The sequence below is a fragment of the Polaribacter gochangensis genome, from assembly GCF_046224025.1.
Classification (GTDB): Bacteria; Bacteroidota; Bacteroidia; order Flavobacteriales; family Flavobacteriaceae; genus Polaribacter; species Polaribacter gochangensis.
This window is the reverse complement of record NZ_JBJXRF010000001.1, coordinates 749,728-865,070: the sequence shown is the minus strand read 5'-3', so window position 1 is coordinate 865,070 and position 115,343 is coordinate 749,728. Positions and strand designations below refer to the sequence as shown.

General features: G+C 31.7%; 108 protein-coding genes (1 of these 108 running past the window's edge). 62 read left to right on the top strand and 46 right to left on the bottom strand.

From position 1 onward, the window contains the following. Nucleotides 1-30: 30 nt before the first annotated feature. Nucleotides 31-597 carry a PepSY domain-containing protein gene (locus tag ACEWL1_RS04005; RefSeq protein ID WP_409231991.1) on the bottom strand — a complete coding sequence of 189 codons (567 nt, stop codon included), beginning with the start codon at nt 595-597 and terminating at the stop codon, nt 31-33. Nucleotides 598-705: 108 nt separating this feature from the next. Next, nucleotides 706-1,998, bottom strand: a complete 1,293-nt coding sequence (locus ACEWL1_RS04000; protein ID WP_409231990.1) for an aminopeptidase P family protein — start codon at nt 1,996-1,998, stop codon at nt 706-708. Nucleotides 1,999-2,239: 241 nt separating this feature from the next. Between ACEWL1_RS04000 and ACEWL1_RS03995 the strand changes: the two genes are divergently transcribed. Next, complete coding sequence (locus tag ACEWL1_RS03995) at nt 2,240-2,431, top strand: cold-shock protein (protein ID WP_188597820.1); 192 nt, start codon at nt 2,240-2,242, stop codon at nt 2,429-2,431. 78 nt (nt 2,432-2,509) lie between these two features. On the opposite strand, the gene ACEWL1_RS03990 is transcribed toward ACEWL1_RS03995, so the two are convergent. Then, the gene (locus tag ACEWL1_RS03990) at nt 2,510-3,787 is read right to left on the bottom strand and encodes a DEAD/DEAH box helicase (RefSeq protein WP_409231989.1); all 1,278 of its coding nucleotides are present in this window, start codon (nt 3,785-3,787) and stop codon (nt 2,510-2,512) included. A gap of 171 nt (nt 3,788-3,958) precedes the next feature. Between ACEWL1_RS03990 and ACEWL1_RS03985 the strand changes: the two genes are divergently transcribed. From ACEWL1_RS03985 to ACEWL1_RS03965, 5 genes are all read left to right on the top strand, one after another. Continuing rightward, nucleotides 3,959-6,778 carry a VPS10 domain-containing protein gene (locus ACEWL1_RS03985; protein ID WP_409231988.1) on the top strand — a complete coding sequence of 940 codons (2,820 nt, stop codon included), beginning with the start codon at nt 3,959-3,961 and terminating at the stop codon, nt 6,776-6,778. A gap of 49 nt (nt 6,779-6,827) precedes the next feature. Continuing rightward, nucleotides 6,828-7,442, top strand: a complete 615-nt coding sequence (locus ACEWL1_RS03980) for a DUF6973 domain-containing protein (RefSeq protein ID WP_409231987.1) — start codon at nt 6,828-6,830, stop codon at nt 7,440-7,442. A gap of 98 nt (nt 7,443-7,540) precedes the next feature. After that, entirely contained in the window at nt 7,541-8,218 is a 678-nt protein-coding gene (locus tag ACEWL1_RS03975) for a succinate dehydrogenase cytochrome b subunit (protein ID WP_409231986.1), read from the top strand. A 12-nt stretch (nt 8,219-8,230) separates the two neighbouring features. Beyond that, nucleotides 8,231-10,246 carry a fumarate reductase/succinate dehydrogenase flavoprotein subunit gene (locus ACEWL1_RS03970; RefSeq protein ID WP_409231985.1) on the top strand — a complete coding sequence of 672 codons (2,016 nt, stop codon included), beginning with the start codon at nt 8,231-8,233 and terminating at the stop codon, nt 10,244-10,246. A gap of 10 nt (nt 10,247-10,256) precedes the next feature. Further along, a complete protein-coding gene (locus ACEWL1_RS03965) occupies nt 10,257-11,003 on the top strand; it encodes a succinate dehydrogenase/fumarate reductase iron-sulfur subunit (RefSeq protein ID WP_409232261.1) in 747 nt (248 codons plus the stop codon). A gap of 130 nt (nt 11,004-11,133) precedes the next feature. Here the strand turns inward: ACEWL1_RS03965 and ACEWL1_RS03960 are convergent, their stop codons facing one another. Further along, nucleotides 11,134-13,983, bottom strand: a complete 2,850-nt coding sequence (locus tag ACEWL1_RS03960) for a TonB-dependent receptor domain-containing protein (protein WP_409231984.1) — start codon at nt 13,981-13,983, stop codon at nt 11,134-11,136. 186 nt (nt 13,984-14,169) lie between these two features. Here ACEWL1_RS03960 and ACEWL1_RS03955 point away from each other — a divergent pair, with 186 nt between their 5' ends. Further along, nucleotides 14,170-15,102: a bifunctional riboflavin kinase/FAD synthetase gene (locus tag ACEWL1_RS03955; protein ID WP_409231983.1), complete on the top strand. Its 933-nt coding sequence runs from the start codon at nt 14,170-14,172 to the stop codon at nt 15,100-15,102. 58 nt (nt 15,103-15,160) lie between these two features. After that, entirely contained in the window at nt 15,161-16,435 is a 1,275-nt protein-coding gene (gene serS / locus ACEWL1_RS03950) for a serine--tRNA ligase (protein ID WP_409231982.1), read from the top strand. A gap of 62 nt (nt 16,436-16,497) precedes the next feature. On the opposite strand, the gene ACEWL1_RS03945 is transcribed toward serS, so the two are convergent. Continuing rightward, the gene (locus ACEWL1_RS03945; protein ID WP_409231981.1) at nt 16,498-16,641 is read right to left on the bottom strand and encodes a hypothetical protein; all 144 of its coding nucleotides are present in this window, start codon (nt 16,639-16,641) and stop codon (nt 16,498-16,500) included. A gap of 125 nt (nt 16,642-16,766) precedes the next feature. Here ACEWL1_RS03945 and ACEWL1_RS03940 point away from each other — a divergent pair, with 125 nt between their 5' ends. The 4 genes from ACEWL1_RS03940 (at nt 16,767) to mgtE (ending at nt 21,085) form a co-directional block, all read left to right on the top strand. After that, on the top strand, nt 16,767-18,539 hold the full coding sequence (locus ACEWL1_RS03940) for a tetratricopeptide repeat protein (protein ID WP_409231980.1): 1,773 nt from the start codon (nt 16,767-16,769) through the stop codon (nt 18,537-18,539). 72 nt (nt 18,540-18,611) lie between these two features. Further along, nucleotides 18,612-18,941, top strand: coding sequence for a DUF4286 family protein (locus ACEWL1_RS03935; protein WP_409231979.1), 330 nt, complete (start codon nt 18,612-18,614; stop codon nt 18,939-18,941). Nucleotide 18,942: 1 nt separating this feature from the next. Next, nucleotides 18,943-19,746, top strand: coding sequence for a 16S rRNA (adenine(1518)-N(6)/adenine(1519)-N(6))-dimethyltransferase RsmA (rsmA, locus tag ACEWL1_RS03930; protein ID WP_409231978.1), 804 nt, complete (start codon nt 18,943-18,945; stop codon nt 19,744-19,746). After that, a complete protein-coding gene (gene mgtE, locus ACEWL1_RS03925; RefSeq protein ID WP_409231977.1) occupies nt 19,736-21,085 on the top strand; it encodes a magnesium transporter in 1,350 nt (449 codons plus the stop codon). The genes rsmA and mgtE overlap by 11 nt, the downstream gene beginning before the upstream one ends. A 195-nt stretch (nt 21,086-21,280) precedes the next feature. Here mgtE and ACEWL1_RS03920 read toward each other — a convergent pair whose 3' ends face one another. From ACEWL1_RS03920 to ACEWL1_RS03910, 3 genes are all read right to left on the bottom strand, one after another. Continuing rightward, a complete protein-coding gene (locus ACEWL1_RS03920; protein WP_409231976.1) occupies nt 21,281-21,919 on the bottom strand; it encodes a response regulator in 639 nt (212 codons plus the stop codon). Nucleotides 21,920-21,935: 16 nt separating this feature from the next. Beyond that, nucleotides 21,936-23,834, bottom strand: a complete 1,899-nt coding sequence (locus ACEWL1_RS03915; protein ID WP_409231975.1) for a tetratricopeptide repeat-containing sensor histidine kinase — start codon at nt 23,832-23,834, stop codon at nt 21,936-21,938. Between the two features lie 314 nt (nt 23,835-24,148). Further along, nucleotides 24,149-24,676: an RNA methyltransferase gene (locus ACEWL1_RS03910; RefSeq protein WP_409231974.1), complete on the bottom strand. Its 528-nt coding sequence runs from the start codon at nt 24,674-24,676 to the stop codon at nt 24,149-24,151. A gap of 111 nt (nt 24,677-24,787) precedes the next feature. Between ACEWL1_RS03910 and mutS the strand changes: the two genes are divergently transcribed. Then, nucleotides 24,788-27,418 (top strand): DNA mismatch repair protein MutS, encoded by a 2,631-nt coding sequence (mutS, locus tag ACEWL1_RS03905; RefSeq protein ID WP_409231973.1) that lies wholly within the window; start codon nt 24,788-24,790, stop codon nt 27,416-27,418. A gap of 149 nt (nt 27,419-27,567) precedes the next feature. After that, nucleotides 27,568-28,029 carry an RNA methyltransferase gene (locus tag ACEWL1_RS03900; RefSeq protein WP_409231972.1) on the top strand — a complete coding sequence of 154 codons (462 nt, stop codon included), beginning with the start codon at nt 27,568-27,570 and terminating at the stop codon, nt 28,027-28,029. On the opposite strand, the gene ACEWL1_RS03895 is transcribed toward ACEWL1_RS03900, so the two are convergent. The 4 genes from ACEWL1_RS03895 to ACEWL1_RS03880 form a co-directional block, all read right to left on the bottom strand. Then, on the bottom strand, nt 28,019-28,858 hold the full coding sequence (locus ACEWL1_RS03895) for a hypothetical protein (protein ID WP_409231971.1): 840 nt from the start codon (nt 28,856-28,858) through the stop codon (nt 28,019-28,021). The genes ACEWL1_RS03900 and ACEWL1_RS03895 overlap by 11 nt on opposite strands. A gap of 78 nt (nt 28,859-28,936) precedes the next feature. Beyond that, entirely contained in the window at nt 28,937-29,524 is a 588-nt protein-coding gene (locus tag ACEWL1_RS03890; protein ID WP_409231970.1) for a hypothetical protein, read from the bottom strand. Between the two features lie 20 nt (nt 29,525-29,544). After that, entirely contained in the window at nt 29,545-29,844 is a 300-nt protein-coding gene (locus ACEWL1_RS03885) for a hypothetical protein (RefSeq protein ID WP_409231969.1), read from the bottom strand. Nucleotides 29,845-29,855: 11 nt separating this feature from the next. Continuing rightward, a complete protein-coding gene (locus ACEWL1_RS03880) occupies nt 29,856-31,124 on the bottom strand; it encodes a D-alanyl-D-alanine carboxypeptidase/D-alanyl-D-alanine-endopeptidase (RefSeq protein ID WP_409231968.1) in 1,269 nt (422 codons plus the stop codon). 80 nt (nt 31,125-31,204) lie between these two features. Between ACEWL1_RS03880 and ACEWL1_RS03875 the strand changes: the two genes are divergently transcribed. Next, a complete protein-coding gene (locus ACEWL1_RS03875) occupies nt 31,205-31,477 on the top strand; it encodes a Sec-independent protein translocase subunit TatA/TatB (RefSeq protein WP_409231967.1) in 273 nt (90 codons plus the stop codon). A 91-nt stretch (nt 31,478-31,568) separates the two neighbouring features. On the opposite strand, the gene ACEWL1_RS03870 is transcribed toward ACEWL1_RS03875, so the two are convergent. From ACEWL1_RS03870 to ACEWL1_RS03850, 5 genes are read right to left on the bottom strand one after another with little or no spacing between them, the layout of a single operon-like run. Then, nucleotides 31,569-32,210, bottom strand: coding sequence for an O-methyltransferase (locus ACEWL1_RS03870; protein WP_409231966.1), 642 nt, complete (start codon nt 32,208-32,210; stop codon nt 31,569-31,571). Nucleotides 32,211-32,214: 4 nt separating this feature from the next. Beyond that, on the bottom strand, nt 32,215-32,475 hold the full coding sequence (locus ACEWL1_RS03865; protein ID WP_409231965.1) for a hypothetical protein: 261 nt from the start codon (nt 32,473-32,475) through the stop codon (nt 32,215-32,217). A 7-nt stretch (nt 32,476-32,482) separates the two neighbouring features. Further along, nucleotides 32,483-33,055 carry a sigma-70 family RNA polymerase sigma factor gene (locus ACEWL1_RS03860; RefSeq protein WP_409231964.1) on the bottom strand — a complete coding sequence of 191 codons (573 nt, stop codon included), beginning with the start codon at nt 33,053-33,055 and terminating at the stop codon, nt 32,483-32,485. A gap of 48 nt (nt 33,056-33,103) precedes the next feature. Then, nucleotides 33,104-34,045, bottom strand: coding sequence for a TolB family protein (locus ACEWL1_RS03855; protein ID WP_409231963.1), 942 nt, complete (start codon nt 34,043-34,045; stop codon nt 33,104-33,106). A 5-nt stretch (nt 34,046-34,050) separates the two neighbouring features. Then, on the bottom strand, nt 34,051-34,530 hold the full coding sequence (locus tag ACEWL1_RS03850) for a nuclear transport factor 2 family protein (RefSeq protein WP_409231962.1): 480 nt from the start codon (nt 34,528-34,530) through the stop codon (nt 34,051-34,053). A 147-nt stretch (nt 34,531-34,677) separates the two neighbouring features. On the opposite strand from ACEWL1_RS03850, the gene panB reads away from it, so the two are divergent. From panB to ACEWL1_RS03830, 4 genes are all read left to right on the top strand, one after another. After that, a complete protein-coding gene (panB, locus tag ACEWL1_RS03845) occupies nt 34,678-35,496 on the top strand; it encodes a 3-methyl-2-oxobutanoate hydroxymethyltransferase (protein ID WP_409231961.1) in 819 nt (272 codons plus the stop codon). 106 nt (nt 35,497-35,602) lie between these two features. Continuing rightward, nucleotides 35,603-36,538: a 2-hydroxyacid dehydrogenase gene (locus tag ACEWL1_RS03840; protein ID WP_409231960.1), complete on the top strand. Its 936-nt coding sequence runs from the start codon at nt 35,603-35,605 to the stop codon at nt 36,536-36,538. An 11-nt stretch (nt 36,539-36,549) separates the two neighbouring features. Continuing rightward, nucleotides 36,550-36,936, top strand: a complete 387-nt coding sequence (locus ACEWL1_RS03835; protein WP_409231959.1) for a VOC family protein — start codon at nt 36,550-36,552, stop codon at nt 36,934-36,936. Between the two features lie 32 nt (nt 36,937-36,968). Continuing rightward, nucleotides 36,969-37,250: a TM2 domain-containing protein gene (locus ACEWL1_RS03830; RefSeq protein WP_409231958.1), complete on the top strand. Its 282-nt coding sequence runs from the start codon at nt 36,969-36,971 to the stop codon at nt 37,248-37,250. 66 nt (nt 37,251-37,316) lie between these two features. Here the strand turns inward: ACEWL1_RS03830 and ACEWL1_RS03825 are convergent, their stop codons facing one another. From ACEWL1_RS03825 to ACEWL1_RS03805, 5 genes are all read right to left on the bottom strand, one after another. Next, a complete protein-coding gene (locus ACEWL1_RS03825; RefSeq protein WP_409231957.1) occupies nt 37,317-37,733 on the bottom strand; it encodes a hypothetical protein in 417 nt (138 codons plus the stop codon). A gap of 2 nt (nt 37,734-37,735) precedes the next feature. After that, entirely contained in the window at nt 37,736-40,333 is a 2,598-nt protein-coding gene (locus ACEWL1_RS03820) for a T9SS type A sorting domain-containing protein (RefSeq protein ID WP_409231956.1), read from the bottom strand. 111 nt (nt 40,334-40,444) lie between these two features. Further along, on the bottom strand, nt 40,445-42,274 hold the full coding sequence (locus tag ACEWL1_RS03815; protein WP_409231955.1) for a GNAT family N-acyltransferase: 1,830 nt from the start codon (nt 42,272-42,274) through the stop codon (nt 40,445-40,447). Nucleotides 42,275-42,315: 41 nt separating this feature from the next. Further along, complete coding sequence (locus ACEWL1_RS03810; protein WP_409231954.1) at nt 42,316-43,581, bottom strand: aspartate kinase; 1,266 nt, start codon at nt 43,579-43,581, stop codon at nt 42,316-42,318. Continuing rightward, complete coding sequence (locus tag ACEWL1_RS03805) at nt 43,581-44,060, bottom strand: GNAT family N-acetyltransferase (protein ID WP_409231953.1); 480 nt, start codon at nt 44,058-44,060, stop codon at nt 43,581-43,583. The genes ACEWL1_RS03810 and ACEWL1_RS03805 overlap by 1 nt, the downstream gene beginning before the upstream one ends. Nucleotides 44,061-44,121: 61 nt before the next feature. Between ACEWL1_RS03805 and fbp the strand changes: the two genes are divergently transcribed. Then, complete coding sequence (gene fbp, locus ACEWL1_RS03800; protein WP_409231952.1) at nt 44,122-45,144, top strand: class 1 fructose-bisphosphatase; 1,023 nt, start codon at nt 44,122-44,124, stop codon at nt 45,142-45,144. A 143-nt stretch (nt 45,145-45,287) separates the two neighbouring features. Beyond that, nucleotides 45,288-45,896 (top strand): superoxide dismutase, encoded by a 609-nt coding sequence (locus ACEWL1_RS03795; RefSeq protein WP_409231951.1) that lies wholly within the window; start codon nt 45,288-45,290, stop codon nt 45,894-45,896. 70 nt (nt 45,897-45,966) lie between these two features. Here ACEWL1_RS03795 and ACEWL1_RS03790 read toward each other — a convergent pair whose 3' ends face one another. Both ACEWL1_RS03790 and ACEWL1_RS03785 read right to left on the bottom strand, forming a co-directional pair. Beyond that, nucleotides 45,967-47,865: an amidophosphoribosyltransferase gene (locus ACEWL1_RS03790; RefSeq protein WP_409231950.1), complete on the bottom strand. Its 1,899-nt coding sequence runs from the start codon at nt 47,863-47,865 to the stop codon at nt 45,967-45,969. Between the two features lie 70 nt (nt 47,866-47,935). Beyond that, on the bottom strand, nt 47,936-48,862 hold the full coding sequence (locus ACEWL1_RS03785; RefSeq protein WP_409231949.1) for a PfkB family carbohydrate kinase: 927 nt from the start codon (nt 48,860-48,862) through the stop codon (nt 47,936-47,938). A 168-nt stretch (nt 48,863-49,030) separates the two neighbouring features. On the opposite strand from ACEWL1_RS03785, the gene ACEWL1_RS03780 reads away from it, so the two are divergent. The 6 genes from ACEWL1_RS03780 to ACEWL1_RS03755 all read left to right on the top strand — a co-directional run bounded on the left by ACEWL1_RS03780 (nt 49,031) and on the right by ACEWL1_RS03755 (nt 53,439). Continuing rightward, entirely contained in the window at nt 49,031-49,447 is a 417-nt protein-coding gene (locus tag ACEWL1_RS03780; RefSeq protein ID WP_409231948.1) for a SufE family protein, read from the top strand. Between the two features lie 32 nt (nt 49,448-49,479). After that, entirely contained in the window at nt 49,480-49,800 is a 321-nt protein-coding gene (locus ACEWL1_RS03775; protein WP_409231947.1) for a DUF59 domain-containing protein, read from the top strand. A 112-nt stretch (nt 49,801-49,912) separates the two neighbouring features. Continuing rightward, nucleotides 49,913-50,422, top strand: a complete 510-nt coding sequence (locus tag ACEWL1_RS03770) for a DUF2480 family protein (protein ID WP_409231946.1) — start codon at nt 49,913-49,915, stop codon at nt 50,420-50,422. A gap of 57 nt (nt 50,423-50,479) precedes the next feature. Next, nucleotides 50,480-51,337 carry a DUF3078 domain-containing protein gene (locus tag ACEWL1_RS03765; RefSeq protein ID WP_409231945.1) on the top strand — a complete coding sequence of 286 codons (858 nt, stop codon included), beginning with the start codon at nt 50,480-50,482 and terminating at the stop codon, nt 51,335-51,337. A 54-nt stretch (nt 51,338-51,391) separates the two neighbouring features. Then, entirely contained in the window at nt 51,392-52,231 is an 840-nt protein-coding gene (locus tag ACEWL1_RS03760) for a DUF3078 domain-containing protein (RefSeq protein ID WP_409232260.1), read from the top strand. A 110-nt stretch (nt 52,232-52,341) separates the two neighbouring features. Beyond that, nucleotides 52,342-53,439, top strand: a complete 1,098-nt coding sequence (locus ACEWL1_RS03755; RefSeq protein ID WP_409231944.1) for a CNNM domain-containing protein — start codon at nt 52,342-52,344, stop codon at nt 53,437-53,439. Here the strand turns inward: ACEWL1_RS03755 and hflX are convergent, their stop codons facing one another. The 6 genes from hflX to aspS all read right to left on the bottom strand — a co-directional run bounded on the left by hflX (nt 53,440) and on the right by aspS (nt 60,000). Next, on the bottom strand, nt 53,440-54,648 hold the full coding sequence (gene hflX, locus ACEWL1_RS03750) for a GTPase HflX (protein WP_409231943.1): 1,209 nt from the start codon (nt 54,646-54,648) through the stop codon (nt 53,440-53,442). A gap of 112 nt (nt 54,649-54,760) precedes the next feature. Next, entirely contained in the window at nt 54,761-55,099 is a 339-nt protein-coding gene (locus ACEWL1_RS03745) for a hypothetical protein (RefSeq protein WP_409231942.1), read from the bottom strand. 320 nt (nt 55,100-55,419) lie between these two features. Beyond that, nucleotides 55,420-55,656, bottom strand: coding sequence for a hypothetical protein (locus ACEWL1_RS03740; protein ID WP_409231941.1), 237 nt, complete (start codon nt 55,654-55,656; stop codon nt 55,420-55,422). A gap of 42 nt (nt 55,657-55,698) precedes the next feature. Then, the gene (locus tag ACEWL1_RS03735) at nt 55,699-57,489 is read right to left on the bottom strand and encodes a chloride channel protein (protein WP_409231940.1); all 1,791 of its coding nucleotides are present in this window, start codon (nt 57,487-57,489) and stop codon (nt 55,699-55,701) included. Then, nucleotides 57,489-58,199, bottom strand: a complete 711-nt coding sequence (locus tag ACEWL1_RS03730; RefSeq protein WP_409231939.1) for a DUF6503 family protein — start codon at nt 58,197-58,199, stop codon at nt 57,489-57,491. Before ACEWL1_RS03730 ends, ACEWL1_RS03735 begins: the two co-directional genes overlap by 1 nt. A gap of 46 nt (nt 58,200-58,245) precedes the next feature. After that, the gene (gene aspS, locus ACEWL1_RS03725; RefSeq protein ID WP_409231938.1) at nt 58,246-60,000 is read right to left on the bottom strand and encodes an aspartate--tRNA ligase; all 1,755 of its coding nucleotides are present in this window, start codon (nt 59,998-60,000) and stop codon (nt 58,246-58,248) included. A gap of 160 nt (nt 60,001-60,160) precedes the next feature. On the opposite strand from aspS, the gene ACEWL1_RS03720 reads away from it, so the two are divergent. From ACEWL1_RS03720 to ACEWL1_RS03685, 8 genes are all read left to right on the top strand, one after another. Continuing rightward, entirely contained in the window at nt 60,161-60,394 is a 234-nt protein-coding gene (locus ACEWL1_RS03720; protein WP_409231937.1) for a thioredoxin family protein, read from the top strand. 15 nt (nt 60,395-60,409) lie between these two features. Then, nucleotides 60,410-60,673, top strand: a complete 264-nt coding sequence (locus tag ACEWL1_RS03715) for a DUF2024 family protein (protein WP_409231936.1) — start codon at nt 60,410-60,412, stop codon at nt 60,671-60,673. A 56-nt stretch (nt 60,674-60,729) separates the two neighbouring features. Continuing rightward, nucleotides 60,730-61,338, top strand: a complete 609-nt coding sequence (locus ACEWL1_RS03710) for a MarR family winged helix-turn-helix transcriptional regulator (RefSeq protein ID WP_409231935.1) — start codon at nt 60,730-60,732, stop codon at nt 61,336-61,338. 24 nt (nt 61,339-61,362) lie between these two features. After that, a complete protein-coding gene (locus ACEWL1_RS03705) occupies nt 61,363-61,722 on the top strand; it encodes a cupin domain-containing protein (protein ID WP_409231934.1) in 360 nt (119 codons plus the stop codon). Nucleotides 61,723-61,841: 119 nt separating this feature from the next. Next, nucleotides 61,842-62,513 carry a 16S rRNA (cytidine(1402)-2'-O)-methyltransferase gene (gene rsmI, locus ACEWL1_RS03700; RefSeq protein ID WP_409231933.1) on the top strand — a complete coding sequence of 224 codons (672 nt, stop codon included), beginning with the start codon at nt 61,842-61,844 and terminating at the stop codon, nt 62,511-62,513. Between the two features lie 312 nt (nt 62,514-62,825). Beyond that, nucleotides 62,826-63,398 (top strand): uracil-DNA glycosylase family protein, encoded by a 573-nt coding sequence (locus tag ACEWL1_RS03695; RefSeq protein WP_409231932.1) that lies wholly within the window; start codon nt 62,826-62,828, stop codon nt 63,396-63,398. Between the two features lie 36 nt (nt 63,399-63,434). Next, nucleotides 63,435-65,147 carry a M28 family peptidase gene (locus ACEWL1_RS03690; protein WP_409231931.1) on the top strand — a complete coding sequence of 571 codons (1,713 nt, stop codon included), beginning with the start codon at nt 63,435-63,437 and terminating at the stop codon, nt 65,145-65,147. An 11-nt stretch (nt 65,148-65,158) separates the two neighbouring features. Beyond that, nucleotides 65,159-65,524, top strand: coding sequence for a DUF2200 domain-containing protein (locus tag ACEWL1_RS03685; protein ID WP_409231930.1), 366 nt, complete (start codon nt 65,159-65,161; stop codon nt 65,522-65,524). An 81-nt stretch (nt 65,525-65,605) separates the two neighbouring features. Here ACEWL1_RS03685 and ACEWL1_RS03680 read toward each other — a convergent pair whose 3' ends face one another. Continuing rightward, a complete protein-coding gene (locus ACEWL1_RS03680; protein WP_409231929.1) occupies nt 65,606-67,156 on the bottom strand; it encodes a M20/M25/M40 family metallo-hydrolase in 1,551 nt (516 codons plus the stop codon). Between the two features lie 195 nt (nt 67,157-67,351). Further along, nucleotides 67,352-67,942, bottom strand: coding sequence for a carboxymuconolactone decarboxylase family protein (locus ACEWL1_RS03675; RefSeq protein WP_409231928.1), 591 nt, complete (start codon nt 67,940-67,942; stop codon nt 67,352-67,354). 73 nt (nt 67,943-68,015) lie between these two features. On the opposite strand from ACEWL1_RS03675, the gene ACEWL1_RS03670 reads away from it, so the two are divergent. From ACEWL1_RS03670 to ACEWL1_RS03570, 21 genes are all read left to right on the top strand, one after another. Then, nucleotides 68,016-69,026: a dipeptide epimerase gene (locus ACEWL1_RS03670; RefSeq protein WP_409231927.1), complete on the top strand. Its 1,011-nt coding sequence runs from the start codon at nt 68,016-68,018 to the stop codon at nt 69,024-69,026. Nucleotides 69,027-69,028: 2 nt separating this feature from the next. After that, nucleotides 69,029-70,054, top strand: a complete 1,026-nt coding sequence (locus tag ACEWL1_RS03665) for an aminotransferase class I/II-fold pyridoxal phosphate-dependent enzyme (RefSeq protein WP_409231926.1) — start codon at nt 69,029-69,031, stop codon at nt 70,052-70,054. A 31-nt stretch (nt 70,055-70,085) separates the two neighbouring features. Next, nucleotides 70,086-70,511, top strand: coding sequence for an OsmC family protein (locus ACEWL1_RS03660; protein ID WP_409231925.1), 426 nt, complete (start codon nt 70,086-70,088; stop codon nt 70,509-70,511). A 29-nt stretch (nt 70,512-70,540) separates the two neighbouring features. Beyond that, the gene (gene recJ / locus ACEWL1_RS03655; protein ID WP_409231924.1) at nt 70,541-72,226 is read left to right on the top strand and encodes a single-stranded-DNA-specific exonuclease RecJ; all 1,686 of its coding nucleotides are present in this window, start codon (nt 70,541-70,543) and stop codon (nt 72,224-72,226) included. A gap of 33 nt (nt 72,227-72,259) precedes the next feature. Continuing rightward, complete coding sequence (locus tag ACEWL1_RS03650) at nt 72,260-73,396, top strand: tyrosine-type recombinase/integrase (RefSeq protein WP_409231923.1); 1,137 nt, start codon at nt 72,260-72,262, stop codon at nt 73,394-73,396. Nucleotides 73,397-73,557: 161 nt separating this feature from the next. After that, nucleotides 73,558-74,439, top strand: a complete 882-nt coding sequence (locus ACEWL1_RS03645; protein WP_409231922.1) for a hypothetical protein — start codon at nt 73,558-73,560, stop codon at nt 74,437-74,439. A gap of 178 nt (nt 74,440-74,617) precedes the next feature. Then, nucleotides 74,618-74,890: a hypothetical protein gene (locus ACEWL1_RS03640; protein WP_409231921.1), complete on the top strand. Its 273-nt coding sequence runs from the start codon at nt 74,618-74,620 to the stop codon at nt 74,888-74,890. Nucleotides 74,891-75,262: 372 nt separating this feature from the next. Beyond that, nucleotides 75,263-75,673 (top strand): carboxypeptidase-like regulatory domain-containing protein, encoded by a 411-nt coding sequence (locus ACEWL1_RS03635; RefSeq protein ID WP_409231920.1) that lies wholly within the window; start codon nt 75,263-75,265, stop codon nt 75,671-75,673. Nucleotides 75,674-75,832: 159 nt separating this feature from the next. Next, nucleotides 75,833-77,191: a serine hydrolase domain-containing protein gene (locus tag ACEWL1_RS03630; protein ID WP_409231919.1), complete on the top strand. Its 1,359-nt coding sequence runs from the start codon at nt 75,833-75,835 to the stop codon at nt 77,189-77,191. 219 nt (nt 77,192-77,410) lie between these two features. Further along, nucleotides 77,411-78,487 carry a hypothetical protein gene (locus ACEWL1_RS03625; RefSeq protein ID WP_409231918.1) on the top strand — a complete coding sequence of 359 codons (1,077 nt, stop codon included), beginning with the start codon at nt 77,411-77,413 and terminating at the stop codon, nt 78,485-78,487. A gap of 166 nt (nt 78,488-78,653) precedes the next feature. Then, a complete protein-coding gene (locus ACEWL1_RS03620; RefSeq protein ID WP_409231917.1) occupies nt 78,654-79,754 on the top strand; it encodes a Fic family protein in 1,101 nt (366 codons plus the stop codon). Nucleotides 79,755-80,005: 251 nt separating this feature from the next. Next, nucleotides 80,006-80,608: a DUF4870 domain-containing protein gene (locus ACEWL1_RS03615; protein WP_409231916.1), complete on the top strand. Its 603-nt coding sequence runs from the start codon at nt 80,006-80,008 to the stop codon at nt 80,606-80,608. Between the two features lie 707 nt (nt 80,609-81,315). Beyond that, nucleotides 81,316-81,939: a tetratricopeptide repeat protein gene (locus ACEWL1_RS03610; RefSeq protein WP_409231915.1), complete on the top strand. Its 624-nt coding sequence runs from the start codon at nt 81,316-81,318 to the stop codon at nt 81,937-81,939. 120 nt (nt 81,940-82,059) lie between these two features. Continuing rightward, nucleotides 82,060-83,076, top strand: a complete 1,017-nt coding sequence (locus ACEWL1_RS03605) for a hypothetical protein (protein WP_409231914.1) — start codon at nt 82,060-82,062, stop codon at nt 83,074-83,076. A gap of 168 nt (nt 83,077-83,244) precedes the next feature. Then, on the top strand, nt 83,245-84,033 hold the full coding sequence (locus ACEWL1_RS03600; protein ID WP_409231913.1) for a hypothetical protein: 789 nt from the start codon (nt 83,245-83,247) through the stop codon (nt 84,031-84,033). Nucleotides 84,034-84,251: 218 nt separating this feature from the next. After that, on the top strand, nt 84,252-84,917 hold the full coding sequence (locus ACEWL1_RS03595; RefSeq protein WP_409231912.1) for a helix-turn-helix domain-containing protein: 666 nt from the start codon (nt 84,252-84,254) through the stop codon (nt 84,915-84,917). A 363-nt stretch (nt 84,918-85,280) separates the two neighbouring features. Continuing rightward, a complete protein-coding gene (locus ACEWL1_RS03590; protein ID WP_409231911.1) occupies nt 85,281-86,891 on the top strand; it encodes an amidohydrolase in 1,611 nt (536 codons plus the stop codon). 113 nt (nt 86,892-87,004) lie between these two features. Beyond that, nucleotides 87,005-87,214 (top strand): hypothetical protein, encoded by a 210-nt coding sequence (locus tag ACEWL1_RS03585; protein WP_409231910.1) that lies wholly within the window; start codon nt 87,005-87,007, stop codon nt 87,212-87,214. A 6-nt stretch (nt 87,215-87,220) separates the two neighbouring features. Continuing rightward, nucleotides 87,221-87,736 carry a DUF2975 domain-containing protein gene (locus ACEWL1_RS03580; RefSeq protein ID WP_409231909.1) on the top strand — a complete coding sequence of 172 codons (516 nt, stop codon included), beginning with the start codon at nt 87,221-87,223 and terminating at the stop codon, nt 87,734-87,736. A 2-nt stretch (nt 87,737-87,738) separates the two neighbouring features. Continuing rightward, on the top strand, nt 87,739-87,945 hold the full coding sequence (locus ACEWL1_RS03575; RefSeq protein WP_409231908.1) for a helix-turn-helix domain-containing protein: 207 nt from the start codon (nt 87,739-87,741) through the stop codon (nt 87,943-87,945). A gap of 43 nt (nt 87,946-87,988) precedes the next feature. Then, a complete protein-coding gene (locus ACEWL1_RS03570; RefSeq protein ID WP_409231907.1) occupies nt 87,989-89,791 on the top strand; it encodes a M61 family metallopeptidase in 1,803 nt (600 codons plus the stop codon). A 67-nt stretch (nt 89,792-89,858) separates the two neighbouring features. Here ACEWL1_RS03570 and ACEWL1_RS03565 read toward each other — a convergent pair whose 3' ends face one another. The 8 genes from ACEWL1_RS03565 to ACEWL1_RS03530 form a co-directional block, all read right to left on the bottom strand. Beyond that, entirely contained in the window at nt 89,859-92,348 is a 2,490-nt protein-coding gene (locus ACEWL1_RS03565) for a S9 family peptidase (RefSeq protein ID WP_409231906.1), read from the bottom strand. A gap of 160 nt (nt 92,349-92,508) precedes the next feature. Further along, nucleotides 92,509-92,802, bottom strand: a complete 294-nt coding sequence (locus ACEWL1_RS03560) for a FoF1 ATP synthase subunit delta/epsilon (protein WP_409231905.1) — start codon at nt 92,800-92,802, stop codon at nt 92,509-92,511. Nucleotides 92,803-92,847: 45 nt separating this feature from the next. Then, nucleotides 92,848-94,359 (bottom strand): F0F1 ATP synthase subunit beta, encoded by a 1,512-nt coding sequence (atpD, locus tag ACEWL1_RS03555; RefSeq protein WP_409231904.1) that lies wholly within the window; start codon nt 94,357-94,359, stop codon nt 92,848-92,850. Between the two features lie 237 nt (nt 94,360-94,596). After that, on the bottom strand, nt 94,597-95,973 hold the full coding sequence (locus ACEWL1_RS03550) for an OmpA family protein (protein ID WP_409231903.1): 1,377 nt from the start codon (nt 95,971-95,973) through the stop codon (nt 94,597-94,599). Nucleotides 95,974-96,089: 116 nt separating this feature from the next. Next, on the bottom strand, nt 96,090-97,283 hold the full coding sequence (kbl, locus tag ACEWL1_RS03545) for a glycine C-acetyltransferase (RefSeq protein ID WP_409231902.1): 1,194 nt from the start codon (nt 97,281-97,283) through the stop codon (nt 96,090-96,092). Nucleotides 97,284-97,314: 31 nt separating this feature from the next. Then, complete coding sequence (locus ACEWL1_RS03540; RefSeq protein WP_409231901.1) at nt 97,315-100,479, bottom strand: UvrD-helicase domain-containing protein; 3,165 nt, start codon at nt 100,477-100,479, stop codon at nt 97,315-97,317. A gap of 99 nt (nt 100,480-100,578) precedes the next feature. Further along, entirely contained in the window at nt 100,579-101,415 is an 837-nt protein-coding gene (locus ACEWL1_RS03535) for a ZIP family metal transporter (protein WP_409231900.1), read from the bottom strand. Next, nucleotides 101,412-102,068, bottom strand: coding sequence for a metal-dependent transcriptional regulator (locus ACEWL1_RS03530; protein ID WP_409231899.1), 657 nt, complete (start codon nt 102,066-102,068; stop codon nt 101,412-101,414). The genes ACEWL1_RS03535 and ACEWL1_RS03530 overlap by 4 nt, the downstream gene beginning before the upstream one ends. A gap of 105 nt (nt 102,069-102,173) precedes the next feature. Between ACEWL1_RS03530 and ACEWL1_RS03525 the strand changes: the two genes are divergently transcribed. Further along, a complete protein-coding gene (locus tag ACEWL1_RS03525; RefSeq protein WP_409231898.1) occupies nt 102,174-102,920 on the top strand; it encodes a transporter in 747 nt (248 codons plus the stop codon). Between the two features lie 4 nt (nt 102,921-102,924). Here the strand turns inward: ACEWL1_RS03525 and ACEWL1_RS03520 are convergent, their stop codons facing one another. Then, a complete protein-coding gene (locus ACEWL1_RS03520) occupies nt 102,925-103,500 on the bottom strand; it encodes a hypothetical protein (RefSeq protein ID WP_409231897.1) in 576 nt (191 codons plus the stop codon). A 175-nt stretch (nt 103,501-103,675) separates the two neighbouring features. On the opposite strand from ACEWL1_RS03520, the gene mfd reads away from it, so the two are divergent. Next, entirely contained in the window at nt 103,676-106,960 is a 3,285-nt protein-coding gene (gene mfd / locus ACEWL1_RS03515) for a transcription-repair coupling factor (RefSeq protein ID WP_409232259.1), read from the top strand. Nucleotides 106,961-106,989: 29 nt separating this feature from the next. Further along, nucleotides 106,990-107,850, top strand: a complete 861-nt coding sequence (locus ACEWL1_RS03510; protein WP_409231896.1) for a DMT family transporter — start codon at nt 106,990-106,992, stop codon at nt 107,848-107,850. A gap of 4 nt (nt 107,851-107,854) precedes the next feature. On the opposite strand, the gene ACEWL1_RS03505 is transcribed toward ACEWL1_RS03510, so the two are convergent. Further along, nucleotides 107,855-108,913 carry a hypothetical protein gene (locus tag ACEWL1_RS03505; protein WP_409231895.1) on the bottom strand — a complete coding sequence of 353 codons (1,059 nt, stop codon included), beginning with the start codon at nt 108,911-108,913 and terminating at the stop codon, nt 107,855-107,857. 34 nt (nt 108,914-108,947) lie between these two features. Beyond that, nucleotides 108,948-110,054 carry a DNA-processing protein DprA gene (gene dprA / locus ACEWL1_RS03500; protein WP_409231894.1) on the bottom strand — a complete coding sequence of 369 codons (1,107 nt, stop codon included), beginning with the start codon at nt 110,052-110,054 and terminating at the stop codon, nt 108,948-108,950. 96 nt (nt 110,055-110,150) lie between these two features. On the opposite strand from dprA, the gene ACEWL1_RS03495 reads away from it, so the two are divergent. Next, nucleotides 110,151-111,059 carry an HU domain-containing protein gene (locus ACEWL1_RS03495; RefSeq protein ID WP_409231893.1) on the top strand — a complete coding sequence of 303 codons (909 nt, stop codon included), beginning with the start codon at nt 110,151-110,153 and terminating at the stop codon, nt 111,057-111,059. Between the two features lie 81 nt (nt 111,060-111,140). After that, nucleotides 111,141-111,650 carry an acyl-CoA thioesterase gene (locus ACEWL1_RS03490; RefSeq protein WP_409231892.1) on the top strand — a complete coding sequence of 170 codons (510 nt, stop codon included), beginning with the start codon at nt 111,141-111,143 and terminating at the stop codon, nt 111,648-111,650. 1 nt (nt 111,651) lies between these two features. Here the strand turns inward: ACEWL1_RS03490 and ACEWL1_RS03485 are convergent, their stop codons facing one another. The 3 genes from ACEWL1_RS03485 to ACEWL1_RS03475 are packed head-to-tail and all read right to left on the bottom strand — an operon-like array spanning nt 111,652 to nt 114,592. Then, a complete protein-coding gene (locus ACEWL1_RS03485) occupies nt 111,652-112,869 on the bottom strand; it encodes a murein hydrolase activator EnvC family protein (protein ID WP_409231891.1) in 1,218 nt (405 codons plus the stop codon). After that, entirely contained in the window at nt 112,869-113,642 is a 774-nt protein-coding gene (locus tag ACEWL1_RS03480; RefSeq protein ID WP_409231890.1) for a DUF4292 domain-containing protein, read from the bottom strand. Before ACEWL1_RS03480 ends, ACEWL1_RS03485 begins: the two co-directional genes overlap by 1 nt. Beyond that, complete coding sequence (locus ACEWL1_RS03475) at nt 113,639-114,592, bottom strand: tetratricopeptide repeat protein (RefSeq protein WP_409231889.1); 954 nt, start codon at nt 114,590-114,592, stop codon at nt 113,639-113,641. Before ACEWL1_RS03475 ends, ACEWL1_RS03480 begins: the two co-directional genes overlap by 4 nt. A 117-nt stretch (nt 114,593-114,709) precedes the next feature. Between ACEWL1_RS03475 and ACEWL1_RS03470 the strand changes: the two genes are divergently transcribed. Continuing rightward, nucleotides 114,710-115,343: the start of an ABC-F family ATP-binding cassette domain-containing protein gene (locus tag ACEWL1_RS03470; RefSeq protein ID WP_409231888.1), read on the top strand. It continues 1,235 nt past the right edge of the window; the window shows 634 of its 1,869 coding nt (coding positions 1-634); it begins with the start codon at nt 114,710-114,712; its stop codon lies beyond the right edge, outside the window.

Here is a 115,343-nt window from a genome sequence, read left to right as displayed (position 1 = left end):
GTTTTTAAAATATTGACTATTAGAGTGTTTTTATCTTCCTTTTCGCATTCTTATTGGACCTAACCATAACCAAAATCCAGTAATGGTAAATAACAACAAAGCCAAACTCATTACTGTTGTATAAATCAATTTTATAGGATCTCCAGAAGTATTAAAATAGATATCTAATGCAGAACCATCGTGTATGCCTTCTATAAAATCAGATCGTCGTCTTTCTACATGCAATAAATCTCCTGTTGCTCCATCTACTTGAATTCCGTAATAGTTTTCAAAAATAAATTTTGCAGTTCCTTTTTCTTTTCTAATATCAATTCTATCAACAACAGGTTCTACTTCTAAAGAAATGTGTTCTTTAAAATAGAAATTCGCTTTGGTGTGTAAACTATCTATTGGCAACCAGTTTTTTAACTCTGTAGAACTGCCTTCGTAGGTTTCTGAAAGTAAATAATCAAAACTGTTTTTTTTCCATCCAAGAAGTAAAGCACTAATAGAAACCACAAAAAAGAAAATAAACAACGTTGCTCCAGTTATTCGATGCACTTTTCTAAAGGTTCGTAAAACTTTGGCTTGTTTTTTCTTATTCTCTTTTTTACTCATGAGGCTTTATCAGAAGTAAGCGAAAATATTGCTTTTAATCGAATTTCAATATTTTTAGACATTAAAAAAGCGAGTTTTCACTCGCTTTTAACATTATTTTATGTTTTGCTATTGATTCATTAAATCTTCAATTTCTTCGGCTAAAATCGGGATATTTTGCATCAAATTAAATGGTTCTCCTTTTTCTTGAATCACAACATCATCTTCTAAACGAATTCCCATATTTTCTTCAGGAATGTAAATTCCAGGTTCAACTGTAAAAACCATGTTAGCTTTCATTGGCTTTTTTAATTCACCATAATCGTGTGTATCCAATCCCATATGATGTGATGTTCCGTGCATAAAATACTTTTTATACGCTGGCCAATTTACATCTTCATTTTGCACATCAGCTTTGTCAATTAATCCTAAACTTAACAATTCTGAAGTCATAATTTTACCAACTTCTTTGTGATATTCTGCCCAAATTGTTCCAGGAACAAGCATTTTTGTTGCCTCTTCTTTTACATGATTAACCGCATTGTAAACAGCTTTTTGTCGGTCTGTAAATCTTCCAGAAACCGGAATTGCCCTAGACATATCAGAAGAATAATTTGCATATTCGGCGCCAACATCCATCAATAGCATATCGCCATCTTTACATTGCTGATTGTTTTCTATATAATGCAATACACAAGCATTGTAACCAGAGCCAATTATGGGTGTATATGCAAATCCTTTAGACCGATTTCTCAAAAATTCATGCATAAATTCCGCTTCAATCTCATACTCCATTACACCTGGTTTTACAAATCCTAAAATTCTTCTAAATCCTTTTTCGGTGATATTACATGCAGTTTGTAACAATTCTAATTCTTGTGGTTCTTTTACACCTCTAATGCTTTGTAAAATTGGAAAACTCTTTGCCCAATTATGCGCCGGAAATTTATCTTTAACGCTTTTTATAAATCGATCTTCTCTACTTTCTAACGCTACTGACTGACGGTAATGTTCGTTTGTATTGAAGTAAATTGTTTCTGCTTCGGTCATTAAATCAAAAAATACTTTATCAAAATCGCTTAACCAATACACCGTTTGTACACCAGAAGTTTCAGTTGCTTGTTCTTTGTTTAATTTTGCTCCTTCCCAAATTGCAATATGATTATTTGTTTCTGTTACAAATAAAACCTCTTTGTGTTTCTTATCTAATGCATCTGGAAATAACAACAATATACTTTCTTCTTGATCTACACCGCTTAAATAAAAAATATCTCTATGCTGATGAAAAGGCAAAGTACTATCTGCCCCTGTTGTAAAGATATCGTTTGAATTGAATACCGCTATCGATTTGGGTTTCATTTGAGCGGTAAATTTTGCTCTATTTTTTATATAAAGTTGATTATCTATTAAATGATATTTCATGTGTGAAAGTGTTTTAGAGAGACAAATGTAGTAATTTATACAAAGAAGATTTCTTTGTATTATTAAAAACTCCAGTACAGTTTTACTATAAAACGAATACTAAATCTTCAAGAAGATTTGATTTTCAACTGGTTATCAAAAATCAAAAAAGTTGCTTTTGAAAAAAATAAAATAAAAAAGAAGCGATATATTATTTATATATAGTATCTTTGCAGCTAATATTATTTTAATTATTATTACAATGAGTAAAGGTACAGTAAAATTTTTCAATGAGTCTAAAGGATTTGGATTCATCACTGAAGAAGACACAAACAAAGAACATTTTGTACACATTTCTGGATTAATCGATGAGATTAGAGAAGGTGATGACGTAGAATTTGACTTACAAGAAGGTAGAAAAGGAATGAACGCAGTTAACGTAAAAGTTATCTAAGATATAAACTTTTTTTTATTATAAAACGCCTATCAATTAATTTGATAGGCGTTTTTGATTGTATAAAGTTGTTTGAAATTATCTTCTTTTACTACTATCTCTTCTTGAAGAACGATTATCATTTCTTTTTCTATTGTTATTTACAGGCTTTTTTGAATTATTTCTTGGAGTGTGATTTTTCTTCTTTGGTTTATTAGAAGTTGGTTTACCAGGTTCTGTAGTATTATTTGGCTCAAAACCCTCAATAACTTCAGATTCTAGTTTTTGTCCTAATAATTTTTCTATTTGCCTTACGTATTCCATTTCTTCAATACACACTAAAGACAACGCTTCTCCTTTGGCTCCAGCTCTTCCTGTTCTTCCAATTCTATGAATATAATCTTCAGGAACATTTGGCAATTCGAAATTAATAACATGTGGCAATAACGGTATGTCTAAACCACGAGCAGCAATATCGGTTGCTACTAAAACTCTTATATCATTTGTTTTAAATTGTGCCAAGGCTTTTGTTCTAGCGCCTTGACTTTTATTTCCGTGAATTGCGGCAGCAGAAATTTTACTTGCAACTAATTTTTTGGTAAGCTTATTTGCTCCATGTTTTGTTCTTGTAAAAACCAGCACTTGTTTCCAATTTCCGTCAGAAATTAACTTTGTAATTAATGCTGTTTTTTGCCCTTTATCTACACGATATATTTTTTGATCTACCTTTTCTGCAGTAGAATTTTGTGGTGTTGCTTCTACCAAAACAGGATTGTGAAGAATTCCAGCTGCTAACGCTTTTATTTCTTTAGAAAATGTTGCAGAAAACAATAAATTTTGACGCTTAGCTGGCATCAAACTCATAATTTTTTTGATATCTCTTAAAAAACCCATGTCTAACATTCGGTCGGCTTCATCCAGCACTAAAATTTCTACTCTTTTTAAAGACAATGCATTCTGGTTTTCTAAATCAAGTAACCTTCCTGGTGTTGCCACCAAAACATCTACTCCTTGTCTAATTGTTGCTATTTGAGCTTTTGCTTTTACACCTCCAAAAACAACAGTAGATTTCATGTTTAAATACGCTCCATAATCTCTAACATTATCATACACCTGAGCAGCCAATTCTCTTGTTGGCGTTAATACTAACGCTCTAATTGGTCTAAATTTATCACTTCTTGTGGCGTCTAAAATTTGCAACATTGGCAAGGTAAATCCCGCTGTTTTTCCTGTTCCTGTTTGTGCAGATGCCAACACATCTTTACCTTCTAAAATTAAAGGAATTGCTTTTTCTTGAATTGGTGATGGAGTTTTATACCCTTGTTTTTCAACAGCTTTTAACAAAGCGTTGTTTAATCCTAATGATTGAAATGACATACATGTGTTTTATAAAATGACGTCTAAGAGAAATTGTCATTTAAGAATTTATGCAAAGATACGTTGATTTCTATTGGATATGATAACATTTTGTTAAAACTAAGAATTGCCTCCTCAGAATTTTTGTAATCTCTTTTACAAATACTAACTTGAGCCACCAAATAACTAATCATGAAAAAAATAACTACTTTTTTTGCAGCTTTGCTTATTGTATCATCAATAAATGCTCAGCAAACAACATCTGCTAATCAGATAGAAAAAGCTTTAAATCAAAAAGACGCTTTAACTAAAAATTCTATTGTAAAAAACATCAAATTTACTAACATTGGCCCTACTGTTATGAGTGGTCGTGTTGCCGATTTAGATGTAAACCCAAACGACCCAACAGAGTTTTATGTTGGATATGCTTCTGGAGGTTTATGGCACACAAAAAATAACGGAATTACGTTTACACCAATAATGGATACTTCTCAAACTCAAAATATTGGAGATATTGCTGTAGATTGGAAAAGTAATACAATCTGGGTTGGAACTGGAGAAAAAAATTCATCAAGATCTTCGTATGCAGGAATTGGAGTTTTAAAGTCTACCGATAACGGAAAAACATGGGAAAATGTTGGACTAACAGATTCGCATCACGTTAGTAGAATTATCATCAATCCAAACAATTCAAACGAAGTTTTAATTGCTGTAATTGGTCATTTATATTCTTCAAATACAGAAAGAGGTATTTTTAAAACAATTGATGGCGGTAAAACGTGGAGTAAAAAATTATACATTGATGAAAATACTGGTTTTATTGATATAGAACCTGCACCAAATAATTTTAATGTTTTATATGCTGCTTCTTGGGAGCGTGATAGAAAAGCTTGGAACTTTGTTGGAAGCGGTTCTAATTCTGCTATTTACAAAAGTGTTGATGGTGGAGAAAACTGGAAAAACATTTCTGGAAATGGTTTCCCAACTGGAAGTGGAGTTGGTAGAATTGGTTTAGCTGTTTATGACGAAAACACCGTGTACGCACTTCACGACAGTCAATTTGAGTTTAAAGAAACGAAAGGGAAAAACAGTCCGACAGCGGTTGCTTTTAACAGTCAAATATTTCAAAACATTACTTCAGAAGAATTTGTAAAACTAGATAATAAAGAAATTGACACCTATTTAAAATCTCTTGGTTTTCATGAAAAATACAGAGCTTTAAACATTAAAAACTTTGTGCAATCTAGTGCTTTATCACCAGGAGAAGTTCCTGCTTTTTTACAAAGTACTCAAGCCGTTACCGCTGCAGCAGTTACTGGTGCAGAAGTTTTTATGACCACAAACGGTGGTAAATCTTGGAAAAAGAAAAATAAAGAAAAATTGAGTTTGTATTCTTCTTACGGATATTATTTCGGAGAAATTAGAGTAGATCCTCAAGATAAAAATGCCATATATATTTTAGGAATTACTTTACACAAATCTAAAGATGCCGGACAAACATTTACATCAATCGGAAAAGAAAATGTACATTCAGATCATCAAGCTTTTTGGATAAACCCTAAACGTTCTGGACATTTAATTAATGGAAATGATGGTGGAGTTAATATGAGTTATGATGATGGAGAAAGTTGGAGCAAATTAAATTATGCACCAGTTGGTCAATATTACTCGATCTTCGTGGATAACGAAAAACCATATAATGTGTATGGCGGACTTCAAGACAATGGTGTTTGGTACGGACCAAATAATGCTAGAATAGACAAAAGATGGGAAGGTTCTGGTCAAAATCCACATAAATCCATTATGGGAGGAGACGGAATGCAAGTTCAGGTTGATAGTAGAGACCACAATATTGTGTATACAGGTTCTCAATTTGGAAGTTATTTCCGTTTAGATCTAGGAAAAGGAACACGTACATACATCACCCCAAAAAGTAAAGTAAAAGGAGAAACTTTCCGTTTTAACTGGCAAACACCAATTTTATTATCGCCGCACAATCAAGATATTGTGTATTTTGGAAGTAATAAATTACATCGTTCTTTAAATCAAGGAAACGATTGGAGTACTATTTCAGATGATTTAACTTCTGGAGAGAAAAAAGGAAATGTAGCGTACGGTACGCTAACAACAATTAGCGAAAGTCCTTTTAAATTTGGTATGATTTACGTGGGTTCTGATGATGGTCATGTAAACCTAACAAAAGATGGTGGAAATTCTTGGCAAAATATTTCAGGTTCATTTCCAAAAAACTTATGGGTTTCTAGAGTGATTGCATCAGCACATAAAAAAGAACGTGTGTATGTTACGTTAAATGGATATCGTTGGGATGATTTTACTTCGTATGTTTACATGTCTGATGATTATGGCGTAACATGGAAAAATATTGGAAATAACATTCCTACTTCTCCGGTAAACGTAATTAAAGAAGATCCAGAAAATGAACATATTTTATACTTAGGAACAGATAACGGATTGTATGTTACTTTTGATAACGGAGGTGCTTGGCATCCATTTAGTAACGGATTTCCAAATGTTGCTGTTCATGATTTAGTAATACAAAAAAGAGATAAAGATTTGGTTGTTGGTACGCACGGAAGAAGTATCTATAGAGCAAACATCTCAAAATTGCAAAGCTTTAACTCTTACAACTCTAAAGCAACTCATTTATTTGAAATAGAAACTATTAGGTCTTCATCTCGTTGGGGAAGTACTAGATGGGGAACACCATTTACTCCAGAAGTAGACATTTCTGTTTTCTCAAATTCAGCTAAGAAAACAAAAGTTTCTGTGTATGCAGGCGATGTGTTGGTAAATTCTTTTTCTCTAAATGTAAATAGAGGTTTTACAACATCTAAATACGATGTTTCTTTTTCTAAAAGTGGAAAAAGAGCTTTTGAAAGAGCAAACAAAAAAATAAAATTAAAAGAAGCGCCAAACGGAGTTTTCTATTTACCTAAAGGAAAATATACCGTAAAAGTTGACAACGAAGAACAAACTTTAGAGGTGAAATAAACACTCTCCTTTTACAGTAACTAAATCTATAAATCAGTACTTTTATCTTATGAAAAAAGTACTGATTTTTTATTGGTTTCTATTAAGTCTTCAAGGTTTTTCTCAATCTAATTGGCAGCAGCTTAAGAAACTATCTTGCGCTGAAAAAACGTGGGTTGTTTTTCATCCTTTTAAAGCTCAAAAAGCATTGAAGGTTTCTGAAGAAACACAAAGAGTTTCAGATTCAATTGCAAAAACACCTTTATTAGATGGCGATAAAAGTGGCGGACAAGTAGATGCTTTTCGTCATGCGTATTGGATGGCGCGTTTGCGCCAAGAAATTGGAAAAAATGCTGCGTTAACACTCGGAAAAGCACATGAAAAAAGCAATTATCAGCAATACAAAAAAAACCAATTAGAAGATGGTGAAACGCCAGATAAGATTTCTTCTGAAATGGATGTATTTAACAATGCTGTTGGAGTTACTTATACCGAAAAAGGAATTCCCTACCCAAAAAATGGATTGATTTATAGAATTGTAAACGGCATTTTAGCTGGCAATTATAAAGTGATTAAAAAAGATCAAAACCAAAATTATTTAACTTGTGGTGATGAAATAATTGCTAAAAAAGCACTAAAAGGAAAATGGAAAAACGATAAATGTTTGACAAATTCTAACTATTAACTATTTAAACAAATTCTAAATACTACAGAAAACAAAAAAGTTGTTTGCTTAAGCTTATCAATAGATGTAAATTTGTACCAATTCTTAACTAACAAAAAATGAGCGGAATCTTAAATTCTTCGATTGCCAGAAAGTTTGCCATGGCGCTTTCGGCTTTCTTTCTTATGTTTTTCTTATTACAACACTTTGTAATAAACGTAACTTCAATATTTCCAGACAACGGAGCAACTTTTAATAAGTTGTCTCACTTTATGGGAACCAACGGTCTTATCCAATATGTAATGCAGCCTGTTTTAATTTTTGGTGTTGTATTTCATTTTGTAATGGGCTTTGTATTGGAAATAAAAAACAACAGCGCCAGGACAATTAAATATGCTAAAAACAACGGAGCAGCAAATTCTACTTGGATGAGTAGAAATATGATTTGGTCTGGTTTGGCAATTTTAGCTTTTATTGTATTGCACTTTATCGATTTTTGGTTTCCAGAAATCAATACCAAATTTATCCAAGGAGATTGGTCTGGACTACACGATGGACAGTTGCGATACTTCCACGAATTACAAGAGAAATTTGTAAATCCGGCACGAGTTGGAGCCTATGTTGTTGCTTTTGTATTCTTAGCATTGCACCTTTTACACGGATTTAACTCAGCTTTCCAATCAGTTGGAGCAAATAATAAATATACTAAAGGATTGAAAACTTTTGGTAAACTATATGCAATCTTAATTCCGTTTGGGTTTATTGTTATTGCATTATTTCATCATTTCAATCACTAATACAAAAACAGTATGGCAACTTTAGATTCAAAAATACCAAAAGGCCCATTAAAAGATAAATGGACCACCTATAAAGACAAAATAAATTTAGTAAACCCTGCCAACAAACGTAATATTGATATTATTGTGGTTGGTACAGGTTTAGCTGGTGGATCTGCTTCTGCAACTTTAGCAGAATTAGGGTACAATGTAAAAGCATTTGCATATCAAGATTCTCCACGAAGAGCGCATTCAATTGCAGCGCAAGGAGGAATTAATGCAGCAAAAAATTACCAAGGTGATGGCGATTCTTTTTACCGCTTATTTTACGATACTGTAAAAGGAGGAGATTACCGTTCAAGAGAAGCAAACGTGTATCGTTTGGCAGAAGTTTCTGCAAACATCATTGATCAATGTGTGGCACAAGGAGTTCCTTTTGCTCGTGATTATGGTGGTTTGTTAGACAACCGTTCTTTTGGTGGAGTTTTAGTTTCTAGAACTTTTTATGCAAAAGGACAAACAGGACAACAATTATTATTAGGAGCTTATTCTGCAATGAACCGTCAAATTGCTCGTGGAAAGATTGAAATGTTCAATCGTCACGAAATGTTAGATGTCGTAAAAATTGATGGAAAAGCACGTGGAATTATTGCTCGTAATTTAATTACCGGAGAAATTGAGCGGCATTCTGCACATGCAGTTGTAATTGCATCTGGTGGATACGGAAATGTCTATTTCTTATCAACCAACGCAATGGGTTCTAATGCAACAGCAGCATGGAAAATTCATAAAAAAGGAGCATTCTTTGCAAACCCTTGTTATACACAAATTCACCCAACATGTATTCCGCGTTCTGGAGATTATCAATCAAAATTAACATTGATGTCAGAATCGCTTAGAAATGATGGCCGTATTTGGGTTCCAAAAAAGATGGAAGATGTGATGGCAATAAGAGAAGGTCGTAAAAAACCAACTGATTTGTCTGAGGAAGAAAGAGATTATTACTTAGAAAGACGCTATCCAGCATTTGGTAATTTAGTACCTCGTGATGTGGCTTCAAGAGCAGCCAAAGAGCGTTGTGATGCTGGTTATGGAGTAAATGCAACTGGTGAAGCTGTGTATTTAGATTTTAAATCGGCAATAGAGCGTTACGGAAGAGAACAAGCTAAATTACATCATATTTCTAACCCTACAGAAAAAGAAGTCTACGATTTAGGAAAAGGAATTGTTGAAGCTAAATATGGAAACTTATTCCAAATGTATGAGAAAATCGTTGATGAAAATCCATACGAAACGCCAATGATGATTTATCCTGCAACACACTACACAATGGGTGGTGTTTGGGTTGATTATAATTTAATGACCACAGTAGATGGATTGTATTGTATAGGAGAAGCAAACTTCTCTGATCACGGAGCAAATAGATTAGGAGCTTCTGCTTTAATGCAAGGTTTAGCTGATGGATACTTTGTATTACCTTATACTATTGGAGATTATTTAGCCAATGACATTAGAACAGGAAAAATACCGACGGACACAAAAGAGTTTGATGAAGTTGAAAAAGAAGTAAAAGATCGTTTAGATTTCTTTATCAACAATAAAGGAGAACATTCTGTAGATTATTACCACAAAAAATTAGGAAAAATTATGTGGGATAAAGTAGGAATGGCTCGTAATGCAAAAGGGTTGACAGAAGCAATGGCAGAAATTAAAGCCTTGCGTGAAGATTTCTGGAAAAACGTAAAGGTAACTGGTGCATTAAACGAAATGAATCCTGAATTAGAAAAAGCAGGTAGAGTTGCAGATTTCTTAGAATTAGGAGAATTGTTTGCTAAAGATGCCTTAATGAGAGAAGAATCTTGTGGAGGTCACTTTAGAGAAGAATCTGTAGAATCTGACGGGTTACAAGAAGGTGAAGCAAAACGTAACGATAAAGACTACGCTTTTGTAGCTGCCTGGGAATACAAAGGAGAACCTGCAGACGCAGTATTGCATAAAGAAGAATTAGAGTTTAACGATATTGAATTAAAACAACGTTCATATAAATAAGAAAGACATGATGAATTTAACATTAAAAATCTGGAGACAGAAAAGCGCCAAAGATAAAGGGCAAATGGTTGAATACAAAGTGACTGAAATTTCAGAACACATGTCATTCTTAGAAATGATGGATGTATTGAACGAACAATTAATAAACACTGGCGAAGAGCCTGTAGCTTTTGATCACGATTGTAGAGAAGGAATCTGTGGAATGTGCTCTATGTATATAAACGGAGAAGCTCATGGTCCAGATCGTGGTGTAACAACCTGTCAACTACATATGCGTATGTTTAAAGATGGCGATACAATTACTATTGAACCATTTAGAGCAAAAGCATTTCCTGTAATAAAAGATTTAGTGGTTGATAGAACTTCTTTTGAACGTATTCAACAAGCTGGAGGATTTATTTCTGTAAACACATCTGGTAACACACAAGATGCAAATGCAATTCCAATTTCTAAACACGATGCTGATGAAGCAATGGATGCTGCTGCCTGTATTGGTTGTGGAGCTTGTGTTGCAACTTGTAAAAACTCTTCTGCAATGTTATTTGTTGGAGCAAAAGTTTCTCAATATGCATTGTTACCACAAGGGCAAGTTGAAGCTACAGATCGTGTTTTAAACATGGTTGCTCAAATGGATGCTGAAGGGTTTGGTAACTGTACAAACACTGGAGCATGTGAAGTTGAATGTCCGAAAGGAATTTCTTTAGAAAACATTGCTCGTATGAACAGAGAATATTTAAGCGCTAGTTTAAAAGGATAACTAAGTATTCTAATTATAAAAAAAACCACTTAGAAATCTAAGTGGTTTTTTTATTGTTGAAAATTTAAATTAAGTACTAAAAAAAGCCTTTTGATTTCTCAAAAGGCTTTTACTATTTTACATTATTTTATTATGGATTGATTGTCCAAGAAACATAGTATTGAGAACCAATTCCACCAACTCCTGGTGCACTAAAGTATTCTTTACCACCTAAATTAGCTCCACCTACTTTTAAAGTAGATTTCCATTTTGGCATTCTATAGTTTACTTGAGCATCAATTACTGATCTAGCATCAATTGTTCCATCATAGAAAGAAGATTGCCATAAGAAAGCATCTTGCCATCTAAAGTTTACATTAAAACCTAAATTTTTAAGTAAGTCAGTTTTCCCAAATTGCATTTTAAATTTGTGCTCTGGTGTATTAAATCCTGCTTCAAAATCTGGGTTGCTTGCACCGCTTTCGTTAAATTTAGCAAATGAATAATTAAAACTTAGATCGAATCCGTTGAAAACTTTAGTTCCAACACTAATTCCTGCTCCTGCAGAAGTAATGTCTGCATCAGAGTTTGTATCAAAAGCCACACCTTTATAATCTCCGTTACCTAAAGCAATTAAAGCAATTGGAGTGATACCCTGTTGACCTCCTGTAGCTGGTCCTAAATCAACAGCGTCTGTTAAACCAACGCTACCATATAATGGAGCAACCACATTTTCACTTGCAATAAAGTCTTTATATTTATTGTAGTAAGCATTTAAATCAATTGTAAATCCTTCTATTATACCTCTATATCCAACTTCAAAAGCTGTTACATGTTCTGGCTTCACAAAATCTACATTAGATTTTTTTAAGTCTGCTGGGTTTTTAGTTTGTGAAAACTTCCCAACAGAACTTGCTGTCCAAGAATTACTATAAGCAGCTCTACCTGTTAATACTTTTGTAGTACCAATTCCGCTTGCTCCACCTGTAACTGCATTAATATATCCTGCTAAAGCTGGGCTAATTCCTAATGCATATGGTGATGATTCATATCTATCGATATTATCTGGTGCAGTACCCACTAAGATTCCTGCTCCGGCATCTAATCCAATATATTGATCTTGAGTAGTCGGGTTTCTAAAACCTGTTTGAACTGAAGCTCTAAAGTTGTGGTTCTTGTCTTCACCAGCAGCATATGCTAAAGATAATCTTGGAGAAACATTTCCTTTAAAGTTTTGTGCTTTGTCATATCTTCCAGAAGCAGTTACTTTTAATCTGTCGTCCATAAATTTATCTTGAATCTGAACATAAGCACCATATTCATTATAGTTGATTGGTCCATCGTAATCTGTAAAAATTGTTCCGTGAGAATTTAAAGAATATTTTCTAAAAGATCCTCCAACTTGTACTTCAGCAAAATCGATATAATCTCTTAAGTTTACGTTTGCGTCTGCATGGTATAACTTTGTATTGTCCTGAAACTTAGAACCTGTTGTTAAATCTGGGTCTGCTGTTACTTTTGCTTTCGCTGCTTCATATCCAGGTGTACCTGGTATCAATCTGTTTCTGTCTGCAAAAGCTCTTGCTGCATCGTGATTCATCCCTGGAACTCCAAGTCCTGCAAAAGCTCCTAAATATGCACCTGCATATTCTTGAAACCATTGTGTATCACCTTTCCATTGTCTATTGATATTAATCGCTGCAAAACGAGTATCATAAGAATCCCCTGCATCTTCTTGAGTAACGTAACCTCTTACAAAAAAGTTTTTCCCTTTTACCTCTAATTTATGTTGAGACATATAGAAGTTTTTGATATTGTATCTGTTTTGACCTTGGTAAATTGTATTTCCTGTTCCGTATTTAGAATTCCAAATTACCTCTACACGGTCGTTTCCTAAAGGTCTATAGTTTAAAGAGATTCCTAACTTTACACTTTTAGCACTATTGTCCATTAAGTCATTATCAGTATATCCTGTTCTTGTTACTCTTGATGAGCCTAAAGTACCTGCAGGAACTGAAGCTAATTCATCCCAATTAAGAGTCGTTCCAACTTCATCACCATAAACGTTTAATCCGTTATAAGCTGGATTACCAGCGTGACTTGTAGATGCTGGGTTTACTTCATCTCTATAATCTGTAGCATACCATTCAGTACCTTTTAAATAAGATAAAGTTGCTTTTGCTGCAAAATAATCAGAAAATGCATACGCCATTCTAATGCTTGTGTCTACATATTCATTTGTTCCGGCAGCATCTTGAGAGGTCATTCCTGATTTTAATACATAACTAATTCCTTGGCTATCGAAAGGTGACTTACTTGTCATAAACATAATACCATTAAATGCATTTGCACCATAAAGTGCAGAAGAAGCACCTGGCAATAACTCAACTGTATTTACGTCTAATTCAGACATTCCTAATAAATTTCCTAAAGCAAAGTTTAATGCTGGAGATGAATTGTCCATTCCGTCTACTAATTGCATAAAACGCTCATTAGAAAACGTTGCAAACCCACGTGTATTAACAGATTTAAATGTTAAACTATTTGAATTTACATCAACGCCTTTTAGATTCTCTAAACCATCATAAAATGTTGGTGAAGAAGTGTTTCTTATTGCTCTAATATCCATTCTTTCAACAGTAACAGGAGATTCCATAATACGTTCTGGAGTACGAGAAGCAGAGATTACAACTTCGTCTAGAGAAGTAGCGTTTTCAATTAAAGAAACTGAAACCACTTGATTGTTCTTTGTAATCGCAACTTTCTGAGCTTTATAACCTAGCATAGAGATTTCTAGATTAAAGGGCGGCAAATCCGTTACAGTGATTGTGAATTTTCCATCAAAATCGGTATTAGTACCAACCGACTTCCTTTCCACTTTAATATTGGCTCCCGGAAGAGGCTCGCCATCAGCGTCTGTAACTGTTCCTGAGACTGTTGTCTGAGCAAACATAATTACGCTGGTAAACATTGCAAACGCAACAAGTAATAGTTTTTTCATAATGTAAAATATTTGTTATCTATTCTGCAAAGTACAAATTTTTTTGAATTAGTTAAAGAAGTAGTCATAAATTTAAATATTTATCTTTTTTTTATTTCAAAATATTAATATTACAGTCTTGTTTTCTTATAAATTTTTCTTTGAAACAAAAAGGCAAGTTGTAACTTTGCACAAATCTTATATCAGTTGGAAATTATCCATTCTCTTTCTAATTATCGTCACACAGAAGGCACAGTTGTAACTATTGGTACTTTTGATGGAGTTCATATAGGGCATCAAAAAATAATAGAGCAAGTTGTAACAACTGCAAAACAGTTAGGTAAAAAAGCTGTTTTATTGACGTTTTTTCCGCATCCTCGTATGGTTTTACAACAAAATGCTTCTATAGAATTGATAAATACCATTGATGAAAGAGCAGAATTATTATCAAAAACTGGATTGGATTATTTAATTATACATCCATTTAGCATGGAGTTTTCGAGATTAACAGCCTTAGATTTTGTGAGAAAAGTACTGGTAAATCAATTGCATACTTCAAAGTTAATTATTGGTTACGATCATCATTTTGGAAAAAATAGAGAAGGTAATTTAGAACAACTTACAGAATACAGCCATTTATACAATTTTGAAGTTGAAGAAATTCCGGCACAAGACATCAATGACGTTGCGGTAAGCTCTACCAAAATTAGAAAAGCATTATCCGAAAAAAACATAAAAACTGCTAACAAATATTTGGGTTACCACTTTATGTTAAACGGAACTGTGGTAAACGGCAAACAATTAGGCGGTAAAATTGGATTTCCAACAGCCAATCTAAGTATCAAAGAAGCTTATAAATTGATTCCTAAAACAGGTGTGTACGTTGTAAAGTCAAAAATTAACAACACAATTGTTTTTGGGATGATGAATATTGGTTTTAGGCCAACCTTAGAAGGAAAACACCAAACCATTGAAATTCATTTTTTTGACTTTAACAACGATCTTTATGGTCAGAACTTAACCATAGAAGTTTTGTATTTTTTAAGAGATGAAGAAAAATTTGATTCTGTAGAAAAACTGATTTCACAGATAAAAAAAGACAGAGAAATAGCATTAAATTACATTGAAAACATTCTTTAAAAGGCATTGGTAGATTGTTGTAGTTGCTTTATCTTTGTGGCTCTTAAAAAAGATAAAAATGTTACAAGTTCAGTTTATTAGAGACCACAAACAAACTGTTTTAGACGGTTTGGCTAAACGTAATTTTGCAGATGCAGAAACAATCATTAATGCTGTTTTATCTACGGATGAAAATCGTAGAAATACACAAACATCATTAGACACTATTTTAGCAGAATCTAATACTATTTCGAAAGAAATCGGAGAGCTTTTTAAATCTGGTCAAGCACAAAAAGCAAATCTTTTAAAAGAAAAAACAACACAACTTAAAGAGCAATCTAAAGCGTTAACAGAACAGTTAAACAGTTTTACAAATGCGTTACAAGAGTTGTTATATCAAATTCCGAATATACCACACGCATCGGTAAAAGCTGGGAAATCTGAAGAAGATAACGAAACTGTTTTTTCTGAAGGCACAATCCCTGATTTAGGAAAAAATGCATTGCCACATTGGGAATTAGCAAAAAAATACGACATCATAGATTTTGAGTTAGGAACCAAAATTACAGGTGCAGGATTTCCTGTTTATAAAGGAAAAGGAGCAAAATTGCAACGTGCTTTAATCAATTATTTTTTAGATAAAAATACAGAAGCGGGTTACACAGAAGTACAAGTTCCGCATTTGGTAAATACAGAGTCTGCAACTGCAACTGGGCAATTGCCAGATAAAGACGGACAAATGTATCATGCTACAGTAGATGATTTATATTTAATTCCGACTGCAGAAGTGCCCATTACAAATATGTTTCGTGGAAATTTAATTTCTGAAAGTGATTTTCCAATAACTTGCACAGGTTATACGCCTTGTTTTCGTCGTGAAGCTGGAAGTTACGGTGCACATGTTAGAGGTTTAAACAGATTGCATCAATTTGACAAAGTAGAAATTGTACGAATAGAACATCCAGATAATTCTTATAATGCGTTAAACGGAATGGTAGAGCACATCAAAGAAATTTTAAGAGAATTAAAATTACCTTACAGAATTTTACGTTTGTGTGGTGGCGATACAGGTTTTACCTCTGCATTAACATTCGATTTTGAAGTGTTTTCTACAGCGCAAGATAGATGGTTAGAAATTAGTTCTGCTTCAAACTTTGAAACATATCAAGCAAATAGGCTAAAGCTTCGTTTTAAAAATAAAGAAGGAAAAAGTCAGCTAGCACATACATTAAACGGAAGTTCTCTTGCGTTGCCAAGGGTTTTAGCAGGAATTTTAGAAAACTACCAAACCGAAAATGGCATTAAAATTCCAGATGCTTTAGTGCCGTATTGTGGTTTTGACGTTATTGAGTAGGTAGTTTTCAGTTACAGTTTTCAGTCAGTAAAAAACTGCTTACTGGTACTGTAAACTGCAATCTAGTTTGCAACAACTGCAACCATTAATCTTTTATATTTATTCATTTCTAATAAAGCATTTAAATAGGCAGCTATTTGTCCGTTTTGCATAAACACTTTAGCGTTGTTTTTTGCTTTTTCGTATTGTTTAGTTAATTCGTTCATAATTTCTAAATTTTGTTAGTTCTTATATCTTATAGACAAGTTTTGTGCCAAAATGTTACATTGTGTTTTTAGAAATCGTCTGATTTAATAAAAATTTAACGTTCTTGTTCTTATCTTTGAATGTCATGAAAAAAACCATCATTCTCTTTTTTATCTTCTTTAGCTCATTATGTTATGGGCAAGAAAACTATCTTTTAGCTGAAAGATATTATAGAGATGGAGCATATGAAAAAGCAACACAATTATTTAAAGTGCTCTCTGATAAAAACCCTTTTAACACAACATATTTAAAAAGATTAATTAGTTCTTATCAAGAAACATCGCAATTTGAAACTGTAGACAAACTCTTAAAAGAACGCTTGATAAAATACCCGACACATTCTTATTTATATGTTGAGTTAGGTTATAATTACGAAAAGCAACAGCAAAAAGAAATAGCTAAAACATATTATGACAAAGCCATAATTTCTATAAAAACAAATACTGGAATGGGCGGTTTTATTGGAAGGTTGTTTAATGATAATGCATTGTTAGAGTATGCAATTTTGGCTTATGAAGAAACAATGCGATATAATGAAAATGCTAATTATGAATTTCAAATTGCTCAGATTTATGGAGAAAAAGGGGATTTTGAAAAAATGTTTACTTCATATATTGATTTGATTGACAAAAACGAGAATTACCTAAATACAGTTCAACAATTTACAAGCAGATATATTACGGATGACCCATTAAACAACAACAATATTTTATTTAAAAAAGCATTGATTAAAAAATCGGTTAGCAATCCAAAAGATGTTTGGAATCGATTATTGAGTTGGCTCTTTATCCAACAAAAAGAATATGAAAAAGCGCTCATTCAAGAAAAAGCATTGTTTAATAGAAATCCAGAATACATTGTAAATATTATCAATTTAGGGTACAATGCTTACAATAACAACGCTTTTGATACTGCAAAAAAATGCTTTGATTTTATCTTGGAGAAAAGTCCGTTTATAGATCAAATTTTAACTGCAAACTTGTATTCGGTTAAAATAGCAATTGCTACCAATCAAGAAAATATCGATTCGCTTTTTGATGCCATTTTTACGCGTTATGGAAAAAAATCTACAACCTTAAAGATTCAATTAGAATATGCAGAATACTTAACTTTTAAGAAAAATGAACCGGAACAAGCAATCGCTATTTTAACAAACGCTATGGAAATTGCTAAATCGAAGTTTCAAAAAGCAGCAATTAAATTAAAACTGGGTGATGTTCATGTGTTTATTGGGAATTATAACCGTGCATTAATTTACTTCTCTCAAGTACAAACAAGTATTAAAAATCATCCGTTAGCGCAAGAAGCACGATTTAAAGTTGCACAAACTTCTTATTTTAAAAACGATTTTAAATGGGCGTTTGCACAACTAAAAGTACTAAAAGCTTCTACCACACAATTAATTGCAAATGATGCGTTGGATTTGTTTTTAATCATTTCAGACAATCAACCAAAAGATTCTTTAGACCTTGGTTTGCAATTGTATGCAAAAGCTGATTTGTTAGCATATCAAAATAAAAATACTCAAGCTATTGACACTTTACAAAAAGTAATAACAGCGTATAAAGGTCAGAAAATAGAAGATGAAGCGCTCTTTAAACAAGCAAGTTTATATACAAAAACCAAGCAGTTTCAAAAAGCTATTGACAGTTATACTTACATAATTGCTTTGGATAAAGAAGGTATTTTTGTAGATGATTCGCTCTATCAAATTGCCGAAATTTATTACAATCAATTAAATAATACAGAAAAGGCTTCTGAGTATTATCAAAAGATTATTTTTGAACATCCTTCGAGTATTTATTTAGTGGATGCTAGAAAAAAATACAGAAAGCTCAGAGGAGATACAATCAATTAAATAAAGTATCAAAAAAAAAGTGTAACAATAATTGTTACATTGATTTATTGTTTCATAATTACATTAAAAAGCATGTACATTTATAACGTAACTTTAAGCATAGATACCAGCATTCATAAAGAATGGTTAGCATGGATTCACAAACACATTCCGGAAGTTTTGGCAACAGGAAAATTTACCTCTGCAAAATTAACGCAGGTTTTAATTGAAGAAGAAATGGGCGGAATTACTTATTCTGTTCAATACACTGCTAAAACCAGAGAAGATTTAGACAAGTATTATAAAGAAGACGCAGAGAGATTGCAAGCAGACGGAATGCAAAAATTTGCAGATAAAGTATTAGCATTTAGAACAGAATTAAAATTAGTAAACGAATTTTTCTCGAACGAAGTAAAAAATTAACATGAGCGTTAAAGCCAAAAAACATTTAGGACAACATTTTTTAACTGACGAAAGTATTGCTAAAAAAATAGCTGATGCACTTACAGAAAAAGGATACAATCATGTATTAGAAATTGGTCCAGGAATGGGCGTTTTAACGAAATATCTTTTAGAGAAAAAACCAAAAATTACCGTAATGGAGCTTGATTATGATTCTGTGGCTTATTTAAAAGAATCATTTCCTGTAGAGCATTTAAAATTAGACACTAGTAAAAAGAAATTCTCCATAATTGAAGGCGATTTTTTAAAACAAGATATTAACAAGATATTTAATAACGAACAATTTGCCATCATAGGTAATTTTCCATATAATATTTCTTCTCAAATACTTTTTAGAGCAATTGAAAACAGAGAGTTTGTACCAGAATTTGCTGGTATGTTTCAAAAAGAAGTAGCGTTGAGAATTGCAGAAAAAGAAGGAAGTAAAGTGTACGGAATTTTATCTGTTTTAACCCAAGCTTTTTTTGATGTAGAGTATTTGTTTACCGTTCCGCCAACTGTTTTTAATCCGCCACCAAAAGTAGATTCTGGCGTAATAAGATTGATCAGAAAAGAAAACTATACACTTCCTGTAGATGAAAAATTATTTTTTAGAGTTGTAAAAATGGCATTTAATCAACGAAGAAAAATGTTGCGAGGAAGTTTAAAATCCTTTAATCTTTCGGATACTCTAAAAGAAGACCCTATATTTGCGAAACGACCTGAGCAATTATCCGTTCAGGAATTCATTAACTTGACTTCAAAAATAGCAGAAAATGGCATTTGAAATTACCGATGAATTTTTAGAAAACCTCTCTGAGCTTATCATTTTAAAAAATGATGAAGCACTAATTGATTTATTTTCTGATGTTCACTTTGCAGATATTGCAGAGGTATTAGACGAGGTAACTTTTGATGAAGCTATTTATATTATCAAACTTTTAGATAGCGAAAAAACATCTGAAATTCTTACAGAGTTAGATGAAGACATTCGTGAAAAAATACTTGAAAATTTTTCTGCCAAAGAAATTGCAGACGAAGTTGGCGAAATGGACTCCGATGATGCTGCAGATATTATAGGAGAACTTTCAGAAGAACGTCAAAGGCGTGTAATTAAAGCGTTAGACGATGACGAATTAGCAGCAGACATTAAAGAATTACTTTCTTACGAAAACAACACTGCGGGTTCGTTAATGGCCAAAGAGCTAGTAAAAGTATATGAAACGTGGACAGTTGCTGGTTGCATGAGAAGAATTAGAGGCCAAGCAAAAGAAGTTACTAGAGTACATTCTATCTATGTTGTAGACAAAGAAGACAAGTTGGTTGGTAGGTTATCTTTAAAAGATTTGATAATAGCAAAATCTGACCAAAAAATTGCTGATATTTCTAAACCTACAGTAGATTCTGTAAACGTAAATGAAGATGATGATGAAGTTGCAAGAATTATGGCTAAATACGATTTAGAAGCAATACCTGTGGTAGATGATAATAATGTTTTGTTAGGTAGAATTACCATTGACGACATTGTTGATGTCTTAAAAGAAGAAGCAGATAAAGATTATCAAATGGCTGCTGGTTTAACTCAAGATGTAGATTCTGATGACAGTATTTTTCAATTAACTAAAGCCCGAATTCCTTGGTTGTTTTTAGGATTAATTGGTGGTGTTGGCGCTTTCTTAATTATGGAAGGTTTTCAAGAATTATTTAGTGAAGACGCAATATTATTCTTTTTCACACCTTTAATTGCAGCAATGGCAGGAAATGTTGGTGTACAATCATCTGCAATTATAGTTCAAGGTTTGGCAAACGATGATGTAAAAGGAAGCGTAAATAAACGATTGATTAAAGAAATGCTACTTGCTGCCTTAAACGGATTGATATTAGCGGTATTTTTATTTTTATTTATTTGGCTTTATAATGGGCAGGCTCAAAAAGCCTTTGCGATTTCAGTATCATTAATAGTTGTTATTATTGTTGCGGGTTTAATAGGTACTTTTATTCCATTATTTTTAAATAAACGCGGAATTGACCCAGCAATTGCAACAGGTCCTTTTATTACAACAAGTAATGATATTTTTGGAATTCTAATTTACTTTTGGATTGCAAAACTAATTATTGGTTTGTAAAAAAAGCTTCTAGTTTTTCAACTAAAAGCTTTTCACCTTCTTTCTCTAGTTTGTTCCCCTAAAAAACAAACCTAAATAACAATTCCCACATCGTTTAGATTTTGGAATCTCTTTTATACACTACCAAAGATATACGCTAATAACCAAGCATAACTGTATAAAGCCGTAAGTGAAAATGTATTTTTCCGCAAAACATTAGTCAATAATTCCTAATTCCTTTGCTTTTAAGATTAAGTCTGTATTGTTTACTGCATTTAAATCTATCCGTAAATTTGCTAATTTACTTTCTATAGATCGTTGTTTTAGTAATGTTCCATCTTCTTTTTTAATGATTCCTTCTAAATTACTAATCTTAGATTGATTAGGTAATTCTTTTAAAATTTGAATGGCAACTTCATCCATTTGAATATTAATACAAGCTCTGCGAATTATCTTTTGATGCACTTCGTGTGTATAATAAAAATCGTCCGACATCATTTTTTGAATAGCAAAGTTTAACTCCGTTGCATTGCATTTTGTTTTTAATAAATAGGCTGAAGGTTTTAAATTCTGAATTACATTATAAATACGATTGGTTTCAGAATGACCAGTAATAACAGCTATTTTTACAGGAATTTCTTCTTTTTGAATTGCTTTAATTAAGCTTTCTCCTCCATTTAATTTTGTTGATCTGATATCATTATCAAAACTTAAATCGGTAAAAAGAATATCAAAAGTTTTTTGCTTTAATTTTGCATAAGCATCATCGCAATTTGTACTAGAAAAAATCTCAAAATCTCCAACTTCATTTAGAGAAGAAATAATTCCGTCAATAATTAATTGGTGATCATCCACTATTAAAATTTTTAACTTATCGGGCATTTATGGGGATTTCAATTTTTATGGTTGTTCCTCTATTTATTTCGCTTTTAATTTCAATATTCCCTTTTAATTCTTCTATTCTTTCTCTTTGATTTTTTAAGCCAATTCCGTTTGCTTTTTCAGAAAGATCAAATCCAACTCCATTATCTTCAACAGTTAAATATACATTATTTTTATCTTTCTTTAAATCAATCTTTAATTGAGTTGCCCCCGCGTGTTTCATAGAGTTCTGTATGCTTTCTCTAGTGCTTAAATACAACGTTCTTTTAATAGGGTTTGCAATCGCTTTCCAATCGTTTTCTTTTAATCCGTTTATCGTTATTTTACATTTTGCAGAAAAATAATCACTAATTAAATTAATCACCTGATCTTTAAAACTAACTTCATTAAAATGTACACTACTTAATTGATGAGATAAATTTCTTACATTATTTTTAACAACGTCTAGTTTTTCTGCTACCTCAATCTGATTCGTTTGTTCCAATTGCTGGTGTAAAACTCTTAAATCTCCAGCTACTTCATCATGTAACGATTTTGCGATTTGCTGGCGCTCGTGTTCTCTAACTTCAGCCTTTTGTAGTTGCGTTTCAAAAGCGAGTTTCTTTCTGCGGTTTTTAAAAACCAAAATACTTATTCCTAAAATAAGTAAACTTGCTGTTGCTAATAAAAAACCAATTAACTTCTGTTGCTTTTCTTGTGCTATTTCTAATTGTTTCTTTTCATTTTCAACCTTTAAAGTAACATTCTCTTTCTCCTTTTTACCAGTTTCATAACGTATTTTAGCAAACTGATTTTTAAGTGTTCGTTCTGCATCTAACAAGCTATCATTAATCTGAATATACCTTAACATGTAAGCATTTACTTCATTCGGCGGAACTAACTTGTATTTTGAAATATTGGATAAAATAGTTGTTTCTCTACTTAAAAATTTTGACTTCCTAGCGTATCTAAGTGCTTCTTTTGCATGAAATACAGATTTTTTAGTATCCTTAGTTTTATAATAATAAATAGATTGTATATTATGGTTAGTGCTCAATTCTTTAATATTATTACTCTTGGCTGAAATCGTATTCGCTTTTCGTAAATTTTTTATTGCTTTATCAAACTCTCCTATTTTTAAATAATTATTTGCAAGATTATTTGTCAACAAAACAAAAGATCTTGGGTACTTCATTTCAATACTATCTAATTGTAGTCCTTGTTTAAAAAAAGAAATTGCTTTTTGGTATTTTCCTTCATCAGTGTAGGTTGTTCCAACATTATTAAAATAATTTAACTGGCCAATTTCTTTTCTTCTTTTACTTGGGTTTTTTTGATGTACTTGTTTTGATTTATTATAATACTTAATCGCTTCGTCATATTTTTTTAACCTCTTAGCAACTATTCCGAGGTTATTATACAAACTGCCTGAATATCGGTAATCATTTATAGGTTCTAAAAAACGCAATCCTTCAATAGATGAAACTTCTGCACCCAAATAATCTTTTCCACCGAGTTGCAAATTTGCCATACTTAACAAACGTCTACCAACCTCTAAAGAATCTTTAAGCAAAAGGGAAATATTTTTTGATTCTTGATAATAATATAAAGAACTATCTTTTTTAAAAATTAATGAAAAAATCAACGCTTTATAATGGTATGATTTGGCTAATGCAAAAGAATCATTAGATTTTAAATATAGACTGTTTAAGTTTTTTTGGGCAATATCTAATCCTTTCGTTTTCTTTTCAAAAAAACTCTGTAAGCCATACTTATTATTAGATGCCATGATTAAAGAATCAATTTGTAATTCTTGAGATAACGCTGTGGCTCTTTTTAAAAATTTTAATTGTTGCTTTCCCTTGGCATTTTTTAAGAGATAAATAATTGAATCTTTTTTTTGTAACACCTCATTAGTTTGTGAAAAAGAAATTTCACAAACAAGAAAAAAAGTTGCAAGAAAAAATAAATTTTTAATATTCATAAATAAAAAATACTTGATAAATCAAGGCATTATAGATGTTTTATCTAACCTCCTTCACCGCCTTGAGTTCCTTCATCACCATCTCCGTTTTCTTCATTTCCTCCTGGTTGGGATTTTAAACTTACATTTTTTAAATACATTTCTTTTTTCATTTTTATGATTCTTTAAGTTAAACAATACCTGTTAGAGGGAATAACAATATGACATAAATGTATTGCATTCTGCCATAAATTCAAAAATTATTTCAGCTTATTAAACAAGTCCCACAAAACTACACCACAACTTACAGAGATATTTAATGAGTGTTTGGTTCCTAATTGCGGAATTTCAATACAAACATCTGAAGCATTTACAACTTCTTGTTGTACGCCTTTTACTTCATTTCCCATGACAACGGCATATTTTTGGTTTTTATCAGGAGTAAATTCGTTCAACATTGTACTGTTTTCAGCTTGTTCAATTGAAAGTACTTTAATTTTAGATTCTTTTAATTTTTGAATAAGTGTCAACGTATCTTTTACATATTCCCATGCAACGGATTCGGTTGCGCCTAATGCAGTTTTATGAATTTCTTTGTTTGGCGGTGTTGCGGTAATTCCGCAGAGATAAATTTTTTCGATTAAAAAAGCATCTGAGGTTCTAAAAACAGCACCCACATTATTTAAACTTCTAATATTATCTAGCACCACAATTAAAGGCGTTTTAACAACATCTTTAAATGCATCCACAGAAATTCTTCCTAACTCGCTATTTTTTAGTTTTCTCATAATTTAGTTTTCAGTTAGCAGTAACAGTTGGCAGTAAAAAACTGTTTACCGAATATTGAATACTGCCTACTTTTTGTAACTTCGCAAAACTAATTTAAAATTCCGAAAGACTTGGCAAAAGCAACCACAAAAAAGGTTACTCCATTAATGAAACAATACAATGCCATCAAGGTAAAATATCCTGATGCAATGTTGTTGTTTAGAGTTGGAGATTTTTACGAAACCTTTGGTGAAGATGCTAAAAAAGCCGCACATGTTTTAGGAATTACCTTAACAAAACGTGGCGCAGGAAGTGATACCGAAACTGCCTTAGCTGGTTTTCCGCATCATTCTATAAATACCTATTTACCAAAATTGGTAAAAGCCGGAATGCGAGTGGCCATTTGTGATCAATTAGAAGATCCAAAAATGACCAAAACCATTGTAAAACGTGGCGTTACAGAATTGGTTACGCCTGGTGTTGCATTAAATGATGAAGTTTTAAATACCAAAACGAATAATTTTTTAGCGGCAGTTCATTTTGATACTTCGACACGCTCAGCAACAAAAAAACAACTCGGAATTTCATTTCTAGATGTTTCTACCGGAGAATATTTAGTTGCACAAGGAAACGAAGAATACATCGATAAATTATTACAAAATTTTAGTCCGAGTGAAGTCTTGGTTGAGAAAAGACACAAACAACAATTTCTAGAACTATTTGAAAATCGTTTTTATACGTTTTACTTAGACGATTGGGTTTTTCAAACAGAATACGCGCAAGAAACGTTGCAAAATCATTTCAAAGTAAAAAGTTTAAAAGGTTTCGGAATTCAAGAATTGTCTAGCGGAATTATAGCTGCCGGAGCAGTATTATTTTATTTATCAGAAACACAACACAAACAAGTATCGCACATTCAAAATATCTCAAGAATTGCAGAAGATAATTATGTTTGGATGGACAGATTTACCGTTAGAAATTTAGAATTATATCATGGAACTTCTAATAATTCTGTGACTCTTCTTGATATTATTGATGCAACCATTTCGCCGATGGGCGGACGCTTATTAAAGCGTTGGTTGGCCTTGCCGTTGAAGAATATTAAAGAAATTCAACAACGCCATGAAACGGTAAACTATTTAATCAATACTGATGATTTCTTTGAAACGGTTACCTATCAAATCAAACAAATAAGTGATATTGAACGCTTAATTTCTAAAGTAGCAACAGGCAAAGCATCGCCAAGAGAAGTTGTGTACTTAAAGAATTCTTTACAAGCGATTATTCCGATAAAAGAAGCTGCTGAAAAAAGCACCAATGCATCTGTAAAACAAATCGGAAAATCACTAAACAATTGTTCTGAATTGATTGCAAAAATTTCTGAAACAATTTTTGATGATGCTCCTGTAAATATCAACAAAGGAAATGCCATTGCAAACGGAGTTTCACAAGAATTGGATGATTTGCGCGCCATTTCAAATTCTGGAAAAGAATATTTAGACAATATGTTGGCTCGTGAAACAGAGCGAACCGGAATTACAAGTTTAAAAATTGCTTTTAATAATGTTTTTGGATATTATATTGAAGTTAGAAACACACATAAAGACAAAGTTCCTGAAGAGTGGATTCGTAAACAAACTTTGGTAAATGCCGAGCGTTATATTACCGAAGAATTGAAAGAATACGAAACCAAAATTTTAGGCGCAGAAGAAAAAATTCAGCTTTTAGAGTTCGAAATTTTCTCTAAACTGATTCAATATATTATCAATTTTGTACAGCCAATTCAGCAAAACGCCAACGGAATTGCACAATTAGATTGCTTATTATCTTTTGCAAAAACGGCGATCGATAATAATTATGTGCGTCCGATTTTAGATGAAAGCACCGATTTAGAAATTAAAAACGGTCGTCATCCTGTAATTGAAAAACAATTGCCAATTGGCGAAGAATATATTGCAAATGATGTGGTGTTGAACAGAAATCAACAACAAATTATTATGATTACCGGACCAAATATGTCTGGTAAATCAGCCATTTTACGTCAAACTGCTTTGATTGTGTTGTTGGCACAAATGGGAAGTTATGTTCCTGCACAAAATGCAAGAATTGGCGTTGTAGACAAAATTTTTACACGTGTTGGCGCAAGCGATAATATTTCGATGGGTGAATCTACGTTTATGGTAGAAATGAACGAAACAGCTTCGATTCTAAACAATATTTCTGAACGGAGTTTGGTATTGTTAGATGAAATTGGACGTGGAACCTCTACCTATGACGGAATTTCAATCGCGTGGGCAATTGCAGAATATTTACACGAACATCCATCAAAAGCAAAAACATTATTTGCTACACATTATCACGAATTAAATGACATGACCGAAACTTTTAGTCGTGTAAAAAACTTTAATGTTTCTGTAAAAGAATTAAAAGACACCATTATTTTCTTACGTAAATTGGTTGCTGGTGGCTCTAATCATAGTTTCGGGATTCATGTTGCTAAATTAGCTGGAATGCCTACACAGGTAATTCATAGAGCAAACAAAATATTAGAACAACTTGAAAAAAATCATTCAAATAAAGAAGTAAAGGAAACTTTAAAAACCGTACAGCATAAAGAAATGCAATTGAGCTTTTTTCAGCTAGACGATCCTTTATTAGAAAACATCAAAGAAGAAATTTTATCAACCAATATTGATACCTTAACTCCGATTGAAGCCTTGATGAAGTTGAATGAAATTAAGAGAATGCTGACAAAAAAATAACGAATGTCTTTCCGACCGTTAGCGGAGGAATCTCAAATGAAGAATAATTTTTTAGTTAGGTTTCTCAATTACATACACTTCGACTACGCTCAGTGTCCGTTAATAAATGACAAGAGGAACATTTATGGTTCTGATTAAATAATAAAATAATGGTAAACAATCTAGAACAAGGTTTTTTCGGGATCGGAATTCAGAATGGAAAAACTCCAGAAAATTTAGGTGTTCTTTGGCGATCTGCTCAAAATATGGGCGCAAGTTTTATTTTTACCATTGGTAATCGTTATGCAAAACAAGCTTGTGATACACATAAAGCCGTTGGCGCAATGCCCTATTTTCATTATGAAACTTTTGACGATTTCTTTAACAATCTTCCTAAAGGCGCTGTATTAGTTGGTGTAGAATTAAATGAAAAAGCAGTGCAATTAGAAACGTTTACACATCCAAGACGTTGCGTTTATTTATTAGGCGCAGAAGATCACGGAATGTCTAAAACAGCAATTGAAAAATCACATCATTTGGTTAAATTCAAATCAGAATTGAGTTTAAATGTTTCCGTTGCTGGAAGTATTATTATGTATGATCGACAAGCGAAATTGAGTTTTAAAATTTAATTTTTTCTTGATCAAGAACAGTTTGTAAACTTCCAGAGATTGGAAAAATAAAAGGGTTTTGTTTATTGTTATTTTTACGAAGTAGTCCAATTTCTCTCAGAACCAATATGTTTTTTATATAATCCTTATATAACAAGTTCGGTTGATATAAAACAAAACAAATATCTTCATTTTTTATTTCTTCATATATTCTTTTAACATTGTTATGTGAAATCCTAACCTTATTAATGGAAATAGAGTCATTTTTTAAAAATTCGATTTTTTTATATTTCATTTTATTTAAAACACTATCAGATTTTTTAAATCTTTTAGCATATAAATTATCTAAATAACTTTCATATAATTCTGGATTTAAATAGTCTGAATATTTATATGACACTAGATTTATTTTACTAGAATCAACTTTATCAACCTCTCTCTTTAAAAAAGTTGGAAGATTTCCATAATACCATATTCCTTGTTCTAAATTATTAATGTTTCCAGTTCTATAGAAAAACCTCATATATGACTGACGAAGTTGCACTTTAACTTTATCTACAAATTTATAGGGTGTGTTTACATCAATATGTAAAAAGGCAAGAACATTATATTTATGCATTGGATGTTCATGCACAAATTTAAAAGCTAAATTACCTAGTTGGTTATAGTTTACTAAAGAATCTTTTACATAAACTGTTCCATTTTTATCAAGAAAAACATCAAATAAAGCAGTAATATAATTATTGCTAAACTCTATTTCCTCTTTTCCTTCTGGCAACTCTATTGTTTCTTTTTGCGCAAGACAAATACTGCTTATTAGCAGTAGTAGAATTAAAATTTTCTTTTTCATATTTAAAATATATAACTCAGAGTTTACAAAAAGCAAACCCTAAGTTAGTTTATAAAATTAATTGCAGAGAAGCACGTTTTATACTTTTCCTTTTTTCGTCTTTAAAATTTTAATAAGCGGTTTTAAATTATCTCCTTCTCTTAAAGGCTTTTCATTTATCATCAATTGCACAGTAAGGGCAACAATTAATTGCCAAAAAAGATATGGATCACCAACTTCAATATTATAAAGAATAAGTGCTGTTAATATTAATAAAACAATTGAACTTATTATTATTAATAGTACCCGTTTAGTTTTTTTAATATTAAATACAAAAAGGAATGATAAAAAAACAAGGAATGGTGCTAAAACAAAAGGTGAAATAATAAAGCCAACTTCTCGCATAGCATCATCACTTATCACAGAATCTGTATTATTAAGCAAGAATTCTCTTAAATAGTCATAGATACTTAGACTAAAATATGAAACAATAAAAGAAAGAAAAGCCAATAAGACACATAAAAACACTCCGTAAAACGGATTAAACCTATGTGATTCCCAATTCAAAAAACCTATAATAAGTCCAAAAAATATTGGATAGTATTCAAATGAGTCATAATATGTAAATATTGAATATACTAAAACACATAAAATTGGGGACAAAAATATATTTAAATACGCTTTCATATTTAGAAAAAAAACCTCAATTATAAATTCCCTAATTTATTAGTTTGATAGAGCCAATAAATAAGGCTTAATAATATAATTACTAAATAAATCTTTACCCTATTAAAAAGTTCTTTTTTAGCTTTTCTCTTAAAATCTATAAATGTTAAAATGAAAAATAAAAGAAATGAGAGTATAATACATATTATTTGAAACCAGCCTAAAATACCAACTCCATAAACACCAAGCTTCCAATCAACAGGTGTGAATAAAAGCATAAATGAGAGCCCTAAACTCAAGTTAAAAATAAAATTTAATTTTTTATTTAATGACTTTTTCATGTAGTACAATTTTAATAATTGTCTCGCAACCATTCAAAAGTGGTTTGCATTTGTGTTCTTACTTGGTCATTTGTTTTCTTAAAATGATTGTTCATAAAACTAAAGACTAACACTTTGCCCGAATTTGTTAGTAAATAACCACTAACATTATGGTTGTTGCCAACAGTTCCTGTTTTTGCAAAAACATAAGGTTTTGTTTTTCCGGCATACCAATTTTTTATGGTTCCGAATTCGCCACCAACAGGAAATAAATTGAACAAGCGTTCTTGCTGAATCATTTTATGCATTTTACTTAACACTTCTACAAAAGATATTGGCGTAAACAAATTATAACGACTCAAACCAGAACCATCAACCCAACGTGGTTGTTGCTTTAACTCTTTTAATTGATTTTCTAAGACATGTTTACGGACGTTAGATGAACTCAACGTATCTGACAATGTAGAAGAAGCCAATACTAAAATTTGTTCTGCTAAAAAGTTGTCGCTAACTTCCATCATTCGTCTGTACAAACTATCTGAAGGAACACTATACGCAATGGTTGACGGTTTTAATGCTGATGATTTAACAACCGAAATTTTATTGGGTAAGATTTCATTCCATAAATTACTAATCAAAGTTGAATCGATGATCATCGGGATTTCTGTTTCTGATTTTCTATCGCTTCTGAAATAAAACTTGTTTTTAAACTCGTCTCTTCCATAAAAATTATCCGTGATTTTTATTTTAGATTGATAAAATGCTGGTTGTACTACAATTGAATCTTCATTCTGAACCGTAACTACATTTCCGTACATCGGAAAAGCACTTCGTTCTGCACTAAAATAACTATCAAAATCTTCCCAAGCCCAACCTGGACCAAAACGTTTATCGGTAATATTATCAATAATTATATTGGCTTTTGCATAGTTGTCAATCATTTTTAAAGCAGTACTGTCTTTAAAATAATTATGTAAAAAAGTAGGATCTCCAGTTCCTTGAATGGTAATTGTATCTTTATTTACTGCATATTTAAAAGCCGGAATTGAATCTGGCAACATCGTTAATCCTGTTAACAACGTAAATAATTTTGTATTACTTGCTGGTGTAAAATATCTTTCTCCGTTGTAATTATAGACTTCTTTTTCTGCTTTTATATCATAAATATAAACGCCTGTAAATTGATTTTCGTAAAAAGAAGTATTGAGTTTTTTAGAAATTGTTCTGTTTAATTTGGCAGTTTTACAATTGGCAAAAAAAGCAATTATCAAAAGGCTAAAGAATATTTTTTTTAGCAGCATTGTTAAAGAGTTTGGTTAAGGTTTCTAAATTACAATTATTTTTAGAATCTAATAACAGAAATGGTTAACTTTGCATTTGTATGAATACACATTTTTTATTTATTGGTGGTCCAGAAATTATTGTTATCGGCTTATTAGTGGTAATGCTTTTTGGTGCAGATAAAATTCCAGAGATTGCTCGTGGTTTAGGTAAAGGTATGCGTCAGTTAAAAGACGCTACAAACGATATCAAAAGAGAAATTAACGAAACTGCTGATAAACAAGGGATTGACACCAACATTGCAAAAGATGTTGCCAAAGAAATTAATAAAGTAAAAGACGAAATTACTGGTCCTATAAAAAGGAATATGTAATTTTTCTTAATTTATATAGAGCAATGTCTCCTCGAGCGGAGTCGAGAGGTTCTAGATTACAAAACAGTCTCGACCAATCATCAAAGATAATTTACTTAACTCTACTTATTGTCAATCCGTCTCTTATTGGCAACAAAACCGTTTCTAATCTTTCATCAGAATTTAAAAGTGTGTTGTATGCTAGCAATACTTTTGTATCGATATCTTTTTCATCTAAGGCTTCAATTACTTTTCCGCTCCAAAGTACATTATCGGATAAAATAATTCCACCAGCATTCATTTTGTCAATAATCAAATGAAAATAATTAATGTAATTTGATTTGTCTGCGTCGATAAAAACCAAATCGAAAGTTGTGTTTAAAGTTGGGATGATCTCCAACGCATTGCCAACATATTGTTGAATTTGGTTTTGAAATCCCGATTTTTTAAAATACTTGTCTTGCAAACTACACAATTCTTCGTTTTTATCAATGGTGTAAATAGTTCCTTCGGGATGTAAACCTTCTGCAATACTTAGCGCAGAATACCCTGTATAAGTTCCAATTTCTAAAACGCTTTTGGGTTGAACGAGTTTAGAAAGCATCGATAAAACTCTTCCTTGAAAAGCACCGCTTAACATTCTTGGATTTAAGACTTTTTGCCAAGTTTCTTTAGATAATTCTTTTAAAATTTGTGGTTCTTTTTGAGAATGTTCTACCACATAATCGTCTATTTTTTCGGGTAAAAAATGCATCTTTTTATGCTTCTAATTCTTGGAGTTTCTTTTTTAAATGCTCTTTTTCTTGTGCAGATAAACAACGTTGTTCTTTTTTACAGTCGGTTGCTTTCATCTTGTAAACTTTGGTCATTTTTACATTTTGCTTTGTATACAATCCGCATATTTTACATAAAAGAAAGTGAAAGTTTAGTTTGATTTTTTCGAAAAGTGTTGCTTCTCCATATTGACTTTTGTCGCAAATGGTAGTTGCTTCATCACAAGATATTATAAATTTTGCCATGCTATTATTAACTGTTAAACCAATTATCTTCCATACATTTTCTAAGCTGAGTTCTTGCTCTGTGGATGATAACCCACAGATTTGACGCAGTTATATTTAACTCCTTACAGATTTCTTCTGTTTCAAATTCTTGAATTGTTTTCATTCTAAAAACCAGCGCGTATTTTTCTGGTAAATTAGCTATACATTGGTCTATTGTAGATTTTAATTCTGCTGATTCTATCATTTTATCGGCATCATTACCCCAAGTTTGAGGAACACGTTCTTCAATCCATCTTCCTTCATTATCGCCGTCTTCATAAAAATTCATTCTAACTTCGGCTTTTCCTTTTTTAGAATTTATTTTACGATAATAATCAATTACTTTACGTTTTAAAATTGCTACCAACCAAGTTCTTTCGGCTGCTTTTCCTTCAAAGTTTTTGGCTGATTTTAATCCTGCAAAAAAAGTTTCTTGGACCAAATCTTTTGCGATATCGCTATTATTTACACGAACAACCGCGTAATTAAATAAATAATCTGCGTATTTATCAATCCATGTATTTGGATCTAAAGTATGTTTTATGGTGTTTTCTGACATTCTAATTTCTGAACATCAAAGATATTCAATTTTACACGAGTATGTATTCTAATCTTTTTTTCTTTCTAAGATCGTTGAAATATCAACATTGTAAAGTTTTCCTAATCCATTAGGTTCAAATTTTAAAATCTGTTTAAGTTCTTCAATATTTTTTTGAGATGTAAAAGATGTTTTGAGTGTAGTTTTTTCACTTGTAAAATATAATGTGTTGGTTTTTATATCTACAAACGGACAATAATCAATTTTATTAGAATTAATATCTTTCCCTAAACTTTTTGCTGTTGTCCAGTTATTATTTTGATCTTTATAACTAATGTATAAATCTCCGCCACCCAAATCATCTTTTCTTCCATAAGATGTAAAAATTATAAAAGATTCGTCTGGAGCAACAAAAGCATTAAACTCGTATTTTTCAGTGTTAACACCAGCACTTAAAGAAACTGGTTTTGTATACATTCCGTTAACAAATCTACTTACATAAATATCTTCTTTTCCTTTCGAATTTTTATATTCAGCAGTAAAAAATAAATCTCCTTTGGCGGTTACAGAAGGATAATATTCATTTGCGCTTGTGTTAATTATTGCGCCAACATTTTTAGGTTCTGACCATTTACTTGCCAAAGAAACTCTTTCTACATACCAAATATCTATATCTTTTTTTGATTCTTTAGCCGTATTATTGATTCGATTAGAAGCAAAAAATAATTTTAATCCATTTGGAGAAAGAAACGGCTCTAAATCTTTATACATACCAGAAAAAGATGCAACAGCTGGTTGTGACCATTGATTATTCACTTTTTTTGTAAAAGCGATAAAAGAATATTCTTTCTTATAACTATCTACTGTAAAATAAATTTCATCTTGATTTGTGGTCATCGCAAAATCTCTAACTTGTGGAAATTCTTTAAGTATTTCTGGAAATACCTTCTGAATATTTTGAGACGAAACAGTTATAGAAAGTAATAAAAAAAATGTGATTACTATTTTCATTAATGTTATTTTTTAGAAATTTTACAATCGGTTTTTCTTCGTGTATCTATCAAATAAATGATTTCCCAGTTGCCATTATTATTAAAAAGTTGAAAAGAATTTGCGCCACAATGACTAAATTTTTCGTTGACATAAAATTCGTAAGGCGTCCAAACCGACGCTAAATTTCCATCAACCTGAATGGTATAGGAAAGTATTTTTTCAAAATAATTATCTGTTGATTTTACGTTTTTAGCAAAATTTATTAAATTATCGTAGGCTTTAGTAGCTGGCCTCAAAATATTTTCTTCTTTACTATTTACAAGTGTCGTTTGGGCATATAAATCTTTATGAATGGTGGTTTTTAAAAGTGCAACATCTCCTTTATGAAATCCTTTAAAAAAATTTTGTATGGTTACTCTAACGGCTTTTTTTTCGTCCTTATTTTGGGCATTCGTAGAAAAAACAAGTGTTAGTAAAAGTAAAAATGTGATTGCTCTTTTCATCTTTATTCTGATTATGTTGCATAAAACAATTGATTTGCCAAGGTATAAAAAATACTTTTTAAAAGGTTCTCAGTAGATTAACTATAACAAAAAAGAAAACCCGAACAAAATAAATGTGTATTTTTACCACTGTTAAAACTATAGAAAATGTCTGTTGCAAAAAAACAATATAAAAGAGTTACCACAAAATCATTAGTAGATATGAAAGCTAATGGTCAAAAAATATCAATGCTAACTGCGTACGATTATACCATGGCAAAAATTGTTGATGGCGCCGGAATTGATGTCATTTTAGTTGGCGATTCTGCCTCAAACGTAATGGCTGGTCATGAAACTACATTACCCATTACCTTAGATCAAATGATTTATCACGCAAGCTCTGTAGTTAGAGGAATTGAGCGTAGTTTGGTGGTGGTAGACTTGCCTTTTGGTAGTTATCAATCCGATCCAAAAGAAGCCTTGCGTTCTGCCATCAGAATTATGAAAGAATCTGGCGGACATTCAGTAAAACTTGAAGGCGGAAAAGAGATAAAAGAATCTATCAAACGTATTTTAAATGCCGGAATCCCGGTAATGGGACATTTAGGTTTAACCCCACAATCTATTTATAAATTCGGAACGTACACAGTAAGAGCTAAAGAGGAAGAAGAAGCAGATAAATTACTAGAAGATGCTTTATTATTAGAACGTATCGGTTGTTTTGCAATTGTTTTAGAGAAAGTACCTGCTGCTTTGGCACAAAAGGTTGCCGAAAGTATTTCAATTCCTGTAATCGGAATTGGTGCTGGTGGCGGAGTAGATGGTCAGGTTTTAGTTACCCACGATATGTTGGGAATGACACACGAATTTAATCCGCGTTTTCTGCGTAGATATTCTGATTTGTATGATGAAATGACTTCTGCTTTTAAACAATACAATGCAGATGTTAAAAGTGCAGATTTTCCGAATGAAAGTGAGCAATATTAGGTTCCATTATTGTCATTCCTGCGTAGGCAGCAATCCATAGAAAGTCGTTTTAGGTTTCTGCCTACGCAGGAATGACAGAGCGTTTTAAAATAGTAATATTCTAACCATGAAAATTCTACATTTAGATTCTAATCATCCATTATTATTAAACCAACTTAACGAGTTGGGTTTTATAAATGATGAAGATTATTCGTCTTCAAAAGATGAAATAGAAGCTAAAATTCATTTGTATAACGGAATTATCATCCGAAGTAGATTTTCTATTGATAAAACATTTCTTGACAAAGCAACAAACTTAAAATTTATAGGACGCGTTGGCGCAGGATTAGAAAATATTGATTGCGAATATGCACAACAAAAAAACATCCATTTAATTTCTGCTCCAGAAGGAAACAGAAATGCTGTTGGAGAACACGCGTTGGGAATGTTACTTTCTTTATTCAATAAATTAAACAAAGCCGATAACGAGGTTAGAAACGGAAAATGGTTGCGTGAAGAAAATCGCGGAATTGAATTAGACGGAAAAACGGTTGGATTGATTGGGTATGGAAATATGGGAAAATCTTTCGCAAAAAAATTGAGAGGTTTTGATGTAGAAGTTTTGTGTTATGATATCAAACCCAATGTAGGTGATGAAAATTGTTCCCAAGTTTCTTTAGAAGAATTGCAAGAAAAAGCAGATGTGTTAAGCTTACATACTCCGCAAACAACGTTAACAACAAAAATGGTAGATGCTAATTTTATCAATCTGTTTAAAAAACCGTTTTGGTTGATCAATACTGCGAGAGGAAAATCGGTGGTGACCAAAGATGTGGTTGAAGCGTTAAAAACAGGAAAAATTTTAGGCGCAGGTTTAGATGTGTTAGAATACGAAAAAGCATCTTTCGAGAATTTATTTACAACAGAAATGCCAGCAGCCTTTAAATATTTAATTGCGGCAGAAAATGTGGTTTTAAGTCCGCATGTGGCGGGTTGGACGATTGAAAGCAATCAAAAATTAGCACAAACTATTGTAGATAAAATTAAACTGAAGTTTCACTAAAATACACGATTATGAAAAAAAGAGTAACCGGAATTGGCGGATTGTTTTTTAAAACTGTAGATCCTAAAGCTACTAAAGATTGGTATAAAAATCATTTAGGTTTTAATACAGATGATTGGGGTTGTACTTTTTGGTGGAAAGATGAAAACGGAAATAAATGCTCCACACAATGGAGTCCGTTTGCAAAAGAATCCACTTATTTTGAGCCTTCAAAAAAAGACTTTATGTTTAATTATAGGGTTGAAAACTTAGTAGAATTACTAGAAGAATTAAAGAAAGAGGGTGTTACCGTTATTGATAAAGTTGAAGAATATGACTACGGTAAATTTGGCTGGATTGTAGATTTAGACGGAAATAAAATTGAGCTTTGGGAGCCAAAAGATGCTGCTTTTTTGTAGTTTTATACTATCAACCAATTAAATAATATACAATGGAAATACTTGACGAAAACGGAAATAAAATACACAAACAAGAAAGCAAAAGAGTAATTAGTGGAATTTTAGGAATTATTTTAGGAGCTCTTGGAATACATAAATTTGTTTTGGGGTATACAACAGAAGGAATTGTTATGTTGTTATTGTCTGTTCTTACTTGCGGAATTGGAGCTTGGTTAATGGGCTTGATCGGTTTAATTGAAGGAATTATCTATCTCACTAAATCAGATGAGGAATTTATTCAAGTGTATCAAGAAAACAAAAAAGGTTGGTTTTAAATCAATCACTAACATTCATAAAAAAAGCCAAACAAAATTGTTTGGCTTTTTTATTTAATTTAAATATTACCGAGCGCGAAATGGCGCTTTTGTAAGAATATTTGCGGTTTTCTTTTCCACTTTATCATCACTTAAAATAAAAAGAGTAATCTTTTCGCTGTCATCAATTCCTTTAATATTTTTTACTTTAAAGCTTAATGTATAGGTTCCTTTTTTTAACAAATTGGCACTGTTAATTGCGTTTTTTGTGCTTTCTTCATAAAGAGAAAACTCTTTAATTTCGTTTGCCCCATTTAACTCAACTTTATCAATTTTAAAATCATTAGAGCTTTCAAAACTAATTTCATAACCCACAAACGGAGAAGCACTAGCGATTCCTGGGTAATTAATTCTTTTTTCTGAAGAATTAATTGTGAGTGTTTTTTGACTACAACTTAACAAACCAATGCTAAAAATTAGAAATATATATTTTGTGAATTTCATACTTATTTATTTGAAACTAAAAACTTAACCGTTGGGAAAACAACTCCGTCTTTATATGCTTTTAACATATAAATTCCTGTTTGTAATTTAGAAACATTAATTGTGCCAGAATTGGAATCTTTCTTTCCTTCGGCAACAACACCACCTAAAACATTGTAAATTTTATATTCAAAATTTGCGCTTGCTTGCTCTACTTTAAAGTTTAATTTTCCGTCTAAAACTGGACTTGGATATGCAGAAAAAGGAGAAACATTTAATGCCGTTTTTTCAACTCCTAAAGTACTATTAGCTATATTAATATGCCATAAGCCCCTACCAAAAGTAGCCGCAACTAATTTGTCTTCTGTATAGTTAATATCAATATCATTTACAATTACATTTGGCAATGCAGTTCCTAGTTTTTTCCAATTTCCTGATCCGTATTTAGAATACACCCCTAATTCTGTTGCAACAAATAAAATTTCGATTCCAGCATTTTGTTTCAACACAACTTCCTTCATTACAATATTTGGTAAGCCTGTAGAAATATTTGTCCAAGTTGCTCCGCTATCTGTAGATTTAAACACTTTATTTCCGTCAGAATATCCAGAAACAGTAGCATACACTGTTGCCATATTGGCTTGGTCAAAATCAACAGAATTAATTGTTTCTCCTGCAGGATTTGTAATAGCTGTCCAAGTAGTTCCAGAATTTACAGATAATTTTGATGCAGTTTCTCCAACCACAGCAATTCCCGCCCCGTGGGTAGAAATTTTAGTGATTTGACCAGCGCCTGAGTTTAAGTTTATCGCATTTGTGATACTTGTTCCTAAATCTGCGGCTGCATTTGGATCTATAATTTTATATACATCATCACCACCAGCAAATAAAATTGTTGGATCTGTAGTATGAATTTCTAATGGCCAAACAAAAGCTGCTCCATTGATTTGTCCCCAACTATCTCCATCATATTTTCCAGAAAATCCATTATTAACTTTTGTTAAGCCTCCATTTTGAGAACCTAAATACCTAATTGAAGGATTGTTATAATTGATAACAGCGCTAATTCCATCTCCTGCAGAAGCTGCAATCCATTGCATTGAGCCATTATGCATTTCTTTACTAAAGCCATCGTTGTCTTGATTTGCAGTTACATAATTGCCTGTTGATAAATTTGGAGTAATAGCAACATCATATAGTTGAGTAACAACAACACCATTAGATTTATAAGTAATGGTTGGTTTTGTGTCATTTATTGAACTGTAATTTATAAAACTTAATCCTCCATCATTTACACTCCAAAACTCATATTGACCATCTAACAATCCCATTCCATGATGATCTGAATGTATATAAGTACCATCATCTGCTTGACCAGTCCAATATCCATTTAAAGAGCGATGCCAAGTAGCGCCATTATCTGTAGATGTTTGTCCATTAAACTCTCCGGTTACAAATAAGTTATCTTTAAATAGTAATGCTTGATTATAGCCATATTGTGCATTATAGCCGCCAGGTTTTACGCCTAAATTTGAGAAAGATTTAGATCCAATATCAAATACTTTAACCTGACCACTTTCATCTTGCGCATAAAATTTATCATCCGACCCAATTGTAAGTGCGTGTTTGTCTGTACTGTTTCCTGTAGGTGCAGTATAAACGGTTGTCCAAGTTGCTCCTGAGTCTGTTGAAAATATAATTTCATAAACTCCCGAATACATAATATTTGTTCCTGTAAAAGCGACTCTTCCAAAATCAGCTCCATTATATCCAATGTCAAAAATATTGGTCCAGTTTGCACCTCCATCGCTAGATTTTTTAATGTATTGGCTATCTCCTACAATAATTGTATTGTCATCATAAACCACCAATTGTCCTAAGGTTTTTTGTTCAGATAATGAATGACTTAATCCTGTTGAAACAAATGTATCTCCACCATCAGTTGATTTTAATACTCCAATAGATTTTACTTGACCACCATCATAATCTCCTGTTGAAACATAAATTGGTTTGCTTGTATAATTCGCAAATGTGGTTGATGATGCGGTTTTAATATCTGTGATTCCAATACCAGCAACAATATCTAATTTTGGGCTCCAAGTGGTTCCGTTATCAGTAGATTTCCATAAACCTCCTGTTGGAGACCCAACAAACAATACATCTAAGTTTCTATCTGTAGGGTGTTTGATTCTTAAAAATGTATTTAATCTTCCTAATTGTGGGAAATTTGGATATCCATTAGGGTCTGGATTATTTTGTGGCCCAATGTCAATCCAAGCTTCTGTTGAAGCTCCTTTTTGCTTTCTAGACACAATAATTTTTCCTTTAGCATCAATAATGCCGGCATTAAAATAGCCCAAGGTTTCACTAGGAAAATTTCCATTAATATCAACTCTATCTTTCCAATAATAAGCCCAACGTTCAAATTGTTTTTCTTGCTTTTTACTGCTTAGAACAAATCCAGATTTACGTGCTTTAAGTTTTTGAAAATGTGCTCTTGTGTTTTTTACAATTTCATAAAAATTAGCACCTTTTTCTGTTGCCTTTTTTTTATAATTTACTTGTGCCGAAAGAGAAAACTGGCACAGTAAAATTAGAAGTAGTAAAGTATTTTTTTTCATAATAAAGTTTATTTAGTTCCCTAAAAATAATCATTATTATTTAGTAATCAATCAATTACATGAAAAAACATGTACGTAGCACTACTTATTGTCGCTAAAAAAAGGGTTGTTTTACGGAGTGTTTTCTGCTTTTTGTTGCTCTTGAAGTTCTGTTGCTTTTCGCTCTAGTTCTGCTTGAAATTCTTCCATAACCGGTTTTACAGTACTTTCTGGTAAGTCAGCAACACGAATATACATTAGTCCATCAACAGCGTTGTTAAATTTTGGATCTACATTAAATGCCACTAAACGCGCATTTTGTTTCACATATTTTTTAATTAACACCGGAATCCTTAATGCTCCAGGTTCAATTTCGTCGATAATTTTATCAAATTTTTGCATGTCTGCTTTGGTAGCATCAAACACAAAATCTTTATCATCGTCTTTTAATTTTACCTTAAATTCTTTCTTCGGAAAGATGTATTGAGCAATGTATGGATCATAATAATGAGATTTCATAAACTCAATCATTAACGATTTTGAAAACTCAGAAAATTGATTGCTAATACTAACTCCGCCCATTAAATATTTATACTCTGGATATCTTAAGGTAACATGTACAATTCCTTTCCATAATAAAAATAAAGGCATTGGTTTTTGTTGATATTCTTTTACAATAAAAGCGCGTCCCATTTCTATGGTATTTTCCATCATATTATATAATTCGGGTTCAAAGCGAAATAATGTATGAATATAAAAACCTGCAATACCGTATTTTTTATAAATATCTTTCCCAAGCCCCATTCTATAGGCTCCAACTAGCATATTTGCTTCTCTGTCCCACAATATTAAATGGTGATAATATTTATCAAACTTATCTAAATCGATTGATTTATTTGTGCCTTCGCCAACATCTCTAAAAGTAATTTCTCTTAAACGGCCAATTTCTTGTAATACATTTGGAATCTCTTTTGCACTCGCAAAAAACACTTCATAGTTTTTACTTTCTAATAATCTTTTATCGTTTTCTCTAAGTTTTTCAACTTCTCTGATAAAATATCTAACATTTTTTTGAGAAATAATTTCCTTTGGTGGTTTTGGTATTTTTAAGTTTTGCGTGGATAGAATTTTTGGTGTTTTTTTCTCAAATGGGTTGGCAAGCATATAGGTTTTCTTTCTAATAAATTCATAGAAAGAAGGAATGTCTTCATAAGAATCTTGGTCTTTTACAGAAATTGGTTTTCCTATTCTTACTTTAATAACTCGGTGTCTCTGAGACAATAGTTCTGATGGTAATTTTGCCGTTCTAAACGTATCGCTAATTTTAGACAATACATAAAACATTTTACTATTCTTTGCATGAAAGTAAATTGGTATCACAGGAACTTGAGCTTTTTTAATCAATCTAACTGCACCTTCTTCCCAAGGTTTATCAACCATTAATTTTCCATCTCTATATGTAGAAACTTCTCCGGCTGGAAAAATTCCTAACGGATTTCCATCTCTTAAATGTACTAAAGCGCTTTTTATTCCTGCAACACTAGATTTTGCGTCCTTGTGAGTTTCAAAAGGATTTACGGGCATTACAAATGGTTTTAACGGCTCTATTCTGTGTAATAAAAAGTTGGCAATTATTTTAAAATCTGGTCTTTCTTGAAGTAGTAATTTTAACAATAAAATTCCGTCTATTCCTCCTAAAGGATGGTTTGAAATCGTAATAAATGGACCCGTTTTAGGAATTCTTTTTAAATCTTCTTCCGGAATTTCAAATTCAATTTTAAAATCACCTAAAATTCCGTTTAAAAAATCTAACTCTTTTTTGTGTTTGTGTTTGCTATAAATTCTGTTTATAGTAGAAATACTTAAAAGTCTCATTAGCAACCATCCAACAAAGGTTCCTAAAAACCCATATTTAGATACTCCCAACACATTTGCAATTTCTTTAGATGTTACTAAACTCATTCGGTAAAAATTGACATAACCACAAACTTACTGTAAAAATATTAGTTGTCATAACTATTTTTTTCATCAATAATTAGCTGAACCGTTTCTCTACTTATTTGTTTTAATAATACAATTCCTTTTTTTTCAATTTCTTTGATTGATTTTGAATCAAAATGTCTGATGGTAAACATGGTTACGTTTTCATTATACCATATTTTAAAGCTAGGTTTCAATTCGTTATAAAACGATGTGAAATTCGAATAATTATCTTCTATACAAACCGAAAAACTAATTGCTGAGTTTTGAATTAAGTTTACTTTTATCTTGTATTGATGCAATAAATCAAATATATAACTCAAATTTTTCTCAACCATAAAAGAAAAATCTTTTGCTGAAATAGAAACTAAAATTTGATTTTTTTTGACAATAAAACAGCTCGTTTTTGGCACTAACTGAACGCCTTTACTAACCTTTGTTCCTGTGTTTTCTAAATTTTCAAAAGAACGAACATACAACGGAATTTTTTTATTTTCTAAAGGTTTTATTGTCTTTGGATGAATTACAGATGCGCCATAAAAAGCCATTTCAATTGCTTCTTGATACGAGATTTGTTTTAGCAAAGTTGTGTTTTCAAAAACTCGTGGATCGGCATTTAAAATACCATCAACATCTTTCCAAATTGTAACACTTTCTGCATTGAAACAATACGCTAAAATCCCTGCAGTAAAATCAGAACCTTCTCTTCCTAAAGTGGTCGTATATCCTTTTAAATCTTGACTAATAAATCCTTGTGTAATGTATAATTCTTGTGGGTTTAGCTTGTTACAATTCAATTGAGTTTCTTCCCAATTTACCGCTGCATTTCTATAATTAGAATCTGTTTTAATCATGTTTCTACTATCAAGCCAAGTATTTTTAATCCCTGATTCTTGTAAAAATGCACTAACAATTTTTGTAGCTATTAATTCGCCAAAACAAACTGTTTGGTCGTACACATAATTGTATTCTTTAGTTGAATTCTGAATTAAAAAACCTTGTAGTTTACCAAATAATTGATTTATTTCTTGGTAAATAGTATGATCACTTTCAAATAAATCATCTAAAATTTCTTGGTGGAAACCTTGAATTTCGTTGATTGATTTTTTTAATTCTTTGGAATTATTTAAGTAAGCGTCAACCACTTTTTCAAAAGCATTTGTCATTTTTCCCATTGCAGAAACCACAACAAAAGTGTTTTTAGTTCCTTCGTGTTCTAACACTCGAACTAAATTTTTAACGCCTGTTGCATTTTTAACAGAAGCTCCACCAAACTTAAAAATTCTCATTACTGTTTTTCTATAAACTTTTTTAATGCATCTTCTCTCATGTGTACAACTTGCCAATCGTCTAAAACTGTTGCTCCAGTACTTTTGTAAAAATCAATGGCATTTTTATTCCAATTTAACACATCCCAAACAACTCTTTTTGCTCCTAAATCGTACGCATATTTTAAAATCGCTGTGTACAAAGCGATTCCAACTCCAAATCCTCTTTTTTGTTCGGTAACAATTAAATCTTCTAAATGTATTACACGACCTTTCCAAGTAGAATATCTTTCATAAAACAACGCTGTTCCAATAATTTCATTATTTTCTTCAGCAACAAATGTCATAAATTTTGGAGATTCAGAAAATCCGTCTTTAATTAAATCTACTTCTGTTACTTCTACTTCATTGGGTAATTTTTCAAACTCGGCAAGTTCTTTTATCAACCTCAACACATTTTTCATGTCTTCTTTTTGCCCTTTTCTAATGATAAAACTCATAATATTTATTTAAGTAACGCAAATTTAAACGATATTTGTAAACCATTTACAATTAATTGACATGAATCAAGCTCACACGACTCTCGGAGAATTTATCATCGAGAATCAAATGTATTTTAAATATTCTTCAGGAGAATTATCTAGAATTATTAACTCAATAAGATTGGCTGCCAAAGTAGTAAATCATGAAATCAGAAAAGCTGGTTTGGTTGATATTACCGGAGCTGCAGGAGATATTAATGTACAAGGAGAAGCTCAACAAAAGTTAGATGTTTTAGCAAACGACTTGTTTAAACAAACCATAATTAATAGAGAAATTGTTTGCGGAATTGCAAGCGAAGAAGAAGATGATTTTGTGGTTGTTGAAGGAAGAAATAAAACAAATGAGAACAAATATGTGCTTTTGATGGATCCTTTAGATGGTTCTTCTAATATTGATGTAAACATTTCTGTTGGAACTATTTTTTCTATTTATAGAAGGGTTTCTCCGACTGGAACACCAGCTACAAAAGAAGACTTTTTACAAAAAGGAAGCGAACAAGTTGCTGCTGGTTATGTTGCTTACGGAACTTCAACAATGATTGTTTTTTCAACAGGAAATGGCGTAAACGGATTTACGTTAAACCCTGCAATAGGAACCTTTTATTTATCGCATCCAAACATTACATTTCCAGAAATTGGACAAATTTATTCTATAAACGAAGGGAATTATGTTCACTTTCCAAAAGGGGTAAAAGAATATTTAAAATACTGTCAAGAAGAAAATGAGAATCGTCCTTATACTTCTAGGTATATTGGCTCATTGGTTTCAGATTTTCATAGAAATATGATTAAAGGCGGAATTTATTTATATCCAACAAGTAAAATTGGGCCGAAAGGAAAATTGCGTTTGTTATACGAATGTAATCCAATGGCTTTTTTGGCTGAACAAGCAAAAGGGAAAGCTTCTGATGGTTATCAACGAATTTTAGATTTAGAACCCACAGAATTGCATCAACGCGTTCCATTTTTCTGTGGATGTACAAAAATGGTAGAAAAAGCTGAAGAATTTATGGCGAAATATCCTGAAGACGCAAATTATTAATCTATCAGTTTTATTGATACTTCTATAAAAAATCAAAACCGATGCTTGTTGCTTTGCACAAGTTTTTGCGTTAAATTTGTGAAGGCAAAGAATCAGCATTCGGCTGATAAACAATAATTTTAATCATTTAAAAACATATAATTATGGCTTTTCAATTACCAGAATTAGGATACGCTTATGATGCGTTAGAACCACATATTGATGCTAGAACTATGGAGATTCACCATAGCAAACATCACAACGGATACACAAACAACTTAAACAATGCAATTGCAGGAACTGATTTAGAAGGAAAATCTATTGAAGATATTTTAGAGAACTTAGATATGAATAACAAAGCTGTTAGAAATAATGGTGGTGGATATTTTAATCACTCTTTATTTTGGACAGTAATGAATCCTGAAGATAGAGGTTATTTATCTGGAGAATTAAAAGATGCTATTGAGGCAGAATTTGGTTCTAAAGATGCTTTTATTGAAGCTTTTTCTAAAGCTGCTGCAACTCAGTTTGGTTCTGGTTGGGCTTGGTTGTGTGTACATAAAGGTGGAAAAATTTCTGTTTGTTCTACACCAAACCAAGACAATCCTTTAATGCCAAATACTGGTTGTGGAGGAACTCCAATTTTAGGATTAGATGTTTGGGAACATGCATATTATTTAAACTATCAAAATAGAAGACCAGATTATATCAATGCATTTTTTAATGTAATTAACTGGAACGAAGTTGAAAGACGTTACGCTGCAGCGAAATAATTAGCCTTAAGATAAATCATAAAAAAGCATCCTAATTTAGGATGCTTTTTTTATACTTGTTTTTTATCTTTTAATACGCTCTTTTATCGTTTCCTTCGTAAAAGTTAATAAATGCTTCATTTACAACTCGATGTCCGCCAGGTGTTGGATAATCTCCTGTAAAATACCAATCTCCTAAATGCTCTGGACAGGCTTTGTGTAATCCTTCTACAGATTGAAAAATAACTTCTACTTCTGCCTTAATTTCAAACGTTTTTAACATCTGTGCAACTTTATCAGAAACTTGTTCTGTAGTAAAAGGTGCATAAATTTCTTTTACAAAATTGATAATTTCTGCGTCTTCTTTTGCTCTTTGTGCAATTGCTTTTTTGTACACTTCATCCACAATATAATATTGATTGGTGTCTTTTAACAACTCTAAAGCTGCTCTAAAAGCAATAAAATTTTCAATTTTCGCCATGTCAATTCCATAACAATCTGGATATCGAATTTGCGGTGCAGAAGAAACAACTACAATTTTTTTAGGATTTAATCGATCTAAAATTTTGATAATACTTTTCTTTAAAGTTGTTCCTCTAACAATACTATCATCAATAATTACCAAATTGTCTGTAGGTTTTACAACCCCATAAGTTACATCATAAACGTGCGCAACCAAATCGTCTCTACTATTATCATCTGCAATAAAGGTTCTTAATTTTGCATCTTTGATGGCAATTTTTTCAAAACGAGGTCTTTCAGATAATATTTCTGTAACTTTTTCTGCGGATAACTTTGTGCCACCAGCTAAAATTTTTGTTGTTTTTTGTTGATTCAAAACATCTTCTGCGGCTTCTATCATTCCGTAAAAAGAAGTTTCTGCAGTGTTTGGAATGTATGAAAAAACAGAATTTGTAATGTCGTTATTAATTGAGTTTAATATTTGAGGAAATACTAATTTTCCTAAATTTTTACGTTCTTCATAAATAGACGCATCGCTTCCTCTTGAGAAATAAATACGCTCAAAAGAACACGATTTTTTTGGTTTTTGCTCTAAAATAGATTTTACATCAATGTTTCCATCTTTCTTAATAATTAATGCATGTCCTCTTTCTAATTCTTGAACTTTATCAATATCAACATTAAAAACGGTTTGTATCACTGGTCTTTCTGATGCAACAACAACAACTTCATCATCTTGATAAAAATAAGTTGGTCTAATTCCTGATGGATCTCTTAAAACAAATGCATCTCCATGACCTAATAAACCTGCCATTGCATAACCACCATCCCAATTTTTAGAGGAGCGTTGCAATACGTTTTGTAAATCTAAATGTTCTTCTATAAAAGGAGAAGCATCTTTTTTAGTATATCCTTTTTCTTTTGCACTTAAATACAAGCTTGCAACTTCTTCTTCTAAAAAATGACCAATTTTCTCCATGACAGTTACCGTATCTGTAAACTCTTTTGGATGCTGACCCAATTCTATTAACTCTTCTAATAACTGATTAGAATTTGTCATGTTAAAATTCCCTGCAACAATTAAATTTTGATGTTTCCAGTTGCTTTGACGCAAAAACGGATGTACACTTTCGATGCTATTTTTACCAAAAGTTCCGTATCGCACATGTCCTAAAAACAAGTTGCCAACATAAGGCATGTTTTCTTCTTGCCAAGCAACATCATTTTTTTTATCTGGATTTTCTTCTAAAACAGTATTTAAACGATTGTTTATTTGCGCAAAAATATCTTGAATTGGTTGTGATTGATTTGAACGAACTCTGCTGATATATCTCGTACCCGGATTTACATTGAATTTTACACTTGCAAAACCTGCACCGTCTTGACCACGGTTGTGCTGCTTTTCCATTAACAAATACATTTTATTAATTCCGTAAAAAGCCGTTCCGTATTTATCTTTGTAATATTGTAATGGTTTTAATAATCGAACCATTGCAATTCCACATTCATGTTTTAAAGCGTCACTCATTTTAGTATCAGTTATTTAGTGTGTGTTTTGTGATAAAAAAAATCCGCAGCAAAAAGCGCGGATTTAATATTTATGATATTTCAATATCAAATTGTGTTAATTGCTTAAACGCTTCTAAGCGTTCTGTTACTTCTTCTTTTGTTAGTTCCTCCATTCGTTGTGTACCAAATTTTTCTACACAGAACGATGCCAAATTAGAACCGTAAATAATGGCATTTTTCATATTCTCAAAAGAAATGTCTTCTGTTTTTGCTAAAAATCCGCAAAAACCTCCAGCAAAGGTATCTCCTGCTCCTGTTGGATCAAAAACCTCTGCCAATGGCAAAGCTGGCGCAAAAAACATATTGCCTTCATTAAATAATAAAGCGCCGTGTTCTCCTTTTTTAATCACCACATATTTTGGTCCCATTTCATGGATTTTCTTCGCAGCATTTACCAACGAATATTCTCCACTTAACTGCCTTGCTTCTTCATCATTAATTGTAATTACATCAATTCTTTTTATTACTTCGTGTAAATCATTTAAAGCAATATCCATCCAAAAATTCATTGTATCTAACACTACCAATTTTGGTTTTACCGCCATTTGGTCTAAAACTGATGCCTGTGTTAAAGGATGTAAATTTCCTAACATTACTATTTCTGCATCTTTAAAGTTTTCTGGAACTACCGGAGAAAAATGTTCTAAAACATTTAACTCAGTAATCAACGTATCACGAGAATTCATATCGTTGTGATATTTTCCGCTCCAAAAAAAGGTCTTTCCTTCTTTTATAATTTCAATACCGTCTGTATTAATTCCTTTAGAGTTCATCATGTTTAAATACGCTTGTGGAAAATCTCCTCCAACAACAGAAACAACGCCTGTTTCTACTCCAAATTGACTTGCAGCCAATCCAACAAAAGTTCCTGAACCTCCCAAAATTTTATCTGTTTTTCCAAACGGTGTTTCAATCGCATCAAATGCAACAGTACCAACTGCTAATAATTTACTCATATCTTAATTTTAACTTTCTACAACAGAAAGATGTATTCTTAATTCTTGGTTTAATTTAACAATAAACCTTATTTATATTTAAACTAAATAGGCATAAATGCCTTTTTTATCGTAATTTTGCCCAATTAAATAATCAGTTATTAGACTGTGCAAAAATAAGTTTAAAAAATGACTATCAAAGAAATACAAGAAGAAATTATTGACGAGTTTTCGATGTTTGATGATTGGATGGAGCGCTATGAATACATTATCGATTTAGGTAAATCTTTGCCTTTAATAGATGCTGCTTACAAACTTGACGAAAATTTAATAAAAGGTTGTCAATCTAAAGTTTGGTTACATTCTGAAATACAAAACGAAAAACTTGTTTTTACTGCGGATAGCGATGCTATTTTAACCAAAGGGATTGTTGCTTTATTATTACGTGTTTTTTCTAATCAAAAAGCCGAAGAGATTTTAAATTCAGATACTCGTTTTATTGATGAAATCGGATTAAAAGAACATTTATCGCCAACCAGAGCAAACGGTTTGGTTTCTATGATAAAACAAATAAAAATGTACGCAATTGCGTTACAAGCTAAATAAAGAATACGACCATTTTATAAAAATAAAAAAACATGAACGACGTAGAATTAGAAGAAATTGGAGATAAAATTGTACGAGTTATCAAAACCATTTACGATCCTGAAATACCTGTTGATATTTACGAATTAGGATTGATTTATGATGTTTTTGTAAATGAAGACAACGACGCTAAAATATTAATGACGTTAACATCACCTAATTGTCCAGTTGCAGAATCATTACCAAAAGAAGTAGAAGATAAAGTAGCTTCTTTAAAAGAAATTAACAAAGCAGAAGTAGAAATTACTTTTGACCCAACATGGACACAAGAAATGATGAGCGAAGAAGCAAAGTTAGAGTTAGGAATGCTTTAATTTAGTTTTCAGTGAACAGTTATCGGTTATCAGTTGACAGTTAGTAGCTAGCAAACCTTTGAACCTTTGAACCTTTGAACCTTTGAACCTTTGAACCTTTGAATCTAAAAAAATGGCAGAAGAAATAATCAATAGAGTTGCAAATAGCAAATTAGTTACATTAGATCTTGAGGACTTTTATCCCGAAGGGGATCGAGTGGTTTTTGACATTAAAGATTGGCTCTTTGAAGAAATTATTTTGAAAGAGAAAGACTTTAGAGCTTTTGTAAACGAGCATCATTGGATTCAATATCAAGATAATTACGTTGCTTTAACGTGTTCTACTGACGCCATTATACCTTCTTGGGCATTTCTATTAATTGCTACAAAATTATCGCCATTTGCAAAAAAAGTTGTTGTTGGTTCTTTAGAAATTTTAGAAACTGTGCTATTTGAAGAAATAATCAATCAAATAAACCAAGAACCTTTTAAAGAGAAATCTATTATTATAAAAGGTTGTTCTAACAAACCAATTCCTGCTTCTGCATATACACTTTTAGTACAAAAATTGCAACCAATTGCAAAAACAATAATGTTTGGAGAAGCCTGTTCTACTGTTCCGCTTTACAAAGCCTTAAAATAATTTTTTTTGTTCTTCAATTCGTATTACTTTTGCAGATTAAAATTCTTTTAAGAACTGATGAAAAAGTGTCTTTTCGGTTGTCTTTTATTAATCTCTACACTTAGTTTTTCGCAAGAAAAAAAAGATAGTATTCCTCCTGCACCTCCAAAATGGAAAGTAACAGGATTGTTCACGTTCTTATTTAATCAATCTACTTTTACCAATTGGAAAGCTGGTGGAGATAACACAATTGCTGGAAACATTGGTGTTAATTATGACTTTAACTACAAAAATGGAAAATGGAACTGGGACAATAGGATTATTACTGTTTATGGTTTAAGTAATATACAAGATGCTGGCGTTCGTAAAACGAGTGATCGATTTGAATACAACTCGTTATTAGGTTTAAAATCTAATAATTATTGGTTTTTCTCTTTTTTCTTAAACTTTAAGACGCAATATAGTAGAGGGTTTGATTATAAAAAAACACCAAGACAGCCCATTTCTGATTTTTTCTCACCAGCATATTTGTCCTTCGGACCAGGGATGTTATGGAAAAGATCTGATAATATTACTGTAAATATTGCACCGGCAACTTCAAGATTTACTTTTGTAAGTGATGATTTTTCTGGTAAGTACGGTGTAGAAGCAGGAAAAAACGTAAAATTTGCTTTAGGTTTTAGTTTATCCGCTTACTTAAAATTTGAAGTGATGGAAAACATTACCATGCAAAATATTATTGCGTTGTATTCTAATTACTTGCAAAGAGCTCAGAATGTTGATTTAGATTATCAAGCAAAATTTTCTATAGATGTAAACAAATACATGACGGTTGATGTGCTTTTTCACACCCTAATTGATGACAACGCCTCAAGTAAAATTCAACTGAAAGAAATATTTGGTCTAGGGTTAAAGTATGTTTTTCATAAAAAATAAATTCTTTGTGACTTTACTTTGAGTTACAATCTTAAAATAAATTCAAAAAAAATGATTCAAAAAATTACGATAGCATTCTTATTAATTGCTGCAGTTCAAATTCAAGCGCAAGAAAAAACGGATTCATCAACGTCTAACTGGAAAAAATCAGGTAATATTTCTTTTTTAGTAAATCAATCTTCTTTTTCTAATTGGGTAGCTGGTGGAGACAATACCATTTCTGGAAATTTAGGAATCAATTATGATTTTAATTATTCAAAAGAAAACACCACATGGGACAACAAAATAATGGTGGCTTATGGATTAAATAATGTTAAAGGAAACGGAACAAGAAAAACAGATGACCGTTTTGAGTTTAACTCTTTATATGGTAAAAAATCTACAGGAAATTGGTCGTATTCTTTCTTTTTAAATTTTAAAACACAATTTACTAACGGGTATAATTACAAAACAACTCCAAAGGTAAAAACCTCAGCATTTTTAGCACCAGGATATTTAAGTTTTGGACCTGGAATGTTATGGAAAAAGTCAAATAACTTTAAAATAAATTTAGCACCATTAACTTCTAAAATTACCATGGTTTCTGATGAGTTTTCTGGTCTATACGGAACAGATTTAGGGAAAAACACGCGATACGAACTTGGTTTTAATGGTTCTTTAAACCATAAAACAACAGTTATGGAAAACATTACGATGGAAAACATCGTAAATGTATATGCTAACTATTTAGACAAGCCACAAAACATGGATTTAGATTATCAATTAAACTTTGTAATGCAAATCAATAAATATTTATCTACCAACTTAAATTTTCATGCAATTGTTGATGACAATGCAACAAGCAAAATGCAGTTTAAAGAAGTATTTGGGCTGGGAGTTAATTATATATTCTAACAAACAAAATTTCTATTTTAAGAGCTAGCTTTTTGCTGGCTCTTTGTATTTAACAACTGAACTCTTTTTGCGATGCATTTTTTAGTATATTTAACCAATCAAATAATAGTATGACTCTTTTAATTGTATTTGCTACACTTTCTATTTTCTTTTCTTTTTTCTGCTCTATTCTAGAAGCAGTCTTACTAAGTGTTACACCAACATTTATTAAAATTAAAAAAAGAGAAAAAAGATCTTATGCTACTCAGCTAGAACGTTTAAAAAACGATGTTGATAAACCGCTTATTGCAATTTTAACTTTAAACACAGTTGCACATACGGTTGGTGCTATTTTAGTTGGAGTACAAGCAGAAAAATTACCGTATAAAATTGAATTTTTAGGATTTAATATTGTGGGTATTGTTTCGGCAATTATGACTGTTTTAATATTAATTCTTTCTGAAATAATTCCGAAAACAATTGGTGCAACTCATTGGAGAAAACTAGCAAAATTTAGCACAACAACATTAACCGTTTTGCTTTTTATTTTTAAATGGACAGGTGTTTTATGGTTTTTACAATTGTTTACCAAACTTTTTGGAAAACCTGCACATGCATCCGTTTTAAGTAGAGAAGTGTTTTCGGCAATGACAGATATTGCGGAACAAGAAGGAGTTTTTGTAGCATCCGAAAGTAAAATAATTAAAAACTTACTCAACTTTAAATCGGTTTTGGTAAAAGATATTATGACACCAAGAACTGTTTTAAAATCTTCTGATGAAACACAAACCATACAAGAGTTTTTTGACGAGAATCCAAACCTACGTTTCTCTAGAGTTCCTTTATACGAAGGAAATTCTGATCATATCACTGGTTATTTTTTAAAGGATCAATTGTTAGAAGCAATTATAAAAGGGAATGGAAATCAACAGTTAAAAGACATTAGAAGAAACATTTTAGTCACACAAAGAGGCTTGCCAATTCCCGATTTATTTGGTCAACTTATAGAGCAAAGAGAACATATTGCTTTGGTTGTAGATGAATACGGTTCTGTAAGCGGATTGGTTACTCAAGAAGACATGATTGAAACCTTGCTTGGTTTAGAAATTATGGATGAAATGGACAATATTGAAAACCTACAAACTTTGGCTAGAAAAAGCTGGAAACGCAGAGCAAAACGCCTAGGAATTATTGATGATTTTGATTTTACTGATGATAAAGAGGAATAACTATTCTACCGTATATTCATCATATAAAAAGTTGTTGTACGGAAAACGTGCAATATGAATTTTCTTTACTTCTTCATACACCTTTTCTTTAAACTCTTCAATATTTTCTTTGTTGATGGCAGATAAAAATACAGCGGTGGTTTCAATATCATTCATCCACGTTTTTTGCCAATCTTCTAACGTATAATGTGCTTTGGTTTTTTCTGTAACCAAATCATCTTCATCGATGGTTTCGTGAGCATAGGCATCGATTTTATTAAAAACCATAAGTGTGGGTTTATCAGCACTTTTTATTTCGTCTAAAATGGTATTTACAGAGGCAATATGATCTTCGAAATTTGGATGAGAAATATCTACAACATGCAGTAATAAATCGGCTTCGCGAACTTCATCTAAAGTAGATTTAAAAGATTCTACCAATTGTGTTGGTAATTTTCTAATAAACCCAACAGTATCTGTCATTAAAAACGGAATGTTTTTTACAACCACTTTTCTAACGGTTGTATCTAAGGTTGCAAAGAGTTTATTTTCTGCAAAAACATCACTTTTGCTAATTACATTCATTAATGTTGATTTCCCAACATTGGTATACCCAACCAAAGCAACACGAACCATTTTTCCACGGTTTTTACGTTGCACAGCCATTTGTCTATCAATAGTTGCTAGTTTCTTTTTTAGAATGGTAATTTTATCACGAATGATACGTCTGTCTGTTTCAATTTCTGTTTCTCCAGGTCCACGCATTCCGATTCCACCTTTTTGTTTGTCAAGGTGTGTCCAAAGTCTTGTTAACCTTGGTAATAAATATTCACATTGTGCTAATTCAACTTGAGTTTTAGCGGAACTTGTTTGTGCTCTTTGCGCAAAAATATCTAAGATTAAATTGGTTCTGTCTAAGATTTTACAATCCAAAACTTTTTCGATATTTCTTATTTGTGCTGGCGATAATTCGTCATCAAAAATAGCGGTACCAATAGTGTGTGATTCTATATATGCAGCAACTTCCTCTAGTTTTCCTGCTCCAATAAATGTTTTTGGATGAGGTTTTTCTAATTTTTGTGTAAATCTTTTTACCGCAATTCCTCCTGCGGTTAACGTTAAAAACTCTAACTCATCTAAATATTCTTCAGACTGCGTTTCGTCTTGAAATTGTGTAATAACACCAATTAAAACAGCTTTTTCTGAAGTTACTTCTCTTTCGTCTATCATATACTGCAAAGGTACAAAGAATTAGAATTTTTTTTATAAAAAAAACCTCAATCTATTAGACTAAAGTTTCTAATTAATCAATTCAAATAATTTTTGTGTTTTCTCTTATAGTTTATGATTGGATAATTTTTATTGGCATTTTGTAAATTTTCATTTTACTTAATACAGTTGTTTTTACTTTTTTGTAGTTTAATTTTCTTTTGATGTAACTTTCTAAAAGTGAATTTTGCGACTCTACCGAAATAATTACTAACTCATTTTTACTGTTTAGTAAAATTGAAATTTCTGCTTTAGCAAATTTTGTAGTTAACGGGAACTTGTTGTTTCCTAATAATTTTACAATCTCTGTTCTTAATTGGTTTTTTGCGTCAGTGATTGGATTATCATTGTTTGCAAATAATACTGTTGTACTTAATGTAAGTCCTAAGAATAATACGATTACTTTTTTCATTTTTCTAATTTTTAAAAGTTGTTATAATTGTTTTGTTTAACACTGTAAAACTAATTCAACTCTAAAAAGTTTTTACTATTATTTGAATTAACAAAAAGTATTGTTTTGGTTATCTAAACAAAAAGAATAGAGAAATTAACATCAAGTTTATATAGATACTTTTTTTGTAAAAGCCAAAGAAGTTTATCGAATATTTAAAAAAAGATATTGGTAAGTATTAAAGTCAAAAAAAATTAAGTTTTTTAATACTATTCTTTAAAGAAGCAATGTTATTTTAATGTTTATAACGCTTAAATTAAAGCCGAATAAAAACTATTATCCTAAGAATCTTTATTTTTCATCAATTCTTTTAACTTTTCGTCGTTTAGTTGATATTTTTTGTATTTACCGTCTTTATATCTGTGATAAATAAAAATTGGCATCAACAAGAAAGAAAGGTAAAAAACCCCTAAACCCATTACAATTTCTGCCTTAGGGTGTTCTGTTTTTAATAAATAAATGCCTGTACACATCCAAAGGATAAAAATGATAAATAGTATTTTAAGAAGTGTTTTCATACGTTGAAAATATAGTTTATGCAAAGCTACAAAAAGCCCAAATTAACTTGTTACTTCAATCAGTTTATTTCTATAAACTGTTAGTAATTTTGATTTTGATATAAAACCATAATATTTTCCTTCTTTTATTACAGGTAAATTCCACGCGCCACTTTCTTTAAATTTTTTCATAATTGTGGTCATTTTATCTTCTTCTATTTCAATAATTGCTGGTGGTTTTTGCATGATTTCTTTTGCCAACATTTTATTGTATAAGGTTTGATCAAACATGATAGAACGAATGTCGTCTAACAAAATAATTCCTAATAATTCTCCGTGTTTTTTACCAACCACAGGGAAAATATTTCGATTCGATTTTACAACTGCTTCACGAACAATTTCCCCTAAATTCATATCAGGATTTATGCTTACAAAGTTGTTTTCTATCACCTTGCCCATATCCATAAGTGTTAATACTGCATGATCTTTATCATGCGTAATTAATTCGCCTTTTCTACCTAATTCCATTGCATAAACAGAATGTGGATGTGCGTATTTTGTAATAGAATACGAAATGGCAGCTGTTAGCATTAATGGAATAAACAATTCATATCCTCCGGTTACTTCTGCGATTAAAAATATTGCAGTTAATGGTGCGTGTAAAACTCCAGCCATAAGTCCGGCCATACCAACCAATGTAAAATTACTTTCAGAAACAGGATTGTTAAACAACCCAATATTGTTAATAATTTTAGCAATACAGTTTCCCATAATACTTCCCATAAATAACGTTGGGGCAAAAATACCACCAACACCACCAGCGCCAAATGTTAAAGCACTTGCTATAATTTTAAAGAAAACCAATCCTGCTAATAATGCAATAACTACCCAAACATTGCTAAGGTCTAAATTTAAAAAATTGTTCTGTAATGAAGCTTCTGGGTTTCCGGCAATTAAACTATTAATCGTATCAAATCCTTCTCCGTATAAAGGCGGAATAAAATACACCAAGATTCCTAATCCAATTCCGCCAATTAACAAGCGTTTTACAGGAGATCTAAATCGGTCGAAAAACTTTTGAACTCGGTCGTAAACTTCTGTAAAATAAATTGATGTTACGCCTGCAACAACTCCTAAAATAATATAAAAAGGAACATCTTTAATACTAAATGCGTCTTCAATCTTAAACGGCAATAAAACATCAGAACCAAAGAAAAAATACGACGTAATTATGGCAGATAAAGATGCTAATAATAATGGCAACATCGAAGCAATTGTTAAATCTAAACTAAAGACTTCAATCGCAAAAATAATCGCTGCAATTGGCGCTTTAAAAATCGATGACAATGCTCCGGCAGCAGCACAACCAATTAATAATGTTCTTGTGGTTTGATTTAAATGAAAAAAACGTGCTACGTTAGAACTAATTGCAGAGCCAGTTGCTACAGTTGGACCTTCTAAACCAACAGAACCTCCAAAACCAATAGTAATTGGCGCTGTTACTATAGAACCAATCATTTGATAGCGTTTCATGATTCCTTTTCGTTTCGAAATTGAATATAGCGTAGAAGGAATTCCGTGGCTTACTTTATGTCTAATCACATATTTTATTATTAAATAAACCAAAGCCAATCCGATAATTGGAAAAACAAAATAAAAAGCATGATGATAATATTGCACTAAATTTCCTTCTAACAAGTGCTGAAAAAAGTGTGTTAAATTCTTTAAGACAACTGCAGCAACACCAGATAAAAAACCAACAAGAATGCTTAATAAATACACAAACTGACGTTCAGAAATGTGTTTGTATCTCCAAATATGAATTTTAGTAAATATGGCTTTTGCTGTTGGCATTAATTAGATGATTTCAAAATATCAGTTCCTAAGTATTTATCTTCTTTATTCATAAACCAAGCTCTGTTTTTTGGCATTTTTATACCATTAATAGTTTCTTCTTCGGTTAACAAAATATATTCTCCATCGTTTTTTGACTCGTCATGAAAAAATTGATATACTTCCATCGCAAAGGTTATTGGATTGAAATAAAAATACCACGTCTCTTTTCCAACTTCCTTTTTATAAGTAACTTTTAAAACCAAATATTGGTTGCCTTTAAAGGTTTTCTTTATTACTTTTTGATGAATTATTGTTCCTTCGTCTTTTAATTTCATTGGCAAACCATACAAATACGTATAATAATTTTGATACATTCTTGCACGATCTTCACTCAATCTATTTTTCTTTAAAATTTCTTCTGCTGGATTTTTTTCTCCGTTAAAAACAATTTGAATATTCTCTTTTTCTAAAATATATTCAGAAGTATTTTTACCACTTTTTGCTTTTACGGAAAAGATTTGATTAGGCAAGTCAATATGTATTTCACTTTCTCTTTTGGGGCTGTTTGGCGTTTCCATTGTTACAAACAGTGTTCCTTTAAAAGTGTTCCAATTTCCGCTTGGATCGTGGTATTGAATTGCTTTTTCTAGCAATTGGTTTCCTGTGATTTCTTGACCAAAAGATTGTATTGAAAAGAATAATACAAATAAAATAAGTAGGTTTTTCATACTATTAAATGTACTAAAAAATCCCGCAATTGCGGGATTTGATTTTTTATGCTTTGATATCTAATTTCAAACTCAATTCCTTTAATTGATCATCATCTATAAATGCTGGTGCGTCAATCATGACATCGCGTCCTGAATTATTTTTCGGAAATGCAATAAAATCTCTGATGGTTTCTTGTCCGCCTAAAATAGCAACCAATCTATCCAAACCAAAAGCCAAACCTCCGTGTGGTGGCGCGCCATATTCAAATGCGTCCATTAAGAAACCAAATTGTGCTTTGGCATCTTCTTCTGAAAAACCAAGGTGTTTTAACATTGTTGCTTGCATTTGTTTATCGTGAATTCTGATGGAACCTCCACCGATTTCGTTTCCATTCAACACCAAATCGTATGCGTTTGCTTTTACAGCTCCAGGATCAGAATCTAACAATTCTAGTTGCCCAGGTTTTGGTGATGTAAACGGATGATGCATTGCATGATAATGTCCTGTTTCTTCATCCAATTCTAACAATGGGAAATCAATTACCCAAAGTGGTGCAAATACTTTTGGGTCTCTTAACCCTAAACGTTCAGCCATTTCCATACGTAAAGCACTTAACTGAGCTCTTACTTTGGTTGTATTTCCTGATAATACACAGATTAAATCTCCAGCTTTCGCTCCTGTTTTTTCTGCCCATTTTGCCAAGTCGTCTTGATCGTAAAATTTATCTACAGACGATTTGAATGTTCCGTCTTCATTAACTCGACAATAAATCATTCCTAAAGCACCAACTTGTGGTCTTCGAACCCAATCAATCAATTTATCTATTTCTTTTCTTGTGTAAGAATTTCCTCCTGGAACTGCGATTCCAACAACCAATTCTGCATCGTTAAACACTTTGAACTCTTTGTGTTGTGTAACCTCATTCAGTTCGCCAAACTCCATTCCAAAACGGATGTCTGGTTTATCATTTCCATACAAACGCATCGCATCATCGTACAACATTCTTGGAAATTTCTCCACTTCAACTCCGTTGATTTCTTTTAATAAATGACGTGTCAATCCTTCAAAAATAGTTAAGATATCTTCTTGCTCAACAAATGCCATTTCACAGTCAATTTGTGTAAATTCTGGTTGTCTGTCTGCACGTAAATCTTCGTCTCTAAAACATTTTACAATCTGAAAATATTTGTCCATTCCGCCAACCATTAATAGTTGTTTGAATGTTTGTGGAGATTGTGGCAATGCGTAAAACTGACCTTCGTTCATACGAGAAGGAACTACAAAATCTCTTGCTCCTTCTGGTGTAGATTTGATTAAATACGGAGTTTCAACTTCTATGAATTCTTGATCAGACAAATATTTACGAACTTCCATCGAAACTTTATGACGGAAAATTAAACTGTCTTTAACCGGATTTCTACGAATATCTAAATACCGATATTTCATTCTAATATCTTCTCCACCATCGGTTTCATCTTCAATTGTAAAAGGCGGAAGTTTCGATTTGTTCAAGATTTCTAACTTAGAAACCAACACTTCAATAGCACCAGTTTTCATTTTAGGATTCTTAGAACTTCTCTCAATAACTGTTCCTGTAACCTGAATTACAAATTCTCTTCCAAGCGTTTTTGCTTGCTCAATAATTGCTTTTGGCGTACGATCTTCATCAAAAATTAATTGTGTAATTCCGTATCTGTCACGTACATCTACCCAAATCATAAATCCTTTATCACGCGATTTTTGTACCCAACCCGCCAAGGTTACTTCTGTATTGATGTGCGATGCTCTTAACTCACCACAAGAATGACTTCTATACATGTTGTTTCTTTATATAAGCTGCAAATTTAATCAAATACTAAGAATATCTGCTATTGAGAATCTTCATTTCTACTTTATATCAAAAAAAACATCAAAATATTTTTTTAGTTAGGATTCCTTACTATATTTGCATCATTATTAACTTTAAATTTTTAAACACATGAAAAAATCAATTTTTTATCACGCAGGATGTCCAGTTTGTATCAGTGCAGAACACGATATTTTAAATCTTATTGGTGCATCTAATGTAGAAATTGTACATTTAGGAGAAGACAGAAGTCAATTAGACAATGCAGAAAATGCAGGTGTAAAATCTGTACCAGCATTGGTAACTCCAACAGGAAATGTATTACACCTAAATTTTGGAGCTTCTATGGCAGATGTTCGTGGATAATTTAAAAAGAAAACGATGAAAGTTTCAGTTTGGGATACCTATGTAAAAAGAGCAGATGACAACATCATGCATTTTGACATTCTTGTACAAAATACCGTTACAGATGAACAATTAATTTACAGTTTTGGAAAAAAGTATTTAGAAACAAAACCTTTTAAAACTGGCGGATTAAGTGCAAATGAATGTCAATTTTGTCATATGGAAGAAGCGCCAGAAATGGTTGCTCAAAAAATAGCTAAAGACGGATTTTACATTATTGAAATGGAAAATTGCAACTAATTTAATTAGGATTGCTAACTTTGCCTGTCAGACTAAAATTTTGACAGGCTTTTTTTATGATGAATACCAGTATTTTTAATCCAAAAAATCAAGAAGAAAATGTTGCCAACAAAGTTCTTGTTGGATTGCAACGAATTTCTGAAAGTTTTAAAGTATTGCTTTGGGAAAAAGCCAAAGAGTTAAATTTGAGTCCAATTCAGATTCAAATACTCATTTTTATTGAAAATCATAAAGCAGCATATTGCAACGTAAGTTATTTGTCAAAAGAGTTTAATGTAACCAAACCAACCATTAGCGATGCTGTAAAAACGCTCGACAAAAAAGGGCTGATTGTTAAAGATTTTTCTTCAAAAGACACTAGAAGTTATACTATACAATTATCAAATACTGGAAAAGCTGCTGTAAAGAAAACCGAAGATTTTTTAAATCCGCTTAAAGAGAAGTTGGTTGATATTGAGACAAATCATCTTGAAAATTTATTTACAACTTTAAGCGAATTGATTTATCAACTCAATCAAAAAAACATTTTAACGGTTCAAAGAACTTGTTATGCTTGTAAATTTTACTCAAAAAACAACGACAAACATCATTGTAGTTTGTTAGAAAAAGAAATCTTAAATTCTGATATCCGATTAGATTGTAATGAATTTGAATCTGTTTTGTAACACTTTCTTTTGTAAATTTGCTGTATGAGCGTAATAAATATCCAAGAAAAATTTAAGTTGTTTTCAGATCATTGGTCGCCAAAAAAAATTGGCGAATTAAACAATCAACAAATCTTATTAGCAAAATTAAAAGGCGAATTTGTGTTTCATAAACACGACGATGAAGATGAATTATTTATGGTGATTAAAGGTTCTTTAGATATTGAATTACGAGATAAAACAGTAACGCTAAACGAAGGCGAATTTTATATTGTTCCGAAAGGAGTAGCACACAAACCAATTGCAAAAGAAGAGGTTCATCTTTTATTATTTGAACCGTTAAGCACCAAACATACAGGCGATGTAATTGCAGATATTACTGTAGAAACGTATGAAGCTATTTAACCAATAAACAATGAACAATTATCAACAGTAGTACACAGACAATTGATAACTGATAACTGACAACTGATAACTGATAACTGACAACTGATAATTGTTTATTGATAACTGACAACTGAACAATGAGTAAATTATACTTAGTTCCAACGCCAATTGGCAATTTAGAAGACATGACTTTTAGAGCTGTAAGAGTTTTAAAAGAAGTGGATTTTATTTTAGCGGAAGATACGCGAACAAGCGGAAAATTATTGAAACATTTTGAGATTGGCACACAAATGCACAGTCATCATATGCACAACGAACACAAATCTATTGAAGGTGTGTTGAACAGAATTAGAAATGGAGAAACGTGTGCGTTGATTTCTGATGCTGGAACTCCGGCAATTTCTGATCCTGGTTTTTTGTTGACAAGAGCTTGTGTAGAACATAATATTGAAGTGGATTGTTTGCCAGGCGCAACGGCTTTTGTTCCGGCGTTGGTAAATTCTGGTTTGCCAAATGATAAGTTTGTTTTTGAAGGGTTTTTACCCGTAAAAAAAGGGAGACAAACGCGTTTGCAACTTTTAGCCGAAGAAAACAGAACGATGATTTTTTACGAATCACCACATAAATTGATAAAAACATTAGGAAATTTTGTGGAGTATTTTGGAGCAGACAGACAAGTTTCTGTTTCTAGAGAACTCACCAAACTATTTGAAGAAACCATCAGAGGAACAGCAGCTGAAGTTTTGGCACATTATACAAACAAACCACCGAAAGGAGAAATTGTGATTGTGGTTGAAGGGAAGAAATGATTAATGTAACAATTTGCTAATTTTAAAATGTAATAATGTCATTTCGAGCGAAACGAAGTGTAGTCGAGAAATCTCTTAACTAATTATTCTTTTTTACAGTAACACTTTATACTTACTTGGATTGATGTACTAAAATAATATTAGAACTAAAATGTTATTTCGAGATGAGCTTTTAAGCGATTGAGAAATCTACCTTTTTTATAGTTATATTTTTTATTATGAGATTCCTCAATCGTTCCTCTTTTCGGAATGACAGAACGGTGTCATTTCGAGCGAAACGGAGTGTAGCCGAGAAATCTTTATCTTTATAAGATGCAAAACCTCCTCACAGAAATAAAACAATGCACACTTTGCGAACCTCATTTAGAGTTGGGCGCAAATCCTGTGGTTTTTGCGCATCAAAATTCTAAAATTGTTATTATCGGGCAAGCACCCGGAATTAAAGTCCACAAATCTGGCATTCCGTGGGACGATGCAAGCGGAAAACAATTGCGAAAATGGCTCAATGTTTCTGATGAAGATTTTTACGATGTAGAAAAGTTTGCAATTATACCAATGGGATTTTGTTATCCCGGAAAAGGAACTTCTGGCGATAAACCGCCACGTAAAGAATGTGCTCCGTTGTGGCACAAACAATTATTTGATAATATGTCAAATGTTGAATTAGTTCTTTTAATCGGAATGTATGCGCAGCATTATTACTTAAAAGGCAAAGCAAAAAGAACACTAACAGAAACGGTTGAGTTTTATCCAGCATATTTACCAGAGTTTTTTGTATTACCACATCCATCGCCTAGAAATCGGTTTTGGCTGACTAAAAACCCGTGGTTTGAAAAAGAAGTTTTACCAACGTTAAAAGAAACCATTTCAAAAATAATTTCATAGAAAAATTGTAATATTACAATCCTAAAACAACCAATCATGTTAAAAAAATCTTTTATCCTCGCTTTTTGTGTGAGTTTATTTGTTGCTTGTCAACAAAATAATGAATTAAAACCATCAGAATATGCTGATGTTATCAACCAAGAAATGACTGGAAACTTAGCGTTTGAAACTGTTTCTTTCGTAGAAAAATTTTGGCGTGTTGTTGGGAATACAGGTTTTAATAAAAGCGTGTATAAAATTGCTGAACAACTAGAAAAAGATGGCTATGTTTTAGAAGAAAATGCCACAGATAAAGATGTGCTGACATACAGAATTGAAACGCGTCCATTAAAAAGACCAACGTGGGAATCTGTGGATGCAAACATCACAATTAATGAAGAAACAGTACCATTATTAGCACATACAACCAATAGAAATATGATTGCTTTAAATTCTTACAGTACACCAAAAGAAGGTGTAACTGCAGAAGTAATTTATATTAAAGATGTAAAGAAATTAAAAACTACCAATGTAAAAGGAAAAATTGTTTTTGCAGAAACAAGTCCGGGAAGAATTTTTAAAACTGTTCTTGATGGCGGTGCTGTTGGCGTAATGACCTATAGTAATCCAGATTATTTACAGCCAGAAAAAAATACAACATCTATTCAGTTTCGTTCAGTTCCTTTAGATTCAGTTCATAAATCTTGGGGAATTGCCATGTCTTACGCAGCAAAAGAACGTTTAAAAACCGCTTTATCAAAAGGAAAAGTTTCTTTAAACGTTAAGGTTCAAACAAAGATTTACAAATCAAAAGAATTAACCATTGTTGCTGATATTAAAGGAAGTGAGCAACCTAAAAAACGGTTGGTTTTTAGCGCACATATTCAAGAGCCTGGCGCAAACGATAATGCTTCTGGAGTTGGAGCTGCTTTAGAAATGGCTTCAGTTACTGCTAAGTTAGTGAAAGAAGGGAAAATAAATCCGAAGAGAACATTAACCTTTTTATGGGGAGATGAAATTGTTTCTACAGGAAGATATGTAAAAGAAGATAGCATTAGAGCAAAAGATATTGTTTGGGGAATTTCGCTAGACATGGTTGGAGAAGACACTGAGAAAACAGGCGGAACTTTCTTAATCGAAAAAATGCCAGATCCAAGTGCAATTTGGACACGTGGAAATGACAAACACTCAGAATGGGGCGGAAGAAAAATGAAGCTAGACCAAATGAAACCTCATTATTTAAATGATTTTGTCATTGAAAAATTTAAAGCGCAAGGAAAACGTACAAACTGGATTGTAAATACAAATCCGTACGAAGGAGGAAGTGATCACGTTCCATTTTTAAGAGGAAACATTCCAAGTGTGTTATTTTGGCATTTTACAGATCAATTTTATCATACAGATAATGACAGAATTGATAAAGTTTCTAAAACAACTTTGAAAAATGTTGGAACTGCAGCCTTAGTTTCTGCTTTTGAATTATTAAATGCCGATGTAAACACTGCAAAAAAAGTTTTGAAAAATATTGAAAACGCTGCAATTGCTCGTTTAAATGAAGAACTAAAACAAGGCAAATTAGCAATTGAAAAAGGAGATGAAACAAAGACTCAAATAGAAATAATTGCCGCTTGGGAAGATTGGTATGTAAAAGCTGCAGCAACAACTACCGATATGGTTTCTGATGTTTCAATAATTCAATCAGAAATAGAAAAAGTGCAATCTATTATAAAAGAAAAAGCAGCAAGTATCACTCAAGAATTGAGTAAATAAAGTAACGCAAAATGAACGATACAAGTCACCACGATGAGCGTATTGCAAAAATGTTATTTGGTTCTGTATATCCACATTATCTAACAAAGGTTGAGAAAAAAGGAAGAACAAAAGAAGAATTGCATCAAGTAATTGAGTGGCTAACTGGTTTTGATGAAAAAAAACTTACAGAGCTCATCGAAAACAAAGCAACTTTTGAAATCTTTTTTAAAGAAGCTACATTACACAAAAATGCACAACTTATTAAAGGTGTAATCTGTGGATATCGCGTTGAAGAAATTAAAAACACTCTAACACAACAAGTTCGTTATTTAGATAAGTTGGTAGATGAATTAGCAAAAGGTCGTAAAATGGAAAAAATATTGAGAGCTACTTAAATAAATAAACTTAAAAATTCTAAATAAAAAAACCTCATCAATTTGATGAGGTTATTTTTATAAACTATGTTTAAATGCTAATTAATCTAAACCTCCTTTTCTTTGAGGAGAACGTGGAGTTGGCCAAGTTCTAGCTTTTCCAGTTCTTGGATTGATTGGCATTACAATTTTCTCTCTAGAAGTTCTGTTAGGATCTTCACTTGCCATATATGTTAAAATAGCCGTTAAGATTGCATTATTTCTAACATCGTCAAAAACAACTTTATCATACGTGTCTCTATTTGTGTGCCAAGTATAGTTCCAGTAAGACCAGTTTAAAGCACTTAAATTAAATCCTGGCGCTCCTGCTGCTAAGAAAGATGCATGGTCTGTTCCTCCGCTACTTGGTGTTCCTGGGAAATTTGTTTCGATGTGCTTTGTAATATCTCTTGGTACAGCAGCTAACCATCTTCCAACATAATCGTAAGCGTGTACAAATCCAGAACCTGAAATGTTTACAACACGACCAGTTCCATTATCTTGATTAAATAAAGCTTGAATATTTTTAACAATTTCTGGATGATCTTCTACAAAAGCTCTAGAACCGTTTAAACCTTGCTCTTCACTTCCCCAATGACCAACTAAAATTGTTCTCTTTGGATTTGGATACATTTTCTTTAAAATACGCATTGCTTCCATCATTACTAAAGTTCCTGTACCGTTGTCTGTTGCTCCAGTTCCACCATCCCAAGAATCGAAATGTGCTGAAAGAATAACATATTCATTTGGGAATTCAGATCCTTTAATTTCTGCAATGGTGTTAAAATTATCTACTTTTCCTAATTCTTTAGATTTTGCAACAATATCTATTCTTGGTTTGCTACCATATTCTGCCAATCTGTATAACATTCCGTAATCTTCTAATTCCATATCAATTGTTGGAATTTTTTTAGTTCTTGCGCTAAAAATTTTGTTTACACCAAATCCTCTAGACCAGTTAGAAGCAACCAAACCTGCTGCACCAGCTTTTTCTAATTCAGCGATGATTGTTCTAGAATTAAATCCTGTATTTCTAATATTATCAGCCCAAGCTTTTGCAGCATCATTACGGTCTTTTTTCATTTTTTCAAATGATTCTTTCGTAGCAAACTCTTCCCAGTTATAATCTGGTCTTCCTGTTGGTTGTTTCATAGAAATCAACACAATTTTTCCTTTTATTGTTTTTAACCAACGTTGAAACGCTGCTTTGTCATAAATTGTAGGAATAATTACCACTTCTCCAGAAACTCCTTTGTTAGAAGTACTTGGATTCCATGCTAATTGTGTTGCTTTTAAACTTTGAACTCTTGGATAGGTCATATCTACATGGGTAATTCCGCGTTCCCATCCGCGCCATTCTCCCCATTTTTCATTTCTTGCAGAAATTCCCCAAGATTTGTATTTGGCAACAGCCCAGTCGTTGGCTTGTTTCATTTGTGGCGTACCAACTAATCTTGGTCCGATTACGTCTAATAGTTCGTGTCCTAAGCGCTCTAATTGTGAGTTGTTGTTTGCTTCATTAATAATGTTTTGAACAACAGGATCTTTACTTTGTGCAGTTACAGCAGTTGAAGCCATTAGAAACAACACAAAGATCTGTAGGATTTTTTTCATTGTATAAAATTTTAAAATTAAGTTGATTTTATTGATTGTAAATATAACAAAGTAGACTTCATCTAATTGTTAAAGTTTATGTTAAATATCCAACATTAACCTTAAAAACAATAAGGTTTTAATCAAAAAAAGCACATCTATTTACTGAAATAAATTCAAGATAAATGATGTGCAAAAACATGTTTTAAAAGAAGTTTATAGATGTTTACCTTTTTCCCATCCTGTTTTTCCTAAATATTTTTCGCCGCTTTCTACAGCGCCATCTTCAATGGATGTTCCCATAGAATCGTTCCAGCGGTTTAAATATCCGAAGAGCGAAATAACGCCTAACATTTCTACAATTTCACCTTCGTCCCAATACTTATACAATTCCATTTTAATATTCTCATCCACCGCATTTGGAACCATAGAAGCTGCTAACGAAAAATCCAATGCTGCACGTTCTGCATCAGAAAAAGCTTTATGCGTTTTATATTCCCAAATATTATCTAATTGCTCTTGTTCTGCTCCGTAACGTTCTGCGGCTCTAATGGCGTGTGCCTGACAATATCTACAACCTGTTGCATTACTAGAAACCCAGGCAATCATTCTTTTTAATGCTGATGTTACGCGCCCTTCGTTTGCCATCACCGCTTTGTTTAAATTGATAAATGCCTTTGAAATGGCTGGTCTTCGTTGCATAGTTAAAACCGAGTTTGGGCAAAAACCTAAGGTTTCATTAAAGAATTCTGCTAATTCTTGTGTTTCTAAATCGTGGTTTGCTGATAATGGTGTTACTAATGGCATATCTTTTCTGTTTTTATAACCTCAAATATATCTATTTTTATAACTTTAACTTTTAATTCATCAAACTTTCTATATGAAGCTTAAATTACATACTTACGACTTAGTCTTAAAGCACACTTTTACCATTTCTAGAGAATCTAGAAACACACAACCTACTTTAATTGTTGAGTTGATTGATGATGGTTTTCATGGTTTTGGAGAAACTTCTTCAAACACCTATTATAAAATTACCATGGAAAATTTGAATGATCAAATTACCGAAAACCAAGCTTTTATTGAATCATTGTCTGATGCAACTCCAGATGAATTTTGGACAAAACTACAGCCACTTTTTAAAAATAATATGTTTGCGCTTTGTGCTTTAGACATGGCTTTTAATGATTTATGCGCACGCAAAAAAGGTAAAAAACTATACGAAGTTTGGGGTTTACAAGCAGCTAATAACCCGATGACAGATTATACCATTGGAATTGATACTATTGAAACCATGGTTGCAAAAATGAAAGAATTGCCTTGGCCGATTTATAAAATAAAATTGGGAACAAAGAACGATATTGAAATTGTAACTGAGCTTAGAAAACACACAAATGCTATTTTTAGAATTGATGCCAATTGTGGTTGGACGGCTGATGAAGCCATCGAAAATTCTTTTAAATTAAAAGAATTAGGTGTTGAGTTTTTAGAACAACCTTTAAGAGCTGATGATATTGAAGGTCATAAAAAATTATATGAAAATTCTGCGTTGCCAATTATTGCCGACGAAAGTTGTATTATAGAAAGTGATGTTGAAAAATGTGCAGGTTTATTTCATGGGGTAAATGTAAAACTTACCAAATGTGGTGGTTTAACTCCAGGGAAAAGAATGTTAGAAAAAGCAAAAAGTTTAGGGTTAAAAACCATGGTGGGTTGTATGACAGAATCGAGCATCGGAATTTCTGCAATTGCGCATTTATTGCCTTTGTTAGATTATGTTGATATGGACGGAACCCTACTTTTAAAAGAAGACATTGCTACGGGAATTACCATTAAAGATGGTGTTATTTTATATGCTAATGAAAACGGAATTGGCGGAAACTTACTATAAGGATGCAATTACAAAAAGCACCAAATACAACGGCGGTAATTAATAACAAAGAGTTTTTGTTTTTTAGCGGAACTTCGTATTTAGGAATTCCGATGTTGCCCAATTTTCAAGAATTGGTTACACAAAGTGTTTTAAAATGGGGAACTTCATATGGCGCTTCTAGAAGCGCCAATTTAAAACTTGCAGTGTATCAAAAAAGCGAAGAATATATAAGTGCTTTTTTAAATACTGAAGATACAGTTACCGTTTCTTCAGGAACTTTAGCCGGACAATTTGCTTTGCGAAGTTTACAAAAAAAAGTAGATGGCTTTTTTTATATGCCAAAAACACATCCGGCAATTTTAACGGAAGATGCAAAACCTGTTTTTGAAAACTCTGAAGTCAATTCTGAATTAAAAAAGGCACAAAACAAATCTATTTGTATCATTGTTGATGCCATTGCCGCTTTAGAAACATCGCCTTTTTCGTTTGAGTTTTTAAACTTAATTTCTGAGACAAATACTGTGTATATTTTGTTAGACGAATCGCATAGTTTGGGGGTTTTAGGCACAAACGGAAATGGAATTTCATCTCAAATTAAGAAAGCAAAAAACAGAGAACTTATCGTAGTTGCTTCTTTAGGAAAAGCTTTTGGCGTAAATGGCGGAATAATTTCTGGAAGTAGAGAATTTATCAGTTTGATAAAGACCGATTCGTTATTTATTGGTTGCGCTGGTATGAGTCCGTCTTTTTTAGAAGCATTTGTAAACGCAAAAGAAATCTATCAACAACAATTAAAAAAATTACGAGAAAATTGCAGTTATGTGTATCAAAAATTAAACCATTTAAAAGTGGTTCGGATGTCAGAAAAGTATCCTGTTTTCTTTTTTGAACATGAAGAAATTGCTGCTAATTTATACAAAAACGATATTTTAATTACCAGTTTCTATTATCCATCATCCACCAAAAAAATTAATAGAATTGTATTGAATGCAAATCATACCAAAAAACAATTAGATTCTTTAATAGAATGCTTAACCCAATTCTAATTATAGTAAATTTGTAAAAAACTTATAAAAAATGGCAACAAATACAGTAACAACAACTTGGAAAAAAAACGGAATTTTAGAATCGGATAATCCGAGTGGAAGTAAACTAATAATGTACGATGCAAGTGAAGATCAAGGCGATTTAGTTGGTTTTGGACCAAAAGCATTAATGCTTTCTTCTTTGGCTGGTTGTTCTGGTTTAGATGTAGATTCGCTTTTGAAAAAAATGCGTGCAGAACCAGAAGAATTTAACATCATTGTTACAGCAGAATTAACAGAAGAACACCCAAAATTTTACCATAAAGTGCATGTTGCTTATCATTTTTACGGAACTGATTTAAAAGCAGATAAAATTACAAAGGCGGTAAATTTATCGGTAGATAGATATTGTGGTGTGATGGAAATGTTTAGACAATTTGCAAAAATAACAACAGAAATACAGTTGCATGAAAAATAATTAAAAAATAAATTCAATACTAAATTGCTATGCGTTGGACTTTAAAAACACCACCCGAAAAAGAAAAAATTACACACCTTGCTAACGAATTATCTATAGAAAAACCACTTGCAGAAATTTTATTGCAACGTGGAATTTCTACGTTTGATGAAGCTAAAAAATACTTTCGCCCATCGTTAGAAGATTTGCACGATCCGTTTTTGATGAAAGATATGGATGTTGCTGTACACCGAATTGAAACCGCTATTGCCAACAACGAAAATATTTTAATTTATGGCGATTATGATGTTGATGGAACTACTGCAGTTTCGTTGGTTTCGTCGTATTTAAAAACTTTTTATCCAAATATTTCAACCTATATTCCGGATAGATACGGCGAAGGTTACGGCGTTTCTTATCAAGGAATTGACTTTGCCGAAGACAACAATTTCTCTCTAATTATTGCCTTAGATTGTGGCATCAAAGCAATCGATAAAGTTGCTTATGCATCCCAAAAAAACATCGATTTTATTATTTGTGATCATCACAAACCAGGTGCCGAAATTCCGAAAGCTGTTGCGGTTTTAAATCCGAAGCAGATAGATTGTAAGTATCCGTATGACGAATTGTGTGGTTGTGGCGTTGGCTTTAAATTGGTGCAAGCGTTGGCATCCAAAAGAAAGCAAACCATTGATGATTTAACGCCGTATTTAGATTTGGTTGCTACGGCAATTGGCGCAGATATTGTTCCGATGACTGGCGAAAACAGAACTTTGGCGTATTTTGGTTTGCAGGTAATTAATTCAAATCCAAGAAACGGATTTAAAGCCATTATTCATCAACTTAAAAAGAAAGAATTAACCATTACCGATGTGGTTTTTATCATCGCTCCGCGGATAAATGCTGCCGGACGCATGAAACACGGAAATTATGCGGTTGAGTTATTGACGGAAATGGATTTTGAAACTGCAGTTGAATTTGCATCAGCCATCGAAAAAAACAATTCTGACAGAAAAGAACTCGATAAAAAAATTACGCAAGAAGCCTTGCAGCAAATTGCAGAAAATAAGGAAGAAAAAAACGTTACAACAGTTGTTTATAGTAAAGATTGGCATAAAGGAGTTATTGGTATTGTGGCTTCTAGATTGATAGAAACCCATTACAGACCTACGTTGGTTTTTACAAAAAGTGGCGAAAAATTAGCTGCTTCTGCACGCTCTGTAAAAGGATTTGACGTGTATAATGCATTAGAACAATGTGCGGAATTTATTGAGCAATTTGGCGGACATAAATATGCTGCAGGTTTGACTTTATTGCCAGAGAATTACGAGAATTTTAAACAAAAGTTTGAAGAGGTTGTGCAACAAACTATTTTACCAGAACAATTGATTCCTGAAATTGCCATTGATGCAGAAATTGAACTTTCTGACATTACTCCGAAATTTTTTAGAATACTACAACAAATGGCGCCTTTTGGTCCGCAAAATATGAAACCAACTTTTACAACTGCTGCGGTTAGAGATAACGGATTTGGCAAACAAGTTGGCGAAGATAAAAGTCATTTACGCCTTAATTTAATTTATGGATCTGATAATAAAACTTATACTGCAATTGGTTTTGGATTGGGTGATAAGTTACCGCTTATAAAAAACGATTTTGATATTGTGTACACCATCGACGAAAATACGTGGAATGGTTTTACAAGTATTCAGTTGCTGTTAAAAGACATTAAATAAATTTTTCTTAATTTTGGGTAATTGCTAAAGAAAATGAAAAATTTACCAACCATTTTTCTTGAACAGAAAGTTCATAGAAAAGAGCATCAATTGCTTATAAAATTTAAGTATCATCAGAAATTAATTGACTTAATTAAGACTGTTGATGGTGTGCGATGGAGCACTTCTTTAAAATCTTGGTATTTAAAAAATACCGATAAAAATTTACTTTTAATTACAAGTCTTTTTAAAGGAATTACAACTGTAAACACCAGTAATATTTCAAGGAAAAAGGTCTTTAGACGCAACTTAACTGAAGCTCAAAAAACGTTATTAAACAATTTTTATCTGTATTTAAAAGGGAAAAGATACAGTCAAAGCACCATAAATACCTACACTTTTTTTATTGCTGATTTTATTAATTTTCACACAAAAATACCTTTAGTAGATCTAACAAATAGAAATGTAGAAGAATTTATAGAAACGGTATTTATGGAAAGAAATTATTCTGTAAGTTCTCAACGACAATTTATAAGTGCTTTAAAGATTTTTATTGTTTTTTACCCTGAGACAAAAATTAACGACTTGCAATTAGAAAGACCTAAAAAGTCTAGAATTTTACCTACCGTTTTATCACAAGAAGAAGTGATACGTCTTTTACAAAACACCAAGAACTTAAAACACAGGGCTGCATTGGCTTTTATTTATTCTTCTGGATTTAGAATTGGTGAGTTGATAAATTTAGAACTCCGTTGTATAGACATGGACAGAAATCAAATTTTAATAGAAAACGGAAAAGGGAGAAAAGATCGATATGTACCATTGGCAAAAAGTTTTAAACCGTTGTTGGTCAATTATATTACAACGTATCAGCCAAAGCGTTTTTTTATTGAAGGAAAGCCGTATGAGAAATATTCTGCTGGAAGTATTAGGGCTTTTTTAAGAACATCTTGTAGGCTTGCAAACATACACAAGCGTGTTACACCACATTGTTTACGTCATAGTTTTGCTACACATTTATTAGAAAATGGTATTGATTTGAGGTTGATTCAAGAATTATTGGGTCATGCAAAACCAGAAACAACGATGATTTACACCCATGTTTCACAGAAGAGTTTATTACAAATTAGCAGTCCGTTAGATATCGCTGTAAAAAACTACACCAATAGTACAAAAAAGTTAGAACAGTAGAAAAAAAGGGATGCAACTAGATGAAAAGGAGAAAATTACTATATTTATAACCCGTTACATTTCCTGATTGATAAGATTCACAAAAAAGAACGTTATCCGGAAAATAGTAAGGAATAATATCATAAAAAATAACTATATAACCAGTTGGTGATAATTAAAAAATGAAACTATTAAACATAGCCATAGACATTGAAAGCATTGAGGAATGTGAGAAAAGATTGAGGGATAAATCCTTGCAAGAACTTTGTGAAAATTTTAAACTAGGTTACGAAAACATCCTTTCGACCTTTGCATTTCCAATTGCTGTTGCTTCACACTCTATGCAGAGTATGTATGAATTTGAATATAGACTGAAAGCAGCGACACAATTAAAAACTAGCCTTACGGATAACTCGAAAGAATTCAAAGACCTTATAAACGAACATAGACTAAAGGACAGAAAAAAAGGAAGGGGAATTAATGAAGCTTCAAAAATGCTGAAAAATATCGGCAAAGAACTTTCCTTTCTTGATGATACGATTAATCAAATAACTCTAAATTCTCTTGTCAATAGTTGGACAATATTTGAATCAATAATGAAGGATACTTGGATTCACCTTTTAAATTCAGACCCCAAAAGATTTCTTTCTCAAACACTTCTAAACAACGATGGAGAGTTACCAGGAATTGAAGGCAAAAATATTTCAATTGGACTTCTTCAAAAATTTGACCTAGACGTCTCAAAACATTTGGGAGATTTACTTCATAAAAAATACGACTTCACAAGCGTAAGAGGAATAAAAAAGGCTTACTCTGAACTTTTCAAGAAAGAAGGAATGGACTTCTCTTTTTTAGAAAATAAAACTCTGTGTCAATTAGAAATTGCTCGACATATAACTGTCCATAAAGGTGGGATAATTGACGAAGAGTATCTTAAAAGGACAACATATAAAAACGAAAAACTCGGACATAAATTAGACTATAGTGCAAGGAGGTGCAAAGAATTGATTAATTCCCCTATTTCTATAGGAACCAAGTTGTTTCTAATAGTGGATACAATATAAAACTATCACCAACACGGTGTATAATTAATTGCTTTGGCAAGTGCTTATTTGGAAAATTCCTTCGGAATTTTCTCTGGCAAGTTTTTGTTTGCTAAATTAGTTGCTTAACCACGCAACTAACCATACACATCAACGTTGTGTGCCATTTAAGACACGTTAATAATTAAAACTAAATACAATGAAAGAATCTGAAAAATTACCAATTAACAATATAATTGTATTTGATGGAATTAATGAATATAACACCAATCAAATATATTCAAATCCTAAAATAAGAACATTGGTAAACAATGCAATATATTTAGGCGGATTTACAACTTTAATAGAGAGAATAAACTCTGAAAACGGAACTGTTTACGTTACTACGAATACTGAATTTTCTCATTGGAAAGCCGACTTAAAGAACGTTTCTATTGAACTACTTGATTTGTGGAATCAAAGTAAACCTTAGAATAATGAACTGCTCTTTTTTGAACATCATCTTCATTGAAACCAATAAAAGAAGAAAGTTCTAAAAGAAGTGCTGATTTACGGACAAAGGTCAATTCGGGGTATTTATCTAACATTTTAGATATTTCACTATAATCCTTTCCGTTTTTTAAAACTGTGTTGTTTGAAATATAATCTGACATAATTCTCTTTACGCAGGAAAGAATATTGCGGAACGAAAAACGGACACACAACATCGTATAAAAACAATTGCTACGTTATTCTCTATTTGGAATAACCTTGCGTGTTTCTTTTTTGTTGCTTATTTTTAAAGTTAATATTAAATTAACACAACTGTTCTTATACAAACACGTTGTAGCAAATTAAAAACTGAATGAAAAACTACTTTTTAATATTATCCTTTTTAACTTTATTTAGCAATTATGAAAGTATTACTAATCATGAAAATAATCGTGATTCAAATACTGTTGAATTAAAACAAAAAAAAGATTCTTTAGTAGTTTATGGAGTTATTAAAGATAATGTAGGAGAATCATTTAAATATGCAAGAGTTAAAATTCATAATTCAAAACGAAAAATTACTGTAGATGAAAACGGAAAATATAGGATTAATGTAATTGAACTCTTAAATAAAAAGAAAGAATTAACTATTGAATTTTCATTTGTAGGTTTTAAAACTGAAAAGAGAAAAATAACTAAAGAATTATTTAAAAAAAATAATATGCTAGAAATGAATGTAGGACTTAAAGAAGGTGCAATAGTAATTGAATGTAATGGAAAATAACTTGCCACAACACCGTGTATAATTCATTACGACGGAATTTCCTAACGGAAATTCCTCGCATTTTTATTATCTTTCGTTCAAACTCGGAAAAATCTTGCCGATTTTTCCGTAACGAAATCATACACAAACACGTTAGCCTTCATTAAAAAACAACAGAATATGAAACAAATATTATTATTGACTTTAACAGTATTGCTATTAGTAACAAGTTGTCAAAATGAAAAGACAGTTTCTAATAAAACATCTTTAGAAAAATATGCAGACTCACTATTTCAAGCAAGCATTGATAGTGCGCAAATTGCAGGAGGTGCAATCTTGGTATTTAAAGAAGGTGAAAAACTGCTAAAAAAATCATATGGTTATGCGAGTGTAGAATTAACAGTGCCAATGCCTGAGAATCCACAATTTGAAATTGGCTCTGTAACTAAACAATTCACAGCTGCTGCGATACTAAAATTAGTAGAAGCTAAAAAACTTTCTTTAGAAGATGATTTTACGGATTACATTTCTTTTGATACCAAAGGCAGAAAAATTACCATCGATAACTTACTGAATCACACATCTGGAATTCCTAGTTATACTGAAATTAGAGAGTTTTGGGATTTATCTACTCAGGAACACCCAAGAGATTCTTTGGTACGATTAGTAGAGCGAAATGACTTTTTATTTGAACCAAATGAAGCATTAATTTACAATAACTCTGCTTACTTTTTCCTTGGATTAATTATAGAAAAAGTAACTAAACAAAGTTATGAGGAGTTTCTAAACCAAGAATTATTTGAGCCTTTGGGTATGAACAATACAAATTATTGTTCCAATAGCAAAGTAGTTAAAAATAAAGTTTATGGCTACAATTATTCACCGAATGGGCTTCAGCAAAAACCTTACTTAAATCACACTTGGCCTTACGCAGCTGGTTCTCTTTGCAGTACAACTGAGGATTTACTCATTTGGATGAGTGCTTTACATACAGGTAAAGTATTGACAGAGCCAATGTATCTATCAATGATTAATCCAGGTAAATTAAATGATGGGACTTCTGTTAGTTATGCCAAAGGATTAGTCAATTTTTCTAATTTTGGACATAAAGAAATAGCTCACGGAGGAGGAATCCACGGCTTCCTTTCTGATACACGATATTTTCCTGATGAAGATTTATACATCATATGTTTAGTAAATACAGCTGGTCCTAATGGAGGAAGTTTCTTTGCAGATAATATTACTTGGAAACTATTAGATAAAAAAGAATACAAATCAGTTGAATTGGATAGTGATTTTAATAATATTCAAGGAACTTACAAAGGTGCGGTAAGAGGTTCTATGCAATCACTTGAGGTAAAATCAATAATAAATGGTATTACTTTACAATCTTTGGGAGAAGAAAAAATTGATACATTAAAAATTTATATTGGAAATAACACGTGGATGGATGGAAATGATAGAATTACTATAGAAAATGATGAGTACCGTGTTGATAATACATACAATTATTACATTCTAAAAAAAGAACCTAAATAACGAAAGGCTAACAAAGTATATAAAAAATAGCGCAAGTTGTTGCTAACTGTAAGGTTTGGCATTTTTTGAAAGTCACCAAATTTCAAAATTTGACAATTTTCCAAAAATAAAATAATTAGTAAAATTTAAAAATTCGGCTTGTGTATAATCCGAAAATTATCGCATTTTTTCAGCGCTACTTTTCATATACTGAGACGTTACCCAACATATAAACAAACATTGAGAAACAAAATAAGCAACTTTTATTACAGAACAATTTACAAGCTAAAAAGCTGGAATTGGACAATGATATTATTGGGAATTATTTCAATTCAACTCGCTATTTTATTGTTTGTAACATTAAGTAATAGAACATCTGAACCAGAATTTACAAAAAACAGTCTCGAATTGATTTTAACCATCAATGGACTTTTTTCAGCAATTTTGGTTACTTATTTTTTCAATAGAATTTCTTGGATTTTGAGTATCAATAAAGAAACTCACGAAGAAGCTGTTCTTTTCTCTCAAAAAATAACTGAATTCAGAAGAATTTTAAAAAAGTTAACTGAATTTTATGGAGTTTGGGAAGATGATAATGCAACAAAAAGTCTTCTAAATCAAAAGCCATACAAACACATAGATTATTATGACTTAAAAATGTTATCTATAAGTGACTATGAACCTGAAGACAAAGAATTAATCGAAAAATTACAGAACGACGAAAGATATAAAGAAAGCCAAACAGGTTTATATTTGGGAATGATTAGTTTAGTTCGAGACCGAAAAAGTGATAATATTTTTCCTGATACCGAATTATATAAAGACTATCAAATAAAAGGCAGGTACAACTTTGAACACGTACAAAAATGGGTAGAAGTTGACTACGCAAGTAGACTTGGTTACGCTTTTGAAAAAGATTATCAATTTATACATTACAATAGATTAAGTAAGAAATCACAGAAATATATTTTAGATGCTTGTATAAGAATAAATCCAAAATATGCAGAATATGAATTGGACAATAAACTAATGAGCGAAATATGTGATGATATGAATGAACATTATTTCAAAGAACTTTATCAACTCTTATTAGATTTGAGAAAAGGACTTTCTGGAATCAACTTGATTATTTTTATTATTCTTATTTCAAGTTTAGTATTTGGTGTATTAATTCCATTCTTTACATATTTTATGGTTCAAGATTTAGGATTACAATATTCTCTAACGACACTTCTTATTGGAATAAATTTTGGCTTTTTATTTTTCTTTGTGACAAACCTTTATGGAATAATTAAAAAAGAAATAATTTGGAAATAAATACGTTGGGTAACACCGTATATAATTTATTGCTAGTTCTAGCCTACTTACGAAAATCCTCGCGGATTTTCTATTCGGTTTTTATTTGCTAAATTACGTGCTAAACCACGCAACAAACCATATACAAACACGTTCTAAGCAATTTAAACAAACAACCTAACAATCATTGGCAAACACATATCAGATATTATTAAATTGGGACAAAGGACAAGCATTTTCCGAAAGGCTTTCTGCAAAAATTGTCGATACTGAAGGATTCACAGATATTGACCCACAATGCCCAACTGGAGGACCTGATGGCAGGAAGGACATAGTTTGCTTTAAGAATGGCAACAAATATGTAGTTGGTTGTTATTTTGGAATGGGTCAAAAGACATTTAAAGAAGTTAAAGACAAATTTGACGGAGATTATGAAGGTGTTGAAATGAATGATGCAGATGGATTTGTATTTGTTACCAACCAAAAAATCACACCAACCGAAAGAATCGCTCTAATCCCAGAAGGAAGCGAAAATATTGAAATATATCACGGAGAAAGAGTAACTAGTGTTTTGGATTCACCAAAAGGATATGGAATAAGATTAGAATATCTGAATATTGAATTATCAAAAGAAGAACAAATATCATTTTTAAATTCTCACGTAAATCTTAAACACGAATTTGCTGAAATCAAGTCTATGCTTGCAGAAGTTCGAGGAATAACTCGTGATTTATCAGGTCAGATTTTTGATAGAGATATGGTTTTCAACAAAAGCTTATCAGTTCTACCAATCGCAGGAATTCCATTTTCTTCTCGAATTTCAATGGAAGATTTATTTGCTATTCAACAAGCTGCACTTTATGAAACTCAAGGAAGTTCATTTAAAGGTGTTTTAGGATTAAGAAATGTTCAGGTTTGGTTAGCAAGGGTTGGTGGAGAAATAGAAGATGCGGAATTTGTACCACCAGAAGCTGACCAAGTTCCTAAATTAACAATTGAGCTACTGAATTGGTGGAAAGAAAAATATATGGAAGTTCTTTATAGTTCAGAGCAAGAAAAAATATTAGCGATATCAGAATTTCACGAAAGATTTTTGACCATACATCCTTTTATTGATGGAAATGGAAGAGTTGCAAGAGTTTTAGCCTCTTTACAATTTAAAGATTTACTTGATAAAGTTGTTCAGTTTGACAGTATCGATAGAAATGAATATTTTGATTCTCTGAATAATGCTCGAAGCGGAAATCAGAAAAATTTAGTTGATATTTTTACATCACTAATCGGATAAAAAACTGCTTAGAACACCGTGTATAATTCATTGCTAGTACTCGCCTACTTACGAAAATCCTCGCGGATTTTCTATTCGGTTTGTATTTGCTAAATTGGTTGCTGAAACACGCAACGAAATCATACACAAACACGTTATATGTCATTTGTGCCAAACAATAGCAGAAATGTCATAAGATTGTCATAGAGATGACGCAACAACTAAAACAACATAAAAATATCTTTGCTGAGTAAACATTAAAACGTGCCAAAATGAATAATCAAAACTTAGCAATTAAAATTAAAGACTTAAGAAACCGAAAAGGATTTTCTCAAGAGCAACTATCTGAAGAGTCAAAATTAAGTCTAAGAACAATTCAACGTATTGAAAAAGGTGAATCAATTCCTAGAGGTGATACGTTGATAAAATTAACGCAAGCTCTTGGAGTTACGCCAGACGACCTTTTAGAATGGACAGATATTGAAGATAAAGGATATTTAACTCTTTTAAATCTAAGTGCTATCAGCATATTAATTCAGCCTTTTTTGGGAATAATAATTCCGCTTGTGATGTGGATTTTAAAGAGGGAAAAGATAAAACTTGTTGATGATACTGGTAAAAAACTAATCAGTTTTCAGATTACTTGGACTTTAATGCTTTACGTTGTTTTAATTATAGCTACTAATGGATCTTTTATCCCATTTAATTTTAACTTATTAAATTCATTTCCTAACTTGATAACTCATTTCTCAATAATCGGAATAGTGATATTATTTTTATATTCTTACAATATAATTTCTATAATTCTGAATATTAGAAAAAGTCAAAAAGGATTGAAAAACAAATACTTACCTGCAATCCCGTTTTTGAAATAAAAAACGCCATATAACTCCGTGTATAATTCATTGCTTGTGCTTGCCTACTTACGAAAATCCTTGCGGATTTTCTATTCCGTTTGTATTTGCTAAATTAGTTGCTTAAACACGCAACTAACCATACACGAGACCGTTGTAAAACATATAAATTGAAACGAGAAAAAGAAAAATTAAAACTAAAAAAGAAAGTAACAATTCTATTTATTGAATATTTTCTCTTTGCTGCATTCTCGCAAATAATTTATGAATTAATATGCCTAATTCTAAATACTGAAAGATTCTATCCTTGGTATATCAGAATATTATCATTCTTCGTTTATTACACTTTGTGCGAATTAAAATTTAATAAATCATTTGGTATGTATCTGTTCAAAGTGGAATTGGATAATCTGAACGAAAAAAAATTGAATTTAAAATTTGTTATTTATTCAATCGGATCAATATTAGACAGAACTATACTGGTTCCTATTCATTTGTTATTGGCTCTTCTGAATTATGAAAATTTATTTGTGAGTGAAAAACTGAGTGGAATAAAATGGAAAAATGCTGAATTGAATTAAAAATACGTTTTACAACACCGTGTATAATTCATTGCTAATTTTTGTTTACTTACGAAAATCCTCGCGGATTTTCTATTCAGTTTGTATTTACTAAATTAGCCGCGTGAATCACGCAACAACTCATACACAAACACGTTGTAACACATTGTGAATAAAAAAATAGTATACTTCATATCATTAGTTTTTGTAATAATAATTGCAGTTAATATTGTTTCAGCAGTTGGAGTAAATATTTGGGCTCTTTTTAAATGGCAAGAAAATGACAAAATACATGAGTCTAATCTGGAAAATCAGAAATATGAAGATTATTTTGAGCCAAAAATAGATAGTCTTATTGAGATAGACCCTAAAAATGCTATTAAATACATAAACAAAGTAATTATAAAATATCCTGAAATATATTTTTTGGAATTAAAAAAAGGTATTGCCTATTATAAAATTGACTCGATGGAAATTGCTATAAAACAATTTAGAAAATCCATGAGTAAAAGCGGACACGAATTCCCAACAGCTTTGGGACATATTGGCTGGACTTTAGTTGAATTAGAAAGATATGATGAAGCTATTGTCGAATTTAAAAAAGCAGCTAAACAAAATTCAGTTTACATTTTAGATATAGCACAAGTTTACGAATTGAGAAATGATTTTGTAAATGCACAAAAATATTATGAATTAAGGTTAGGTGTTTTAGAAAAAGATAATGACCCTTATTACAAAAATGAAATTGAGGAATTAAAAATCAAAATTGAAAAATTGAAAAAGAAAAGTTAAACGTGTTACAACACCGTGCATAATTCATTGCTTACAAAGTTTTTCCTTCGGAAAAACCTCTTGGACTTCAAAGGCTTGTAATTACTAATTATTTATTCGCTAAATTCACGCAAACAAATCATGCACAAACACGTTGTAGCACATTTGACCAAACCAATGAACAGACTATTAATCATCATATTTTTTGCCTTTAATTTTTCTTTTGGACAATCGATTCAACACGAACCAAGAAAATTATTTGTAGCGACTTTAAACGTTCCTCAAAATACAAGGAATATGAATATAGCTTTTACTGACTTCGCACAAAATAATAACATAAAGCGACTTCTTTGCTATAGAAATGGACTGACTTCATCCGACATCAACTTTGACAAAAACGGAAATGTAATTTCCAAAATTGAGAATGATAACACAATTATCAACAAAAGCGAATATCAATACGATGAAAAAGGGAGAGTTATCAAAACATCACATTATTCTCCAAATGGAAATTTCAAATATGGTTATGAATATGAATACTTGGAAGACTCAAAACTGACTTATGAAAATCCTGGAAGAATACTTAAAAACAAAGACGTTTTTTTAAAGGACAAAAACCAAAAAATTTCCATCGATTACGGAACCGATAATGAAATTGTTTCTAAAAAAATAGAAATGTTTAATGAAAATGTAGAATTAAAACAAAAACAGGAGTTTTCCAACGGCAGATTAAACCGAGAATTTATTTATTATTCAAAAGACGGAGAAAAATACGAGGACAAAATATTCTACCCTGAAAACAGAGAAAAAACTATCGAGACAAATAAAATATTAGACAATGATGTGCTTGACAAGAACGGAAATACAATCATTAACTATTTTGGTAATTTTAAGGTGTCTGAACACAAATACAATTCTGCAAACCGATTAATCTCATCTGACTTTTATTCAACGAAAAATGGACATTGGAAAAATGAAACTTACGAATATAAGAATGATACGATTTTAATAAATAATTCAGAAAATTACATATTAAAAGGCAAAATCAAATCTTATCAATTCATTTACAATAACGTCGGATTTTTAGAAAAAGTAATTAAAATTGACGGAACTGAAAAACAAATATTTGAGTATAAATATCAACTGAACGAAAAATAAAAACGTGCTACAACACCGTATAAAAATAATTGCGGTTTAGTGCTTAATCAAAGGTCGTTGCGTGTTTGTAACGTCTGATTTTCCTTCGGAAAATCCTCGCATACAAACCCGCAACTATTCTTATACATAAACGTTGCCACACATTTGAGAAAAACTGAATTCCATAGAATGAACACACTGATTTTTATAATATTTATTTCTATTCCATTTTGGAGTTTTGGACAAATTGAAAATAAATGGCAACCGGATAGTATTTACGTAAACCGACAAGTAAAAAAAATATTTGTCTATTTGAATTCACCAAAAGACTTATCTGAAATTGTTGAATTTGACCGAACTGGAAAAAGAATACGCTCGACCGAATTTAGTGCATCTTATAATCATAAAACTCGAAAACACAAATCAACTGACAAAATAAATCGTTATGAATACGACTCTCAAAATCGATTAATTAAAATAATAGATTCAATAGGAAAAGATTCAATAACATTCAAATATGGGACTAATAATAAACTGATTTCATCAAGAAAAAATTTGGGAAATTTTGTCTATAAAACGAATTACTATTACGAGCCATTTAAATCGACAACAACGCAGGAAAAAGATTCAATAGTGGTTTATGAAAAGACAAAAGAATATGAAAAGGACTTTTACGTTAGCAGATTTTTCGGTTATTATTTAGAACCAAAACTAAAAAAAGTAAAAACCACAGAAAACGGAATTACTAATACTATTGCATATTCTGACCAAACCGATTTACAAAGGTTTGAGGATAATAAAATCATCATAAATAGTTTTAACGAAAAAGGTCAACTTATAAAATCAGATATTAAGTCAGTATTTATGAATGACCGTATTAATGAATATGAATTGAATTATAAATATTACGAAAACGGACTTTTAAAAAGCGTTCGTGGTTATGTGCCAAGATATTTCAAATATGAATTTTGGGAATAAAAAAACGTGTGGCAACACCGTATATAGTTTATTGCTAGTTCTAGCCTACTTACGAAAATCCTCGCGGATTTTCTATTCGGTTTTTATTTGCTAAATTACGTGATTAACCACGCAACAAACCATATACAAACACGTTGGCGCAAAGATGACGTCAACTTGACGCAACTACTGATAAGGAACACTATATACTTTTGCTATGAACAATAAATACATTAAAAATGGAATCTAAAATTTTAGCAAAAAGATTAAAGGAATTAAGAGCACTTAGAGGAATGTCTCAAGAATATTTAGCTGATGAATCACGAGTAAGTTTGAGGACAATCCAAAGAATTGAGAATAATGAATCGGAACCAACAGGCGAAACGATTAAAAGAATAGCAATTGCGTTAGATGTAGAATTGACTGAATTGATTGGTTCAAATTCTGTGACGGAAACGAGCGATTTAAAAGCAACTATTATTTTTCTAAAAAAACAACTTTCTAAAACAAATGAAAAATCGGAAATAAAAACATTTGAAAGATTTATAGGAATTTTACAGAAACTAAAAGAAAAGGATTTAAGTACTAGGCAGAAAGAAGGAATTGAAAGTTACCTACAATATTTAGAACTTGAAAAAATACCATCATTTAGTAATGAAATGTTCAAACATAAACTGACAAAATTTAGAAAATACTTAAAAAATAAATTACGTTTTGTACCAAAAAATTATTACACGACTTGGGCAACAAGTTTTGGACTTTCATTTGCTGTAGCTTTTGCTGTTCAAAAAAATATCGATTATAGTATTAAAATTGGAGTGATTTCAGTTGCTTTATTAATAATCGGAATTGGAATCATTTTGGATATGAGAATGAAAAGACAGGAACGAACATTTAGTTTCTGAAAACAACTGGTTACAACACCGTGTATAATTAATTGCTGCGGAACTTCCCTGTCGGAAATTCACGCGAATTAATTATCTTAGTGCAACGGCGGAAAATTGCTCACGCACTTTTCCGTAACTAATCATAACACAAACACGTCGTAGCAAAAAATTAAAAAAAGCCAAAAATCGCTTTTTTTAACATTAGTACATTAAGGAAAAAAGTCATTTAAGAGTCTTTTTAAATATTATTTCGAATATCCAATTACTTTTGAAGCTTATAAATAATTCTTTGATTCTCATTTTTTTAGTAACTTGGTTGCAAAACTCAGCATAACAACATTTTAAGTAATCCGATTGTTTTGCTAATAAAAAAACTAATCCATGTTTACAAGTCTTACCAAAAAACTCGCAGTAATTTTATGTTTACTTTTTCTAGGAACTTCTCAACTTTCTCAAGCTCAAAAAAAATGGAGCAAAAGAAAAATAGAAGCTTTAAAAAAAGAAGTTTCACAAATTGTAGAAGCCAACCATAAACAATCTCAAGTAATGGTTGATAAAATCTTTAGTTTCTCAGAGCTTGGTTTTCAAGAATATGAATCATCTAAATATTTAACCGGAATTTTAAAACAAAACGGATTTGAAATTGAAGAATCGGTTTCTGGAATTCCAACTGCATGGTTTGCAAAATGGTCTAATGGAGACGGACCTGTAATTGCGTTAGGAAGCGATGTAGATTGTATTCCGAAAGCATCACAATATCCAGGAGTTGCTTATCACAAACCAATTGTTGAAGGAGCTCCCGGTCACGGAGAAGGACACAACTCCGGAATCCCATTAAATATTACGGCTGTTTTAGCTGTAAAAAAAATAATGGAACGTGAAAATATTGGTGGAACACTTATTTTATGGCCAGGAATTGCTGAAGAATTAGTTGCTGCAAAAGCTTGGTACACTAGAGATGGACTTTTTGATAAAATAGACATGTGTATTTTTACTCATGTTAGTAGTAATTTAGGTGTTTCTTATGGAGAAGCCCGTGGTACAGGATTAATTTCTGTAGAATATACTTTTGAAGGAGAGTCTGCGCATTCTGCTGGTTCGCCATGGCGAGGAAGAAGCGCCTTGGATGCTGCTGAATTAATGAATGTTGGTTGGAATTATAAAAGAGAACATTTGCATCCATTAAAAAGATCGCATTCTATCTTTACAGATGCTGGTGATCAACCAAATGTAGTGCCTTCAATTGCATCTATCTGGTATTATTTTAGAGATGTTACTTATAAAGGCATTATGGAAATGTATCAAGAAGCAAATGATGTTGCAAAAGGAGCAGCATTGATGACAAAAACAAAAGTTAGATCCAGAATTTTAGGAACCGCTTGGCCAAGACATTTTAATAAAACCATTGCAGAAACCATGTATGAAAATATTAAAACTGTTGGATTGCCAAAATGGTCAGAAAAGGATCAAATATTAGCGAAAGCTGTACAAACAGAAGTAAAATCTACTAGAATTAGCGGATTAAGCACAAAATTAAACTCCTTAGGATTGCCAATAAAATCTCCTGTAAGCGGTGGTTCAGATGATATTGGTGATGTTTCATGGACGGTTCCAACTGTAACGTTAAGATATCCTTCTAACATTCCTGGTTTACAAGGACATCATTGGAGTAACGCCATTGCGATGGCAACTCCAATTGCTCACAAAGGAGTTACAGCTGGTGCAAAAGTAGAGGCAATGACACTTATTGATTTTTTATTAAAACCCAACTTATTAAAAGAAGCGAAAGAGTATATTAATAATGTGCAACGTAAAAATACTTCGTATAAACCAATGATTTCTGTTAATGACTTGCCACCAATCTATTTAAATAAAGACAAGCAAAAACAGTTTAGACCTCAACTAGAAAAATTTTATTATAACGAAAAAAAGTTTGATACCTATTTAGAACAATTAGGTGTTACTTATCCAACTTTAAAAAAGAAGAAATAATAAGGTTTAAAATTGTAATACATTCTGTTTATCATTCATAAAATCATTCTTTTTTAATAATTTATTATTGTTATTCAATAATTTTTATATCTTTGCTGTGTAAAAAATAGAACATGGCACAAAAACCTATATCAAAAGAAAGAACCATAAAAGGGAACAAGTTAAGTTGTACTGTTTGTAAAAACGAAACTTTTTGGGAAAGAGAAACGTTAATGAATACAACTGCTTTAACTTTTTTTAAACTCGATTGGCTTAACAAAAAAGCACAAAATTTAATCTGTGATAATTGCGGGCACGTTCATTGGTTTATGAATAAAAAATAACAAATTATGAAAACAGAAAAACTATTAAAAATTATGAAAATTTTTTCATGGTTTGCTTTTATCGGATTATTGATAAAAGCAGGAGCGATTTTAGTTACCTATTTGTTGAGCATAGAAAATGCAACAATATCTAAAGACTTATACGAAGGAATGAATCTTATTGAATATAGAAATTATAGCTTTACACACTATTCTTTTATTATTGGATATAAAATTTTACTCTTCTCTGTAGAAGCTTATATTGCCTATTTGGTAATTAAACTATTGCAGAAACTAAACATGGAACATCCTTTTAATATCGATGTACAAAAGTTTATGCAAAAAATAAGTTACTGCATTTTTTATCTGTGGATCATTGCAATTATTCATAATACACACATGCAATTGATTGGTAAAAAGCACGATTTTGAATTGTATTTATTCTCAAGCGATTTTGTGTTCTTATCTGTTATCATCTTTATTTTTGCGCAAATTGTAAAACGCGGAATTGCCATTCAGTCAGAAAACGATTTAACAATTTAAACATGGCAATAATTGTAAACTTAGATGTAATGCTTGCCAAACGGAAAATGAAAAGTAAAGACTTGGCAGAAATAATAAATATTACAACTGCTAACTTATCCATCTTAAAATCAGGTAAAGCAAAAGCCATTCGTTTTTCTACTTTAGAAGCTATTTGTAAAGCATTAGATTGTCAGCCATCAGATATTTTAGAATATGTAAATGATTGATCAATTTTGTGTAGTTTTGAAGAACTATTTAAAATCTTATAAAATGCGTTTACAAATTCTTAAAATCTTAGTGTTATCGCTTTGTATTACTACCATGAGTAATGCTCAAAGTTATATTAATTACGACATTTCATTTCCGAATGCTGTGCATCACGAAGCAGAAATTAAAGTGTCGTTTACAAAAATTAAAAAAGGTCAATTTTCTTTTAGAATGAGCAGATCTTCTCCGGGAAGATATGCAATTCATGAGTTTGCTAAAAATGTGTACAATGTAAAAGCTACAAATAGCAAAGGAGAAGCATTAGAAATTACGCGTCCAAATCCTTATCAATGGGATGTAGATAATCATGACGGAACTGTAATTGTAACGTATACACTATTTGCAAATAGAGGCGGAGGAACTTATGCTCAAATTGACGAAACACACGCGCATTTAAATATTCCTGCAACATTTATGTTTGCACCATCATTAAAAGAAACTCCAATTCAGGTTACGTTTAATCCAAGAAAAGACTGGAAAATTGCAACACAATTAAAACCAATGTTCGACAACACCTATTATGCTCCAAACATGCAGTATTTTATGGATAGCCCTACTGAATTGAGTGATCATTTTGTGCGTTCTTTTGAAGTTGAATCTGACGGAGAAAAATTAAATGTAAAATTAGCATTACACAATATTGGAACAGAAGCAGAAGCTGATGAATATTTTGAAAGTGTTAAAAAAGTTGTATTACAACAAATGGCAGTTTTTGGCGAATTACCAAAGTTTGATTATGGTGAATATGTGTTCTTAGCTTGTTATGTACCAAATGCAAGCGGAGACGGAATGGAACACAGAAATTCTACCGTTTTAACAAGTACAAGAACCTTAGCAAATGGCGGAATGAAAGGTAATATCGGAACTGTTTCACATGAATTTTTCCACGCTTGGAATGTAGAAAGAATTAGACCACAATCTTTAGAGCCTTTTAATTTCGAAGAGGCAAATATGAGTGGCGAATTATGGTTTGCAGAAGGTTTTACCAGTTATTATACAAACTTAATCCTAACAAGAGCAGGTTTAATGTCTCATGAAAGCTATATAAATAGTTTAAACGGAACTTTTAACTATGTATGGAATTCTCCAGGAAGATCTTTTTTTAATCCAATAGAAATGAGTTATCAAGCTCCGTTTGTAGATGCAGCAACTTCTGTTGATCCTGTAAATAGAGAAAATACATTTATTTCTTATTATTCTTACGGAAGTGCTTTAGGGTTGGCGTTAGATTTGGCTTTACGTAACGAAAAAGGAAATTTAAGCTTAGATGGTTATATGAAAGTGCTTTGGAAAACGCACGGAAAGAAAGAAAAACCATATTCAATTAGTGATTTAAATGATGTTTTAAATAAGTACGCTGGTAAATTATTTGGAGATTATTTCTTTTCTCATTTTATCTATAAAAGTGCAATGCCAAATTACGAGCCTTTATTTAAAAAGGTAGGTGTTGTTTTAAAACAAGATAGCAATAAAGTCTTTTTTGGAGCTTCAATTTCGAATGGTTTTGTAAGAAATAATCCACAAATTGGAAGTCCGGCTTATAAAGCAGGAATCAATTCTGGTGATAAAATTTTAGCAATAGACAATCACGTTGTTGGGAGCAGAAACTCCGTAAATGCAATTTTAAGCAATTATAAAATTGGAGATACTGTTACGATTAAATTCAGCAGATATAACCAATTAAGAAGCGCAAAAGTTACGTTGATAAAAGATCCTAGCTATACAATTATGTCTTTTGAAAAAGCTGGATTAGAAGTTTCTCCAGAGGTTTTACAGAACAGAAAAGATTGGTTAGATAAAAAGTAAGATCTAATTAAGAAGTATAAAAAACGCCGAGCTTAGCTCGGCGTTTTTGTTTTTATAAAGAAGTGTATTATTTATTCTTCGGGTTGTCTCTATTCATTTCTGTAATATCTACACTTGTAGCTTCAACTCCTAAAAAGTATTTGCTAAAATGATCTGCACGCAACCAGAAAGAATATTCTGTCATACTTCCAAATCCGTGACGTTGTCCTGGCATAATCATAAATTTAAAACGCTTATTTGCTTTAATCAATTCATTTGCCATTCTAATGGTTCCTGCAGGATGTACGTTGTTATCAACATCACCATGAATCAACATTAAATGTCCTTTTAAGTTTTTTGCCAACGATTGATTGTCGTCAATTTTGTATTTATAAGTCGATTTCCCTTTTTCGTCTATTTCTTCTTTTACTCCGTGATGCGTTTCACTCCACCAACTATTATACACATTATTATCGTGGTTTCCTGCTGATGAAACTGCTGCTTTAAAGAAATCTGGATAAACTAACATTGCTGCTGTAGACATAAATCCACCACCAGAATGTCCGTAAATTCCAACTTTAGAAATATCAATATAACTGTGTTTGTTTGCTAATTGTTCTGCTACAAATTTTTTATCAGCCAACCCATAATCTCTTAAATTTCCATACCCATAGTTATGATACCATTTAGAACGGTCTGGATGTCCACCACGATTTCCTAAGGTTATCACTACAAAACCAACTTGAGCCATTCTGTCTAAACGATCCATTCTGTAAGAAAAAGACTTGTTTACAGATTCTGTTTGTGGTCCTGGATATACATATTCTAATAATGGATACACTTTTGTAGAATCAAAATCGAAAGGCTTATACATTACTCCGTATAAATCTGTAATTCCGTCATCTGCTTTTACTTTAAAAGTTTCTGGGAATTTATATCCTGTTGCAAACAGTTGAGATAAATCTGCTTCTTCTAATTTCATTACTAACCTTCCATCTGAAGAGCGTAATTCTGATTTAGGAACAGTATTTACTCTAGAAAAATTACTTACAAAAAACTTATTAGAATCTGCCATGCTTGTACTAGAAGTATAATCTCCAGGATTTAATGTACGCATTCCAGATCCGTTTAAATTAATTTTATACATGTGTGCATAATAAGGATCTTGTGACTTATTTACGCCATTAGCTGTAAAATACAACGTTCTAGATTTTTCATCCAATCCAGAAAAACCAGCTACGTGATAATCTCCGTTTGTAACTTGATTTTTAAGTTTTCCGTTGGCATCATACAAATAAAAATGTGCCCAACCATCACGTTCTGCCCAATGCAACATTTCTGTTTCATTGTTAAATAAAATTAAGGGTCTAGATTCAATATACGTATTAAAACGCTCTTCGATAAGTACTTTTGATTTTCCTGTTTCTAAGTCAGCTACACAAATATCATATTTTTTACGATCTCTACTGATTACACTATAATAGATTTTTCCTTTTTTTGATAGCAATAATGATGGTTGAAAGTCATCATCTCTATTAGATTGTTTTCTTGGCGCTCTAAAAACCGACACACTTTGTTGTTTAATGGTATCTAGTTCTACATTCACTACTTTTTTAGTCGGAATATCAAAAATTAATAATTCTGATTTGTAAAATTCAGCTTCTCCTGGCATGTGATATTTATACGTTTCCAAAACTGGTCTTTTACTTGATACAGAATTAATTACCCATAAATCTTTGATATGTCTAGAATCCGATTTTTGAAAAACGAATTTTTTAGAATCATGAGACCATGTTCCCCAAACTCCTTTACGTTTGTCTTTATTTTTGATTTTCGTTTCATTATTTTCACCTCTTCCACCACCGCCATAGCCGTAGTTTTCAACTCCATCTTTTGTCCATTGATGTTCAACAATAGTAGAATCTTTTTCGTCTTTAACCGCTTTTAAAAAGTTAGCTTTATCCATCCAAAAAAGGTTATAGTTTTTTGAAAATAAAACAATAGAACTATCTGGGGCAATATTTGCCCAGTTTTTCCATTTTTTTTCTTCCTTTTCGTTATCGATAATCGTTAATCCGTTACCACCTAACCTATATTCTAAGTGATATACTTTCTTTTCCATTTTAGGTTTTTTGCTTTTCGCTTTTTTAGCATCCTTTTTTTTAGATTTTTCATCTTCTTTAACAGGAACTTCTTCAGTTGATGTTACTCTAAAACGAATTGCAGTTTCAGCTTCATTAAATTTAAAACTAAAGCGTGGTAAGTGTTGTCCGTCATAAGGATCCTTTGTGATTTCTGTTAACCACTTTGCCATTTTTACATTGTCAAAAAGTTTTCTTCTTGTTTTTCGATCTGCATCTACGATATAATAATTAGCTCCTTCAGATGTTTTGTATTGATACCAAAAACGATTTCCTTTTTTTAACCAATGTGGACTCACAGAGGTTGAATGTACTAATTTGGCCAAGTTTTTTGGAGAATATTTTGCTGCCTGTCTGTAGTTTGGCTTAGGTGTTTCTTGCGCAAATGTTAAGCTCGAAACAAATACAAAAAGCAATATTAATGCACTATTTTTCATAATTTAGATTGTTTGGTTTATAGATATAAGAGATAAAGTTCTTCAAAACAAACAACATATCAAACTTAAAATAGTTTTTTATCTAATTTTTAACATAAACGCATAAAAAAAGTCCTCATTTTAATGAGGACTTTTTGATTTTTATCTTTAAATATTAAAATTAATCAGCCAATAAAATTACTTTATTGTCTTTCATTTCAATAGTTCCAGAATTAATTTTGAATGTTAAAATTTTATCATCATCAATATGTGGCACTAAATGACCACTAATCATGTCCATTTCTAAATGCTCTTGAGTATGTACATGTATTTGCACAGTTCCTTCTTTTAATATAGAAACTATTGGTGCGTGATTATTTAACATTTGAAAATTTCCATCTTTTCCAGGTACAGAAATAGAATCTACATCTGATGAAAATAAAACGGCCTCTGGTGTTACAATTTCTAAAAACATATTTTTACTGCTTTTGGCTTTAAGCTTTTGGCTTTAAGCTGATTTTTATGCTTCCGCTAACATTTTTTCTCCAGCATCAATTGCATCTTGAATTGATCCTCTTAAGTTAAATGCTGCTTCAGGATATTTATCTAATTCACCATCCATAATCATATTAAATCCTTTGATTGTGTCTTTAATATCAACTAAAACTCCTGGGATACCAGTAAATTGCTCAGCAACATGGAAAGGTTGAGATAAGAAACGTTGCACACGTCTTGCTCTATGAACAGCTAATTTATCTTCTTCAGACAATTCTTCCATTCCTAAAATTGCAATAATATCTTGTAATTCTTTATAACGTTGTAATAATTCTTTTACTCTTGTAGCACAGTCGTAATGTTCATCACCTAAAATATCTGCTGATAAAATTCTAGAAGTAGAATCTAACGGATCTACAGCTGGATAAATACCTAACTCTGCAATTTTACGAGACAATACTGTAGTAGCATCTAAATGCGCAAATGTTGTTGCTGGTGCTGGATCTGTTAAATCATCTGCAGGAACATAAACTGCTTGTACAGATGTAATAGAACCTTTCTTTGTAGAAGTAATACGCTCTTGCATTGCTCCCATTTCTGTAGCTAATGTTGGTTGATAACCTACCGCAGAAGGCATACGTCCTAATAAGGCAGAAACCTCAGAACCTGCTTGTGTAAAACGGAAAATATTATCTACGAAGAAAAGTACATCTTTTCCTTGAGATTCTCCTGCTCCATCACGAAAATATTCTGCTATAGTTAATCCTGATAATGCTACTCTTGCACGTGCTCCAGGTGGCTCATTCATTTGTCCAAATACAAAAGTTGCTTTAGAGTCTTTCATTCCTGGTTTATCAACCTTAGATAAATCCCATCCGCCTTCTTCCATAGAATGCATAAAGTCATCACCATATTTGATAATTCCAGATTCTAACATTTCACGAAGTAAATCATTTCCTTCACGAGTTCTTTCTCCAACTCCCGCAAACACAGATAAACCTCCATGTCCTTTTGCAATATTGTTAATTAACTCTTGAATTAATACTGTTTTTCCTACTCCAGCTCCACCAAATAATCCAATTTTACCTCCTTTTGCATAAGGTTCAATTAAGTCGATTACTTTAATTCCTGTAAATAAAACTTCAGTAGAAGTAGATAGGTCTTCAAATTTTGGTGCTGCTCTGTGAATTGGCAAACCATTATCTCCTTCTTTATTTAAGTTACCAAGACCGTCAATAGCATCTCCAGTTACGTTGAATAATCTTCCGTAGATATCGTTTCCAATAGGCATTTGAATTGGACTTCCAGTTGCTCTTACTTCTTGCCCTCTTTGCAAACCATCAGTTGCATCCATTGAGATTGTACGAACTGTATCTTCTCCAATATGTTGTTGAACTTCTAAAACTAAAAGCGAACCATCAGTTTTAGTAATTTCTAACGAATCGTAAATTTTTGGAAGTGCTGCGGTTTCTGTATTAAACTCTACATCGATTACTGGACCAATAACCTGTGAAACTTTACCTGTTGTTGTAGACATTATAGTATCTAATTAATGTTAGTTATTTTATTTAGTGGTTTTTACCCCTCTTTTTCAGGGTGCAAAGATAATTTAATTAACGCTAAATTAAAAGTGTTTTTAATATTTTTTCCAAGGAAAAAGAAATGGCGTAATTTCTTTATAGAAATTGTATTAATAATATATAAATACCTAATATCTAATACACAAAAAAAGCCCCATACAATGTATGGGGCTTGATTTTATATGAATTGAAATTTAGTCGTTATTTGCAACTTTAATTTCTACTCTTCTGTTTTCTGTTCTACCAGCTCTAGTTTTGTTATCAGCTATTGGAGAACCTTCTCCAAATCCTTTTGCTTCTAATCTTTCTGTAGAAATTCCTTTCTTAACGAAGTAGTCTCTAACAGCCATAGCTCTTTTTTCAGAAATTCTTAAGTTAAGTGCCGCTCCTCCAGAACTATCAGTATGACCTTCAACCATAAAAGTAGCTTTAGGGAACTGATTCATAATAGCAACAATTTCATCTAATTTTTTAGTTACTCCAGGTTTGAAGCTGTATTTTCCTGTGTTAAATAAGATAAATTTAGCACCCATGTTAATTGTTTGAACAGCTGCATCAGTAATTACTGGCTCTGGACATCCATTGTTTGAAGCAGGTCCTGCTTCATTCACACAGTTATCATCTTTATCTAAAACGCCATCACCATCAGTATCAGGCCAAGGACATCCTCCGTTTGCTGCAGGTCCTGCAACATTTGGACATTTATCGTCCTTATTTACTACACCGTCACCATCTGAATCTGGACAACCTCTGTTCGCAGAAGATCCTTTTTCATTTGGACACATATCATCTTTATCAGCAATTCCGTCACCATCAGCATCTGGACAACCATTTAAAGCAGCTAAACCAGCAACATTTGGACAAGCATCTTTTGAATCTTGAACTCCATCACCATCAGCATCTGGACAACCATTAAAAGCAGCTAAACCAGCAACATCTGGACAAGAATCATCTTTATCGTATACTCCATCTCCGTCTGTGTCTTTTCCTCCAAACTTAAACACAACACCTAAAGAAGATTGGTAATGTGCATTCACATTGTCTGTGAAACCTTTTTTAGTTCCTGTTTGGAAAGTTAACCCGATATTTTCTTTAAACCAAGTATTAAACCCAACTCCAACATTCAACATCGCCTCACCATTTCCATCAGCAACAGCATAAGCTCCTCCTAAATAAACAAATGGGTCAAAATACTGAGTAGTTGAACCAAAAGTTAAATCAACAAGTTTATTTACATCATATTTAACATTTGCATCAATAGAGTAATACATGAAATCAGAATCGTTTTCACTGTTTAAAAATGTAATCTTGTTCAAAGACCCCATTAACTGTAAAGAAAAACCATCTTCTAGATATTTAGTTGCAGCAAAAGTAGAAATAGATGGTAAAACATTCCAATCTCCATTACCCAATAAATCTTTAATGTTATCGGTAAAACCTCCACCACCATAAAAATCTACAGTATTTACACCAAGACTAATTGCCCATGGATTGTCAGAATCCTGTGCGTTTACATTTGCGACCATCACAAACGTAAATAAAGCTATCAAAGCTATTTTTAAATGTTTCATTATCAAATTTTTAAATTAAAAGTTCTTTATTAAGAATACAAATGTAAGTTGTTCAAACGTATTTACAAAGATTTTTTAAAAAAATTTATAAATTTTAAATCGCTTAACGCTTCCGATTATATAACTTTAAGTGATTTACCCACCTTTACAAATGAATTAACTGCGTGATCTAAGTGTTCTTTGGTGTGAGCCGCTGAAAGTTGCACTCTTATTCTTGCCTTTTCTTTTGGTACAACTGGGAAAAAGAACCCTATAACATACACTCCTTCTTCCAATAACATATTTGCCATTGTTTGTGATAATTTTGCATCATACAGCATTACAGGAACTATTGCTGCATCTGCTCCAACCAAGTCAAAACCAGCTTCCTCCATTTTTGTTCTAAAATAGTTTGTGTTCCATTCTAATTTATCACGAAGAGAAGTATCATTTTCAATTAAATCAAATACTTTTAATGTTGCTCCTACAATTGCTGGCGCCAAAGAATTAGAAAACAAGTAAGGCCTAGAACGCTGACGTAATATTTCTATTATTTCTTTTTTACCGGTTGTATAACCTCCCATTGCGCCACCTAAAGCTTTTCCAAAAGTTCCCGTTACAATATCAACGCGATTCATTACATTTTTTAACTCAACAGTTCCTCTTCCTGTTTTTCCAATAAATCCAGCAGCATGACATTCATCAACCATCACCATTGCGTCATATTTGTCTGCTAAATCACATATTTTATCAAGTTTTGCAACAATTCCATCCATAGAAAAAACTCCGTCTGTTACAATAATTTTAAAACGATGATTTTGTTTATTCGCTTCAATTAATTGTGCTTCCAACGAAACCATATCATTATTATCATAACGATAACGCGCCGCTTTGCACAAACGAACGCCGTCTATAATAGACGCGTGATTCAAACTATCAGAGATAATGGCATCCTCTTTTGATAATAATGGCTCAAAAACTCCGCCATTTGCATCAAAAGCTGCTGCGTACAAAATAGTGTCTTCTGTTTTGTAAAATTCTGCAACTTTCGCTTCCAATTCTTTATGAATATCTTGTGTTCCGCAAATAAAACGAACGGATGACATTCCAAATCCATGCGTATCCATTGTGTCTTTTGCGGCCTGAATAACGTCTGGATGATTAGACAAACCTAAATAATTGTTTGCGCAAAAATTAATCACCTCTTCTCCTGTTGAAATCTTAATTACCGCATCTTGTGATGATGTAATGATGCGTTCTGACTTATACAATCCTGCATCTTTTATTTCTTGTAGTTCTTGCTGTAATTGTTCTTTTATGTTTCCGTACATTTTTGATTTTTTTTGATTTTACAAAGATAAATTAAAATTCTTCGATTGTAATTTCTTCGTTGATATATATCAGTATTTTTTTTGTCACTTTTACATCCATAGATAATAGCACATCTTCGTAACCTATTAGTTGTTGGTGATATTCTTTCGCTGGTTTTCCAGTTTTATAATCAATGATGATAGCTTCATTTTTTGAATTAAAAACCAATCTATCTGGAATAAAAACATGATTGTCTTTCGATACAATTTCTCGCTCGTTAAAAACAACAACTTCATCAGAATAGTAGTTTTTTAACTTTGGATGGTTTACAACATCACTAAGTGATTTTTTTAATTTTTTTGCATTTTCAGAATTCAAAAAACCTTGTTGTAAGTATTGCTGAACTATTTTTTTCACATCTTCTTTTACGAATACTTTCGAAAGTATTTCATGTACTAAATTTCCATGTTCAATAGCTTTTCCTTGTGCTGTTTCCCAAAGTTTTGATGAGTTTGCCACCATATAAATATGGTGCTGTCGCCAAGAATTACTAATAAATTCTTTTTGTATAATTGATGTAGAAATTGTTTTTTCAGAATTGCTTATTTTCTTTTTATTACCAAAAGTGTAATTCAATTTGTCATCAGACCAATGGCCGTTTTCTTTTAAATAATCTATCAGAATTCCTGAAGTATTTTTTGTTCTGTTTTTAACAGAATTCTCTTTGTTTTCTGTTACAATATACAATTGCTCCACAGATCTAGTGAAGGCAACATACAACAAATTAAATTTATCCAATTCTGACTCTTGTCGTTGATTTTCATCGATTCTAACACCCTTTTCTCCAATGTTTTTAATACTTGACGTAGCATTTACCAACAACTCTTCAAAACTTTCAAATTGTTCTGAAGGTAAATCTGTCAACCATGTTTTTGGGTTTTTCTCATAATAAACATCAATATTATACGGAAAAATAACGACTGGAAATTCCAATCCTTTCGATTTATGAATCGTCATTATTTGAACCGCATTTTCTGCTTCTGGCGCAACGATACTTAATTTGTCTTTCTTCAAATTCCAGAAATCTAAAAATTGTTGAATTTCAGTTCCTTGTTTCTGTTGTTCAAAAACCACATCTAAAAAGAATTGAATGTAGGCATCAGATTCTTCCGCTAAATAAAAAGTTCTGATGATTTCTTCTATTTTTTCATAAAATGGCAATTTTGTAAAATTTTCGACATCAAACTGTATGTTATATGCTGCAATCAATTTAAAAAAATCGACACCATTTTTAATGTTAAAAGATGCAATAAAGTGGTGTTTATCTGTTTTGATTTTTAAGTGATCGTGCAAAAAGTAAACACTATTTAACCAAGCTTCTTGGTCTTTTGGATGCTGAATTCCCTGCAATAAATTAACAATAAAGTTTACTTTTTTACTGTTCTGAATTAACAACGTTTCGGACGAAATAATTTCGATTCCTTTTTCTGATAAATAATTTGCAACAGCAACGCCTTCTTTTTTCCGTCTCACTAAAACACACACTTCTTTTCTAGAAAAACCAGCATCTAAATTGGTAATAATTTCATGTACTTTTTTGGCGTACTTTTCATCATTTTCATCTTTATCATCCTCTTTTTCTAGAAAATCTATGGATACAAATCCGCCTTGTTTTTGTGTGCTGTTTTGTTTGTTTCCATCCACAAAAAGTTGTTGATACCTGGGGTTTTGAAAATATCCAGAAACATATTGAAAAAATGAATTATTAAAGTCGATTATTTCGCTATAACTTCTATAATTTGTGTCTAATCCTTTTACTTCTTTGTGTACTTGAAACGGATTCGAATCTCGTTCGTTTTGAACATCAGAACCCAACTGTATAAACTGTTCTGCTTTTCCGCCGCGCCAACGATAAATAGCTTGTTTTCCATCGCCAACCAACATCAAATTACTCTTTTCTTGCGCCAACGCATTTTCTATTAAGGGAATCAAATTTTGCCATTGTAATGTGGATGTATCTTGCATTTCATCAATAAAATAATACATAAATTTTTGACCGATTCGCTCGTAAATAAATGGCGCTGGTTCTTCTTTAATGTTGTTAGAAATTAACTGATTGAATTCTGAAATCAACCGAATGTTATTTTCTTCTTTGATAGTTGTTAATTCTGAATTTATTTTGGTTAAAACGGCAAGCGGGATGATGCTTTTTAACGCTAATTCATTTAATCTGTAAATCGAATTTTTTTCTTCAAAAAATTCTTTTGATTGACAATATAAATCAATTAATTCGTCTTTAATCTCATCAATAAGTTGTTTTGAATTTGTTGATGTTTTGGATGCTGAAAAATTTTTATTCTCATCAATTGTTTTATTTAATCTACCATCAAATTTTATAATATCTGGTTTAATAAACTTATAATTTATCAATTTTACAAAATGATTTGGCACTTCTCCTCCGTATCCAAATTCAGAATGTTCTAAACCAGTATTTTTTATAATTTCTAAAGCAGTGTTTCCTATTTCCGTAAATCTTTTCTCAATACTGTTTTGCTGCTTTAACAATTTCGTTTTTAACGAAGTAAAATCACTGATCGTTTTTGAGTTTAGTTTTTTAAAATGTTTTGCATCTTCATCTTTCAATAAAATCTTTGCAAATTCGTTTAAATCTCTAGAAATATCCCAAGATTTATCTTCTTTTGCTTTGTCTAAAGAATAGTCGATTAAGGTATTTGTAATGTCGTTTTCTACACCAATTTTAGAAACCAAAACATCAACCGCTAAAGACAATAAAGTGTCGGAATCTAATTCGACTTCAAAATTTAAATTCAATCCTAAATCAAAAGCAAAACTTTTAATTATTTTGTGAGTAAAACTATCAATGGTAGTAATTGCAAAAGCACTGTAATTTTGCAATATTGCTTCTAACACTAAAGAACTTCGTTTCTGAATTGTACTTTTATCAAGTGTTGTTTCTTCTACAATTTTAAAGAATAAATCGCTCTCTTTTCCTTCTGAAAAACGCTGTAAATTATCTAAAACGCGCTCTTTCATTTCAGATGCCGCTTTGTTGGTAAACGTAATGGCAAGAATTTTCTGAAATACAAACCGATCATCAGACTGCAACACCACTTTTAAATATTCTTTTACAAGCGTAAACGTTTTTCCGCTGCCGGCGGATGCATTATAAACCTGAAAATTTGATGTTGTTTGCAAAAAAGACGTGTTAAAATTTGAGTTAGCAATTTAACTAAAAAAAGATTCCCGCTTTCGCGGGAATGATACTTTTTTATTTTATTAAAAAGATATTGTGTTTTAACCTAAGCCAACATCCAACGACATCATTACTATAAATCCGCCAATAAACCCTAAAGTAGCAATGTCTGTATATTTATCTCTTTGTGTTTCTGGAATCACTTCTTCAACAACAACAAAAATCATTGCTCCGGCAGCAAAGGCTAAAGCATACGGTAAAATTGGTGTAAAAAATGAAACTGCAACAGCTCCTAAAACAGCTGCAACTGGCTCTACAATGGCAGATAATTGCCCGTACCAAAAACTCTTAAACCTACTCACTCCTTGTCTTCTTAAAGGCATTGCAACAGCAAATCCTTCAGGAAAATTCTGAATTCCAATTCCGATTGCCAACGAAATTGCGGCAATAATCATTTCTGTTTGTTCTACACCTACCAAAGTTGATGCCGCGCCAAATAGAACTCCAACTGCCAAACCTTCTGGAATATTATGCAACGTAATTGCCAAAACTAATAAGGTTGTTTTGTGCCAACTTGTTTTTACGCCTTCTGCCTCGCTTTCTTTAAAGTTGATATGTAAATGTGGTAAAATCTTGTCCATTCCAAACAAGGATAAAGCTCCTAAAGCAAATCCAATTGCAGAAGGAAAAACTTTCATAAAACCTTCTCCTGGACTATTATCAATTGCTGGTGCTAATAAGCTCCAAAAACTTGCCGCAACCATAACTCCTCCAGTAAAACCTAACATTCCGTCTAAAACAGCTCTGTTTAATTTCTTAAAGAAAAACACTAAGGATGCACCTAAAGCGGTTAAACCCCACGTAAATAAAGATGCATAAAGTGCTGCCCAAATCGGATTTTCTTTTGCAAATGCAACTAATTGATCAAATATGCTCATTGTTTTTGTATGTATAAATTGTTTGCAATTTTATGTGAAACTGTCATTCTTTTATTATTGATTTTAATCGTCATAGAATCATCAAAATCTTCTTTCTCTAACACCACAACCTCTTGACCTAAAGCAATTTGCTGTTTGTCTAAAAATTGCAAAAAAGAAGCGGAAGAATCTTTTACACCAACACAAATTCCGCTGTCGTTTATTCCTAATGTTGATAGTAAATTCTTTTCCATTTGATGAAGGTTTCCTTCAGTATCAGGAATTGGGTCTCCATGTGGATCGTATTTAGGAAAACCGAGTAGGGCATCAATTTCATTAATTAATTTAGAAGATTTTATATGTTCTAATTGCTCAGCAACATCGTGGACTTCATCCCAATTAAAATTTAGTTTTTCCACTAAAAAAACTTCCCATAAGCGATGCTTTCTAACAATTAATGCAGCTGTTTTTTTCCCTACTCCCGTTAATGTAACTCCTTGATATTTTTTATAAACTAGCACATTTTTATCTGCCAATTTCTTTATCATATCAGTTACCGAAGACGCTTTGGTATCTAACTTTTTTGCAATAGCATTTGTGCTTACACCTTTTGTAGACGCACTGCTAATATGATAAATAGTTTTTAAGTAATTCTCTTCTGATAAAGTAAACATACTATAATAATTAGAATGCAAATATAATCTTTTTCTGTTTGTATAAAATTATTTTTAGTCTTATCTAAAAATAATTTTATATTTTTACAAAAAATATTTAGCAAAATGAAACTATCAAAAAAAATTAATATGTTTTTTATATTGTTTGCAGTTGGAACTATCTCTGCACAAGAAATCATCACTGATAGACCAGATCAAACAGAAAGTGCATCTACACTACCAGCAAAGAGTTTACAAATAGAAGCTGGTGCTCTTTTTCAAAGAAGTAGCGGAATACAAGCAAATGCATACCCATCTGTTTTATGGAGATATGGAATTACTAAAAATGTTGAGTTCCGATTATTTACACAGTTCGAAACCAACAAACAATTAAATAGTTCGTTAAAAAATAGCGGAATAAGTGATATTCAAATAGGAACAAAAATTCAATTATTCAAAAAAGAAAATGTAAATACTGAAATTGCTTTTTTATCACATGTAATCTTACCAACTGCAAGAAGAGAGTTAACAAATGATAAAATTGGAACTATTAATAAGCTATCAATATCACATGTGCTTTTAGAAAAAATTGGCTTGGGGTACAATGTTGGTTATGACTATTTTGGAACTGGAGATGGAAACTTAACGTACTCTGTTGCTTTAGGTATTTCCTTGTCTCAAAAAACAAGTTTTTATATTGAGCCTTATGGTGAATTCAGTGAGTTTAAAAACCATTTAGCAAGCTTTGACACTGGGGTTACTTATTTACTAAAAAAGAACCTACAATTAGACATTTCTTATGGAACCGGTTTAAATTATTCTATGAGTTATTTTTCAACTGGCATAAGTTGGAATATCAATCCCAAAAAATAAAGATTTAATAATTATTATCACTCCACAATCTCGGCACCTGAGTTCGGGGCTTAAGGCTATAAACAGCGCCAATAGAAAAATAAGTGTGAGCGCGTAAAGTGGGACTTGTATCTGAAACAGCTTTATATAATAGTTGAATATTAACACCATAAGTTGAGTTCAGCCAAAATGTTCCTCCTCCTCCAATATTTAAAGTTGGGGTCATAGTGTTTGATGAATTTATAAAGCTTCCACCAAAAAGAAAATAAGGGACCAAATTTTCATTAGAAGTACCAAAATCATATTTTATACTTGTATCAATTGACAAATAAGAAATACTATTATTAAAAACTCCAGGGAAACTTTTAAAAGCAGCAACAGCAACAGTTAGGTCTAAAGAAAAACCATTAAAAAAATATCTAGTAGCGTTCATTTTTGGAATTTGAAAGTTAAACTGATCGCCAATAAAAGCTGCATCTTCAGATGCGAATTTTGCCACCCCAACGCTTGCTCCAACGACCCATCTATTTTCTTTACTCTGAGCAATTACCTGACAACCAACAAATAACACTACAAGAAATATTTTCGCAGATTTAAACATGTATTTTTCCACTTTGTTTTTAATAACTAATTTTTGATAAAGTTATTGTATTTTTTTTAAACCGAGTTTCTAGATTAAATTATTACAAATAGTTATAGTACATTTGCCTAAAATAGTTGAATTGAGTAAAGAGATTATTATCAATCGATATAAAAAATCTGTAAAAACAACACAGATTTTATCGGAACTTCAACACGAAAAAAACCATTTTCAAATTACGAATTTGGTAGGCTCGTCGTTGTCTTTTGTTATTTCCGAAACTTTTAAAAAAGCAGAAAAACCATACCTTTTAATCTTTAATGACAAAGAAGAAGCAGCTTATTATCTAAATGATTTTGAACAATTATTGGGCGATAAAAACGTGTTGTTTTATCCGGGTTCTTACCGAAGGCCTTATCAAATTGAAGAAGTTGACAATGCAAGTATTTTATTGCGATCTGAGGTTCTAAACAGAATTAATTCACAAAAAAAACCTGCTGTAATTGTAACGTATCCAGATGCATTATTTGAAAAAGTGGTTACCAAAAGAGAACTTGAGAAAAACACCTTAAAATTAAGTATTGGCGATAGCCTTTCGCTTGATTTTGTAAACGAAGTATTGTTTGAATACCATTTTAAACGAGTTGATTTTGTGACAGAACCTGGTGAATTTTCTGTGCGTGGCGGAATTATAGATGTGTTTTCTTTTTCTAATGACGAACCTTACAGAATAGAGTTTTTTGGCGATGAAGTAGAAAGTATTCGAACTTTTGATGTTGAAACGCAACTTTCTATTGACAAGCTGAAAAAAATCAGCATTATGCCAAATGTTGAAAATAAAGCGCTTCAAGAAAAACGAGAAAGTTTTCTAAAATACATTTCATCAAAAACAATTATTTTTCATCAAAATATTGATTTATTAACAGGAAAATTAGACACTTTTTACGCAAAAGCAACCGAAGCTTTTAAAGAATTATCCAAAGAAATAAAGCACGCAAAACCCGAAGAATTGTTTTGCAATGGCGCGTATATAAATGAACAAATCAAGCAATTTTCTACAGTTGCAATCAATCAACCAGAAAAGGCGCAGACAACTACAAATGTTCGGTTTAATGTGTTGCCACAACCTTCTTTTAATAAGCAATTCGACTTGCTAATCACCAATTTAAACAACTATTCTAAACAAGGGTACACCAATTATATTTTTTGCGCAAATGACAAACAAGCTGAGCGTTTTCATGATATTTTTGACGATGTAGAAGAAGATGTGAATTACAAAACCATCGTTTTTCCACTGCACGAAGGGTTTATTGATGTTGATGAGAAAATAGTTTGTTATACAGATCATCAAATCTTTGAACGTTATCATAAATTCCGATTGAAAAATGGGTACGCAAAAAAGCAATCCATTACGTTAAAAGAAATCAATAATTTAGAAATTGGCGATTATGTAACGCACATCGATCACGGAATTGGGAAATTTGGTGGTTTGCAAAAAATTGATGTAGAAGGAAATAAACAAGAAGCGATTAAGTTAATTTATGGCGATCGCGATATTTTATACATCAGCATCCATTCGTTGCATAAAATTTCAAAATTTAATGGAAAAGACGGAAAAGCGCCAAAAATTTACAAATTAGGTTCTGGTGCTTGGAAAAAAATCAAACAAAAAACCAAAGCAAGAGTTAAACATATTGCGTTTAATTTAATTCAGTTATACGCCAAAAGAAAATTGCAAAAAGGAGTTGCTTTTGGACCAGATACACACATGCAACATGAACTGGAAGCGAGTTTTATTTACGAAGACACACCAGATCAATTATCAGCAACACAAGATGTAAAAGCCGATATGGAAAATCAACAACCAATGGATCGTTTGGTTTGTGGTGATGTTGGTTTCGGAAAAACAGAAATTGCTATTCGTGCTGCTTTCAAAGCAGTTGACAACGGAAAACAAGTGGCTGTTTTAGTTCCGACAACAATTTTAGCATATCAACATTTTAGAACGTTTACTGAGCGTTTAAAAAACTTTCCTGTTACCATAGATTATTTAAATCGTTTTAGATCTGCAAGTCAGAAAAGAGGAGTTATAGAAGGTATTGCTAATGGTTCTGTAGATATTGTCATCGGAACACATCAATTAACCAATAAAAGCATACAGTTTAAAGATTTAGGATTGCTAATTATTGATGAAGAACAAAAATTTGGTGTTGCCGTAAAAGACAAATTAAAAACCATCAAAGAAAATGTTGATACACTAACATTAACTGCAACACCAATTCCAAGAACTTTACAATTTAGTTTGATGGCTGCAAGAGATTTATCAGTAATTAGTACGCCACCGCCAAATCGTCATCCCATAGAAACCAATGTCATTCGCTTTTCTGAAGAAACGATTAGAGATGCTGTTTCGTATGAAATTTCTCGTGGCGGACAAGTATTTTTTATCCATAATAGAATCGAAAACATTAAAGAAGTTGCTGGTTTATTACAACGTTTATTGCCCAATGCAAAAATCGGAATTGGTCACGGACAAATGGAAGGAAAAAAACTAGAAGATTTGATGCTCCGGTTTATGAATAACGAATTTGATGTGTTGGTTTCTACAACCATTGTAGAAAGTGGTTTGGATGTGCCAAATGCCAACACCATTTTTGTGAATAATGCCAATAATTTTGGGTTGTCTGATTTACATCAAATGCGTGGAAGAGTTGGTAGATCAAACAAAAAAGCGTTCTGTTATTTTATTACGCCGCCTTTTCATATGATGACAGATGATGCTCGAAAACGAATTACTGCGTTGGAATTATTTTCTGAATTAGGAAGCGGAATTAACATCGCTATGAAAGATTTAGAAATTCGTGGCGCTGGAGATTTATTAGGCGGAGAACAAAGTGGATTTATCAATGATATTGGTTTTGATACCTATCAAAAAATATTGTCTGAGGCAATTGAAGAATTGAAAGAAAACGAGTTTAAGGAATTGTATCCGGCTGATGAATCGAAACCAAAAGAGTTTGTAAAAGAAGTAACGATTGATACCGATTTCGAAATTTTATTTCCAGATGATTATGTAAATTCAATTACAGAACGTTTGAATTTATACAACAAATTGGGCGACTTAAAAACCGAGGAAGAATTGATGAATTTTGAAGTTGAAATCACGGATCGGTTTGGAGAAGTTCCGACTCAAGTTGTAGATTTATTAGATTCTGTTCGCATCAAATGGTTGGCAAAAAAATTGGGATTAGAAAAAATTATCTTGAAGAAAAAACGCATGATCGGGTATTATGTTGCTGATCAACAAAGTCCTTTTTATCAAACCGAAAATTTTACAAACATGCTAAAATACGTTCAGCAAAACCCTAAAAGTTGCGTGATGAAAGAGAAAGAAACCAAAAATGGTTTGCGCTTATTAATTACATTTATTCATATAGATGCTGTTTCTAAGGCAGTGTCTATTCTTGAAAAAATTAAATAAACATATCCGCTCGAGGAGACAAAAAAAATATGAAAAACGAACATCTAAAACACATTTCTGAACTTTTACTCGCTACTTTATTTATAAGTACTTCTGGTGTTTTAGGGAAATATATAGAAATGCCGCCTTCAATTATGGTTTGGTGGCGATCTTCTTTAGCGCTTGTTTTTTTGTATGCCTATTGTCGATTTAAAAAAATAAATCTTAAAATTCATTCTAAAAAAGATATCTTCACATTTACACTTGGAGCCATTTTTATGGCAGCACATTGGACCACATATTTCTACGCTTTAAAACTTTCAAATGTTGCTTTAGGAATGTTGTCTTTATACACGTTTCCTGTGATAACTGCTTTGTTAGAACCCTTGTTTATCAAAACAAAGTTCAATCCAATTCATATTGTTTTAGGATTGGTTGTGTTGCTCGGAATTTACATTTTAGCGCCAGAATTTGATTTAGAAAGCAATCATGTAAAAGGAATTATTTTAGGGGTGATTTCAGCCTTGTGTTATTCGTTAAGAATCTTAATTTTAAAACAACATGTTGCGGTTTATAACGGAACCATGTTGATGTTTTACCAAGTGCTTTTTATCACCATTTTATTTGCGCCATTATTGTTCTTTTTTGACACTTCTGGAATTGAAACGCAATTGCCATATTTGTTGTTATTAGGATTATTAACAACTGCAATTGGACATACTTTAATGGTAAGAAAATTGACTTATTTTTCAGTTTCTACCGCAAGTATAATTAGTAGCATTCAGCCCATATTCGGAATTCTTTTAGCTTTTTTCTTCTTGAATGAAATTCCGACTTTAAACACCTTTTTTGGTGGTTTGTTGATTTTGTCTACTGTTATTATTGAGAGTATTCGTTCTAAGAAAAAGTAAAACTCTATTTCGGATTTTCGTCTTGATAATTCCGTTTTACAAATTCCAAAGCAGTTTCAATGATTTCTCCCATGTTATTGCTTTTCTTAAAATTTACATCTAAGGTAAAATCAAAAATTTGATTTTTTAACAAGCTTATATTTTTCTCTGTAGAAATGGTGTCGTGTTTCATGGCATTTATCAACTGATTGATTCTATTTTCAGAACTTAAAATTCTTTTTGCAACGATAGAGCGTTCTTCAATTTTATATTGTTCAATAGAAGAATCTTGTAGTTTTTCGCCAACCAAAGAAACCATTTTATTGTTTTCTTTAAAAAACTGCGGATAATAGACTTTAAACTTTCCTTCAAAACTTTGCTGATCAAAATCTATGGCTCTAATTTTATATACAATATGATCAAAATCGTGCGTTGGTACAATTACATAATTATACGAACGCATATCTCCTAAAAGCCGAATCATACAGCGTTCGTTAAACTTTACAAACTCTTTTGCAATTTGCGATTTTTCTGATGCTGTACATTTTGGTAAAAAATCTTTGATAAAATCATCTCCAGGAATTCCTGCAATATGTTCTTCAATTAGCGTGTCTTTATACACCAAAAAATTTAAATTATACGGCGATAAAATATGCTCTAATTCTAATCCATACACCCGAGAAGCATCTGTTTTTTTTACATAAAAATACGTGTAATTATCGTTTAAAATATTCCGAACTTTTACACGAAAAGGTTTCGAATTGCCAAAGGTACAGTAATCAACAGCATCAATATTTAAGTATTTAATGGTGTCTTCATTTCCGTTAGAATGCAAGATTGTGTAGACTTTTTTTAAACTTAAATCAATTTCTTGTCTTTCAAATTCAGAATAATACGTTCGTATCCAAAGTGTGTCTTCGTCATTTTTATCATACACAACAACAGAACCTTGAAAGCGAAGTAAATCATCATAAAAAATCGGAATTTTTATATTTCTGCTATTCTCTATCAAATAGTCATTTAACAACTCGTTGACAGGAAAAGCAGGTTTTTTTTGCGACATTAATTTTTCTTCGGATGCCATTTTGTATGATTTTTATCAAAAATAAGGATAAAAACTACACTTCAAACAATTTTCCTGGCAAAGGTTGCACAACGCCTTTCATTTCTAATTGTAATAATAAAGGCGCTAATTTGTAGATAGGAATAGCACATTCTATCGCAATAATATCTAAGAGTTGTTTGCCGTTTTTAAGCAAATAATCGTAGACTTTTTGTTCGTTAGAATTCAGTTCTACAAATAGTTGTTTTTGAATGGTTTTTGATTTTTTTTGTTTTAAATCAAGATCCCAATTCAACATTTTTGCAACATCTTCTGCCGAAGTGAATAGCGCCGCTTTGTTGTCTTTAATCAAGCGGTTACAACCTTTACTATACAAGTCTGTTGTTCTTCCTGGAACAGCAAACACATCTCTATCGTACGAATTGGCAATATCAGCAGTTACTAACGAACCGCCTTTTTCTGCGGATTCTATGATAATTGTTGCTTGAGAAATTCCTGCTACAATTCTATTTCGTTGTAAAAAATGTTCTCTTAACGGATCTTCATCATGCCAAAATTCTGTGATAAATCCGCCATTTTCATTCACTTGATTGATGTACTTTTTATGTGATTTCGGATAAATTTGCTCAAATCCGTGCGCTAAAACGGCAATAGTTTGCAGCTTGTTCTTAACCGCTTCTTTGTGCGCACAAATATCAACTCCGTATGCAAAACCACTTACAATAATTGGGTTGTATGTGGTTAAATTTTTAATGAGTTCTTTACAAAAATCACGCCCGTAAGACGTCATATTTCTTGTACCAACAATGCTAATGATGCGTTCGTTTTGCAGGTTGATATTTCCATCTTTAAAAAATAAAATGGGTGCATCAATACATTGTTGCAAGTTTTTTGGATAATCATCATCTAAAAAATAAGAAGTTGCAATATTATTCTGCTCAATATAATCGAACTCCTTTTCTGCTAAATTTTTGTGTTGATTATCAAATAATTGATTGACAACATGCGTTCCAATTCCGTTGATTTTTAATAAAGTAGCTGGTTTTTCTTTAAAAATCTGACGAACATCTCCGGTGGCGACAATGAGTTTTTTTGCTGAAATATCGCCCACAGCTTTTGTTTTTTGCAAACGCAAAACGGCTAGTAATTTTTCTTTTTTCAAATCGCAATAAATTGACACTCAATATACAATAATTTTTTGTTGATAAGTTTCTAATCACATTCGTTTTTTTTACAAAAAAATACTAACTTTGTTTTTATGACTTTAACCAGCTACATCAACGATTTATTATACAGATACGATTGCGTAATTATTCCAGATTTTGGAGGTTTTGTAACCAATGCTATTTCGGCAAAAGTGAATCATTTTTCACACACCTTTTATCCGCCTACAAAACAAGTTACGTTCAATGCGCATTTAAAAAATAATGATGGGTTGTTAGCCAATCATATTGCTTCATCAGAAAATATTTCTTTTGAAAAAGCATTAGAAAAGATTAGTGAAGTTGTAAACGCTTGGAATACGCAATTAAAAACGGAAGCTGTTGTTATTGGTAAAGTTGGTAGTTTGTCTTTAAATAAAGAAAATCAACTGATCTTTGAACCCAATTCAGAATCAAATTATTTGATTGAAACGTTTGGAATGAACGCTTTAAGTTCTCCTGCAGTAAAACGTTTAGAATATCAACAACAAGCAACAAAATTAACGCCTGTTGTTGCTAAAAAATCATCATCACGATTTATAAAATACGCTGCAGCAGCTGCCATATTTTTAACTGTTGGTACAATTGGTTGGAACGGCTATCAAAACAATCAATTAAAAGAACAGTACGCAAAACAGCAACAAGATCTTGAGAAAAAAATACAATCTGCAACTTTTGTAATTGGAGATCCATTACCAACAATTCAATTAAATGTTGCAAAAGAAACACCTAAAAACTTTCATATTATAGCTGGTGCGTTTGAGTTTCCTGAAAATGCAGTAAAAAAACTAAAGCAATTAAAAGCAAAAGGCTTTAAAGCAGAAATTATTGGAAAAAATAAATGGGGCTTAACGCAAGTAACGTATGCTAGTTTCGAAACCAGAGCGGAAGCTTATAAAAATCTAGAAAAAATCAGAGATACATATTCTGAAGATGCTTGGATGTTTATAAAGAAACTACAGTAAAATCACTTTTTTAAGACGAATATCACAATAAGATTCATCTCTTATTGCTTATCTTTGCGGAAAATTTAAATTTCTATTCTAATGCATTCAAAAACTCCAAAAGAATCATTAACTGTTTTAACAGATATGGTTTTACCAGGCGAAACAAATCCTTTAAATAATTTATTTGGTGGAGAAATTCTGGCAAGAATGGATCGTGCTTGTAGTATTGCTGCTCGTCGTCATTCTAGAAGAATTGTTGTTACTGCATCTGTAAATCACGTTGCATTTACAAAAGCGGTTCCAGTTGGAAGCGTGGTTACAGTAGAAGCAAAGGTTTCTAGAGCTTTTAAATCTTCTATGGAAATCTATGTGGATGTTTGGATTGAAGACCGAGAATCTGGAGAAAGAGCAAGAGTAAACGAAGGAATTTACACCTTTGTTGCTGTTGATGAAACTGGAAGTCCAGTTCCTGTTCCGCAAGTTATTCCTGAAACAACATTAGAAAAAGAACGTTTTGATGGCGCCTTAAGAAGAAAGCAATTGAGTTTAATTTTATCAGGAAAATTAGAGCCAAATAAAGCAACCGAATTAAAAGCTTTATTTAATTAAATTACCTTTTTAGCAACCAACTTGATGGGTTTTGTCGTTGTGTTTCTCTGTGTAACACAAAAACTAATGTTGTTTTTCCAGTAACTTTATTGGTAAATATTTTCCCTAAAACTTGTCCCGTTACAACGTTATCGCCTTTATTTACCGTTAACGATTCTAAGTTATTATAGGTTGTAATGTAATTTCCGTGCTGAATTAAAATGGCTTTTCTTCCGCCAGATAAAACTTGTATTGCCAATACTTTTCCGTTAAAAACACTTTGAGCTGTTGCACCTTGTTCTGTGGCAATATGTAACCCAGAACTTGTAATTGTAATTCCACGTAATGTTGGGTGCAATTGTTTTCCAAATCTACGAACAACCAATCCGCTTTTTACTGGCCAAGGTAGTTTTCCTTTGTTTTGTTCAAATTTTAATGCTAAGGCTTTTGCTTCTGGAGTTAGTGCAAAGCTGGTAGATTTTTTATTTCCTTTTTTTGCATTCGATTTAGCAATAGCGTCTTTAATAATTTTATCTATCTGAGCAGCAATTTTACGTTCTTCTTTTTGCTTTGCATTTATTTCTCTGATGTATTGTTTTTCTTTTCTTTTGATTTGAGAAACTAATTTTTCTTTGTTTTTTTTATCAATTTCAATTTTTTGTTGCTCTTCCGTTTCTGCTTTTATCAACGTGTCTTTTGCTTGTTTTGTATATAAAAGCGAATCGTTTAGTTTTTTTATTACATCCGTTTGTAAAACAATTTCTTGTCCTTGTTTTTTTCTAAACTTAGTATATTGTTTCATATACTGAACACGCTTATAGGCTTGCTGAAAACTCTCTGAAGACATTAAAAACAACAACTGACTTTGTTTAGATTTGCTTTTGTATGATTTAAAAATCATATCGGCATAATCTTTCTTTAAAGAAGTAAGTTGCTTAGTAAGTTTTGAAATTCTTTTTTCGTTTTGCCTTATTTCTGATGATAAAAGCGCCACTTCTTTATTGATAGATGCAATATAATCTGCTCTAGTTGCTATTTTCTGATTAAGATCTTCTAAGGCATCTAAAGCATTTTTTTCTTTCTTTTGTTCTGTAAACAGCAACTTGTTAACTTGAAGAATTTCTTGCTTTAACTTTTTTCTTTTTTCTTCTAATTCTTTTCTTGTTTGCGCCTGAGAAGTAGCAATATTAGAAAATAACGCAATCAGAAAAACACAGAAAAAAAGGTTAAAAGGTTTCATTAAAAAACAACTTGTTTATATCCGTTGGGTACTTTAAAAGGTGTAGAAAACTTTTTATTAAAAATAACCGATCTATATTCTATATCAATATTTGTAAAGCTGTTATTACCAAATGCTCTAATTTCGATATTCTTCGGAAACACTTCTCCGTCTGTTGTTGTATATCTTTTATAAGCTACTTTTAAGGATTGATTTTTTTGTGAATTATACAACTCTTGCTTGTCTAATTTAAAGTGAATTGGATTAATCCAAAACAAAATATCGAACAATGCTTTTTGCTCTACAGGAATTAATAAATGCGCGTTATTATCTACAACAGCTTTGTATTTTTGAGCATTCAAATCAAAAATTGTTTGTCCTAATAATAAATTTTGCAATTGTGTAAAATTCACTTCCGTTCCTAACATTTTTTCTAGCAAGTCAAAATTACCTTTAAAGTAGGTTCTATTTATTTTTTCGTAATAACTAACAGAATTGGGTGTTATTTTAACTCGTGCTGCAATTACACCATAATAAGTAGCATTTAACCAAATAACCTTGTCTTTATCTATTCGTAATTTTACCGTTAAGCTTTCGTCGTTTTTATTGTCTTTATAGGCAACTTTAAGTCTTGCTTCTACTGTGTTTTTATGAAATTTGTTTTGGAGGTGTTTTTTAGAAACTTTCTTTGCCGAAATTGATTTTATATCAGCAGAACTACCAATTGCTGTTCTGCTAGATTTACATGAAGTAAATGCTAACATTAAAATGATTACAACTCTAAAAAATTTCATTTTTGTTCTTCTTTTTTACGTAATGCTAACGCTTTATTTTTGTTTTTTATTGCTTCTTTTTTGTTTCCTAATTTACCATAACTTATGGCAAGTTCTTCGTAAAAATCGGCTTCTAAATTATGATCATCAATCACAAAATCTATTCCGTTTGATAGTTGTTCAATTGCTTTTTCAAAGTTATTACTCTGATTTAACGCTTTTGCATTCATTAAATAAACAAAAGCTTGCGCAGGAAACAACTCTAAACCAATCTGACTATAAGACAGCAAAACATTGGTGTTGGTATTTGCCGACAAAGTTAATATTTTATAAAGCGCCTCAAAACTTTTATCAGATTCAAATTCTTTAATAAATTCTGGCAAACCTTTTACTTTTTCGATTTTTGTTGCAACAGTAGATTTTACAAACTCTTTTCTTAAATGAATTAAACCCGGTGTTAATTGATTTGTTTTTTCTAAATCATTCAGCAGTATTTTTGCTTTTTCTAGTTGATTGTTTTGAAAATATAAATACACTAATTTTTCTCTTCCTTTCGGATTGATTTTTACAATTTTTTCTTGAATTACAATCGCGCTTTTAATATTGCTAGATGCCAAATATATTTTTCCTAAATGTTCTAAAACCCAATAATTTTTAGGCTCAATTTTTAAAGCTTGCAGTGCATATTGTTCTGCTTCTAAAAAGCGTTTCATCATTAAATAATTTTTAGAAAGCTCAAACAACACAGAAATATCATTTGGTTTTAACTCGTTGCATTTTTCTAGATTTTCTATGGCAACTCTATAGTTATAAATAGCTTTTTGTGCCAAAGCTTTAAAAAAATGATCTTGAAATTTTAAAAAATTTTCCTCTTTTAAATTTGGTGAAATAGGAATGCTATCTTGTGAAAATCCAGCAATTGGATTCCACAAAAAAAGAAGTAAGAAAAAAGAAGTAACGCTTAATTTCATTAGAATTATAACTAATAACGTTGCAAGATAGTATTTATAATATTTCTTAAAAGATAAATTGCCTAAAACCTCTTATAGTTTGATTAGTTTTTAGGTTCTTTGTAAAAACTTTTTATAGTGAATTACTTATCAGTAGAAAATATCTCTAAATCTTACGGCGAAAGAATTCTTTTTGAGGATCTTTCCTTTGGAATAAACAAAGATCAAAAAGTAGCATTTGTTGCCAAAAACGGAAGTGGAAAAACATCCATTTTAAACATTATTGCAGGTTTAGATATTCCGGATACCGGACAAGTAATTAGTAGAAAAGGAATTCAGATTTCGTATTTAGCACAAAACGATGAGTTAGACCCAACACTTACCATTAAAGAAGTTGTTTTTTCTTCAGAAAACAAAACCTTGCAAGTTATTGAGCAATACAATAAAGCGTTAGAAAATTCAGAAAATGCAGAAGCGTATCAAAAGGCTTTTGAATTGATGGAACAACACAATGCTTGGGATTTTGATACTCAATACAAACAAATTTTATCAAAATTAAAGTTCGATAATTTACATCAAAAGATTTCTGAGCTTTCTGGTGGACAAAAAAAACGATTGGCTTTAGCAACTATTTTAATTAATAAACCCGATTTATTAATTTTAGACGAACCTACAAATCATTTAGATTTAGAAATGATTGAATGGTTAGAAAGTTACTTTGCTAAAGAAAAAATAACGCTGTTTATGGTTACGCATGATCGTTATTTTTTAG

Coding starts and splice junctions, on each gene's coding strand:
- ACEWL1_RS03505 (WP_409231895.1), bottom strand. CDS start 108,913: ATGGCATCCGAAGAAAAATTAATGTCGCAAAAAAAACCTGCTTTTCCT.
- ACEWL1_RS03570 (WP_409231907.1), top strand. CDS start 87,989: ATGCGTTTACAAATTCTTAAAATCTTAGTGTTATCGCTTTGTATTACT.
- ACEWL1_RS03560 (WP_409231905.1), bottom strand. CDS start 92,802: ATGTTTTTAGAAATTGTAACACCAGAGGCCGTTTTATTTTCATCAGAT.
- ACEWL1_RS03710 (WP_409231935.1), top strand. CDS start 60,730: ATGATGAATACCAGTATTTTTAATCCAAAAAATCAAGAAGAAAATGTT.
- ACEWL1_RS03900 (WP_409231972.1), top strand. CDS start 27,568: ATGGTAAACAATCTAGAACAAGGTTTTTTCGGGATCGGAATTCAGAAT.
- ACEWL1_RS03685 (WP_409231930.1), top strand. CDS start 65,159: ATGAACGATACAAGTCACCACGATGAGCGTATTGCAAAAATGTTATTT.
- ACEWL1_RS03510 (WP_409231896.1), top strand. CDS start 106,990: ATGAAAAACGAACATCTAAAACACATTTCTGAACTTTTACTCGCTACT.
- ACEWL1_RS03580 (WP_409231909.1), top strand. CDS start 87,221: ATGAAAACAGAAAAACTATTAAAAATTATGAAAATTTTTTCATGGTTT.
- ACEWL1_RS04000 (WP_409231990.1), bottom strand. CDS start 1,998: ATGAAATATCATTTAATAGATAATCAACTTTATATAAAAAATAGAGCA.
- fbp (WP_409231952.1), top strand. CDS start 44,122: ATGAATCAAGCTCACACGACTCTCGGAGAATTTATCATCGAGAATCAA.
- mgtE (WP_409231977.1), top strand. CDS start 19,736: ATGGCATTTGAAATTACCGATGAATTTTTAGAAAACCTCTCTGAGCTT.
- ACEWL1_RS03865 (WP_409231965.1), bottom strand. CDS start 32,475: ATGGCAAAATTTATAATATCTTGTGATGAAGCAACTACCATTTGCGAC.
- recJ (WP_409231924.1), top strand. CDS start 70,541: ATGCGTTGGACTTTAAAAACACCACCCGAAAAAGAAAAAATTACACAC.
- ACEWL1_RS03875 (WP_409231967.1), top strand. CDS start 31,205: ATGAATACACATTTTTTATTTATTGGTGGTCCAGAAATTATTGTTATC.
- ACEWL1_RS04005 (WP_409231991.1), bottom strand. CDS start 597: ATGAGTAAAAAAGAGAATAAGAAAAAACAAGCCAAAGTTTTACGAACC.
- ACEWL1_RS03960 (WP_409231984.1), bottom strand. CDS start 13,983: ATGAAAAAACTATTACTTGTTGCGTTTGCAATGTTTACCAGCGTAATT.
- ACEWL1_RS03805 (WP_409231953.1), bottom strand. CDS start 44,060: ATGAGTTTTATCATTAGAAAAGGGCAAAAAGAAGACATGAAAAATGTG.
- kbl (WP_409231902.1), bottom strand. CDS start 97,283: ATGTACGGAAACATAAAAGAACAATTACAGCAAGAACTACAAGAAATA.
- ACEWL1_RS03485 (WP_409231891.1), bottom strand. CDS start 112,869: ATGAAACCTTTTAACCTTTTTTTCTGTGTTTTTCTGATTGCGTTATTT.
- ACEWL1_RS03565 (WP_409231906.1), bottom strand. CDS start 92,348: ATGAAAAATAGTGCATTAATATTGCTTTTTGTATTTGTTTCGAGCTTA.
- ACEWL1_RS03880 (WP_409231968.1), bottom strand. CDS start 31,124: ATGCTGCTAAAAAAAATATTCTTTAGCCTTTTGATAATTGCTTTTTTT.
- ACEWL1_RS03640 (WP_409231921.1), top strand. CDS start 74,618: ATGAAAGAATCTGAAAAATTACCAATTAACAATATAATTGTATTTGAT.
- ACEWL1_RS03860 (WP_409231964.1), bottom strand. CDS start 33,055: ATGTCAGAAAACACCATAAAACATACTTTAGATCCAAATACATGGATT.
- rsmA (WP_409231978.1), top strand. CDS start 18,943: ATGAGCGTTAAAGCCAAAAAACATTTAGGACAACATTTTTTAACTGAC.
- ACEWL1_RS03830 (WP_409231958.1), top strand. CDS start 36,969: ATGGAAATACTTGACGAAAACGGAAATAAAATACACAAACAAGAAAGC.
- ACEWL1_RS03590 (WP_409231911.1), top strand. CDS start 85,281: ATGTTTACAAGTCTTACCAAAAAACTCGCAGTAATTTTATGTTTACTT.
- ACEWL1_RS03815 (WP_409231955.1), bottom strand. CDS start 42,274: ATGAGTTTAGTAACATCTAAAGAAATTGCAAATGTGTTGGGAGTATCT.
- ACEWL1_RS03910 (WP_409231974.1), bottom strand. CDS start 24,676: ATGAGAAAACTAAAAAATAGCGAGTTAGGAAGAATTTCTGTGGATGCA.
- ACEWL1_RS03890 (WP_409231970.1), bottom strand. CDS start 29,524: ATGAAAGCGTATTTAAATATATTTTTGTCCCCAATTTTATGTGTTTTA.
- ACEWL1_RS03790 (WP_409231950.1), bottom strand. CDS start 47,865: ATGAGTGACGCTTTAAAACATGAATGTGGAATTGCAATGGTTCGATTA.
- ACEWL1_RS03810 (WP_409231954.1), bottom strand. CDS start 43,581: ATGAGAATTTTTAAGTTTGGTGGAGCTTCTGTTAAAAATGCAACAGGC.
- ACEWL1_RS03795 (WP_409231951.1), top strand. CDS start 45,288: ATGGCTTTTCAATTACCAGAATTAGGATACGCTTATGATGCGTTAGAA.
- ACEWL1_RS03670 (WP_409231927.1), top strand. CDS start 68,016: ATGAAGCTTAAATTACATACTTACGACTTAGTCTTAAAGCACACTTTT.
- ACEWL1_RS03975 (WP_409231986.1), top strand. CDS start 7,541: ATGAGCGGAATCTTAAATTCTTCGATTGCCAGAAAGTTTGCCATGGCG.
- ACEWL1_RS03775 (WP_409231947.1), top strand. CDS start 49,480: ATGAACGACGTAGAATTAGAAGAAATTGGAGATAAAATTGTACGAGTT.
- ACEWL1_RS03525 (WP_409231898.1), top strand. CDS start 102,174: ATGAAACTATCAAAAAAAATTAATATGTTTTTTATATTGTTTGCAGTT.
- ACEWL1_RS03550 (WP_409231903.1), bottom strand. CDS start 95,973: ATGAAACATTTAAAAATAGCTTTGATAGCTTTATTTACGTTTGTGATG.
- ACEWL1_RS03990 (WP_409231989.1), bottom strand. CDS start 3,787: ATGTCATTTCAATCATTAGGATTAAACAACGCTTTGTTAAAAGCTGTT.
- ACEWL1_RS03600 (WP_409231913.1), top strand. CDS start 83,245: ATGAACACACTGATTTTTATAATATTTATTTCTATTCCATTTTGGAGT.
- ACEWL1_RS03755 (WP_409231944.1), top strand. CDS start 52,342: ATGACTCTTTTAATTGTATTTGCTACACTTTCTATTTTCTTTTCTTTT.
- hflX (WP_409231943.1), bottom strand. CDS start 54,648: ATGATAGACGAAAGAGAAGTAACTTCAGAAAAAGCTGTTTTAATTGGT.
- ACEWL1_RS03780 (WP_409231948.1), top strand. CDS start 49,031: ATGACTATCAAAGAAATACAAGAAGAAATTATTGACGAGTTTTCGATG.
- ACEWL1_RS03995 (WP_188597820.1), top strand. CDS start 2,240: ATGAGTAAAGGTACAGTAAAATTTTTCAATGAGTCTAAAGGATTTGGA.
- ACEWL1_RS03730 (WP_409231939.1), bottom strand. CDS start 58,199: ATGAAAAACCTACTTATTTTATTTGTATTATTCTTTTCAATACAATCT.
- ACEWL1_RS03855 (WP_409231963.1), bottom strand. CDS start 34,045: ATGAAAATAGTAATCACATTTTTTTTATTACTTTCTATAACTGTTTCG.
- ACEWL1_RS03605 (WP_409231914.1), top strand. CDS start 82,060: ATGCACAAACACGTTGTAGCACATTTGACCAAACCAATGAACAGACTA.
- ACEWL1_RS03475 (WP_409231889.1), bottom strand. CDS start 114,592: ATGAAATTAAGCGTTACTTCTTTTTTCTTACTTCTTTTTTTGTGGAAT.
- panB (WP_409231961.1), top strand. CDS start 34,678: ATGTCTGTTGCAAAAAAACAATATAAAAGAGTTACCACAAAATCATTA.
- ACEWL1_RS03765 (WP_409231945.1), top strand. CDS start 50,480: ATGAAAAAGTGTCTTTTCGGTTGTCTTTTATTAATCTCTACACTTAGT.
- ACEWL1_RS03985 (WP_409231988.1), top strand. CDS start 3,959: ATGAAAAAAATAACTACTTTTTTTGCAGCTTTGCTTATTGTATCATCA.
- ACEWL1_RS03945 (WP_409231981.1), bottom strand. CDS start 16,641: ATGAACGAATTAACTAAACAATACGAAAAAGCAAAAAACAACGCTAAA.
- ACEWL1_RS03720 (WP_409231937.1), top strand. CDS start 60,161: ATGAAAAAATCAATTTTTTATCACGCAGGATGTCCAGTTTGTATCAGT.
- ACEWL1_RS03520 (WP_409231897.1), bottom strand. CDS start 103,500: ATGTTTAAATCTGCGAAAATATTTCTTGTAGTGTTATTTGTTGGTTGT.
- rsmI (WP_409231933.1), top strand. CDS start 61,842: ATGAGTAAATTATACTTAGTTCCAACGCCAATTGGCAATTTAGAAGAC.
- ACEWL1_RS03965 (WP_409232261.1), top strand. CDS start 10,257: ATGAATTTAACATTAAAAATCTGGAGACAGAAAAGCGCCAAAGATAAA.
- ACEWL1_RS03835 (WP_409231959.1), top strand. CDS start 36,550: ATGAAAAAAAGAGTAACCGGAATTGGCGGATTGTTTTTTAAAACTGTA.
- ACEWL1_RS03935 (WP_409231979.1), top strand. CDS start 18,612: ATGTACATTTATAACGTAACTTTAAGCATAGATACCAGCATTCATAAA.
- ACEWL1_RS03650 (WP_409231923.1), top strand. CDS start 72,260: ATGAAAAATTTACCAACCATTTTTCTTGAACAGAAAGTTCATAGAAAA.
- ACEWL1_RS03705 (WP_409231934.1), top strand. CDS start 61,363: ATGAGCGTAATAAATATCCAAGAAAAATTTAAGTTGTTTTCAGATCAT.
- ACEWL1_RS03820 (WP_409231956.1), bottom strand. CDS start 40,333: ATGAAAAAAAATACTTTACTACTTCTAATTTTACTGTGCCAGTTTTCT.
- ACEWL1_RS03530 (WP_409231899.1), bottom strand. CDS start 102,068: ATGTTTACTTTATCAGAAGAGAATTACTTAAAAACTATTTATCATATT.
- ACEWL1_RS03665 (WP_409231926.1), top strand. CDS start 69,029: ATGCAATTACAAAAAGCACCAAATACAACGGCGGTAATTAATAACAAA.
- ACEWL1_RS03585 (WP_409231910.1), top strand. CDS start 87,005: ATGGCACAAAAACCTATATCAAAAGAAAGAACCATAAAAGGGAACAAG.
- ACEWL1_RS03825 (WP_409231957.1), bottom strand. CDS start 37,733: ATGAAATTCACAAAATATATATTTCTAATTTTTAGCATTGGTTTGTTA.
- ACEWL1_RS03885 (WP_409231969.1), bottom strand. CDS start 29,844: ATGAAAAAGTCATTAAATAAAAAATTAAATTTTATTTTTAACTTGAGT.
- ACEWL1_RS03970 (WP_409231985.1), top strand. CDS start 8,231: ATGGCAACTTTAGATTCAAAAATACCAAAAGGCCCATTAAAAGATAAA.
- ACEWL1_RS03840 (WP_409231960.1), top strand. CDS start 35,603: ATGAAAATTCTACATTTAGATTCTAATCATCCATTATTATTAAACCAA.
- ACEWL1_RS03895 (WP_409231971.1), bottom strand. CDS start 28,858: ATGAAAAAGAAAATTTTAATTCTACTACTGCTAATAAGCAGTATTTGT.
- ACEWL1_RS03490 (WP_409231892.1), top strand. CDS start 111,141: ATGCATTCAAAAACTCCAAAAGAATCATTAACTGTTTTAACAGATATG.
- ACEWL1_RS03595 (WP_409231912.1), top strand. CDS start 84,252: ATGGAATCTAAAATTTTAGCAAAAAGATTAAAGGAATTAAGAGCACTT.
- ACEWL1_RS03575 (WP_409231908.1), top strand. CDS start 87,739: ATGGCAATAATTGTAAACTTAGATGTAATGCTTGCCAAACGGAAAATG.
- ACEWL1_RS03690 (WP_409231931.1), top strand. CDS start 63,435: ATGTTAAAAAAATCTTTTATCCTCGCTTTTTGTGTGAGTTTATTTGTT.
- ACEWL1_RS03745 (WP_409231942.1), bottom strand. CDS start 55,099: ATGAAAAAAGTAATCGTATTATTCTTAGGACTTACATTAAGTACAACA.
- ACEWL1_RS03495 (WP_409231893.1), top strand. CDS start 110,151: ATGACTTTAACCAGCTACATCAACGATTTATTATACAGATACGATTGC.
- ACEWL1_RS03850 (WP_409231962.1), bottom strand. CDS start 34,530: ATGAAAAGAGCAATCACATTTTTACTTTTACTAACACTTGTTTTTTCT.
- atpD (WP_409231904.1), bottom strand. CDS start 94,359: ATGTCTACAACAACAGGTAAAGTTTCACAGGTTATTGGTCCAGTAATC.
- ACEWL1_RS03980 (WP_409231987.1), top strand. CDS start 6,828: ATGAAAAAAGTACTGATTTTTTATTGGTTTCTATTAAGTCTTCAAGGT.
- ACEWL1_RS03870 (WP_409231966.1), bottom strand. CDS start 32,210: ATGCATTTTTTACCCGAAAAAATAGACGATTATGTGGTAGAACATTCT.
- ACEWL1_RS03615 (WP_409231916.1), top strand. CDS start 80,006: ATGAATAATCAAAACTTAGCAATTAAAATTAAAGACTTAAGAAACCGA.
- ACEWL1_RS03715 (WP_409231936.1), top strand. CDS start 60,410: ATGAAAGTTTCAGTTTGGGATACCTATGTAAAAAGAGCAGATGACAAC.
- ACEWL1_RS03630 (WP_409231919.1), top strand. CDS start 75,833: ATGAAACAAATATTATTATTGACTTTAACAGTATTGCTATTAGTAACA.
- ACEWL1_RS03770 (WP_409231946.1), top strand. CDS start 49,913: ATGGCAGAAGAAATAATCAATAGAGTTGCAAATAGCAAATTAGTTACA.
- ACEWL1_RS03645 (WP_409231922.1), top strand. CDS start 73,558: ATGAAACTATTAAACATAGCCATAGACATTGAAAGCATTGAGGAATGT.
- ACEWL1_RS03735 (WP_409231940.1), bottom strand. CDS start 57,489: ATGCCAACAGCAAAAGCCATATTTACTAAAATTCATATTTGGAGATAC.
- ACEWL1_RS03675 (WP_409231928.1), bottom strand. CDS start 67,942: ATGCCATTAGTAACACCATTATCAGCAAACCACGATTTAGAAACACAA.
- ACEWL1_RS03480 (WP_409231890.1), bottom strand. CDS start 113,642: ATGAAATTTTTTAGAGTTGTAATCATTTTAATGTTAGCATTTACTTCA.
- ACEWL1_RS03660 (WP_409231925.1), top strand. CDS start 70,086: ATGGCAACAAATACAGTAACAACAACTTGGAAAAAAAACGGAATTTTA.
- ACEWL1_RS03535 (WP_409231900.1), bottom strand. CDS start 101,415: ATGAGCATATTTGATCAATTAGTTGCATTTGCAAAAGAAAATCCGATT.
- ACEWL1_RS03695 (WP_409231932.1), top strand. CDS start 62,826: ATGCAAAACCTCCTCACAGAAATAAAACAATGCACACTTTGCGAACCT.
- aspS (WP_409231938.1), bottom strand. CDS start 60,000: ATGTATAGAAGTCATTCTTGTGGTGAGTTAAGAGCATCGCACATCAAT.
- ACEWL1_RS03680 (WP_409231929.1), bottom strand. CDS start 67,156: ATGAAAAAAATCCTACAGATCTTTGTGTTGTTTCTAATGGCTTCAACT.
- ACEWL1_RS03940 (WP_409231980.1), top strand. CDS start 16,767: ATGAAAAAAACCATCATTCTCTTTTTTATCTTCTTTAGCTCATTATGT.
- ACEWL1_RS03740 (WP_409231941.1), bottom strand. CDS start 55,656: ATGAAAACACTTCTTAAAATACTATTTATCATTTTTATCCTTTGGATG.
- ACEWL1_RS03785 (WP_409231949.1), bottom strand. CDS start 48,862: ATGAGTAAATTATTAGCAGTTGGTACTGTTGCATTTGATGCGATTGAA.
- ACEWL1_RS03635 (WP_409231920.1), top strand. CDS start 75,263: ATGAAAAACTACTTTTTAATATTATCCTTTTTAACTTTATTTAGCAAT.
- serS (WP_409231982.1), top strand. CDS start 15,161: ATGTTACAAGTTCAGTTTATTAGAGACCACAAACAAACTGTTTTAGAC.